Source organism: Streptomyces sp. SAI-127, assembly GCF_029894425.1.
Taxonomy (GTDB): domain Bacteria; phylum Actinomycetota; class Actinomycetes; order Streptomycetales; family Streptomycetaceae; genus Streptomyces.
Genome location: NZ_JARXYJ010000001.1, coordinates 57,672 through 170,708, shown reverse-complemented (window position 1 = coordinate 170,708; position 113,037 = coordinate 57,672). Strand labels below are relative to the sequence as shown.

The window sequence follows — 113,037 nt, the reverse complement described above, 5'->3', positions numbered from 1 at the left end:
CATCCGCCGGAAGAGCGTCTGCAGATCGGCACGGACCCGATGGAGTTTGTCCTGAGCGTCGGTCAGGTCCTGGGGGAAGTCGTACGAAGCTGCCATCCGAGCGGATGGGTGGCCGTTCATCGGCGATGGGCGCATTCAAGGCGGCGCTGCATCTGCGGGGGGTCATCGCCTGTCCGGCGACGACGGAGCCTCAGGTGCCGCTGTCGGCGGAGGAGGTGGAGCGGGTGGGAAAGTACCTGGCCGGTGCGGGGTTGCTGTGAGCGGCGGGCCGCCAGGCGCCCCCCGGTTCGCTGGTCCGGGCGGGTGAAAGTCGGTCGGCGGAGGACGAAACCCCTGGCCGGGAGGGAATCTCCGGGAGTTCCGCATGGAACCTCACCTGACGTGAACCTCCGCCGGACGTCCTCCTCCCAACTGGCCCGTCGGGGCTCCGAGCCGGCCCGTACCTGGCGGGTCCGCAAGAGCCGCTGGTACTACCCGGTCCTCGCCCTGACCGTGCTGGGCGCGCTCGCCGAGCTGTTCCTGGTCGGCGTGGCCGCGGCCGAACTGGGCGGGGCGCACTGGGCCCTCGGTGAAGTGGAGAGCCGGTGCCGGAACAACGAGCAGGCCTGCGACGTCCTGTCCGGCGTCCTCACGCCCCTGCTCACCCTGGCCCTGGCCACCTTCACGTACCTGTTCTTCCGCTTCCGGCAGGTGAGCGGGGCGTACCTCAGGAAGGCCCGGGAAGCACCACTGGATCTGGTGGAGACGGCGGGCGGCATCTTCGGGCGGGTGGTCGGCCGGGACCAGTTGTGCGACGTGCTCATGGAGGATCTGAGGGACAGCCGATTCCGTCGCACCCATGTGGTGGTCGGCGGCATCGGTGCGGGCAAGACCGCGCTGCTCGTGCTTCTCACGGAGCGGCTGGCACAGCGCAAGGCGGTGCCCGTCCCGCTGCGGCTGCGCAGCGCGGGGAGCGATCTGGACTTTCGGCAGCTGGCCTACGACCGCTTCAAGCGAGAGGTGCAGGAGCACATCCGATCCGAGGGCGAAGCGGAGAAGGTGTGGCAGCGGCTGTGCCAGCAGGGCCGCATCGTGGTCCTGGCGGACGGCCTCGAGGACGCCCTGACGGAGGACGACCAGGAGGAGGAGCGCGACACGGTCATCCGGCTGGCGATCCGCCGTGCCAACGAGGAGCGCCTGCCGCTCATCATCACCTCGCGCCCGCACGACGCGCTGCGTGGCCTGGACGCCTCACTGACCGATCTGGAACCGCTCAGCGAGGAGGCGGCCCTCGCCTACATCTCCTCCGGCACCGCCTGGGAGGACCGGCAGCGGCTCGACTGGATCGTCGAGAAGGCGGGGATCGCCGAGGCCCCGACCTATCTGCAGGTCGCGAGCGACTTGCACGAGGAGGGCCTGCTGGTACGCGCCCTCACCGGTCGGTTCGAGGAGGGCGTGGAGACACGCGGCGGCGACCGGGCGGCGTTGCGCCTGCACCTGCTCGACACGTGGCTGAGCGCCCTCGTCGCCGGAAGACTGTCCCCGCAACTGCCGCTCGGCCAGGACGAACGCAGGGTGGTGCTGGACTACCTGTCGGCGCTGGCGTGCGCGGCGCTGGCAGACGACGCGGCCGAGATCCGTATCACCGAAGTGGTCGACGAACACGATCCGGCGGGGTCCCGCTTCCCGGAGATCGTCCGGGAGCTGGCCAAGCGTGCCCAGGCAAGCCGGATGGACATCCGCCTGGCCGCACACTGGGGCACCCGTATGGGCCTGGTCGAACTCGAAGGGGACCGCGTGCGGTTCCAGCACAGCGTGATCCAGGCCCATCTGGGTGCCCGGTTCATGAACGCGGTGATCCATCCGCACGTGCCCGAAGAGCCCACGGAGGGCTCGTACTTCCCGGCGGCGCTGGAGAGCCCGGGTCGCGAACTGCTGATCGCACTGGTGCTCTACTCCCGTACGCCGGAGGGCTCCTGCGCGCACCCGGCGTCCCCCGCGGGCGACCGCACCTGGTGCCCGGTGGCCTCGGCGCGGGACCTCCTGCTGCGCGCGGCATGCCGGGCACAGTCAGCCGTCACCGGCCACCAGGGCGTCACCGGCCACGAGGGCGCCAACGGCGCCCAGGACGCCGGGCGCCCCGAGGGGGCGGTCGATCCGCGGCACGTCTTCGGTCGCACCCTGCACACCAAGGCGCTCGAGCTGTACGCCGCCGCCCTCGAGATCGACGGCGTAGCCGCGGACCCGCAGCAGCACCGAATCGCCATGGAACTGACGACGTCGTGGTCGGACCTGCGGGCACGCGACCCGTACACGCTGCGCGTGGCCAAGGCGCTTCTGGTCTCCCGCTTCGGTGAGGCCGTGCGCAGCGTCGCCCGCCGCAACTCCTTTCAGCCCGCGTATCCGGAACTCTTCGAGATCGGGCGCCAGGAGCCGTCGCACGACGTACGGGTCGCCATCGCGCAGGAGATCGGCGCGGGCGGCGACAGCGCCTTCGACGTGCTCGAGCCACGGCTGCGCGGTCCTCAGATCATCCGTGAACAGCCGTTGGGACGCAGACCGGAGTGGCTGGTGGACCTGTGGGACGACAGGCCCGAGTGGCAGCGAAGCCCCGGACCCGATGGACCCGACGGCACGCAGGACGACATCGCGCGGCTGCGCAGGCGAGAGGAGGAGGAACGTGAGGAGGAGGAACACAAGTGGCGGGACAATGTGCTGTGCGCCTGGCTGATCCCCCTGCTCGTGGGCTCCGTCACCACACGCCGCCACCACGACACCCCGTACGAGATCCTGGAGAGCTGGGTGCGGCGGGTCAGGGCCTCCGACGAGAACGACGACGGCTCCGGCCTGGACCTCACCCTGGAGATCGCCCTCGCCCAGGGCTTCAAGTACGCGGCCAACCGCCGTGCCCGCCATCCGCACGCCCGTCCCCAGGCCCGCGAGTACCTCAGCGAACAGGCCTGGGACATGCTCAGACGCTCCCGGTTCTGGTTCACCCGCGTCACGCTGCTGCACGCGCTGACGCTGTGGGAGCTGCCCGACGGCGCGAGTGCGGCCCCGGGCCCCGAGGATCACGGCTTCGACCCGGCGGAACAGGTACGTCAGTGGCTCGCGCTGCCCGACGGCACGCCGCAGCATCCCTTCGTCGAGGCCGCCGCCGAGCTGTGTGTCTGGGCCCTGAGGACCCGTCGGCCCGATCGGTTCCTGTGGATCGACGAGTCCGGTGTGTCCGCGCACGTCGGTTCCCAGACGGCCGGGGACGGGGAGGTGCGCAAGCACCAGCTGTGGATTCCGCCCTCCACCGGCTGGAGCACCCTGCATCCGCGCGCCCAGCAACTCCTCGCCGACGTCATGTTGCTGCTCAACCTCGCCGGCCGCGGCGACTGGCCCAAGGACCGGCTGCGGCGCCTGCACCGCACTGCCCGGCCGGAGCTGCCGCCGTGCCTGACCAAGGACCGCCGCCCTCTCGACCCGGGCCGCTCCCTGGTGCGTACGGCCGCCGCCCACGCCGGCTCCAACTGCCGCGACGACTGTGCCTTCGAGCTGTGTCCCTATCCTCCCTCGGGGCTGGACGGCTACCGCCCAGAGCTGTCCGAGGCCTTCTGCCGGGGCCAGTTGACCCTGCTGTCACGGTCGCGGTGGCGATCCCTCGCGAGACCCGAGGCGCGCTGGCAACGGGGCACGGACCTCGCCGAACTGAGGCTGTTCTGGGAGCGGATGGCAAAGCGGGCGCTGAACAGCCATCGCGGAAGATGACCGGGCCTTCTTGCAACTTACCGGGACTTTCCCTTCCCGGAGGGGCCGTAGGGCGTCGTCGTCAGCGGGTGCCCTGCGCGCCCGTCACCGTTCTGCGCAGTGGGATGTCGGCCAGTTCGGTGACGGTGTCGGCGCGGTCGCGGATGCCGTGCGTGCCGAAGGGGGTCACGGAGGCCAGTGCGTGTGCCGCGTCGCGCAGGCCCAGCTCGAGTGTGACGTCCTTGCCGTCGGCGATCCGGAAGGGCACGGGCCCGGTCCGGGTCCACAGGGCCGGTACCGTCGCGTCGGCCGGTGCGCGGCGGGCCCGGACCTCGTGCCACCGACCCGCCAGGCGCACCCGGGCCGTGTAGGTGAGCGCGCTGCCGTCCGCCTCCGCGCGACCGTCGGCCAGCAGCACCCGGCCGCCCCACGGGTCGTGGTCGATGTGTCCGACCAGCCGGGCTCCGGGTGACGGGGCGTCGTCGTCGGGCAGCGGCAGGTCGACGGCGGCCTCCAGCACGAGGTCGGCGCCGTCGAGTTCGCCGTGCAGGCGCTCCCGGTACCGCATGCCGCGCGGGGGAACCCGCATCGCCGTACATTCGGAGTCCTTCGGCACGCCCTCCGGGCCGGCGCCGTCGAGGTAGTGCCAGGCGTCGCGGTAGCCCATCTCCATCAGGGTGTCGGCGGTGACGTGTCCTGCGAAGAACTCGGGGTCCAGTGGCAGCGGGTACTCCGGTTTGACCACATGCAGCGTGAACGGCCGGGACGCGGTGGCCAGTTCGGCGAACAGCGCCCCGTTCGCGGACATCTCGATCATGTGGACGTACTGTTCGAGCGGTCCGTCGCCCCAGTACGGCGTGTTTCCGATGCACCAGGCCAGCCAGACCTCGTCGGCGCCGCGGCGCAGGGCCTCCCCAACATTGGCGTCCTGGACCCATACGGCGTCGGTCCAGATGTGCTCGTCGCGATGCAGCGGTGGCATGAACAGCGGCAGCGACATGCCCGCGGCCAGCAGTTCCGCGTCGACCTCGGTGTGCGGTACGGCGACGCAGGTCTTGGTGGCGAAGTCGACCAGGTTGAAGGTACCGGGCAGCGGCGAGGAGCGGATGGCGTCCGGGTCGATGCCGAGCGCGGGGAAGACGCGGTGGATCACCCCGTCCGCGTCGCCGAGCGCGGGCAGCGCCCAGGGCCCGCGCAGGTAGTCCGACAGCGGCAGCGGCGAGTTGAAGTCACGAACGCGCAGGTCGGACCAGCGCCGGCTCATTTCCGCCGGGTCCTGGCCGGACAGCAGCATGCCGGTGGTGAGGATCCCGCCGGAGGTGCCGTCGACGTGGTCGAACTCCGTGCCGTACTCGTCGAGTGCCCGGACCACGCCGGTCTGCCAGGCCACCCGCATCCCGCCGCCCGCCAGGACCAACGACCGTTTCATCGGGTCTGTCCTTCGTGGATACCCCGGCCTTTAGGCCGGGGAGGAAGCGAAGCTCCTGCGGAGCAGGGCAGGGGAAGCCGGTTCGCCGCCAGGGCGGACCGGCGTCCACCGTCCATGGATCGACATCCGTTGCTCACCCGGGAATTGATAGGTTGTGAGGTATGGCGGAGCAGGTCAAGCGGGCGTTCAGGTACCGCTTTTACCCCACGGACGAGCAGGCGGCTGAGTTGTCGCGCACGTTCGGCTGTGTCCGCCTCGTCTACAACAAGGCGCTGGAGGATCGCACCCGGGCCTGGTTCGGCGAGCAGCGCCGGATCTCCTATGTGCAGTCCTCGGCCGCGCTCACGCAGTGGAAGAAGACCGGAGAGCTGGCGTTTCTGGCGGAGGTGTCCTCGGTTCCGTTGCAGCAGGCGCTGCGTCATCTTCAGACGGCGTTCGGGAACTTCTTCGCCAAGCGTGCGAAGTACCCGCGCTACAAGTCCCGCAAGAAGTCCCGGGCGTCGGCCGAGTACACCCGCAGCGCCTTCACGTGGCGCGACGGGCACCTGACTTTGGCGAAGATGGCCAAGCCCTTGGACGTCCGCTGGTCGCGTCCGCTGCCGGACGGTGGTGAGCCCACGACGGTGACCGTGTCCCGGGACGCGGCGGGACGCTGGTTCGTGTCCCTGCTGTGCGAGGACAGCATCGCCCCGGCCCCCGCCACCACAGCGGCCGTCGGCCTGGACGCCGGGATCACGTCCCTGGTGACGCTGTCCACCGGGGAAAAGGTCGCCAACCCCAAGCACGAGCGGCGGGACCGCGCGCGCCTGGCGCGAGCGCAGCGTGAGCTGTCGCGCAAGGCGAAGGGCTCGGCGAACCGGGAGAAAGCCCGTCGTCGCGTCGCCCGCGTGCATGCGCGGATCGCCGACCGGCGCCGTGACTTTCTGCACAAGCTGTCGACTCGACTCGTCCGTGAGAACCAAACGGTCGTGATCGAGGACCTGACCGTCCGCAACCTGCTGAAGAACGGCACGCTCGCACGCGCCATCAGTGACGCGGCCTGGACGCAACTGCGCTCCCTGCTGGAGTACAAGTGCGCCTGGTACGGGCGTGAACTCGTCGTGATCGACCGCTTCTTCCCCAGCAGCAAGCTGTGCGGAACCTGCGGGACGGTCGCGGCGAAGCTGCCGCTGAACGTCCGCGAATGGACGTGCGTCTGCGGCGCGGTGCATGACCGCGACGTGAACGCGGCACGTAACATTCTGGCCGCCGGGCTGGCGGCGTCTGCCTGTGGAGACGGTGTAAGACCTCAACGGGAGTCCTCCCGGACGGGGCAGTCGTCGGTGAAACAGGAACCCCAGCGGGCGACCGCTGGAACCCCCCGCCTTTAGGCGGGGGAGGAAGTCAACGCCGATCACCGCCTCACCGGATCCCGGGCCCTGCCGTATCGGCGTCCGCGGCGACGCGGGACTCGGCCGGGCGGGGCGGCCGGCGCCACAGCAGCCAGCACAGCCCCGCCGTGGCCAGGTCGAACAGCGCCACGAGCAGTGCCAGGCCGGTGAACAGGTCCCGCGCCACCCCAGCCGTCACCAGGGCGAACGCGCCGAACTTCTGTAGCCCCACCCACAGCAGCGGGAAGGACGGCGCCCCCGGGGACAGCAGCTGCTGGGCGAGCAGCCCACCAATGACGATCATGAACATTCCGACGGTCGCGAAGAGATGCCGGCTCAGGGACGAGGAGCGGGCCGAGTCCGTGGAGAGCAGCTCCAGCACGGGGCCGGGGGCCACCATCTGGCACGCCCCGGTCACCACCGTCACCGCGGCGATGGCCAGGAGGACCAGCCGGAGCGGGTCACCGCTCACCCGTGCTGGGAGCGGGGTCATGAGAGGGCACCCCACAGATCCCCCTTGGCCGCGATGTACCAGACGATCGCCGCCCAGGTCACCGTGGCACCGACGAACCGAATGTCGTTGAGCCGCATCCACCGCCCCAGCAGCGGGGTGAGGCCGGCCTGGCCGTCGAACTGGCCGCCCCGGATCCGCTTGTTGACCGGGATGATGATCCCCTGCCCGACCCAGGTGAGCAGCGCGATACCGACCAGGCAGACGGCCGCCAGCACGACGTACCAACTGCCCCACTCGCTCCACACCAGCACGATGCCGGAGATGAACATCAGCGGTACGACGACCGTGAAGAACCGGGTCGCCAGCGTCGTGGGCACGCCGAAGTGCACGTCGACGTTCTCGGGAGTCAGCGCACGCCAGGTGGGATACAGGAAGAGACGCAGCACCCACATGGTGCCCATGTACATCGTGGCGCCGAAGAGGAAGTACAGCGCGTTCACCAGCAGCAAGGTGTTCATGGCCGGGCTCCCACGTCGATCTGCGGTGGTGCGGGCCACTCCTCCGACAGGCCCAGGCCGACGACGCTCTGGAGTGGTTCGCCGAACGTGCGCCCGGCCTCCTCAGCCGTGAGGAACCAGGATTCGAAGTGGTCGTCGAGGATGCCCCGGGTCGACGGCAGGAAGCAGGTGAACAGCGGCTGTTCGGCGATCCCGAGGCCGTGCAGTGCGGCGGCTCCGGGGGCGTCGCCGAGGACGAGACGGGCGCGGGCCCGCCTGCCCAGGGCGATGTCGGCGGCGCCTTCGAAGTAGATGGACGACTTCATCAGCATGCCCCGGAAAGCGCAGTAGTTGACCGCGGCCACCCGCAGCGGCAGCCGCGTCTCGGGCGGGCGCTCGACCTCGATGAGCATGCCCAGCCGGCCGTCGTCCTCGTACTGGCTCGAGACGGCCCGGTCGCTCACCTGGAAGTCGAGGCTGGCCCGGTGTTTCGGCATGCCCCAGATGCCCTTGCCGCCCTTGACCGAGATCTCGCTGCTCACCGGAAGGTCCACGACGTACTGGCCGGTGCCGAAGCTGCCGCGCAGCAGCCCGGGCAGCAGCGGCGGCGCGGGCCGGGAGCCGTGGGTGCAGGCGATGGCCACGGAGAACTCGATGTAGCGGCCGATGTCGGTGCGGGCGTAGTCGACGACGGTGACGACGAGCAGACCGCGGCCGCCGGGGATCGCCAGCGGGTGCAGCTCGCCGCCGGGCAGCAGCCGGGCCGCCGCCCCGCGGTCGACAGGGAACGCGGCCATCAGCGCGGGCGTGTCGGTGGAATCCACCGGCAGCACGAACGGGATGCCGTCGACGAGAGCGTGCCGTCCGGCAAGTCGTCGCTGCCGGCGCGGGACCGGGGACGGTGTCGCGGACAGGACCAGCCGGGCCAGGCCCAGTGCGGGATTCATCGCGCCAGCTCCTCCAGGATTAGCGGATAGGTGTCGGTCGCCGCGCGGCGGCCCAGGAAGACGTCCAGGTGGCCGTATCCGGGCAGGATGTGCAGGCTGTCGCGGCCGGGGCGGTGACGGTGCAGGAAGTCGAAGGTGCGGCGCTGGCTCTCGGCGAGGAAGCAGCGGTTGTCCTCGCCGGCGAACAGCGCGAAGCGGGCGTCGGTCTGCGGTGCCTGGTCGGTGAAGGACGGCGGCAGGCCCTCGACCTCGCCGGTGGTCACGAGATGGCCGGCGCGCAGACAGGCGTCCATCTGTGCGAAGAAGGTCATGGGGACGTCGGCGAATTCGCCGCGGATCCAGTCGTGGGTGGCTTCGTCGAGGTTCGTGTGGGACCACAGGGCCGGCCGTCCGGAGCCGTAGGTGAAGCTGACCATGCGGCAGACGCCGTTGCGGCACTCCCGGTGGGTGGCGCGGACGAAGCCGGCGACGCAGCGGGCGGCGAAGCCCTCGGGCCGGTCGCCCCAGGCCGGTGAGAGTTGCGGCAGGACGCGGCCGACGACCGGTGCCACCTTGCTGATCTTGAACCGGGACACGGCGGGCACGACGGGATGCAGCGAGACGGCGTTGCTGACCACGGTGTCCACCTGGGGCAGCAGCCCGGCCGCGGCGGCCATCACGAACGACGTCGAGCCCTGGCAGTGCACGACCGCCTTGAGCCGGTCCGCGCCGGTGGCGGCGAGGACATGCTCGACGGCGGCCGGATGGTCGTGGGCGGCGGCCTGGTCGAGGGTCCAGGGCATCGGGTCCAGGTCGACGGAGGCCCGCCAGTTGAGCAGCCACACGTCCCAGCCGGCGTCGATGAGGGCGTCGACGAAGGTCCTGGGCAGCGGCGGCCGGAAGAGTTCGGCCCGTACGCCCGCGCCGTGCACGACCAGCACCGGCCCACGGGTCGGCGGATGCCGGCCTTGCACATGGACGACGGTCAGCGGCCGGCCGTCGCGGGCGGTGAGGGGCCGCACCTCGGTGATGTGGTCACGGCGGGTCGTGGGGCGCGTGGGCGTGCGCCGGACGACGCCGGTCCCGGTCCGGGGGCCGCTGCTGCCGTGGCCGCGCGGGTTCGGTTGGGGGCGTGCGGTCATGGCGTTTCGCCTCCCGGGCGATCACGACGGGGTCCTCGATCAGCCGTACGGTGAGGGGCTCGGCGGGCACCACGCGTTTCCGGCCGCCCGGTGCGTCGGCCAGGTTCCACCGGCGGCAGATCCCGTCGAGCACCAGGGCGTGCAGGGTGAGGTCGCCGTTCGGCGCGATGTGCAGACGCAGGAAGCCTTTGTGGTCCTCGACGGCCTGGCCGGACATCTGCCAGTCGGCGACGGCGCCGCCGCGTGCCGACAGCACCCACAGGGCGAAGGCCTGCGAGCCGGCCACCGCGCCCAGCACCGCGGCGACCGCGAGACAGACCAGCAGCACCGCCCAGCCGGGCCAGTGCGCGGGGAACGGCAGCGCGACGGTGACGGCGAGAGCTCCCAGCGCCACCAGGGCCTGAAGAAGTACGGCGTCGGCTGCCCGGGGTTTGGCCGGGCGCGGGCGCCAGGTCCGGCGCAGGAGACCCCACAGCACCACCAGGACACCGCCGGTCACTGCGGTGAACAGGCCCAGGTCCGCGGCGCTCCCGTGCCGTACGGCGTCGACGGGCTGGAGCTGGTCCCGCGCCACTGCGAACAGGAAGCCGAGAACGACGAAGGCGGCGGTGTGCACGGCCGCGGTGAGCCGGCAGAAGCCGGGGTTGCGCCGGGGCAGCCAGTACGGGGACCACGGCGCCGCGATCCGGCGGGCGAGCCGACGGGACTCCCGGACCTCGGGGTAGGTGCTCTCGTCGGCGCGCGTGAAGGTCACCGCGGGGTTGTCCTTCTCCCGCAGCTGGGTCCCCGCCGGTGGCAGCGACAGGCTGCGGGGCAGGGTGTGGGTCGACGCCAGGTAGGCGCCGCCGAGACCGCACGTCACCATCTGCCGGCGCCGGGGATCCGGGGGGAGGTCTTCGCGCTCGGGCGGATCCGTGGGCAGGCGCTCGGCGTAGCGGGTGTAGTGGTGTTTGTCGCCGGTCAGCCACAGCCGGATCGACGCGCCGGTGGGCACCGGCTCGCCGGTGCGCGGGTCGGTGCGGGTGCGGATTACGGCGCGGTCGAACCAGTGCAGCGTGTCGAAGGCGTCGGCGTCGTCGGCACACTTGACCCAGGTGGGTTCGGCGCAGCAGACGATCACTCCGTCGCCCGGTCGCAGACGGGCCGACAGGTGGTTCTGGAAGTAGCGCAGTTGGGGGTCGTCCAGGTAGGCGCCGAGCTGGCTGTCGAGGCCGACCAGCCACCACTTGCACGGCAGTCGTACGGCGAAGTAGCTGCGGGTCTGCCGGGTCTGCCAGCCGCCGACGGGCTGGCGCAGGGCGAAGGTGCGCAGGAACGCGGTGAGGCCGTCGTACCAGTCGTGGTTGCCCGGCAACGCCAGCATCAGCGGCGGAGCGCCCTCGGTGCTCGGCAGGGCCGAGGCGTAGGGGCCGGTCATGCTGTCGCGGTAGAGCTTCATCGAGGCCACCGGGTAGGTCTCGTCGCCGCCGAGCACGAGCAGCGAGCCGCGCGGCAGCCGCTCACGGCGGACGGTGAGGCCGGGGGCGGCGAGGGACCCGGCCACCGACGCGGTGGCGTCGAATCCGTCACCGAGGTCGGCGACGTAGTCGATCCACATCTCGCGCGCGTCCGGGTCGTCGAGCGGGGCCCGCAGGGGCTCGGCCCTGAGCGTGCCCTGGATCTCCCGCTTGTCTGCGTACGCGGCGAACACGTCGGCCAGTGCGACCTTGACGCCGGTCCGTACGAGGGAGGCCGGGTCCAGCCAGCGCACCGGCTCGCACGGGGTGAAGTCGAGCTCCTTGGCGTGGGCGCGCAGGTGCTTGAGGTTCACGGCCTGTCCTTCCCGGGTACGGCGCGTGCCAGGCGTCCGCCGTAGACGGCCCACAGTTCGCCCAGGAACAGCTTGCCGAAGAGCTCCATCGCCCGCGCCGGGTGTGGGCCGGTGGTGCGGAAGGTGGTCAGCTGCTGGAGGAAGTCACCGATCCGGATGATGACGATCCCGGCGCCGATGACGGGCGCGGTGGCGTCGTCGTCGGGGTGGGTGTGCCCGGCGAGCAGGCGGACGTAGAGGGTGGAGGTGTCGGGCCAGACGTCGGCGCCGGGGTCGTCGTGGACGTCCTTGTGCCCGGTGAGGGTGAGCGGAGTGCCCTCCTGCGTGCGCAGGTGGAGCCTGTACAGCATGCGCCGTCGGCCCGCGTCGCCGTCCTGGGTGAAGAGGTTGAACCAGCCGTGCTCCACCTCCAGCCGTCCGCCGAGGATGTCGCAGTCGACGTGGCCGGCGGCGTCCGCCGCGTGCGCCGGCTCGGCGACGAAGCGGTCCACGTCGGCAGCGGTGATGGTGAGCCGGAAGTTCAGCCGCTGCCCGAGCGAGCGTCCGAGCGCGCGGCCCTCTTCGGGATCGTCGACGTCGAGGGCGACATGGCCCTTCATCTCCTCGGTGAAGCTGAGGCTGGTCGGTGGCTCGACGGGCGGGGTGTGGGCGGAGTCCGCCGGGGCTCCGGTGAAGCCGAACGGAGTACCGGTGGAGCCCGCCGGGGTGCCGGAGCGGCCGCGTCCAGGGTGGGTGGCCGGCGTCGCGGGGGCCGACGGGGCGGCTTCGGCCGGTGTGCGCGGCGCGGTCCCGCCGGCCGCCGGCCCCTGGTGTGCCGTACGTCCCGCCGGGGCCCGGCCGGCCGCGTGCGGCGCCCGACCGGCCGTACGCGGCGCCGTTTTCCCTTCCAGGATCCGGTCGCAGGCCCGGTCCGCGACGGCGGCGATCGTCAGGGAGGGGTTCGCGCCCACCGCGCCCGGCAGCAGCGCCCCGTCCAGCACATGCAGGCCCGGGAACCCGAAGACCTCGCCGATGTCGTCGCACACGCCCTCCCCGGGATGACGGCCCATGGGGGCGCCGCCGAGCGGGTGCACGGTGATCACGCGGTTGCCCCACCACCACAGCGGGTTGTCGAGGAAGTCGCCGCCCAGCGCCCCCGCGATGTCCCGCATGGTCGAGCGGACCCGCTCGAAGTACGCGCGTGAGGTGAGCGTCGTCCAGTCGACGTCGAGGTGGCCGCGGCGCAGCCGCATCCGGCCGTCCGGCACGTCCCGCCCCATGCCCAGCAGGGGCAGGGAGGTCGCGGAGAACACGGCGGGCCCGAGCAGCAGCGCCAGCTGCCCGCCGACGCGGCTCGCCGGATCCACCCCGAGCCGGGCCAGCAGCCGGTGCAGTCCGAACCCGAGAAGGCGGCGGGCGCCGCCCGGCAGTCGGGAGGACTCGGCGAGCCACGCCACGAAGTCCGGGTAGCCGGCGTCCTCGATGTAGAAGCCGCGCCCCGACGAGCCGTCCTCGTCGAGTGCGTCGCCGCCGCGCACGGCGCTCGTGATGACAGGTCCCCTGCTGGCGTCCAGCTTCAAGGGACGGCTCCCGTCGGCGCCCGCTGTGGCGTGCAGCACCAGCCCAAGCAGGTCGCCGTTGCCGCAGAACCGGGTGCCCAGCGCGCTGCTGAGGCCGGGCAGTGCCGCCCGGTTGCGCAGCAGCAGATAGGTCGAGCCGAAGGTGCCGGCCGCCAGCACCAGGCGACGGCAGCCGATGCGGTGCAGGGGCAGCCGGTCGGTGGCCGTACGGCGGCCTTCCCGGGCCGGGTCGTGCACGACGTACGAGACGTCGTAGCCGCCGCCGGGACGGGGCGTGAAACCTCGTACCTCGCAGCGGGTGCGGATGTCGGCGCCGTGGTGCCGGGCGGCCGACAGGTAGGTGTGGTCGAGGGTGTTCTTGGAGCCGTAGTTGCAGCCGATGTCGCACTCGCCGCACAGTCGGCAGGTGCTGCGGGGCAGGCCGTGCAGATTGCCGTAGTCCGGGTCGGTGATCTGCGCGCCCGGCACGGGCGGCGCACCGGGCCGGGGCGCGAAAGAGACGGCGAGGGGCGGCCGGAACACCGGCAGGTCGAGCCGGCGGGCCGCCTGGTGCAGGGCGAGTGTCTTCGGGGTGTTCTGGTACGGGTAGGTGGCGGCGCCGAGCATGCGCTCCACCCGGTCGTAGTGCGGGTCGAGGTCGGCGCGGCCGACCGGCCAGTTCTCGTAACCGCCGCCGGGCAGCGGCGACTCGTTCACGAACCACCGTTCGTCCTTGCGCAACAGGACGTTGGCATAGATGAGGGATCCGCCGCCCAGGCCGCTGGAGACGACGCCTTCCAGACCGCGGAAGGACCAGATGTCGAACAGTCCGTGCAGGCCGTTGCTCGGGTCCCAGAAGTTGCGGGCCATGTCGGCGGGGCTGCGGGGGAAGCCGCCCGGCGGGTACGGCTTGCCCCTCTCCAGCACCACCACCGACTGGCCGGCTTCGGCGAGGCGGTACGCGGTGACCGCCCCGCCGAAGCCCGAGCCGACGACCACGGTGTCGACGAGGGCTGTGTCCTGACTGTCGTGCGATGCGTCGGCCATGGGTGCTCCCTGCCCCGGCCCCCCACACGTGCTCAGGCTCCCCATAACATACTCACACCCGGAGCAGATGCCAGCAAACGGGAGATTCTTACCGTATTGGTTTCAACTTCCTGTACCGGTTTCGCACTTCGGGTGTTGGTCACGTCTGGTCCAGCGCCTCCAGCGGCACCCGGTGGAACACGATCGTCTCGTACGTCCCCGTCAACCCCGTCTCGTACAGGATCGCGACCGTGTGCCGGCCGAGCCCCACCGAATTCACGACGGCCGCCTGTACGTCGCCCGCGACCTCGCCGCTGTTTCGTCCTGAACCCCAACTCACTGTTCTTGTCCGGGACTTTGACCGGCGGTGTATTGGCCACCTGGGAGGTGGGCCGACAGCGTGATACGGCACCCGGCGAACAGGTGGGCTGCGTACGGGGCCGGCGACCCCGCCCCCCATCACTCGCAACGGATCACACACGACCGCCCTCCAGCGGCGACTGTGCCAGCCCTCCTTCCACCCAGCCGGTTCCCCACCTACGCGTCCATCATGACCGCCAACGCCCAAGCCACCACAGACAGCTGGCACCAGAGCCAAGTCCTCGACGCTCTTCCCGAAATGACCGCGCTGACCTGCCGCAAAGCCCAGCACGTGGACGGTGCGGTCGGTGCGGTACTGGCCAGCCAACCCGACGTCCGCGAGGCCGCGCGGAGTCGCGTAGCACGTCTCATGTGAGTGCGAGGATGCCGAGCGGCCGGCTCGCGTCGCGGGCGTTGTGCCGGGGGCGGGCCCCGATGCTGCTCGTCCCGGCGAGGCGAACGGTGCCGATGGCGAGGTTGCGCCAGGTCGCCGTGGCGCGAGGGGCGGAGCCGATACTGAGACGTGGCCGGTCCGCTGTCAACTCCGGTGCCACAACGGGCAGTCAGCGCCTCTGGAACGTGCCGACGCACCGTCTTGTTGCGGGCCCCCGTACCCGGTGCGACGGTGGAAAGAGGGCACTGCCCAGACAACTGCCCAGACAACTGCCCAGCAGGGACAGCCCTGCAGGCGGACGGCTCGCGCGTCGATACGCGGCCGAACCGCGCCCCACCACCCCTGGAGCCTGGCACTGTGTGCGTCGGCGTGCGTCCACTGGCCGGGGAAGCGCACAGAAAGCGGGAAATGCAATGACGAACGGACCCTTGGACAGGCACGCCTTCGGCGCACAGCCGCCCCGAGCCAACGGGGCACCGTCGGGCCGGGGCGCGGAGTACACCGGGCGGTACGTGGTCCTGCTCGACCCGGGCAATCAGGAGAGTGGGACTGAGCGCACTGCGTTCGGCCGCCGACATCGCGCCCGTGCAGCTGGTAAGTGGAGCCGAGACCGCCACCGTCGCCGACCTCCTAGAGGACCCTGGCGTATCGGTGCACTTCGAGGAACTCGGCGCCGCCGTCGTCGAAGTGCGGGCCGACCAGCGCCACGCGCTGGTGACTACGGCCGAGGCCGATCCGTCGATCATCGCGGCCGAACCGGAACGCATGGTCTACGCCTCGGTGATCACCGCCCCGCAGCAGGCGCCGACCGAGTTCTTCCCGGCCTACCGCAGCGACGAGGAAACGGTCGAACGCCACACCAAGACCGAGATGGCCGTTGCGCAGGGCCCGGCCGTTGACGAGCAGAAGTGGACCTGGGGCCTCCAGGCGATCCGGGCCAACCTGTCCAGCCTGACCGGACGCGGTGTGACGATCGCGGTCCTCGACACCGGCGTGGACCCCGACCACCCGGACCTGGTCGGGCGGATCGAGGACACGGCCTCCTTCGTGCCCGGCGAGACCGTCGAGGACGGCCACGGCCACGGCACCCACTGCATCGGCACCGCTGCCGGCCCGGCCAGCCCACAGCAGGGGCCCCGCTACGGCGTGGCGACCGAGGCCCGGATACTCGCCGGGAAGGTGCTCAGTAACGCGGGCAGCGGCGCCGACGGCCAGATCTTGGCGGGCATGGCCTGGGCAGTCGCCCGCGGTGCCCGGGTGATCTCCATGTCGCTCGGTGCTCGCGTCCGGCCAGGTGAACTCTTCCCCCAGACGTACGAGCAGTTGGCCCAGCGCGCGCTCCAGCGAGGGACCCTGATCGTCGCCGCCGCGGGCAACGAAAGCCGGCGCCCTCAGTCCGTCGAGCCCGTCGGCCGACCCGCCAACTGCCCCTCCATCCTCGCCGTGGCCTCGCTCGATCAGTCGCTCACGACATCGTTCTTCTCCTGCGGTGCCCTCAACGGTGCCGGCGGCGAGGTCAACATCGCCGCACCCGGCAGGGACGTGCATTCGGCAGCCCCTGGCGGCGGTTACCAGTCGATGTCGGGTACCAGCATGGCCACGCCGCACGTCGCGGGTGTCGTCGCACTGCTCGCCGAGGCGAACCCCAACGCCAGTGCGGACGGCCTCAAGGGTACTCTCCTGTCCGGTACTTTCCCGCTGACGCAACCCGTCGAGGACGTCGGCCATGGCCTGCTCCAGGCCCCGTGAGCGAGTCTTCGCAGTCCGAACCGGTCGGAGTGATCCTCGCAGTCGACCCCGGCCGGTTCGCGGAAGTGACCGAGGCCGTGCGACGGGCCGGGCTGAACGTCACGGGCGAGCAACCGATGCTCGGCACGCTGTCCGGAACCATTGCCGAGGACCGGATCCCGGCTCTTGAGGAGGTCGCCGGCGTAGCAGCCGTCGACCGGGACCGCACCATACACCTCCCCCCACCCGACTCCCCGATCCAGTAAGGCCCGCGTGACCGGGGCGTGTGGGTTCTCGACGGCACCGATACTCGCCCCGGTGGGGCCCTTGGCAACGCGTCAGCACGGACGCGTCCTCCAGGTTGCCTGCTTCCTCGCACACCTTCAGGCTTACTCCCGACCAGGTGGGCGACCTCGTCCCGTGCTTCCTCACGGGCGGTGAACCGGCGAACAGGGGTTTTACTCCAGCCGTAGATCGTGATCTCGATGGTGAGTGGCGCCTCTCCGCCTACCCGAGTTCACCGAGACGGAGGGCGTCCTCAATCTCGCTGAGCTTCGCGGAGGACAGGACGCCCGCCCGCTCGATCAGGTCGTCCCGGGACACGGTGGTCAGCCAAGTGCAGGGGGTAAAGCCCGGGCGCGGGAACGCGAACCGCAGCACGCCTTCAAAGGGCAGTCCTTCCATGGCACCTACGTGCACTTCGACGCCCAGACCGCTGATGTCGACGCCCGCCGGAGCGACGACCTGCATCACCCGGATCCTGGACGCGTCGTCTGCCGCCAGCAGTACGACCAGCCGCCGCTCGTCGAACTCCGCCCACCAGACTTCGCCACGTTGCACATGTCCTCCTGACTCAGGACGGCAGGCGGAACTGCGCGACCCTGACACGTTGTGGAGACGGGTGCGGCCACCGTTGATCATCGCGAGTTGTGTGGACTGACGAAGAGACGGTGGCCGCAGGTCACAGCATAGAACCCACCCGTTGGCGGGACGCGGTTGAGGGCCTGATGGGCCGGATCGCGGGGCGCTTCGCCCGGGTCGAACCCCGGCGCAGGGCGGCGCGGTTGGTGCTCGGTCTATCGGCCGACCTGTCGCGCAAGAACTGCTGGACCATCGCGGAGTGGGCCGGCGAGACCTCGCCGTCGTCGAGGTCTACGACGACTCCGTCGCGGCCGGTGTGCCAGGCGCCGGGCGCGTCCGGGAAGCGCTGCGGCCGGTCGTCGAGCCAGTGCAGGCCGGTGATCGCCAGGAACCCGTGCGGGTCGGCGAGTCGGACGTCCTGGGCGCGGTACCAGTCCAGCCAGTTCTCGGTGAAGGCCTGGAGGTCGGTTGCGGTGGCTTCGGTGGTCATGGGTTCTCCTTCGAGGGCTACAGCGGCATGTCGGGCGTACGGCCCGACGGGCGTACTCCGCCGGCGAGTTCGCCGAGAAGTGCCCAGGTGCGTGGGCGGTCCGTCTCTCCCGCGATCTCGGTGCCGGAGAACACGACCTCGGTGGCGCCGGCGTCCCGATACCTCCGTACCTCGGCCTCGACTGTCTGACGGCTCGAACTGCCGGCAGCAGATGCCCTCCCCGATCCGGGCGATCCTGGGCTGACCTACTCAGTCACGCTTATCGACGCGTGGGGGAAAAGGGCGCGGAGGCGATCACGGTCCATGCGGTGACCTGGGCCCGAGCCGACGGACAGGCGTAGCGCTTCAACCGTGGGGAAGGCCTGCGGGAGCGGCTCCAGCGCAGCTTCGGTTGCCGTTTCGTGGAGGTCGAGACGGCGGACCTGAGGTAGGCATAGACCCGATTGGGCAGCGTGGGAGGCGTGCCGTGCCGACAGGCCCAACTGTCGCAACCTGGGCAGCTCCCGCAGACTCGCCAGCGAGGTGTCATCAGGACACTCGGAGACCGAGACAACTTCCAAGAGCGGGAATTCGCCCAGTACTGACATGTCGTCGACGGTGCCGCGCAGGTCGAGGCGGGCGAGTTGGTCCGGATTTAGGTAGACGAGGAGGTTGACGGCCAGGAAGTCGCCCACCAGCCTCATCCATGGGCGCCCGCCCAGCTGTTGGAGGGCACGAAGCTCTGCCACGGAGTGAGCTATCAGGTAGAGGTCGCCGTACGAAAGGTGAGCGATGACTTCCCGGCCATAGGCCTCTATGCCGAACCGGTGCCAAAATAGGGCAAGTTGACCTCGCACTCTCACAGATGGATGGTTTCTGAAGCGAGCCAAGTACGGAATCGCCTCGTCGGTTCCGATAAGGGACGCCGTCCGAACGCACAGCTGGGCATACTCGTCGCTATCCGAGGCAGGCCACGCGCCGGCCAGTTCCTCCGGTCCCGGCAGGAAGCCGAGGGCGAGCGGTCCCACTGAAGTGAGTTCGCTCACCGCTTCGGGTGTACGTGGCGGAAGCAGCGCTGACATGCTGCGTTCGAGTTCGGCCCGTACAGCCGGGTCCAGTTCCGTAGCCTGTTCGAGGCAGGATGCGGCCAGCACCACGGCCCGGGCCGACCCGTCGTGCAATAGCTCGCGCAGGATGTCCGCCCGGTCGCGCGGACGCCCCTGCGCCACCGCCATGCGGATCACGTCCTCCCACTGGTCGTCGGCGGCGTGCTTGCGGACCATACCGAACGTGCCCTCGTCCAGGAGGGCACGCGCACCCAGGAAGTCCTGGAAAGTGCGGTGGCAGAAGTCGATGGTCTCAGGAGCCGGGGCGCGCAGCAGACCGCTGCGATTGAGCAGGTAGGTAAGAACGGTCTCGGGCCCGCCCAAGGCCGCTATCTCGGGCAGGGCGGGCAGTGCCTTGCCGATCTCGGTGAGCGCCCGGTCGCGGGTCACCTCCGTACGGCCGTCTTTGATCAACCAGTAAGCGAGCCGCTGGAGGATCTGGAGCTGCGGCTCCTCCCTCAGCTCGGCCCCCGTCACCCCGCGCTCGCGGTCACGGCGAGTGAGGAGCATGCTGAGCGCGGCCTGGTACAGCTCCTTGCGGCCGATCGGCAGGAAGCCGTGGCGGTCCCGGTGCAGGGCGCAAATCAGGCCACACATCAGCGGGTTGGTGGCAAGTCGCCCCAGATCGGGTTTGGTACGGATGGCGTGCAGGAGCTGGGTCTCGTAACAGGCGAGAACCTCGTCTTCCTCGGACGCCCCCGTGCGGGCGGCTGTATGCCAACGTCCAACGAAAGACTGAACATCCGAAGGGCGCATCGGCGACAGCCTCAGTTCGACGAACTCCTCAGCCGCCAGCCACTCCTCGGGCACGGCGGACGGGCGGGAAGTGACCAGCCAGCGGTTGCCCGGGTAGGCCTCGGCCAGGTCACCGAGCCAGCCGCGTGCGTGTGCCCGCTCACTCTCGGGGACTTCGTCTATGCCGTCGATAAGGAGGAGTCCGCGTCCTGCCGTGAGGACGCGGGACTGCCAGCCGGGCGGCTCCTCACCCGCAAGGGGCGCGCCCACAGCAGTCAGGAAATCCTTTGGGGCGGGGAGATGGCCACCGTGGCGGGTCAGGCTGCGCAGTGGGAGGACGAAGGGGATCAGGCCGGCGAGATACGCCATGCGGTCGTCAGGATTCCGGCGTGCAGCGGAGACGGCCAGCCACTGGATGAGCGTGGTCTTGCCGGATCCCGCCTCGCCGCGCAGAAGGACGCGGTCGTTGTCGGCGAGGGCCTCGTCAGCGGGCTGGTGCCCCTGCCGGTACCGGGGGTGCCGACGCAGGAAGTCCTCATACGCGTCCACGGGCGATGTGGTCTCCAAGCGCATGTAAGCCACGTCCAGCGGCCACCTGCCCGGTGAGTTGATCAGGTCGATGCCGTAGATCTGCAACCGGCCGTGCTTCTTGGTGATGTACGAGAGGAAGCGTCGCTCGAAGGCGGCGTCACGGGCGTCAGGCCGTGGATTCCGGGTGATCAGCTCGTCTAGTTTGGCGAGGAGCTCGACCTGATCACGGCTCTGCTCCACAAGCGTGCGGGCCACGAAGGTCGAGCGTTGGGTGAAGAAGTTGATGATGTGAACGCAGGCCCACTCGGCGAGGGAGTCCAGGAACAGCGAGGCGTCGGTGGACAGGTCGCGGGTTGGAGCCTGGTGGTGAAGCTTGCGCGCCAGCTCCCGGTAGCCGAGCCGTACCGCCTGCACGTCATCCATGTCGAGCTCACCCAGCACAAGTAACCTGGCCGTCAGCGCATCTGTGACCGCTGCCTCCTCGGCAGGAGGAAAGGGCGGCTCTCCCGGCGACTCCACCGCCTCCTGGACCAGGCGGGCGGCGAGCACGCGGACGTCCTTCTCGGTCAAGGTCCGCTTCTGGCCACGGAAGGAGACGAGGGCCGATAACCGCACGGGCGGCCTGTCGACCAGCCCGGCGCCCGGTTCCTCCTTGACGAGCAGCTTTTTCACCAGCGGAGCAACCACACTCGAAGCCAGGCGTGTGCCGATGACTGCGGGATCCATCCGACGCCCCCCAAGACTATGAACGGCCTCAGCCAGCGTAGTCGTCGTCACGTTCCGGCGGACCGCGTCTCCCATGAAGCGCCCCGGGTCTGATGGAGGATCCAGACTGCCTGACTTGGGTGGAGTTGATGCCACGAGACGGGGTGCGGCTCTGCCGCCCCGCATGCCTCAATCGGCCGCTGTGCGAGGACGAAACCGCGGGCGCTTCGTAGCCGACGGCCTCAGCGGATGATCGAGGTCAGCACGTCCACGCCCAGGTGCATGAGGCGGTCCGTATCCAGCCGGTGGTGGATCTGCCGGCCGTCCCTCCGGGAGGTCAGCAGGCCCACCTCGCGGAGGCGTCCGAGGTGGCGGGAGACCTGGGGCAGGGTCATCCCGGTGCGTACGGCCAGGTCGGATGTGGTGATGGGCTCGTTCACCAGGTGCCGGCACAGTGACAGCCGCGCTGGGTCGGACAGGACCGCGAGTCTGAGCCGTACCTGTGCCAGTGTGGCCCGTTCCACCTGGGTGGTGTTTTCGACGGGGAAGTGCACGACGAGCGGGTAGGGCGGGTCGTCCTTGACGATCAGATGGGGTCGGGAGTGGGCGGACGGTACGAGCAGGCAGCGACGGCCGCGCAGGTCGGCTGTGAGTGACTGCAGTTTGTCGTAGACGACCGCGGGTGGGTTGTGCCGGACGACGGCGTTCGGGCTGAGCGAGGCCAGTGCCTCGGGGAGCGGCAGGGCCTGGACCCTGGCTCTCAGGCGGGTGCATTCGCTTTCCAGCCGGTGTTGTACCCGCGCCCATTCGGCGTCGAAGAACTCGGCGGCACAGAGCCGCAGCAGCTCCAGCAGTCCTGCCCGCATCCGCTCGGGGGCCTGGAGCAGGCTGCGGGCCAGCTCGCCGCGGGTGAAGGAGCGCCGTTCGCTGGAGACGGTGTAGGCGTCACGGACGGCCTGGTCGGTGAGCAGGGCGCGGGTGTCGAAGACGCCGCCGTGCACACTCGGCGCGACACCCAGAACGAAGTCGTTCAGCGGCAACGCCTCCAGGCGGTCGAGTTCTTGCTCAAGTGTTTGTCCCAGGGGCGGTTCCAGCGGCATCAGCAGGCGGCAGCGCCGCCGGGTCCACAGGGGTGCGTAGACCGCGATCAGGCTCTGGGCCTCCGCAGACAGGTCGGTGCGTACGCGTTCCAGCCATGGGCGTACGGCGAGGTGGTGCTCGGGCTCGGCGATGGAGTGGAGGCACGCCATCAGCTCGGCCAGCGGTGAGAGACCGACGGCCACGTCCGCCGGAACCGCGCCCTGCAAGGTGATGACCACGGCCATGCGGCGCAGCGTACAGCGGATGCTTGTCGCGTGTGCGGTAAGCATCACTGCCGCCGTCGGCCGGCCGACCTAGGCTGCGTCCAATTCATGCCGCTCCGAGCAGTCGTTTCCGCTCTGAGCTGTCCGAGCAGCGAGAGGCTCCGGCCATGCACCTGTTTCTGCAGACGTTCTTCAATCCCGACGAACTACTCAAGGCATTTCCCGTCCTGCTGACCGAGGGCCTGCGCAACACGCTGCTGATCGCCGGGCTGGCGATCGTCTTCGGTGTCGTGCTCGGTGTGCTGCTCGCGATGCTGCTGCTGTCGCACCGCCGGTGGGTGCGGCTGCCCGCGCGGATCTACGTGGACGTGTTCCGCGGTCTGCCCGCGATCGTGACCGTCAGCCTAGTGGGCCTGGGTCTGCCGTCGGCCGGGATCCGGCCGTTCGGCCGTGACCCGCTCGGCTATGCCGTTCTCGCCATCGGCCTCATATCGGCGGCCTATCTGGCGGAGATCTTCCGGTCGGGCATCCAGGCCGTCCCGTCCGGGCAGCTCAGCGCGGCCCGCAGCCTGGGCATGTCCTATCTGACCGCGATGCGGGTGATCGTCGTTCCGCAGGGCGTACGGAACGTGCTGCCGGCTCTGGCCGGCCAGTTCATCATCGACATCAAGGAGAGTGCGCTGGTGTATCTGCTCGGGCTCGGCCTCGGGCAGCGCGAGCTCTACTTCATCGCACAGGAGCGGCAGGCGGCGACGTACAACTCCTCCGCACTCGTGGCCGCCGGCGCCTGCTATCTGATGCTGACGGTCCCGCTCACCTTCCTGGTCAACCGGCTCGATCTGCGCCTGCGGACCGGGGGACGGAAGACGAACAAACCCTCGGCCCCTCAGGTCGCCGGCACGCCCGCCCCCGCCGTGATGGAGGTCTGAGCCATGGCCAAGACGCTGTCCGAGAAGAACTCCCGCACCGACCAGGCGGGCACGGCCACCGCGGCGGCGGTCTCCGTTCACGACCTGCACAAGCGCTACGGCGACGTGGAGGTCCTGCGCGGAGTGGATCTCGATGTCGCCGCGGGCGAGACCGTGTGTGTCATCGGCCGGTCCGGTTCGGGCAAGTCCACGCTCCTGAAGTGTATGAACCTGCTGGAAGCCCCGACGGCGGGCGAGATCCGCCTCAGTGGCGACCTGATCACCGGTCCGGGCGTGAACGTCGACGCGATCCGCACCCGGGTCGGCATGGTCTTCCAGCACTTCAACCTGTTCCCGCACCTGAGTGTCCTGCACAACGTGACCGTGGCCCTGCGCAAGGTCCGCGGGATGGGCAGGGAGGCGGCCGACACCGCCGCCACGACCCAGCTGGAGCGGCTCGGCCTCGCAGGGCTGGCCCACTCCCGGCCGAGTCAACTCTCGGGCGGTCAGCAGCAGCGGGTGGCGATCGCCCGCGCACTGGCCATGGAGCCCGAGGTCATGCTGTTCGACGAGGCCACCTCGGCGCTGGACCCCGAGCTCGTCAAGGACGTTCTCGACGTGATGCGGCTGCTCGCCACATCCGGTATGACCATGATCGCCGTCACGCACGAGATCGGCTTCGCCCGTGAGGTCGCGGACCGAGTGATCTTCATGGATGAGGGCCGCATCGCCGAGTCGGGCCCGGCCCGCCAGACGCTGGAAACCCCCGAGACGGTACGCCTGCGCGAGTTCCTCGCGCGCGTCCTCTGAAGCGCCGCTTCTCCGAATCCGTCCCTTTCACCGCCCACCCCTTCCTCGAGGAGACTCCTCCATGTCCATATCATCCCGTAATGTTCTCGGGCGTCGCAGACTGCTCGCCCTCGCCGCCCTCTCCAGCTTCGTCCTTCCGCTCACCGGCTGCGGAGGCAGCGGCAGCGCCGACACCGGCAAGGCATCGAACCCGTACGGTCTGATCGAGGCCGGGACCATCAGATCCGCCACCCAGACCGGCCAGCCCCCCTTCGCCTACGCCGAGGACTCGGGCAAGCCCGCCGGTTTCATCGTCGACGTGACCGACGAGGCCGCGAAGCGTCTGGGACTCAAGGTCGACTACAAGTCGACGTCGGTCACCGGGTCGCTGGCCGGCCTGACCGCCGGTCAGTACGACCTGGCCTCGTCCGGGCTCGGGGTCACCGAGGAGCGGCAGAAGAGCGTCGACTTCACCAAGCCGCTGTTCTGGAGCACCGTGACCGTGCTGACGACCTCGAAGAGCACGATCTCCACCTTCGACGGCTTCAACGGCAAGCGCGTCGGAGTGGTCACCGGATCCTCGCAGGAGGCTCAGCTGCCCACGCGGATACCGAAGGCGCAGCCGGTCCGCTTCCAGGCCCAGAACGCTGCGGTCAGCCAGCTGCTCAACGGCAGCATCGACGCCTTCCTGGTGGGCGGACCCGACGCGACGGAGTTCATCAAGCAGTACAAGGGCCTGCGCCAGGCGGTGTCCGCGCCGGTGGACCACCCGACCTCGATGGCGGTGCCCAAGAACCATGGCGCCTTCCTCAAGGCGCTCGACAAGGAGATCGGCGCCATGGTCGCCGACGGCACCTACGCCAAGCTCTACCGCAAGTACTTCACCACCCGGCCGCAGCCCGAACTCCTCGCCGCATGGCCCGCGTTGAAGTCCCAGTTCCCCGGAGCCAAGTGATGCCCGCAGCCGACGACGAGTGGCAGCCGGTCCTGCTGCCCGGCGGGCGGACGTGCTGGCGGCGCGTGCTGCGGACGACGGTGCGCGACGGCATCCAGCTCGTCGCGGACGTCTACGCCGACCGGCCCGACCCGGGGCCGGGCCCGGTCATCCTGGAGCGCACGCCGTACGGCCGCCGGGCCGCGCGCACCTCGGACGGCGCCCTCGGCGGCGAGAACCCGCCGGCGCCCGAGACCGTGGCCGAGGTGTTCACCCGCGGCGGGTACCGGATCGTACGGCAGGACTGCCGCGGCCGGGGCGACTCGCAGGGCACCTTCGTCAAGTACCTGAACGAGGCGACCGACGGCTACGACACCATCGAGTCGATCGCCGCCCAGCCCTGGTGCGACGGCCGGGTCGCGACCATGGGGGTCTCCTATTCCGCACACGCCCAGGCAGCCCTGGCCTCCCTGGGCGCGCCGCACCTGGCCGCGATGTTCCTCGATTCCGGCGGCTTCGCCAGCGCCTACGAGGCCGGCACCCGGATGGGCGGGGCCTTCGAACTCAAGCAGGCCACCTGGGCGTTCCACCGGGCCAAGGTGAGCGAGACGGTGCGCACCGATCCGGTCCTGCGCGCCTCACTGGAGTCGGAGGACCTGCCGGCATGGTTCACCCGCATGCCGTGGCGGCGCGGCGCGAGCCCGCTCCGCTTCGTCCCCGAGTACGAGGACTACCTCCTCGAACAGTGGGAGAACGGCGCCTTCGGCCCCTACTGGCAGCAGCCGGGCATCTACGCACGCGGCTTCTACGACGACTTCCCGGACGTCCCCAGCCTGCACATGTCCAGCTGGTACGACCCCTACGTCCGCACCGCCACCGAGAACTTCCGCGAGCTCGGCCGCAAGAAGCACAGTCCGGCGTATCTGGTGCTGGGCCCGTGGACCCACGGCGGGCGCAGCCACAGCTTCGCCGGTGACGTCGACTTCGGTCCGCAGGCCCGGCTGGACGGCAGCCTCGCCGAGCACTACGCGGCCATGCGGCTGAGCTGGTTCGACGCGCACCTCGGCCCGGACGGCATGGCGGAACCGCCGCCTGCGGTGCGGTACTTCCTCATGGGCGGCGGCTCCGGCCGGCGCACCGCCGAGGGGCGCCTCGACCACGGCGGCCACTGGTGCACGGCGACCTCGTGGCCGCCCGAGGAGAGCGCGAACCTCACCCTCGTCCTCGGCAGCGCGGGCACCCTCGCGACGGCCTGCGAGACGTGCGACGCCCAAGGCTCCTTCCTGGAATACGACTTCGACCCCCGCGACCCGGTGCCGACCCTCGGCGGCCAAATCACCTCCGGCGAACCGGTGATGAGCGGCGGCGCCTTCCACCAGCACCCCGACGACCGGTTCTTCGGCGTGAGCGAGCCCCACCTGCCCCTGGACAGCAGACCCGACGTGCTGGTGTTCCAGACCCCACCGCTCACCGAGGACCTGGCGGTCGTGGGACCGGTCGCCGTGCACCTGGCCGTGTCGTCGACGGCCCGCGACACCGACTTCACCATCAAGCTGATCGACGTCCACCCGCCCAGCGAGGACTATCCGCAGGGTTTCGCGATGAACCTCACCGACGGCATCCTGCGCTGCCGCTACCGCAACTCCTTCAGCGACCCGGAGCTGATGACGCCGGGGGAGACGTACGAGATCACGGTGGAGGCGCCGGACACGGCGAACCTGTTCCTGGCCGGCCACCGGCTGCGGCTCGACGTCAGCTCCAGCAATTTCCCGCGCTTCGACGTCAACTCCAACACCGGTGGTACGGAAGTCGGCGACCGGCGCAAGGTCGTCGCCACCAACCGCGTCCACACGGACGGCCGTTCGTGGCTGACCCTGTCCACCCTCCGCCCGAAGCCCGAAGGACGCCCCGCATGACCGACGGAAGGCTGTCCCCTTCCTGGCGCAAGGCGAATGTGCGCGACGGCTTCACCCTGGCCGCCGTCGGTGACCTGGTCGTGGACGACGCGCTCGCCCCGCTGCTGGAAACCCGCTCGCCCCGCCTGCTGGAACTGCTGCGGTCGGCGGACGTGACCTTCGGCAACTTCGAGAGCACAGCCGTCGACCTGACGGACTTCGACGGCTGGCCCGAGGCCGAATCCGGCGGATCATGGCTGATCAGCAGCTCGCGGGTGCCCGCGGATCTCCGCCGGATCGGGTTCGACCTGATGGCCAGGGCCAACAACCACACCACCGACTGGGGCGTGGCCGGCATGCGCTCCACCGACCGTCTGCTCACCGAGGCGGGCATCGTCCACGCCGGCACCGGCGACACCCTCGCCGACGCACGTTCTGCGCGCTTCCTCACCACGGCCGCGGGCCGCGTGTCCCTGATCTCCGTCGCCTCCCGCTTCGAGCCCATGTCCCGGGCCGCCGACCCCCTCGGCCGCGTCCCCGGCCGCCCCGGCGTCAACGCCCTGCGCACCACCCGCCATGTACTCGTCCCGGCCCGCCGTCTTCGCGAACTCGCCCTGATCCGAGACGCGTTGCCGCCCGGCTCGGTCCGCGCCTCCATCCTCGCCGCCGACCGCCGGGACGCCACCGTGACCCTGTTCGGCACCCGCTACGCGGCCAAGCCCGGTCCCCAACCCCACACCGACGCCGTGGAGTTCCACTTCAACGTGCACGAGTCGGACCGCCACGAGGTGCTGCACACCGTCCGGCAGGCCAAGCAGACCTCCGACTTCACGATCGCCACGATGCACACCCACGAGCCGGGCAACTACAGCCAAGAGCCCCCCGACTTCCTCCCGCTCATCGCCCGCGAGACGATCGACAACGGCGCCGACGCCTTCCTGGGCCACGGCCCCCACCAGCTGCGCGGCATCGAGGTGCACCGGGGACGCCCGATCTTCTACTCCCTCGGCAACTTCGTCTTCATGGAAAACACCCAGCAGCCGCTGACTCCGGGTGCCTACGACAAGGACGGCAGCCGCGAACACGAGACCGAGGCCGAGTTCCTGGAACGCAAAAGGGTCCACGGCGTCTTCGGCGAGCAGATCTGGTACGAGTCCGTGGTCGCGGTCAGCCGCTTCGACGGCGACGGCGCCCTCCGGGCCGTGGAGCTGCATCCGATCGAACTGCACTGGGACGGCCCGCGCGATGCGGACCGTGGCATTCCCCGGCTCGCCGACCGGCCCACCGCGCAGCGGATCCTGCTCCGTCTGCAGCGGCTCTCCAAGCCGTTCGGCACGGAGATCACCATCCGGGAGGGCATCGGGCACCTCAGCCTCTGATCCGTCGATGAGATACGTGCGGGCGTGATCTAGCCGGGCAAGGCGCCCGCGATCATCGACACCTTGACCGCCCAGGGGCTGGCTCCGGACGGGGAGCCCGATGCCGCCGAACTGGAGGCCGTTGGCAGGGGACTGTGGGGCGTCGCGCATATTGAATGCCGCTTCCGGCTGCTTCCGCCCTTTCATACGCGTGCGCCGTACCCCGTGACCGCTTCGCCGAACGCGCCCCCAGCCGCGACCCCCGCTCTTCGTCGGCTGCGCTGGACCCGAGGTTCCCGTCGCGGGCATCGCCGGAGGAGCAGCCAAGCGTGCGCGGTCACGGCGGCGGTCCTGGCCTGTGCAGAGCTGCTTGCAGAAGGTCGAAGGCTCATCGTGGCTGCTTACTGCCGCCACGATGAGACTGCCCGCTGCTGAAGCCACGGTTGCCGGCTGGGTGGACGTATCGAGGTCGGCAACTGCCGCCGCCATGCCCAACCCCACTGCTGTCAGAGCGAACAGCACGACCGGCGGCCGCGCCACCGGCGTCCCCTCAACACCGCATGGCACGAGTATCGGGGCCTGCACCGACAACTCGGCTTTTCGCGCCCTATATCCGACCCGCCCAGGGCAGGAGGTCATCTGCCGTGTGGGTCGTGCACGCCCCGGCGGTATCGATGGCCAGACCGGGCCGGCGGCCCTGTTGGCACCTTTGAGGCTGGCGTCAGGGCGGGTGCAGTGTGGTGACCTATCGCCGGACCTGCGCATGCGCGTCAGTGGCGTGTTGCCGCCAGGTGTCGATTGCCAGATGCGTCAGTTGACGGTTCCGAGCCCGGGCGGCGGCGACGGACTCTGCAACCGAACCAGAGCGCCGTCAGGGCGGCGGTTGGGTTGAGGGGGAGGCCGTGTGGGCAGACGATGCCGGCCTTCCGTGCGATGGGATGCCAGGTTGGGGGAGTCGTGAACCCGAAGGCTTGCCAACACGCGCTGCCAAGCCGCGGTTGGCTGCGCCGTGTCCTTGCTCGAAGGCAAGTGCTCCACAAGTAGCGACCCCCGCACCCAAGTTCAATCTGAAACAAGCCTTCTGATAATTTCAGATAGCTGGCGTCCATGTGGTCACGCCCTCAAGTAGGTGTCAGACTCAAGCACATGACAGCGCCTCAGGAGGTGCCAGAGTGAGCGACGGCCGGTCGGCTGCGGGTAGCGGTAGTGCCCCCACCGTTCTCCGTATGATCCTCGGCCGGCGTCTTCAGGAGCGGCGCCAGGGCGCGGGGGCCTCGCTGGAGGACGCGGCCAGGGCCCTGAGGGTGACATCCCTGACGATCCGCCGCCTGGAGAAGGCCGAGGTCGCCCTCAAGCCCCTCTACGTGGAGAAGCTGCTGGAGACCTACGGGGCCGACCAGCAGGAGATCGAGGAGTTCGTCGTCCTGGCCGAGCGGGCCAACGAGCCCGGCTGGTGGCACACCTACCGGGACGTCCTGCCGAACTGGTTCAGCGCCTACGTCAGCCTGGAGGCCGGGGCCAGGACATTGCGCGCCTACGAGCCCCACTACGTCACGGGGCTGCTGCAGACCCACGCCTACGCGCGCGGCGTCCTGCGCGGCGGGTTCCCGGGCGAGGCAGACGACGACCTCGGGCGGCGCGTGGACCTGCGGCTGCGCCGCCAGAGTCTGCTGGAGAGACCCGACGCGCCCACGCTGTGGGTGGTGTTGGAAGAGGCCGTGCTGCACCGGGTGGTCGGCGGCCCCGAGGTCATGCGGGAGCAGATCGAACGGCTCCTGGAGGTCTCGGAGCTGGAGCACGTCAGCGTCGACGTGGTGCCGTTCACCGCCGGCGCCCACGTGGGCGCGTGCGCGCCGTTCACCTACTTCCGCTTCGAGGAGCCGGAACTGCCGGACATCGTGTACACCGAGGTCCTCTCCGGCGCGATGTACCTGGACCAGCGCTCGGACGTGTCGGCGCATCTGGAGGCGCACAACCGCATGTCGCTGCTGACCTCGGACGCGGACAGCAAGGCGCTGCTGAACCGCATGCGCAAGGAGTACTCATGACCAGCACCGACTGTCACGTCTACAACGGGATGCCGGCCACCGACCTGGGCGAGCAGGGCTGGGAGTCCCCGTGGAGCGGGCCCAACGGCGGCCAGTGCGTCCAGACGAAGCTGCTGGCCGACGGCCGGGTGGCGCTGCGGCAGTCGACCGATCCGGCCGGACCCGCGCTGATCTACACCCCGCAGGAGATCGCCGCGTTCGTCGCGGGCATCAAACACGGCCTCGCCGACCATCTGGCGGTCGGCTGAATCCGGACCGGTGGGACTGAGCCTGCCTCGGGCCACCACCTTCCCGGCACCCCCACGCACAGCACCGAAAGGTATGGACAGGATGACCAACTCGCACGCCGCGCGGGAGATCGACACCAGCCGGCCCCACTCGGCCCGGATGTACGACTACTACCTCGGCGGCAAGGACCACTTCGACGTCGACAAGCAGGCGGCCGAGACGGTCGCGGCGGTCTACCCCGGCATCTTCACCTGCGCCCGCGAGAACCGTGCCTTCATGCATCGGGCCACCCGCGTCCTTGCTCGTGAACACGGCATCCGTCAGTGGCTGGACATCGGCACCGGCATCCCCACCGAGCCGAACCTGCACCAGGTCGCCCAGTCGGTGGTGCCCGACGCCCGGGTGGTGTACGCCGACAACGACCCGCTGGTCCTCAGGTACGCCGAGCGTCTGATGCGCAGCACGCCTCAGGGCCGCACGACGTACATCGAGGCGGATGTCAACAACGCGGGCGCGCTGCTGAACGCGCCGGAGCTGGCCCAGGTGCTGGACACGGACCGGCCCGTGGCCCTGTCCCTCAACGCTCTCATGCACTTCGTCACGGATGCGCAGGACCCGTACGGCATCGTGAGCCGTCTGCTGGAGGTGCTCCCCTCGGGCAGCGCACTGGCCCTGAGCCACTGCACGCCGGACTTCGACCCGGGCACGTGGCAGAAGGTCACGGACATCTACACCAACGCCGGCACGCCGGTGCAGTTCCGCAGCCAGGCGGAGGTCGCCCGTTTCTTCGAGGGTCTTGAGCTGCTCGACCCCGGGGTCACGGTCGGTCACCGCTGGCGCCCGGACGAGGAGCCCATCGCCTCGGACGCCGAGGTCAGCCTGTGGACCGGGGTGGGCATCAAGCCGTAGCGCAGCCGCGGGAAGCCGCCGTGCGGGAGCTGGATGCCCCCGCACGGCGGGGGCGGCTGGATGTCGAACGGTACTGCGTAGCGGACAGTCAGGAGCATGCCGGATTGGCCTGGTAGGACTCCGGTCGTTCTTGATCTAGGTGTTCTGTGTGTCCTGCTGGGCAAGGGTTGTTGGCAAGGGGTGCAGATGCCGGTCCAGCACCTCAAGGCGTCCTGGAGTGCATCGAGGATCTGGTAGAGGGTGAGGCCGGTCCGGGTGCTTTTGGGGCCAGGCGTTGTTCGGTGAGGAAGGCATGGGCGGCGGTCACGAGGGTGACGTGGTGGTGCCAGCCGGGCCACGAGCGGCCTTCGAAGTGGTCCAGGCCCGGGCCGTGCTTGAGTTCGCGGTAATCGTGCTCGATGCGCCGGCGGACCTTGGCCAGACGGGCCAGGTCGGCGATCGCCACGTCGGCCGGCAGGTTGGACAGCCAGTAGTCGGTGGGAGCCTCGGCCTCTTCGGGGCCCTCGACCAGCAGCCAGCAGTCCGGCAGAACCCCGTCCCACCAGGCCTGCCCGGCCGCGGCAGCGGTTCGGAGCGGATGCTCGACGGCCTTGCCCGCAGGTCGGATGTGCATGGCGGCGAAGCGGGACCGTAACTCTCCTCGAGAGCCGTTGCGCCAGGCGACGGTGGTAGCGAGGCTGTGGCCAGCACACCTTCATCCGGCCTCCATCAGGACGCCGGATTCGCCCCAACAGGGCCTGACCAGACTTCAGTTCAGCCACCCCGCCGCGAGACCGTGCCCGCCCGGACTCCAGCCGCAGCGGCGACGAGCCTGATCCCGCCATGCCCCAGCGGCCGCGCTTCCGCGCCTATGGCCGGCCGCCGCTGACGCTCGTCCAGATGCGGCAACGACACCTGGTACTTCGCAGCCAGGGGTGCCCCGATCCTCGCCGCCGTCATGGACGGCTTGCACGCCAGTAAGCTCTCGGCCCGGACGCGTACGACATGACGGGCCGGCTGCGCCAGTACGCGGACTGCCCGCTGCGGTCGATCACCCTGGATGGTTCGGGTCTGCCGGAATAGGCCGGACGCGCTCCCGGATTTCTGGTCGGGAGCTCGCCCCTGCGCGGTCTCACGTGACCGCCGAAGCCTCCTTGAGCGCGGCGATCCGCTCCCAGTCCAGACCCAGTTCGAGCAGGATCTCCTCCGTCTGTGCGGCGAACTCCGGGGCCGGGCGCAGTGTGGGGGATGCGACGTCGAACTGCACGGGATTTGCGGCGAGTTGGAGCTCGCCGGCCTGTACGAGGTACTCGTTCGCCCGTACTTGTGCGTCGTCGCCGACCTGGAGTGAGTCCTGGACCGGCGCCCAGGGCCCAGTCAGGGTGGCGAACCGTTCGGACCACTCGGCCAGGGTGCGCGTCGCGATGACCTCCCGCAGAAGTGCCACTGCCTCGGCCGTGTGCTCGGCGATGGTCTGGGACGTGGCGAAGCGCGGATCGTCGGCCAGCTCGGGACGGTCGATATGGCGGCACACCTCAGCCCAGTACTTCGCGGGCTGCAGCATCACCAAGGACAGGTAGCGGTCGTCGGCCGTGCGGTACAGGCCGGTCAGCGGGTTGACCGGTGAGCTGTGCACGCCCGGCGGTGCCATCTCCCATGCCTGCTTCAGGTGCAGGGACAGCGCGATGCCGTGGCCCATCGCCCACACCCCGCTGCCGAGCAACGACACGTCCACGACCGAGGGTTCGCCCGTCCGCTCACGCTTGAGCAGCGCTGCCGCTATGCCGCCGGCCAGGTTCGTGCCCGAGATGGTGTCCCCGTACGCGGGCGCCGGCGCGGAGACGATGCCCTCCATGCCGGCAGGGGTGATGCTCGCCGCCGTCGACGCGCGGGCCCAGAACGCCGTCATGTCGTAGCCGCCGCGCTCGGCCTCCGGGCCGCGCGGGCCCAGTGCGCTGCCGCGCGCGTACACGATGCCCGGGTTGATCGCGCGTACGTCGGCCACCTCGATGCCGAGCTTGCGGCGGGCGGCGGGCAGCAGACTCGTGAGGAACACGTCGGCGCGTGCGATGAGTTGGCGCAGCACCTCCATGCCCTCGGGGCGCGCGATGTCGAGACCGATGCTGCGCTTGCCGCGGTTGGCGTGCTCGATGTTCGGGTTCGGGTCTCCCTCGACGCGCATCGCGCCGGTCTGGCGCAGTCCGCGCTGCGGGTCGCCGGTCACCGCGTGCTCGACCTTGACGACATCGGCGCCCCAGTCGGAGAGCACCGCCCCCGCGGATGGAACGAAGCCGTACATGGCGACCTCGACGACTCGGATCCCTGCCAGCGGGCCGGTGGCGCTCATGCCTTCACCCCCGCGGCCACGGGCGCGCCGAACGCCTTGGTCTCCAGGAACTCCTCCATGCCGGCCACTCCGCTCTCGCGGCCGATGCCGGACTGCCGGTAGCCGCCGAAGGGCACGTCCGGGTGGAAGTAGTTGCCGCCGTTGATGCTGAACGTGCCGCTGCGGATGCGGCGCGCCACCCGCACCGCCCGCTCCTGATCGCGGCTGTGCACGGCGCCCGACAGGCCGTACACCGAGTTGTTCGCGATCCGTACGGCGTCGTCGTCGCCCTGGGTGTCGTCGTACGGGATGACGGCGAGCACCGGTCCGAACACCTCCTCCTGCGCGATCTCGCTGTCCGGGTCGACCCCGACGAGCAGCGTCGGCGCGTAGAAGAAGCCGGGGTCGACGCGTTCGCCGCCGGTGATGAGCTTCGCGCCGTCGGCGACGGCCCGCTGCACCATGCCGTCCACCTTGTCGCGCTGTTTGGCGCTGATCAGCGGGCCCAGATACGTCTTCGGATGCGACGGGTCGCCGGGGCGGATACGGGCGAAGTGGCCCGCGATCAGCTCGACGATCTCGTCGTGGCGGGAGCGCGGAACAAGGAGACGGGAGGTCAGCGCGCAGCCCTGGCCCGCGTTCACGCAGATCATGTACGCGGCGAACTGGGCGCTCACCGCAAAGTCGGCGTCGTCCAGGACCACCATCGCGGACTTGCCACCGAGCTCGAGGAAGACCTTCTTCACCGTCTCACTCGCCGCGGCCATGATGCGGCGGCCGGTCACGGTGGATCCGGTGAAGCTGACCGCGTCGACGTCCGCGTGCGTGGTGAGCACCTCGCCGACGTCCGCGCGGGACGAGGACAGGACGTTGACCACGCCGGGCGGGATGTCGGTGTGCTCGGCGATCAACTCGCCGAGCGCCAGGGTGATCAGCGGGGTGTCGGGCGCGGCCTTGAGGACGATCGTGCAGCCGGCCGCGAGGGCGGGGGCGAGCTTGGCGAGGGCCAGCTGGTTGGGGTAGTTGTACGGCAGGATCGCCGCCACCACGCCCACCGCCTCCTTCTCCAGCCAGCGGTGGTGGCGCTGACCGTGCTTCTCGACCTCGCCCAGGTCCTCGGTGAAGGAGTAGGTGCGCAACAGGTCCGCGTAGTAGCGCACGATGCCGATGGGATCCTCGAGTTGAGCGCCATGGGTAAGCATGCGCGTGGCACCGGCCTCGGCGATGGTCAGCTCGCGCAGCTCCTCCACCTGGTCGAGCAGAGCCTGGTGCAGCTGGTCGAGGCAGCGGATGCGCAGGTCCCGGTCCGTGGCCCAGTCGGTGGTGTCGAACGCGCGGTGTGCGGCGGATATCGCGGCCTCGGCGTCGGCGGGTGTGGCGTCGGGCGCATGGCCGAGTACGGCGCCGGTGGCCGGGTTGAGGCTCTCGAAGTGCTCCTTGGTGTCGACGAGTCGTCCGTCGATCAACAGGCGTCGCCGTGCGCGGCCCGGTTCGCCTGGATCGTTTCCGTGGACAGGCATCCCGCCTCCTGCGTCGTGTACTCGATGAAAATGTGATTCTCCAAATAGGAAATCTAATACCCGCCTGGAAGGAACTCCAGAGTCCCGACGTGAATCGGGGCCCGCTCAAGTCCGTGGGCGGAGCCTTCGGCGATCCGCGCGGCCGGCGTGAACCCCGTCAACTCCACGGCGCGTCGGGCGATACGACGCGGTTGACGGGGCCTGGTTCGAGGGCGCGCTGCGCGTCGACCGAGTCTCCGGTCAGTAGCAGTTCCAGTGCGGCACCCATCGGTACCCGTGCGCCCGGAATGGCCCCGCCTTGGACCGGAATCACGCCTTGGCGCAGCTGCGGACAGGAAAACCGTGCGGCTGTGGACGCCACGATGACATTGCAGCCAAGAAGGAGTTCGAGACCGCTGCCCGAGATGATGCCCGTCGCGGTTCCGACCACCGGCAACGGCGCACGGCCCGCGAGCAGTCGGAGAACAGGCGGAGGGTGAGGACCGAGCCGGAGCGCTGACACCTCAACGCATGGGAGATCAATGAGGGTTCGTGCATGACGTACCGCCTTCCGATGTCAACGAGGATGTTCCATGCGGCCCAAGGCGTCGTCGGCGGCCGTGAGCGTGGCGCTTTCGACTCGCCCGACGAGCTGTGCCAGGAGCCGGACGTCCTTGCGTAGCAACGGGCCGGCGCGGCCCGCCAGCGGCGTCAGGGTGCCGCCCGCCGCGGCCACCCGTCCCAGCGCGAAGCTCGCGCCGCTGCCATGGCCGAGCACCTCCGCTAGCCGACCCGCGTCCAGGCCCAGCTCGTTCCCGAGCGCGAGCGTGTCGGCGGCCGCGGCCAAGTGGGCCGTGAACAGTACGTTGTTGAGCAGTTTCGCCGCTTGTCCCGAACCCAGCGGACCGACATGGACCACCGGATCGCCGAAGGTCTCGAACACCGGGCGGCAGAACGCGAACGTCGGATTCTGCCCGCCCACCATGACGAGGAGCCTGCCTGCCTCGGCGGCCGGTCCGCCGCCGCTGACCGGTGCGTCGATCACCTCGACACCGTGCGTACGCGCCTGTTCCGCCAGGCGGCGGCAGGTGTCGGGATGGACCGTGCTGTGCACCGCGATCACCCCGCCCTTGCGGAGTCCGGCCAGCACCCCGTGCTCGCCGAGGATCACGTGCTCCACGTCGGCGTCGTCGACGACGCACACGCACACCAGGTCGCAGTCGGCGGCGAGTTCGACGGGCGATGCGGCCCGTTTCGCCGGGGTGTCCGCGAACGGTGCGAGCGTCGCCGAGCGGCGCGCCCACAACGTCGTGGAATAGCCGGCATCGATGATGCGGCGGGCCATGGGGGCGCCCTGGCTGCCCAGACCGATGAATCCGACGTGCGTCACGATGGTTCCTGCCCTTCGTCGGGTGACTCTTGCGGTGTCTCGGCCCGGGTCGCATCAGGTGTCTCGGCGGGCGGCGTATCGGCTGTCCCGGCGGGAGTCGCATGAGGTGTCTTGGCGCGTGGCCCATTCGGTGCCTCGCCGAGTGGCCCATCAGCTGCCTCGCCGGCTGTCGCCTCCGGCAGCTGTGCACCCGGCCGCCAGAAGGCCGCGAGCAGCCCCGCCATGCCCGCCGCTCCGACCCCCGCTGCGAGCCCGCCGCCCGCCCAGCCGTCGATGTCGATCCCGGCCGCGGCGTCCAGCGACACGTCTCCGGGGCCGAGCATCGCCAGCGCCACGCAGGCCACGGCGAGCACGAGTACATACTCGTATCCGTCCTTGAACACGAAGAAGCCGTTGCGGCGGTGCGCGAGGAACCCGGCGACGAGCATCACCGACACCACGGCCGCGCCGGCCAGCGGCGTGAGCAAACCGAGCACGAGCAGGGCCCCTGCGCCCACCTCGGTGACCACGCTCAGCCAGGCCTGCAACCGCCCGTGCCGCAGCCCGAGCCCGGTGAACCAGCGGGCCGTCCCGGCGATCCTCCCGCCGCCCCGCCAGTGGTTGAGGCCATGGACGATCACCGTGACGCCGAGGACCACCCGCAGCAGCAGCACCGCCGTCGACTCGGCCCCGGTCATCGCCGTCCTTCTTCCGACTCGCGCAGCACCGCGCACTCCTCCACGAACGACAACACCCGCAGGTGGTAGGCGCGAGCGGTGAGCCCAAGGCTCAAGTTGTGGCCCGCGCCCGCCTGTTCGTGCCCGCAGGCGCGAGGCGAACCGGTGAACAGGGCCGCGAGGCGGTCGAGTTCGGCGGGCCCCGAGCGCCACACCGTCTCGTGGTCACCGAGGCTTACCTGGACCGGCGCCCCGACCAGGGCAGCCAGCTGAGGGAACTCGTCCACCCAGTGGCGCGCTTCCGCCTCGTAGAGCGGGGAGGGTCCGGCAATCGCCGCGTCGTCGTACACCTCGGGGGCGTACAGCCGGCTGGGACCCCACAGCACCTCGCGCAACCCGCGTGGGCGCAGAGGCCGTCCGCCGGCGTCGCGCTCGGCCGTGTCGAGCGTGTCGACGGCGGACCGGTTGTGTTCGAGGCCGGTACCCGCGATCTCCAGGCCGATGAGGTCACAGCCGCGCTCGTCCGCGGCCATCCGCATGGCCAGTTCGCAGCCGGCCGAGTGCGCGAGCAGGAAGACTCCGGCGCCGCCGGGCCGGTGCGCGAGGAGCGCATCGAGGGCCGCGAAGCCCAGGTCCACGCGGCGCGCCGGATCGCGGACCTTCTCGGCGTACGCCTCCGAAGCTCCGTATCCGGGCCGGTCGAGCGCGATGACCGTGAACCCGAGCGCGGCGCCCAGGCGCAGCAAGGACAGGTCGGGACGGCCGGGGCAGTCGAAGTACGTCGCGGTGGTGCCGCCGCCGTGCAGGGCGAGCACCACGGCCCGAGGCCGGGGCACCTCGCACACCAGCGCCGACAGGGGGACGCCGTCGGCGTCGACGACGTCCCCGTGAGGCTGCGCGGGGGACTGGGTGTCGCAAGGGGTCACGTGTCCGTCCTCAACAGAAGTACGCCGCTGGGAGTGAGACCACCCGAACTCACCACGGCCACCCGGGCGTTCGCGACCTGCCGCGCTCCGCCCTCGCCGCGCAGTTGGGTGACCGCCTCGTGGACGAGGCCCATGCCGTGGGTGCGGCCGTGCGAGAGCTGGCCGCCGTGCGTGTTGAGCGGCAGGATCCCGTCTCGGGCGATGTTCTTGCCGCCGTCGAGGAAGTCCTTCGCCTCGCCGATGCCGCAGAAGCCGAGAGCCTCGATCCAGGACAGGCAGTTGAAGGTGAAGCCGTCGTAGAGCAGCGCCACGTCCACGTCCTCGGGACGCAAGTCCGTACGGGTCCACAGATGGGCCGCCTGCCCCAGGACCTGCGGCTCGTGGGTGGAGGTGGACTGGTCCCAGTCGAGGCGCTCGACGATCTGCGTACCGACCGCCTCGACGAGGACGGGCGGCTTGGGCAGCTCGCGGGCCGCGTCGACGGCGGAGACCACGACGGCGACCGCGCCGTCGCACGGCACGTCGCAGTCGTAGAGACCGAAAGGGCTGGTGACGGGACGGGCGGTGAGGTAGTCGTCCATGGACATCGGTTCGCGGTAGACCGCCGCGGGGTTGAGCCCGGCGTTCGCGCGCTGGTTGAGGGCGATCCAGCCGAGCGTTTCGCGGGTCGTGCCGTAACGGTGCATATGGCGCTGGGCGTTCTGCGCGAGCAGGTGCGCGGCGGAGGTGGCGCCGAACGGCATCCGCCATGCGGCCGTTCCCTCCACCCTGGCGGGAAGCGCCGCCGTGAGACGGCCCTGGCGCACGAGTGCGCCGTGCGTGGCCTCCCACACCGTACGGAAACACAGCACATGCCGGGCGAGCCCGCCCGCCACCGCCAGCATCGCCGCGATCAGCGAACCGCCCGGGCCGAAGGTCTCACCGCCGCCGTTGTGCCAGGTAGGGCGGATCCGCAGCGCCGACTCGAGGGCTGTCGTCCCGCCCTCCCCGAAGCCGCCAAAGGGGCCGGCGCCAGGGTAGGTGGCGAGCCCGTCGATGTCGTCGAGCGTCAACCCGGCGTCCGCGACCGCCTGTTCGCAGGCCTCGACGGTCAGGGCCAGCGGGGCCACCATGAGGCGGCGCCCGATCCGCGAGGCACCGGCCCCGGTGAGCGCCGCCTGTTCCTCGAACTTGCGTGCGGTTCGGACCGGCGGCCGGATCAGCCGGGTGATCTCGGCGGGTCCTGTCTCGTCGGCAGGCAGTTCGGTGGGCTCGCCCTGCTCCGGGACGGGCCGGAACAGCGGCAGCCACACATCCTCGACCTGCTCGAAGACGACCTCCATCCGCATCCCGAGCGTCAGGTCCTGCGGATCGCACTGGACCGCGTTCGTGGTCAGACGGACCCGCGGGTCCTCCTCGATCGCCACCTGCGCCACGACGTACGGGGCGGGCAGGCCCGGCAGGCCGAAGCGCTGGTTGACGGTGAAGCCGACCAGCGTGCCGTACCCGGAGACCGCCGTGACGCGGGTGTCATGATTGCGGCAGTACGAGCACACCGGCTGAGGCGGATGGATGAGTGCGGCACACGCGCCGCACTCCTGGAAGCGCAGCCGCCCGTCCGCCCCGGACGTCCAGAAGAACGCGGAGTCGTCGGTGAGTGAGGGCAGCGGACGCACGCCCTCACCGTTCTGTTCGGGCACGGGCCTCAACCGCCCAGTTCCGCACGGGACTTGCGTACGGTGACCGGCTCCGCGAGCCGCTGCTCGTCGCACGCCTTCTGTAGCCGTTCCAGTGTCTCGTCGAGCCCCGGACCGAGCCGCTCGCCCGGTGCGAACGTGGCGGGCAGATGTCGCATCCCGTTGATGACCCCGATCGTCTCGTAGTGCACGGTGCCGTCCGGGTCGCATACGTAGTCGGGCATGCGGTCGAGCACGGCGAGCAGCATCCGCTTGAACACCGTCCGTGCCACGTTGGATCCGATGCAGCGGTGGATCCCGAGGCCGAAGCTGTTGTGCCGGTTGTGCTTGCGGGCCAGGTCGATGTGGTGCGGGTCGGGGAACTGTGCCGGGTCGCGGTTGGCCATCGACCAGGACAGCCACACCCGGTCGCCCTCCTTGAACTCGGTGCCCGCGAGCGCACAGTCCTGCGAGACGGTGCGGCCGTCCCCGACCGCCGGTGTGTAGAAGCGCAGGAATTCCTCGGTCGCCGGGTCGAGCAGCCTCGCGCGCTCGGCGCTGAGCCGCTCGCGTTCCTTCGGGTTCTGTGACAGCCACTCCAGCGCGTGGGCGGTCAGTGCGGTCGTCGTGTCGAAGCCGCCGCCGATCAACAGGGCGACCACGCCGATGAGTTCCATCTCGTCGGGCTTCTTGCCGTTGATCTCCGCCTTCACCAGGGCGTCGATCAGGCCCGGTCGCGGCTGCACGCGTACGGACGCGATCTGCTGCGCGATGTCCCGCATCATCGCCATGTGCAGTTCGATGACCCGCGGCATGTCCGGGGAGTCGGGCGGCGTGTAGACGCCTGCGTGGGCGGGCTCGTTGTAGATGGTCCAGTGTTTGAGCGGAATGCCCAGCATGGCGAGCGTGAGCACCGCCGGCACGACGTTGGCCAGGTCGTCGATCAGGTCGATTCGGCCGTGATCGATGTGCTCGTCCAGGCAGGCGCGCACCACCTCGTCGAGGAAGGGGATCCAGCGCTGGACGGCGGCGGGGGAGAGGTACGGGTTGAGGGCCTGGCGGTAGTGGCGCTGCTCGGGCGGGTCCATCTCCAGGAAGCCGCCGCGAAACCCCCGGGCGCGCGTCGGGGCGGGAATGCTGATCCCCTGGTAGCCGGTGCCGTCGCCCGTGACGTCATGGTCGTTGGAGAGATGCTCGGCCGCCCGTGCGATCTCGAACAGTTCGTTGTTGCCGCTGACCACCCAGTGCCCGCCGTGCGTGTCGGACCAGGCCACCGGACAGCGGCTCTGCATCTCCTCGGTGATCGCCTCGAACCGCTCGCGGTAGCCCGGGGCGTGGCGGTCGAAGGCGTAGACGGGCTTCTTCCGTTCCTCGCGTTCCTCGCTCAACGGTCCCCCCATACCGTGATGGCACGCTCGGGACAGGAGTGCGCGGCCTCGCTCGCCGTCTCCTCCTGGTCGGCCGGTACGTCCTCGTGGACGGCCGACGAGTGGCCGTCCACCTCGTCGAGCCGGAACACCTTGGGCGCGACCATGGCGCACAGGGTGTGGCCCTGGCAGCGCTCGGGATCCACGCGCACCTTCACGGCCTCTCTCCTTTCGTACGGGTACATGGGTGTCGTACGGGTGCGGGGCGGGCCACGGGTTCAGCGGCGCCAGTCGTGCCACTTGAGGTAGCCGCCGGCGTCCACGCGCAGCTGCGTGCCGGTGATGTACCGGGCCTCGTCGGAGGCGAGGAACAGCACCGCGTTGCTGATGTCGAGCGGCTCCACGTACGGGACGGGCATCGCCTGCTGCACCGCGAAGGAGGGCTCGGCGTCCGCCCGCGTGGGGTTGTCCAGATCCGGGCGGAACGAGCGGTACATGGGCTCGCTCTGCAGCATCGGAGTGTCGCAGTTCGTCGGGTGGACCACATTGGCCCGCTGCTTCAAGGGGGCCAGGTTGCGGGCGAGTTCGTGGATGTACTCCGACAGCGCCCGCTTGGCGAACGCGTAGCCGGCGCCGCCCGGATTCGATCCCGGCTCGGCGACGATGCCGTGGTCCATCAGGGCCGCGGTCGAGCCGGTGGCGATGACGGAGGCGCCCTCGCGCAACTGGGGCAGGGCGGCCTGGATGGCGTTGATCGTGCCGATGAGGTCGACGTCGACGGCGTCGCACCAGGCCTGGAGCTTCGGCTCCCCGCGCAGCGGCGCGATACCGGCCTGGGCGACCACGATGTCGAGTCCGCCCAGCTCGGCCACCCCGCGCCGCACGGCCTCGCGCATGTCGGCCATGCTGCGCACGTCCGACTGGAGCGCGACGACCCGGCGGCCCTGCGCCTCGACCAGCCGCACGGTCTCCTTGAGGTCGTCGGGCGTGGCCATCTTGTAGCCGACGGTCTCGTAGTCGCGGCACAGGTCCACCGCGATGATGTCGGCGCCCTCTTCGGCGAGCCGCACGGCGTGGCTGCGGCCCTGGCCGCGGGCCGCTCCGGTGATGAACGCGACCTTGCCCTCAACACGTCCCATGAGCGGTGTCCCCTTGGTGTCGTAGTGACTGCTTGCTGTGAGCCGTACGGATGGCCACCTCCAACAGGCCCAGATCGGTGCCGAGTTCGGTCGCGACCTCTCGTACGACCGCGATGTCCTTCTCGAGGAAGGAGCGCACCGAGTCGGTGAACGCCGCCACCGAACCCCTGGCGGCCGCCGCCCTGGCCACGCGGCTCTCGGCGCTTGCGTGCGGCAGGGCGGTGAGCAGTGCCGTCTCGTCCACCCCGAGCGCCGCCGCGAGCCGTACGGTCTCGTCGAGCAGGCCCAACTGGGCGGCGAACAGAGCATTGTTGATCAACTTCAGGCGCTGCCCCGAGCCGAGCGGCCCCAGGTGCAGCACCGGATCCGCGTACGCCGCCAGCGCGGGCAGTACGTGGCCTACGGCGCCGTCCGCGCCGCCGGCGAAGAGCGTGAGGCGTCCTGCCGCGATGTCGTGCGGGCCGCCGCTCACGGGGGCGTCCACCACCCTGGCACCTTGGGCGGCGATCGCCTCGACCGTGGCGGGGCTGCCCGTGGTGTGCACGACGACGACCGCGTCCGGCGCCAGGGCGTCGAGCAGGGGCGTCGCGAGGCACACTTCGCGGACCTGATCGTCGCTGAACACGCACACCAGGACCGCTTCGGAGTTCTCGGCGACCTCTCGGATGCCGCTTTCGGAGCGGACTCGGGGTGCGGCTCGGGCGATGCGGCTTCGCGCCGCGGGCGTGCGCCCCAGTGCCCTCACCTCGTGCCCGGCCGCCGTGAGCCGCTGCACCATCGGCAGCCCCATGCGGCCGGCGCCGATGAATCCCAGGCGCACAAGAATCTCCCTTCCGGTGGCGAGAATCGTAATCTCGCCGCTTGTGGGCGCGGAACCCCTCGGTCGTCGGATTCTTCGCTGGGCTCTGCGGTTGGGTTGTTTCCGGATGATCGGAGTCATTGCTGTCGACTGAAGAGAATCGTATTCTCGAAACAAGGAAGCGTTCGTACCGCCCGAGGGCAGACGCCCACGACACACCAAGGAGCCCGCGTGCACGCAGCAACTCGACGCAAGGTGGCGGTCGTTACGGGCGCCGCCTCGGGGATCGGCCTGTCCGTCGCCCAGCGCCTCGCCCGCGACGGGGCCGCCGTGGCCCTGCTCGACCTCGACGCCGAAGCGGTCGAAGCCGCCGCGGCCAAGGTGCGCGCCGACGGCGGAACGGCGCTCGCGGTACGGGTGGACGTAGCCGTCCGTGCAAGCATCGACGCCGCGTACGCGCAGGTCCGCGAAGAGCTCGGCCCGATCGCGATCCTCGTCAACTCGGCAGGGATCGACGGCTTCAAGCGGTTCCTGAACATCACCGCCGAGCAGTGGGAACGGATCCTCGCGGTCAACCTCACCGGCACCTTCCACTGCTGCCAGGCAGCGGTTCCCGACATGCTCGACGCCGGCTGGGGCCGGATCGTGAACATCTCCTCCTCCAGCGCTCAGGGCGGCCAGCCGCTCATGACCCACTACGTGGCGTCGAAGGCCGGCGTCATCGGCTTCACCAAGGCCCTCGCACTCGAACTCGGCCCCGAGGGCATCACCGTCAACACCATCCCGCCCGGCTTCATCGACACCCCGATGTCGCGGCGCAGCGAGGAGAAGGGGCTGCTCGGCGACACCATCGAGAACCACGCGGCCCGCACCCCGGTGCGGCGTGCGGGTCTGCCCGAGGACATCGCGGCGGCCTGCGCGTATCTGGTGAGCGAGGAGGCGGGGTACGTCACCGGTCAGGTCATAGGGGTCAACGGCGGGCGGAACACCTGACATGGGTGCCTCCGCGCCCCCGCGGGCGACGGTCCGTCATGACCACTGGATCGACGGGAAACCGAGCGAACCCTCCCGCGGCAGATACCTGCCGACGCTCCGGCCGGCCACCCGCGAGCCGGGTGACGAGGTCGCGGCCGGCGGCTCCGACGACGTGGACCGCGCCGTGGCCGCAGCCCGCGCCGCGTACCGCGCGTGGGCCGCCCTGCCCGCAGCCGACCGCTCCTCGGTCCTGCACCGCGTCGCGGACGCGATCGCGGCACAGACCGGCGAGCTGACCGCCCTGGAACGGGCCTGTACGGGCAAGACCGACGCTCAACTGCGTCTGGAGACCGAGATGTCGGCGGCGTACTTCCGCTACTACGCGGGGGCGCTGCCCGCCCACCACGGCCGGACCATCGATCAGGGCGCGGGCGCCCTCACGTACACCCGGCTCGAACCGTACGGCGTCGTCGCGGTCATCACTCCCTGGAACCTGCCGCTCAACCAGGCCTGCCGCGCGCTCGCCCCGGCTCTCGCTGCGGGCAACGCCGTGGTGGTCAAACCGTCGGAGCTGACGTCGGCCTCGACGGTGTGCCTGGCGCGGATCGCGAGCGAGGCGGGCCTGCCCGACGGGCTGCTCAACGTGGTGACGGGGACAGGCCGCGAGGTGGGCACCCCGCTGGCGTCGCACCCCGAGGTGCGTCGCGTCGCGTTCACCGGGTCCGTGCCCACCGGTCGGCATCTGGCGACCGTGGCCGCCGACCGCCTGATCCCGCTCACCCTCGAACTCGGCGGCAAGTCACCGCTGGTGGTCTTCGCCGACGCCGACCTGGAGCGCGCGGCTGCCGCCGCCGTGAATGCCGTCGCCGCGAACGCCGGACAGGTGTGTTCGGCCACGACGCGGCTGCTCGTCGAGTCCTCCGTGCACGACCCCTTCGTACGCGAGGTCGCCGCACGGCTCGAACGCCTCGAACCGGCAACGGACTTCGGCCCGATCATCACCGAGGCCCAGTACGCCAAGGTCCTCGACCACTTCGACCGCGCCCGCGAGGCAGGCTGCCGTCCGCTGACAGGCGGCGGAGCGTACGAGGACGGGCCGCCCGCCGGCGGTCTGTACATCCGGCCGACCCTCTACGCCCACGTGCCCCGCGAGCTGCCGCTCGCCCGCGAAGAGATCTTCGGACCGGTCCTCGTCACCATGCCGTTCACCGACGAGGGCCACGCACTGGCTCTGGCCGACGACACCGCGTACGGGCTGGTCGCCTCCATATGGAGCGGCGACACCGCCCGCGGACTGCGCCTCGCCGAGCGGATCCAGGCGGGCCAAGTCACCGTCAACGGCGGCCCGTTGACCATCGAGACCCCCTTCGGCGGCTACAAGCAGAGCGGTTACGGCCGGGAGAAGGGCCTCGAAGCGCTGCACGAGTACGCGCAGGTCAAGACGGTCAGCCTCGCGCTGGGCAGCTCATGAACCGAACCGTCACCGAACCGTCACCGACCCGGGAGACCCCATGCCACAGGCCGACCCGCCCACGCCTTCGCCACAGGCGGCCCCGCTTCCGGAGGCCGCCCGAGCGTTGCGCCGGGCCATGCTCGGCGACGCGTACGTCGACGCCAACGCGGCCCCCGCGGGCACCGTCGCCGCGGATTTCCAGGACTACATCACCACCGTCGCCTGGGGCGCATGGGCCAGAGGCGGTGCGCTGAGCCCGCGCGACCGCAGCCTGCTGGTGCTCGCCATGACGGCCGCGATGGGGCGCATGGAGGAGTTCCGTCTGCACGCCTCCGTACGGGAACGGACCGGTGTCACGGACGAGGAGCTGGACGAACTGCTCTTCCAGATCGCGGGCTATTGCGGGGCGCCCGCAGGACTGGCCGCACGGCGTGCTCTCAAAGACGTACCGGACGTGCAGGGCGGGCGAGAGGCGCCCGGGGTATGAGCACGGTCGGGTTCATCGGGCTGGGCAACATGGGCGGCGCCCTCGCCGCCAACCTGGTGCAGCGGGGTCACGGCGTCCTGGCGTACGACACCGCCGGAGCCGGCGGACTGCCTGCCGGTGCGGCGATGACGTCCGGGGTCGCGGAGGTGGCACGCCGCTGCGACGTGATGGTGCTCAGCCTCCCCGACGGGGCGGCCTGCGAGAAGGTCGCCCGTGAGATCGCGATGGCCGCCGGGCGGCGCGCCACCCACGTCATCGACACCTCCACCATCGGCGTCGCGGCCGCCCGCAGCGTCGCCGACCTGCTCGCCGAGGCCGGTGTCGGCTATGTGGACGCGCCGGTCTCGGGCGGCGTGGCGGGGGCCCGCGCCCGCACCCTCATGGTCATGTACGCGGGCGGCGACGAGGCGTGCGCCCGTGTCGAGCCGGTCCTGGCCGGCCTGAGCGACCGGCGCCGACGGGTGGGGGACCGCCCGGGGCTGGCGCAGGCGCTGAAACTGGCGAACAACTTCCTCTCCGCGACCGCCCTCGCCGCGACCAGCGAGGCCGTGGCCTTCGCCTGCGCGCTCGGACTCGACCTGGCCACGGTCCTCGACGTCCTCAACACCTCGAGCGGTCGGTCGGCGGCCACCTCCGACAAGTTCCCGCACCACGTGCTGACCGGGCGCTATGCCTCCGGGTTCGCCAACACGCTGATGGCGAAGGACGTGGCGCTCTACCTGGAGGCCGTCGCCGGTCAGGGAGGCGGGGGTGCCGGGCGGGTCGGCCCGGTCACCGGCCAGGTGTGGGACGACTTCGCGACCGCCGAGCCGGGCGCCGACTTCACCCGGATCTATCCGTACACCGCACGGGCTCATCAGGAAGTTCTCCAGGACAGCGCGGAGGAATCTGCATGACGACATCCGCAGCAGACGGCCGGGGCGCCGAGCCGGTGGCAGAGGGCTTGGGTACCACGTCCGCGACAGACGGCGGGTACCCCCCACCCGTGACGGACGGACCTCTCACCGGCGTGCGCGTTCTCGAACTCGGCAGCTTCGTCGCAGGACCCTTCGCGGGGCAGCTCCTCGCGGACCTCGGGGCCGAAGTCATCAAGATCGAGGCCCCCGGCGCCGGTGACCCGATGCGCCGCTGGGGAGTCCTGCTGGAGGGCCGCAGCATCTGGTGGTCGGCGCTCGCGCGCAACAAGCGCCTGGTCGCCCTCGACCTGAGGCGCCCCGAGGGCCGGGAGGCGGCCCGCCGAATCGCTCTCACCTGCGATGTGGTCCTGGAGAACTTCACGCCCGGCCGGATGGAGGAATGGGGTCTGGGATACGAGGAGTTGAGCCGGGAGCGGCCCGCCCTGGTCATGACCCGGGTCTCCGGATTCGGCCAGACGGGCCCGCGCGCGGGCGATCCCGGCTTCGGAAGTATCGGCGAGGCGATGGGCGGACTGCGCGAACTGACCGGATCGCCCGACCGCCCCCCGGCCCGCGCCGCGCTGTCGATGGGCGACCAGCTCTCCGGAATGTTCGCTGCGTTCGGCACCCTTGCCGCGCTGCGGCAGGCCGAACGCGACGGCCGGGGCCAGGTGGTCGATGTCGCCCTGTACGAGGCGGTGTTCGCGCTGTCGGAATCCCTGATCGCCGACTACGAACTCACCGGCCAGGTCCGTACCCGCTCGGGCGGCACACTCCCGGGCTCGGCCCCGTCCAACGCCTACCCCACGGCCGACGGCCGCCTGATGATCGTGGCGGCCAACGCCGACCCCATCTTCGTACGCCTGGCGAAGGCCATGGAACGGCCTGAACTCGCTGACGACGAGCGCTACTCCACGCACGTGGCGCGCGGCGCGCACATGGCCGAGCTCGACGAATTGATCGGCGCGTGGACCGGCACCCTCGACCATGGTGACCTGGACGAGCTGCTCACCGCCGCTGCCGTGCCGCACGGGCTGGTCTACCGGGCTCCGGACATGGTCACCGACCCCCAGTACCTGGCTAGGCAGATGATCCAGCGCGTCCACGACACCGACCTCGGCTGCGAGGTCGCCATGGCCGGCGTGGTGCCGCGCCTGACCCGCACGCCGGGCCGGATCCGGTGGGCGGGAGCGCAGGTGGGCGCCCACACCCGGGACGTCCTGACCGAAGTGGGCTACCGACAGGCGGAGTTGACTGCGTGGGCGCGGACCGGTCTGGTCTCCGGGCCCGGCTGCGAGCGACGGATCAGAGGTGATCGCGAAAAATGAGAACGGCATTCTCTTCAGGCGGTAGCTCTGTTATCGTCGGCCTGTCGGAACGACGAGCGTGAGGACGGAACCCCATGCCGCACTTCCCCAAGCCCGAGGCGGGCAGCTGGACCGAGCACTTCAAGATCGGCACCGAGCCGCTCTCGTTCGAGGACTCGATCTCGCCGGAGTTCTACGAGCAGGAGCGTGAGGCGATCTTCAAGAAGACCTGGCTGAACGTCGGCCGGGTCGAGCAGCTGCCGAAGAAGGGCAGCTACTTCACCAAGGAGCTGGACGCCGCCGGCGCCTCGGTCATCATCGTGCGCGGCACGGACGAGAAGATCCGCGCGTTCCACAACGTCTGCCGCCACCGCGGCAACAAGCTGGTGTGGAACGACTTCCCGCGCGAGGAGACCAGCGGCACCTGCCGTCAGTTCACCTGCAAGTACCACGCCTGGCGCTACGGCCTCGACGGCAAGCTGGCCTTCGTGCAGCAGGAAGGCGAGTTCTTCGACCTCGACAAGGGCGACTACGGACTCGTCGGCGTCCAGTGCGAGGTGTGGGAGGGCTTCGTCTTCGTCAACCTCGACCCGGAGAACACCACCGAACTGCGGGACTTTCTCGGTAAGTTCGGGTCCGGCATCAAGGGCTACCCGTTCGACAGGCTGACCCAGGTGCACAAGTACCGCGCCGAGATCGGCTCCAACTGGAAGTTGTTCATCGACGCGTTCGCCGAGTTCTATCACGCGCCGATCCTGCACGGCGGTCAGTACATGGCCGAGGAGCGCGCCAAGATCCAGAAGTACGGGTACGAGGCCCTCGCGTACGACATCGACGGCCCGCACAGCATGGTCTCCTCCTGGGGAGGCATCGCGCCGCCGCTGGACCGCAAGATGGTCAAGCCCATCGAAGCGGCGCTGCGCAGCGGTCTGTTCGGGCCCTGGGACGCACCGGACCTCGGCGTGGCCACCGAGGACCTGCCGCCCGCGGTCAACCCGACCCGCGACAAGCGCTGGGGCATGGACTCCTTCGTCTTCTTCCCCAACTTCATGCTGCTGATCTGGCGCCCCAACTGGGTTCTCACGTACCACTACTGGCCGACCTCGTACAACACGCACATCTTCGAGGGCACCGCCTACTTCGTACCGCCGAAGAACGCTTTCGAGCGGCTGCAGCAGGAGCTGGCCGTCGTCTCCTTCAAGGAGTACGGGCTTCAGGACGGCAACACCCTCGAAGCGACCCAGACGATGCTGCAGTCACGGGCGGCCCTCGACTTCCCGCTCAACGACCAGGAAGTACTCCTACGGCATCTGCACCACACGGCGATGCGGTACGTGAACGATCACCAGGCGACCACGGCCGACGCGTCCTGACAGCAGCCGACAACCCCTGGGAGACACCGACCATGGCGCAGACCTTCCCGCCCGAATTCGCCGCGCTCGAACCCTTCGCCGACTGGGCGATCCCGACCGAGCGCGCTCGTTACGCCAAGCGCATCGCCTCCACCATGGAGGAGCTCGACGCCTTCTACAGCGTGGCGTTCCCGCTCCTGCGGGACGGCACGGCCTACCTGGAGCAGGTCGACATGACCGAGCCGGAGAGCCTGTCCGAGCAGGACAAGTGCCTGCTGTGGGCGTTCTGCGCGCTGGTGACCGTCGCCTTCCCCGTGGAGGCCTGGCGCCAGCCGAGGGTTCCCGACTCGGGCGCCTCCAGCATCGACGCCGTCCTCGAACCGGCGGTGTAGGCATGGCCCGGCCCCGCACGCCGTCGCCTCCCGTGCTCCTGCGCGCCGCCCGGCTGCTCGACATCGAGAAGGGGGAGTACGTCACCGGGGGCTCGGTCCTCGTCGAGGGTGAACGGATCACCGCGATCGGCCCCGACTCCCTGCCGGAGAACACGGTCGTACGCGACCTCGGTGATGTCACCTTGCTGCCCGGCCTGATGGACATGGAGGTGGACCTGGTCCTGGGCGGGGCCGATCACCGCAGCCCGCTCATCCCGGTCCAGGAGGACCCAGCCGTACGGACCCTGCGCGCCGCTGCCAACGCCCGCCGGACCCTGCGCTCCGGATTCACCACTGTCCGCAACCTCGGACTGTTCGTGCAGACCGGAGGCATTCTCCTCGACGTGGCCCTTAAGAAAGCCATCGACCTGGGGTGGGTGGAAGGCCCGCGGATCGTGCCCGCGGGGCACGCGATCACGCCCACCGGCGGCCACCTCGACCCCACCATGTTCCAGGCCCTGGCCCCGCACGTCATGCCGCTCACCGTCGAGGAGGGGATCGCCAACGGCGTCGACGAGGTCCGCAAGGCCGTCCGCTACCAGCTCAAGTACGGCGCCCGCGTCATCAAGGTCTGCGCCTCCAACGGCGTGATGTCGCACACCGGGCCGGCCGGTGCCCAGCAGTACTCCGACGAGGAATTGCGTGCCATCGTGGACGAGGCCCACCGTGCCGGCGTCAAGGTCGCCGCCCACTGCATGGGCGACCGGGCCATCCGCGCCGCCCTCGACGCAGGCATCGACTGCATCGAGCACGGCTTCCTCGCGAGCGACGAGACCTTGGACCTGATGGCGGAGCGGGGCACTTTCCTCGTTGCCACCACCTGCCTGACCGAGGCCATGGACCTCACACACGCCGCCCCCGAACTACAGGCCAAGGCTGCCGAGGTCTTTCCGCTCGCCCGCGCCACCACCTCGCGCGCCATCGCCCGAGGGGTGCGCGTGGCCCTGGGCACCGACGCTCCCGCCATCCCGCACGGCCGCGGATCGAAGGAGCTGATCGCCCTGGTGGACCGGGGGATGACGCCGCTCCAGGCGCTACGGGCGGCCACGGTCGTCGCCGCCGATCTCATCGACGCCGAGGACCGCGGACGGCTCGAACCCGGGCTGCTCGCCGACATCGTGGGTGTTGCGGGTGACCCGCTCTCCGACATCGCGGTGACCGGTGACGTCCGGTTCGTGATGAAAGGCGGGCAGGTGTACCGGGACTGAAGCCCCGCCTGGGCCCGTTCCTCGCGAACACGGCCCGGGACATTGAGAACCTAGTTTCTGCGAACTGTCCGCGAGCGTATTGGTGAGGGAGAGGCGCGATCTCGCCCGTGCGCTAGGCTTGGGCCATGACCACGAGCGATCCGGCGCCGGAGCCCTTTTCCACCGAGACCACCGCCAGCTGGCGTGAGCTGGCCGTCGCGCGGTCCGTCGATCCCGCGCGGGTGCGGGCCGAGAAGCGCGTGCAGCGTTTTCTCGACGCGGCCCTCGAGCTGCTGAGCGGCGAGTCCGGCAAGGACTTCACCGTGCAGGAAGTGGTCAAGAAGTCCGGCCAGTCCCTGCGGAGTTTCTACCAGTACTTCGCCGGTAAGCACGAGCTGTTGCTCGCCCTGTTCGAGGAGTCGGTGTCCTCCACCACGGTCCGGCTGCGCGACGCGCTCGAGGAGATCGACGATCCGCTGGAGCGTCTGCACCGCTTCACCGTCGATTACTACCGGCTGTGCCGGCCGATCGCCACGGCCCCCAAGGAGCGCAGGGCGGCGACACTCGGCATGGCCGAGTTCGCCCAGCAGTTGATGACCGAGCACCCCAAGGAGGCGGCGCGCGCCTTCGGGCCCATCAACGCCCTCCTCGTCGAACTGCTCGAGGCGGCGGCCGCCTCCGGTGCCGTGCGCCAGGACCTGGACCTCCGCCGCGTCGCGGGGACGGTGCTGCAGGCGACCATGTTCAGCTCCTTCGCCGTGACGATCGGTGGCCTGCACGCCGGGGACGACACAGCCGCGGAGGCCGAGGCGCTGTGGGAGCTGCTGTTCGGCGGGCTCACGGCCGAGAGCCGCAGCGCGGTGAAGGCGCCGGCCAAGGCCACCGCGGAGAGCACGGCGCCTGCGAAGCGGGCGCCCGCGGCCAAGAAGGCCCCGGCGAAGAAGACGACCACGACCAAGAGGGCCGCCGCGAGGAAGGCACCGGCCAAGAAGCCGACGACCGCGCGCACAGCCAAGCGAACGGCCGACTGACCTCGTTACCGCCACAGCGCATCACATCAGCCCCGCGCGTACGCACCAGCGTTCGCACGGGGCTTTCGCGTTGCCGGTGGCGTGCGCCAGGGCCGCCATGGCCGCACCAGGTTGAGATTGTCATTGTCATGTGTGGAAACGCCCTTCTCACCGCTGTCCGGTGTTGGTAACTTCCCTACCGGGTAACGCCGATGAAGGGAGCCGTGCCGGCAGTGACGGACGATGAGACGGACTTCGAGGCAGTGGACTTCTTCCGTGACGAGAGCGTCGTCGCGGACCCGTACCCCTATTTCGACGCACTCCGCGCGCGCTGTCCGGTGCAGCGCGAGAGTCACCACGACGTGGTCATGGTGACCGGCTACGACGAGGCCGTACGGATCTACAACGACACCGAGGCGTTCTCCGCGTGCAACGCGGTGAGTGGGCCGTTCCCCGGATTCCCGGTGCCGCTCGAGGGCGACGACGTCAGCGGGCTCATCGAGGCGCACCGCGACGAGCTGCCGATGAGCGACCAGCTGCCGACTCTCGACCCGCCGGTGCACACCGACCACCGGGCGCTCCTGATGCGGCTGATCACGCCGAAGCGGCTGAAGGAGAACGAGGAGGCCATGTGGCGCCTCGCCGACGGACTGCTCGACGATTTCCTGGAGGGCGAGGGCGTTGCAGTCCCGGGTGAGTTCGTCAGCGGGTTCGCCGGTCCCTTCACCTTTCTCGTCATCGCGGATCTGCTCGGCGTACCGGAAGGCGACCGGGCGGAGATCGCCGCCCTGCTGCGGCACGGTCCGGCGGACGGCGGCGGTATCGGCAGCACCGGAGAGGACACCCTGGACCGCAACCCGCTGGGGCACCTGTACGAGCGCGTCGCGCGCTACATCGAGGACCGGCGCCGTGCGCCGCGCGAGGACGTCCTCACGGGCCTGGCCACCGCCACCTTCCCCGACGGCAGGCTGCCCGAGGTCGCGGACGTCGTGCGGGTCGCCGCGAACCTGTTCGCGGCGGGTCAGGAGACCACGGTGCGCCTGCTCGGCTCCGCACTCAAGCTCATCGCCGAACAGCCGCAACTGCAGGCCGAGTTGAGGGAGCACCGTGACCGGGTGCCGCTCTTCGTCGAGGAGGTGCTGCGCACCGAGAGCCCGGTGAAGGGCGACTTCCGGCTCACCCGCGTACCCGTCACGGTCGGCGGCGTCGGTCTGCCCGCGGGCACCACGGTGATGCTCCTCAACAGCGCAGCGAACCGCGACCCACGCCAGTTCGACGACCCCGCCGCGTTCGATCCCGCGCGCCCCGGAGTCCGCCGCCACATCGCCTTCGGTCGCGGACCGCACACCTGCCCGGGAGCACCGCTGGCCCGCGCGGAAGCCCGGGTGGCCATCGAACGGCTCCTCGACCGCACCACCGACATCCGGCTCTCCGAGGACCACCACGGCCCCGCGGGCGCGCGCCGCTTCCACTACGTACCGACCTTCATGTTGCGCGGACTGACCAGGCTGTTCCTGCAGTTCACGCTCGCGCCCCCGCAGGAGGCCGCGTGAAGGCGAGCGTCGACGACGAGCGTTGCCGGGGCCACGGCATCTGTGAGCTCGCCTGCCCGGAGGTGTTCACCCTCACCGATGACGGCTATGCCGAGGCGCGTGAGGGCGAGCTGCCGGCCGGGACGGAGGCGGGCGTGAAGACGGCGGCCGGGTCCTGCCCCGAGCGCGCCATCACGGTGACCTGACGGTCCGCCTGCAATTCCCTTACCTTCCCCCGTACGAAGAGAGGCCCCGTATGCCCAAGGGCTATGTCATCGTCACCGAGGCCATCAAGGACCAGGCCGGAATGGATGCCTACGGCCGTGCGGCGGCGCCGTCCATGGCCGAGGCGGGCGCACGCGTCCTCGCGGTCGACGCGAGCCCGCAGGTCCTGGAGGGCCAGTGGCACGAAGGGCGCACCGTCCTCGTGGAGTTCCCTTCCGTGGAGGCTGCCCAGGCCTGGTACGAGTCCGCCGCGTATGCCGAGGCGAAGGTGCTGCGGCTGGCCGCGGCCGACTGCAACGGCGTGCTGCTCGCGGGGTTCGAGATGCCGCCGCGCCAGGGCTGACCCTGCCGCATCCGCCCTGCCCTCTCGCATGGTTTCCCCGGGCAGGGCGATGGCGTGCCGCGCTCAGGGGCGGCGGCGCAGCACCTGTTCCGCGGCCTCCCAGTGCTCGTCCGCCACCCACAGCTCGGCGAACGCGTCCACGGCCTCCTGCGCGGAGACACCGCGGACCACGCGCTTGATGCTCGCCGCGGGACGAGTGGCCAGCGACGCCGCCAACTGGCGCCAGCCGTCGGCGAATTCGGCTCGCGGCAGCACCAAGTCGACGAGCCCCAGCCGCTCGGCCTCGCCCGCGTCCAGGATCCGCCCCGTCCCGGCCAGCAGCAGCGCTCGTCCCGGTCCGACGAGCGTCGCCAGCCGTTCCGCGCCGCCCCACGCCGGCATGATCTCCAGGCTGACCTGGTTGAACCCGATCCGTATGCCCTCCGCGGCCACCCGGATGTCGGCCGCCATCGCGATCTCGGCGCCGCCGCCGAGGGCGTGCCCGTTGAGCGCGGCGATCACCGGCGCGGGGAAGTCCGCGATCCGATCGCAGACGCCGCGCATCCGCCGGGCCATCTCGGCGGCCTCCTCATGAGTGCGCAGGGCCGCGAGCTCCTTGAGGTCGCCGCCGGAGACGAACGCGCGGTCTCCCGCCCCCGTGACGACCAGCGCCCGCGCCCCTTCGGCCGCATCCAGGGTCTTCTCCAACTCGCCCATGGTGTCCAGGGAGATGGCGTTGCGGGTGTGTGGGCGGTTGATCGTGACGACCGCGACCGCGCCGTACAGCTCCAGCTCGACCGTCGCGACCGCGCCGTCCAGCTCGACCATGCGGAACCTCCGTACCTGTGGCGTCGTGGATATTGGCATTCTCAGTAAGCGGAAATAGCATATCCGGCGCAGGGGCGGGTCGGTCCAGGGGGAAGATCCGACCGCCCGGGCCACGCGGGCGGCGCCCTGCCCGCACTCCCGCACCGCCCGCCCATCGTGCCCCGGCCCGAGATCCGGCCGCCAAGTCGTCAGGGGAGCGTTCGCCATGCCTGCCACGGTGCCGTCAGAGCTGTCGTACACCTTCCGTGAGATCCCGCCGGAGCTGGTCGCCCGCTACGAGGCGGAGGGCTGGTGGACCCGCGACACCATCGGTGACCTCCTGAGTCGGGGGCTCGCCTTCGCTCACGACGTCGCCTTCCGCGTGCATTCGCAAGTCCGGCCGTACGAGGGCACGTTCGCCGACGTCGAGCGCATCGCACGGAGGCTGGCGGCGGGGCTGCGCGCTCGCGGAGTCGTCCCCGGCGACCGGATCGTGCTGCAGCTGCCGAACTGGATGGAGGCCGCGGCCGTCTTCTGGGCCTCCGCGTTCCTGGGTGCCGTCGTGGTCCCCGTCGTCCACTTCTACGGGCGCAAGGAACTGAGCTACATCCTCGACGCCACCCGCCCCAAGGTCTTCGTGACCGCCGAGAAGTTCGGCCGTCTGAGCTTCGACCCGGAGGTCTGCACGGACGTGCCCGTCGTGGGTGTGGTGGGGCGTGACTTCGACGACCTGCTGGCCGGCGAACCCCTGACGGGCACCGCCGCCGTGGACCCGGACGCGCCCGCACTGATCGCCTTCACCTCGGGAACCACCCGTGATCCCAAGGGGGTTGTACACAGCCACCGCACGCTCGGCTTCGAGACGCGACAGCTGGCCGACCTGTATCCGGCCGACCGCGGCGACCAGCTGACCGCCGCACCCCTCGGGCACTTCATCGGCATGATCAACGCGCTGCTCATCCAGGTGCTCGACGGTATGCCGGTCAACCTGACCGACGTCTGGGACCCGGGGCAGGCGCTGCGCCTGATCCGCGAGGAAGGGCTCGCGGTCGGAGGGGGAGCCGCGTACTACATGTCGAGCCTGCTCGACCACCCGGACTTCACCGCCGCCGACGCCGCCCGCCTGCCGTACGCGGGCCTTGGCGGCGCCGCGGTCCCCTCGCCCGTCACCACGCGCCTGGAGGCCCTCGGCATCACGGTGTTCCGCTCGTACGGATCCACCGAACACCCCTCGGCCACCGCCACCCGGGTCAGCGCGCCGGCCGCCAAGCGCCTGCACACGGACGGCGATCCGATGCCGGGTGTGGAGGTGTGCCTGGCCGACGACGGGGAGATCCTCACCCGCGGCCCCGACCTCTGCCTCGGGTACACCGACCCGGAGTTGACGGCGACCGTGTTCGACGCGGAGGGCTGGTACCACACCGGCGACATCGGCGTGATCGATGACGACGGCTACCTCACCATCGTCGACCGCAAGGCGGACGTCATCATCCGCGGCGGCGAGAACATCAGCGCCGTCGAGCTCGAGGAAGTGCTCCTCGGCCTCGCGGCCGTCGCCGAAACGGCCGTCGTCGCCGCGCCCGACGCACGCCTGGGCGAGCACGCCGCCGCGTTCGTGCGCCTGCGCCCCGGCCATGCGCTCCCTTCACTCGACGAGGTGCGCGCTCACCTCCAAGGTGCCGGTCTGGCACGGCAGAAGTGGCCCGAGGAACTGCACGCCGTCGAGGACTTCCCGCGCACGGCGAGTGGCAAGGTCAAGAAGTTCGTGCTCCGTGCGGAACTCTCGGCGAAGGCGCGCGAGGACATTGCGGCGGAAGGTTGATGAGAATAGCATTCTCGTAATCAGTGAAGGAGGATCTCATGCCCTCGCGCGAGCTGCCGTATCCGCTCTTCGACGCGGACAACCACCTCTACGAGACCGAGGAGGCCCTCACCAGGTACCTGCCGGAGCAGTACGCGGGGGCGATCCGGTACGTCCAGGTCGACGGCCGGACGAAGATCGCCGTCCGGGGTCAGATCAGCGAGTACATCCCCAACCCCACCTTCGAGGTCGTCGCGCGGCCCGGTGCCATGGAGGAGTACTTCAAGGTCGGCAACCCCACCGGCAAGACCCGCCGGGAGATATTCGGCGAACCCATGCGCGCGATCCCGGCCTTCCGTGAACCCGGCCCGCGCTTGGAGCTGATGGACGAACTCGGCATCCAGCGCAGCCTGATGTTCCCGACCCTCGCGAGCCTGATCGAGGAGCGGATGAAGGACGACCCGGAGCTGATCCACACCGTAATCCATGCGCTCAACCAGTGGCTGCACGAGACCTGGTCCTTCAACTACGAGGACCGCATCTTCACCGTCCCGGTCATCACCCTCCCGTTCGTCGACAAGGCGATCGAGGAGCTGGAATGGGTGGTGGAGCGAGGTGCCCGGGCCATCCTGGTCCGTCCCGCGCCCGTGCCCGGCCCCGGCGGCATCACCCGCTCGTTCGCCCTGCCGGAGTTCGACCCGTTCTGGGAGCGGGTGGTCCACCACGACCTGCTCGTCACCCTGCACTCCTCCGACAGCGGCTACTCGGACTACGCCAACGACTGGGAAGGCAACCAGCGGGAGTTCCTGCCCTTCAAGCCCAACGCCTTCCGGCAGATCAACGAGTGGCGGCCGATTGAGGACGCCGTCTCGTCCCTGATCTGCCACGGCGCGCTGAGCCGCTTCCCGGCGCTCAAGGTCGCCGTCATCGAGAACGGCGCGTCCTGGGTCGAGCCGCTGCTCGACCGCCTGGCCGACGTGTACAAGAAGATGCCGCACGAGTTCCAGGAGAACCCGGTCGACGTCTTCAAGCGCCACATCCACATCAGCCCCTTCTGGGAGGAGGACATGGCCGCGCTCGGCGACCTCATCGGCATCGAGCGGGTCCTGTTCGGCTCCGACTACCCGCACCCGGAGGGCCTCGCCGACCCGGTGACCTACGTCGACCACCTGGCGAAGCTGAGCGACGAGGACAAGGCCAAGGTCATGGGCGGCAACCTGGCCCGCCTGCTCGGCGTATGAACACCGCGGACGCGGCGGGATGGGCGAGTTGGGGCACCATCCCGCGGATGGCGCTCAGCGCCGCCGAACGCTTCGGTGACGCCGAGGCGGTCGTGGACGGCTCCACGCGCCTGACCTTCACCGAACTCGCCGAGCGCATCCGCAGGGCCGCCGGGGCGTATGCCTCGGCAGGCGTCGGCACGGGCGACCGCGTGGCCGTCTGGGCGCCCAACTCGGCCGCGTGGATCGTGGCCGCGCTCGGCGCGGTCACCGCGGGCGGCGTCCTGGTGCCGGTCAACACCCGGCTGCAGGGCCAGGAGGCCGCCGACATCATCGGGCGCAGCGGCGCGAAGCTCGTACTCGTCCAACAGGGCTTCCTCGGGCGTGAGTTCACCGCACCGGACGGCATCCCGGTGATCGACCTCCGCTCGGACTTCCTGGCGAGCGGAACACCGTACGACCGCGCATCCCGCCCCGATGACATCGCCGACGTCATCTACACCTCGGGCACCACGGGCCGCCCCAAGGGCGTGCTGATGACGCACCGGCAGACGCTGCGCCTGTACGAGGAGTGGTGCCACCTCGCCGATCTGCGCGAGGGAGACCGGTATCTGGCCGTCAACCCGTTCTTCCACACGTTCGGCTACAAGGCCGGGATCATCGCCTCGCTGATCCGCGGCGCCACGATCCTCCCCGTGCCGGTCTTCGACGTGGACCGGGTGGTGGAGCTGGTCCAGCGGGAGAAGATCACGATGCTGCCCGGGCCGCCGACCCTCTACCACTCGCTCCTCGAAGTGGCCGGCAAAGGCAACGACTTGTCCTCGCTGCGGGCCGCCGTGACGGGAGCCGCCGACATTCCCGTGGAGCTCATCCGGCGCGTGCGTACGCAGCTGCCCTTCCGGTCGATCATGACCGGGTACGGGCTGACCGAGGCCGGTACCGTCACCGCCTCACGCCCCGGCGACTCCTTCGAGTCCATCGCCACCACCGTCGGCACCCCGTGCGACGGCGTCGAAGTGCGCATCGCCGAGGACGGCGAGGTCCTGGTGCGCGGCTACAGCGTCATGCAGGGCTACCTCGACGACCCGGCGGCCACCGCCGAGGCCGTCGACACCGACGGCTGGCTGCACACCGGCGACCTCGGCACGCTCGACGCGGACGGACGGCTGCGGATCGTCGGCCGCAAGAAGGACATGTTCATCGTCGGCGGATTCAACGCCTACCCCGCCGAGATCGAAGGCTTCCTCCTCGAGCATCCCGCGGTCGCACAGGCCGCTGTCATCGGGGTGCCGGACAAGCGCCTCGGCCAGGTGGGCAAGGCGTTCGTCGTCACGCGTTCCCCCGTATCGCAGGAGGACCTGATCGCCTGGAGCCGGGAGCGGATGGCCGGGTACAAGGTGCCCAGATCCGTGGAGTTCCGGACCGAGCTGCCACTGAACGGGACCGGGAAGGTCATGAAGGACCAGCTGCACATCGCCAAGGGAGAACCGCAGTGACGACACACGTGGTCGAGACGACCGGGCGCGGCCATGCCTGTGCCGACCTCGCCGAACTCGACGACCAGATCATCGCGCTGCTCGCCCGGCGCCGCGAGCTCGCTCAGGGACTGCCCATGCCCCCGGGTCCGCGCGCCGTCGATCCCGCCTACACCGGCGCCGTACGCGACACGACCCTGCGCTATGTCGACGGGCTCGGCAGCGGAGGCGAACTCGTGGCCCGGTCCGTGCTCGTGCTGTGCCATCCGGGCGGCGAGCGGGACTGATGGACCTCGAACTCGGCGAACAGCAACGGGACATCCAGGCGGCCGTCCGCGATCTGGCCCGCACCTTCGCTCCCGACTACTGGGCCGATCGCGACGAACGCGGCGAATTCCCCTGGGAGTTCTACGACGCCTTCGCGAAGGCGGGCTGGCTCGGCATCGCCGTCCCCGAGGAGTACGGGGGCGGCGGACTCGGCGTCCTGGAGGCCTCACTGCTCCTGGAGGAGGTCGCGGCATCGGGCGCCGGCATGAACGGCTGCTCCACCATGCACCTGACCATCTTCGGCCTCAACGTCCTGGCCAAGCACGGCAGCGAGGCACTCCGTCGTGCCGTACTGCCGCACGCGGCCACGGGCGAACTGCATGTGTGCTTCGGCGTCACGGAACCCGATGCGGGCACCGACACCACCCGCATCTCCACCTTCGCGCGCCGCGAAGGCGACCACTACATCGTCCACGGCCGCAAGGTGTGGATCACCAAGGCGGGCGACTCGCAGAAGATGGTGCTGCTCGCCCGTACGACCCCGCGCGATGAGGTGGCCAAGCCCACCCACGGTCTGTCGGTGTTCCTCGCGGACGTCGACCGCAACGCCATGGAGATCCGGCCCATCCCGAAGATGGGCCGCAACGCCGTGGCGTCGAACGAGATCCTGATCGACGGTCTGAAGGTCCCGGTCAGCGCACGGATCGGCGAGGAAGGGCAGGGATTCAGGTATCTCCTTGACGGCCTCAACCCCGAACGGATCCTTCTCGCCCACGAGGCCCTGGGCCTCGGCCGGGCCGCCCTCGACGTGGCGACCCGTTACGCGAGCGAACGGATCGTCTTCGAGCGGCCGATCGGCCAGAACCAGGGCATCGCCTTCCCGCTGGCCGAGGCCCTGACCCGCCTCGACGCGGCCCGGCTCATGGCCCGCAACGCCGCCTGGCGCTACGACCGCGGCCTGGACTGTGGACGCGAGGCCAACATGGCCAAGTTCCTGTGCGCGGACGCCGGCTTCCAGGCCGCGGACCGCGCCGTGCAGACGCTGGGCGGCATGGGATACGCCCGCGAGTACCACGTCGAGCGCTACTTCCGGGAGTCCCGGCTGCTTCGCCTCGCGCCCGTGAGCCAGGAGATGGTGCTCAACTACGTGTCCCAGCACGTGATGGGGCTGCCCCGGTCGTACTGAGGGTCAGGCCCGGACTCGCATCTGTCGCCGGTGTCAATGACTGCCGGTGTAATCGACCACGGAGTCGGTCCCGTCCACCGTGGTGTATGGCCTCCGACCTGACCCGCCCCGCCGACCTCCTGGCCGCAATGCCGTTCGCCAACGGACTGGGAATCGACCTCACCGAGGCGACCGCCGAGCACGCGAGCGGCACCCTGTCCTGGTCCTCCGACCTGTGCACGGCCGGCGCCACGCTCCACGGTGGTGTGCTGATGACTCCGGTGCCGACACTTCGAGTGTCGACTCCAAGACCCATTTCTTCCGCCCGGTCCGCGCGGGCACCGTTGAGGCAGTGGCCCGCCCTCTGCACATCGGGCGATCCTTCATCGTCGTGCAGACCGATGTGTTCGAGGTGCGAGAAGGGGTGCTGGTGGGCCAGACCACGCAGACTCAGACGGTGCGCACGCGCTGACTCCCGGGCGACGTTCACTCGTACTCGACTGTCACCGACGGAGTTTCGGGTACCCCCTGGCAGGTGAGCACATAGCCCTCCGCCACCTCGTCGTCCTCCAGAACGTCATTCACTCGCATGCGCACCGATCCTTCGGTGACCTTTGCCATGCACGTGGCACAGTTTCCGGCCTCGCAGGAGAACGGTGGGGTCAGGCCCGCTCGGCGGGCGGTCTGCAGAAGCGTCTCGCCGGGGTGGGCGGGTACCGCGACCCGTTGGTTGCCCAGGCGGATCGATATGGTCCCCGGCGCCGCGGCCGTCGGAGCCGGCGGGGCGGCCGTCGCGGTCGGAGGGGCGGCAGGAGCTGCCGCGCCGAACCGTTCGCTGAACAACTTTCCGCCGCCCGGAAGCGCCGACTCGACGAGTTCCATGAAGGGCTCGGGGCCGCACACGTACACGTCCGCGTCCCCGTCCGCTCCCACGAACTCCTTGACCCGGGCCTGATCCAACAGGCCCCGATCCGCGTCCAGATGACGTACGACTGTGAGCCTTCCGGGATAGCGCAGCACCAGCTCGTCGAGGGCCGAAGCGAAGATCATCGCGTCCCGCGAACGGTCGGCGCACAGCAGCCTGACGTTGCGCCGTGTACCGGCGAGTGCGCTCTTGGCCAGCGAGAACACGGGCGTGAGGCCGCTGCCGCCGGCGAATCCGAGCAGCGGAACCTCGATCTCGCGCAGGCAGAACCGCCCCCGGGGCTGGGTGAGTTCGAGCGTGTCGCCTTCGCGTGCGTGGTCGCCCAGCCAGTTCGAGACCTTGCCGCCCGGCACCCGCTTCACCGTGGTCATCAGCTCGCCGTCCGTCTCCGGCGCACTCGACATCGAGTACGAGCGCAGCAGGTGCCGCCCGTCCACCTGCACGCGGAACGTGCAGAACTGCCCTGCACGGTAGGAGAAATCGCCACTGTGCGGACGGAGCGTGTACGTGGTGGTGTCGGCGGTTTCCCGGACGATCCGGGTGATCGTCGCGCGGTGGAAGGCAGCAGGCGCGGGCGAGGGGGTCGGCACGGGCGGCCTCCTTCTGGTATGAAAGTTCTATCTCTTTGAGAATAACGTTCTCGCAGTCGAGATGGGAGCCTCTCACATGCAGACGTCCGGCGCGCAGGATGAGGCGGCCCTGGCCTTCGAGGAGGAGACGTACAGCCGAGGCCGGCTCGAGTCCCTCGCCGACTCCCTCGCCGCGACCCTGGTACGCCGAGGGGTGCGCGCGGGGGAGCGGGTGGCGCTCATGTCCTCGAACCGGCCCGAGTTCGTGGTGGCCGTCCATGCCGTGTGGAAGGCGGGAGCCGCGGTCGTCCTCATCAGCCCGGCGTGGAAGAGGACCGAGGTCGAGCATGTCCTGGCGGTCACCCGCCCCGCCGACGCGCTCGGCGACCAGCAGGTGCTCGCCGACCTGATGCCCATGCTGCACCTGGACGAGGTGACGCTTACCGGTGACGGCGCGGGGACGTTCTCCCCGCCCGATCCGGCCGCCGATGCCGTCCTCGTCTTCAGCTCGGGCACGACCGGACTGCCGAAGGCCGTACGCCACACCCATGCGTCGTTCGCCGCGGCGACAAGGCACTGGACGGACGCCCTCCAACTCACCGGGCAGGACCGCCTCCAGGTGACCACCCCGCCCTCGCACATCCTCGGCCTGCTCAACATCGAGACGGCGCTCGCCGCCGGTGCATGGGTGCGGCTGCATCGCCGCTTCGATCTGAACCGGGTCCTCGAACGGATCGAGAAGGACCGGATCACCGTCGAGATGGCCGTCGCGCCGATCGCCCTGGCGATGGCGAGGCACCCGGACCTGGAGTCGTACGACCTGTCCTCGCTGCGGTTCATCATGTGGGGCGCGACACCCGTGACGGCCGGCGTCGCCGAGGAGGTCACCCGCCGTACGGGGGTCGGCTGGGTGCCCGCCTACGGGGCGAGCGAACTGCCCGTCATCGCCTGCAATCCCCTTCAGGGCGCACGGCTCGACAGTGTGGGGCGGCCGGTGCCGGGCGTGCGGGTGCGGGTCACCGACCTGGAGACGGGACGCGTCCTCGGGGTCGGCGAGACCGGCGAGATCGAGCTCAAGTCGCCGTCCTTGATGGCGGGTTACCTGCCCGCCGACGCGACCCGCGAGGCCTTCCGGGGCGGCTGGTACCGCACCGGTGACGTCGGGCGCGTGGACAGCGACGGCTGGCTGTACCTCACGGACCGTTCCAAGGAGATGATCAAAGTCCAGGGGTTCCAGGTCGCGCCGGCCGAGGTCGAAGGCGTGCTCCTCGGCCATCAGGCCGTGTCCGACTGCGCCGTCTACGGCGTATCCGGCGATGAGGGTTCGGAGTCCGTGATCGCCGCCGTCTCCACGCGCGCACCGGTGACGGCGGGCGACCTGATCGCCTACGTCGGCGAACGCCTGGCCACCTACAAACGGCCGCACGAGGTCGTGTTCGTGGACGAGATACCCCGCCTTCCGTCAGGGAAGGTCCTGCGCCGAGTCCTGAAGGAGCGTCATGGACGCACGGCTGACCAGTGAGCAGCAGTGGCTGAAGGAGGCGGCAGGGAAGCTGTCCGCGGACCTCGGACCGGGCTCGGTCCTCGACCTGGACGACGAAGCGCGCCTCGCCCGCCTGGAGAAGGCCGTCGCCGACACGGGCTGGCGCCGGCTGCGCTCGGACGACGCCACCGGTGTCGAAGTCGCCCTGGTCGCCGAGGAGTTCGGGCGCGGACTGATCGACGTGCCCTACCTCGGTCCGGTGCTCGCCGACGAACTGCTCCCGGCCGCCGCGGAGGACCGCACCGCCTGGACGCTCGCGGTGAACGGCGAGGCCGTCGACGCGCGGGGGATGCGACGCGCGGTCGAGCTACGGGAGACCATCCCCTTCGCGGGCGCACTGGGGGACCCCATACGCACCGCCGATCTCACGCGCGCACGCAGCGAACTCATCGGCGAACCGGAGCCGCTGCCCGCGCTCACCGAAGAGCGGGCCGCCCGCTTCCACGCCCTCGCACTCGTCGCGACCTCCGCCGACCTGCTCGGAGCCGCCCGCGGAGCGCACGCGCTGGCTTGCGAGTACGCCAAGATCCGCGAACAGTACGGACAGTCCATCGGCTCCTACCAGGCCGTGTCGCACCCGCTCGCCGAGGGCCTCGCCCTGATCGAGGGCTCCACCAGCGTGCTGCGGTACGCGGCCTGGGCCGTCGACGCGACCGGCCCGGAGGAGGCCCTGCGATCCGCCCGTATCGCGAAGGTCTACTGCGCACGCGCCGCGCGCACCGTATGCGAGACCGCGATCCAGGTGCACGGCGGCATCGGCAACACCTGGGAGTGCCTTGCCCATGTGTATCTGCGGCGCGTGCTCACGTCGAGCGAGCTGTTCCCCGTACGCCTGGAGGAGATCGACCTTGGACTATCGTGACGCACCCGAAGAGGCCGCGTTCCGCGGCCGGTTGCGGACCTGGCTGGCGGACAACGCCGCGAGGTTCCCCGCCTCCGGCTCCGGCGAGGACTACTGGGCACGGCAGGGCGACTGGCACCAGGCCCTGTACGCCGGCGGGTTCTTCGGCCTGACCTGGCCGCGCGCGTACGGCGGCCACGAGCTGCCCCCGGTGTACGACGTGATCCTCGACGAGGAACTCGCCCGCGCCGGAGCCCGCCCGCGCCCCAGCCTCGGCTATCTCGTCCAGGGCCTGGGGCGGCACGGCAGCGAGGAACTGCGCCGCCGGTTCCTGCCCGGCATGATCGACGGAACGCAACGCTGGTGCCAGGGCTTCAGCGAACCCGGAGCAGGCTCCGACCTCGCCTCCCTCACCACCACGGCCACGCGCGAGGGCGACACGTACCTCCTCGACGGCCACAAGATCTGGACCAGCTACTCGGACGTCGCCGACTGGTGCCTGATGCTGGCCCGCACCGATCCGGACGTTCCGCGGCACAAGGGCATCTCGGCCTTCATCGTCGACATGCATCAAGGAGGCATCCAGCAGCGGCCGTTGAAGATGATCAACGGGGTGACGAGCGAGTTCGGACAGCTCGTCATCGACGGCGCGCGGGTCCCCGCGGACCGCATGGTCGGCGCCCCCGGCGAGGGCTGGGCCCTCGCCATGACCGTGGTCGGCCACGAGCGCGAACCCGCCGAACTCGGCTTCACCGCCCGCTACGGCAAGCTCGTGCGCGACCTCGCCCGGCGCGCACCGGAGACCGAGCCGTCCGACGAACTGCGCTGGGCGGCCGTCCAGGCCGAGATGCTCCGGCTCCACCTGCGCCGCCGCCTGTCCGAACGACTCGACGGGGTCCACCACGGACCCGAGGGCTCCCTCGACAAACTCCTGATGACCTGGGTCGAACAGGACGTCGGCCACGCGGCGCTCGCCGTCGGCGGCACCCGCGACCCGGTGCTGTTCGCCGAGTACCTCTACAGCCGTTCCCAGAGCGTCATGGGCGGCACCTCGCAGATCCAGAAGAACATCATCGCCCGCCGGATCCTGGGACTTGGAGGCTGATATGACCGACTCGACTTGGAGGCTGACATGACCGGCTCGGCCTGGAGGGTGACTTGCCCTGTTGGACCTGGAGGTTGACATGACCGGCCCGCTGTACGATCTGCCGCCGGAGATCGACGTACGCGCCGAGGGCCCGCTGCGTGTGATCACCCTCAACCGGCCCGACGCCCTCAACGCCGTCAACGACGCCCTGCACACCGGACTCGCCCGACTGTGGCCGCAGTTGAGCGAGGACCACGACGCGCGCGCCGCCGTGCTCACCGGCAGCGGACGCGCGTTCTCCGCCGGAGGCGACCTCACCTACCTGGACCAGCTGAGCAAGGACCCCGAACTGCGCACGCGCACCATCGCCCACGGCCGCGACCTCGTCCTCGGCATGGCGCGCTGCCGCGTCCCGGTGGTCGCCGCCGTCAACGGCCCCGCGGTCGGACTCGGGTGCAGCCTGATCGCGCTCAGCGACATCGCCTACCTTCACGAGAACGCCTATCTGGCCGACCCGCACGTCCAGATCGGCCTGGTCGCCGCCGACGGCGGCCCGCTCACCTGGCCGCTGCACACGAGCCTGATGTTCGCCAAGGAGTATGCCCTTACCGGCGCCCGGATCCGCGCCGACAAAGCCGTGGCGATGGGCCTCGCGAACCACGTCAGCGCGGATCCGCTCTCCGACGCCCTCGACTGCGCCAAGCGCATCGCGGGGCTGCCGCGGCAGGCCGTCGAGGCAACGAAGCGGCTGCTCAACTTGCACCTGGAACGCGCGGTCCTGGCCACCCTCGACTTCGCGACCACCGCCGAGTACCAGTCCTTCCAGACCGAGGACTTCCGACAGACGCTCGCCGGGCTCCTGGCGAAGGACGCCTGACCGCGATGCAGTTCATATTCCAGTACCCCGAGCCCCACGGCCCCGACGGCGACCTTCTGGCCGCCGGCCCGCTCGGCGAGGTGGCGCAGGTCGCCGAGCGGGCCGGATTCCACGGGTTCTCGCTGACCGAGCACCCTGCCCCCGGCTCACGGTGGCTGGCCTCCGGCGGGCATCAAACGCTGGACCCGTTCGTCGCGCTCGGCCATGTCGCCGCTGTGACCGAGCGGCTGCGCCTGCTCACCTATCTGTCCGTCGCCCCGTACCGCAATCCGTTCCTGCTGGCCAAGGCGGCGGCCACCCTCGACCGGCTCTCCGGTGGCCGGTTCACCCTCGGGCTCGGTGCGGGCTATCTGAAGGGTGAGTTCCACGCACTCGGCGTCGACTTCGACGAGCGCAACGCCCTCTTCGACGAGACGCTGGACGTGCTTCCGGGCTACTGGAGTGGTGAACCCTTCAGCTACGAAGGCCGCCACTTCAGCGCCCGCGATGTCGTCTGCCGCCCTCGTCCCGTCCAGTCACCGCTGCCGATCTGGGTGGGCGGCAACGCGCGGCTGACCCGGTGCCGAGTGGCCGAGCGCGCGCATGGCTGGATGCCACTGTCCGGAGGCGCTCAGCTGGCGCAGACGGCCCGTACGCCCGGGCTCGGCGGAGTGCCGGAACTCGCCCAGCTCGTAGCGGAGTTGTACGAGAACGCGGCCGCCGTGGGTCGTACGGATCCGATCGACATCGTGCACTCCTATCAGGACGAAGGCCTGACCACCCCGGCCGCCGAGCCCGACCGTCACCGGGAGGCGTTCGCCGAGCTGGCCAAGGCCGGGGTCACGTGGGTCGTCGTCTCCAGCGGGACCGACTCGGCCGGGGCCACCTTCGAATTCATCGACGCGTTCGGCGCCACGTATCTGAGGTGAAACGGAGAGGTGGACCCATGGGCTGGTTCGAGGAGCGCGCCGGCCTGGCCGGCACCGTGGCCGTGATCACGGGCGGGGCGGGCGGCCTGGGCGCCGCGATCACCCTTGACCTGGCGGCCTGCGGGGTACATACCGCCGTACTCGACATCGACCCGGCAGCGGCCGCAACCACGCGCCGGACGCTCGACGAGAACGGCCACGAAGCGATCGTCCGGCACGGCGACGCACGCGAACCGGAGGCTCTCACCGACTTGTTCGAGGCGGTCGACGAGCGATGGGGGCGCCTGGACACCCTGGTCAACGTCGTCGGCGGCACCTTCCGTGCCGCTTTCACGGACACGTCACCGAAGGGCTGGGACGCGCTCCTGCGCGCCAACCTTCTGCATGTCCTGCACGCCTGCTCCCTCGCCGTACCCCGGATGCGGGACGGCGGACGCGGCGGCAGCATCGTCAACCTGACAACCGTCGAGGCGCACCGCGCCGCGCCCGGATTCGCCGTCTACGCGGCGGCGAAGGCGGCCGTGGAGCAGTTCGCGCGCACGCTCGCGGTCGAGGAAGCACCGTACGGGATACGCGTAAACAACGTCGCCCCGGATCTCACGCCCACCCCACGGCTCTCCCAACTTGCCTCGGCTGGAGGTGTGTTGGCCGACACGGCCGGTGTGCGGGCCGCGATCCCCATGGGCCGGGTGGGCCAAGTGGACGACGTCTCGGGATGCGTCGTCTTCCTCGCCTCACGCCTGTCCTCGTACGTCACCGGCACGACCCTGCACCCCGACGGCGGGACGTACGCGTCGTCGGGGTGGTTCAACTGGCCGGGGCAGGGCTGGGCGAACCACGTCCCGGCGGGCCTGCTCGAGCGGGACGAGCCGCAGGGCTGAGCGGCGGAGCACCGCGCGTCACTGCTCTGCGCCGAGCCTGCGCACAAAGCCCTCCGGTACGAGCACATCCTCGCGCCCGAGTTCCCGTACCGACGCGCGCCCGAGCCCGAGCAGAGCCGAGTCGATGCCGGAGCGCAGGATGTCGAGCACGTTCTCCACGCCGGCCTGACCGTTCGCGGCGAGGCCCCACAGATACGCGCGGCCGATCATCACCGCCCGCGCGCCGAGCGCGAGCGCCTTGACCACGTCGGCGCCGCGCCGCACACCCCCGTCGAGCACGATCTCCACCTCGTCCCCGACCGCTTCGGCCACCGCCGGCAGGGCGCGGATCGCGGCAGGAGTGCCGTCGAGGTTGTTGCCGCCGTGGTTGGAGACGGACAGGGCGGTGACGCCCGCGTCGGCGGCACGTTTGGCGTCGTCGATGCGGGTGATGCCCTTGAGCATGAAGGGGGCGTCCCACTGCTTGACCAGCCAGGCCACGTCCTCCCAGGTGGGCGGCGGGGTCTGTATCCACTCGCCGTACGCGCCGAAGAATCCCGGCACTTCGGCGCCCGGGCCCTGCGTCATGTTCGGCACGGACAGTTCGGGCAGCCTGCGGGCCTTCGCGTAGGCGGCCAGCCAGCGCGGGTGGGTGAGGGCCTGGGGCGCGTACCGGATCATCGTGCGTACGTCGATCCGCTCGGGGATCGACGGGCTGCCCCAGTCGCGGCCCTGTGAGAACGACCAGTCCAGGGTGAGGATCAGGCCCGCCGCACCGGCGGCGCGGGCGCGCTCCATGCGGTGCAGGATCTGCTCGCGGGTGCCGGACCAGTAGATCTGGAAGAACGTCCGCGGGTTCGCCGCCACCACGTCCTCGACGGGCTGAGACGCGAACGAACTCAGACCGAGCGCCGTGCCGCGGGCCGCCGCCGCGCGGGCGACGGCCAGCTCCCCGTCGGGGTGCACGGCCTGGACTCCCGTGGGCGAGCAGATGACCGGCAGGGCGAGTTCCTGTCCCATGACCGAGGTCGTCAGATCGCGCTGCGCGGCGAGGCCTGCCACATGCGGGGCGAAGCCCAGTTCACCGAACGCTGCCTGGTTGTCCTTGAGGGTGAGTCCGCCTTCGGAACCTCCGATCAGCGCGCCGTACACGGCGGGCGGCAGTCGGCGGCGGGTGCGTCGCTGCGCCTCGGCGACCGTCTCGAACCAGGGGTTGCCGAGCAGGGCCATGAGGAGTCCCTTCTACGTGTGCATGGATGTGCTGGGGTGGTGACTGGGTCTCAGAGGGCGAGCCCCGCGTCGACCGGGACGACCGCCCCGGTCATGCCGCTGCTGCCGGGCCCGGCGAGGAACGCGAGGACCTCGGCCACTTCGGCCGGCTCGAGGAGTCGGCCCATGGGTTGCTGGGCGGCGAACGCCTCACAGTTCGGCAGGTCGTACAGGCGGGCGCTTTCGGTGAGGATCGGGGTGGCCGTGGAGCCCGGGCTGACGGCGTTGGCGGTCACGCCGGTGCCGGCCAACTCCACGCCCAGGGCACGGATCAGACCCGCCACACCCGCCTTGGCCGCGCAGTAGGCGGCCAGCATCGGCAGACCTCGCGTGGCCGCGGCCGACGCCACCGCGAGGAAGCGGCCCTGCCGGGGTTCGGGCCTGCGCAGCAGTGCGGGCAGCGCGGCCCGGGCGAGGTTCAGGACGCCGCCCAGGTCGATGTCGAGCACCGCGCGTTCCTGCGCGGGCGGCACCTCCCACAGCGGTACGCCGCCCGCGATGACACCCGCGCAGGCGATCGCCGCGTCGAGTCCGCCCCAGTACCGCTCGGCTTCGGACACGGCCTTCGCGAGAGCCGCAGGATCGCGTACGTCGGCGACGAAGGGCCGCACGCGTTCGGGTGCGCCCGCCCGCGCCACCACGGCGTCGAGCTCCGCCTTGGTGGCCATCGGGTACGGCAGATCGGGGTCGTCGCAGGCCAGATCGACCGCGAGTACGGACCAGCCGCGGGCGGCGAGCGCCAGGGCCGTGGCGGCGCCGATCCCACGTCCGGCCCCGGTGACGAGTGCGACGCGGGGCTTCGTACCCGTATCGCTCGTCCTGTGTGTCCGGCTCACGGTGCCACCGCCTGCCGCCCGGCGCGCCAGCGCGAGACCTGAGCGACGAGCTGGTCGGTCGACTCCCGCAGCAGTGCAGCGCCTTCAGCCACCGTGGCACCTGCCGGATCCCCCAGAACCCCGTTCGCGCTCGCCGCACGCACGCCTCCCGCCCGCAGCGTCGGCATCAGTTCCGCCAACGGGCGGGTGTTGCCCGCGGCGGCCTCACGCATCCGCAGACGGCTCGGGTGCAGGGCGAGCTGCAGCGACGTCTCCGTGCGCCCGGCGTGTGCGTCACCGCCGCGCCATGACGGCAGGAAGACGGCGACATCACGCGCTTCGGCCCGCAATCGGGCCACGGCCCGGACCACCGGTTCGGCGTTGCCGCCGTGCGCCGAGACGAGCAGCACGTGCTCGAAGGTGTCGGTGGCGCTGCGTACCAGCTCGACCAGGAGCAGTTCGAGCGCCTCCTGCCCGATGGACAGCGTTCCGGGGAACCCTGCGTGCTCGCCGCTGGAGCCGTACGGGACGCAGGGCGCCACCAGTACGTCATCCCGCGCCCGAGCCAGGCGTTCGCACAGGGCGAGCGCGATATCCGCGTCCGTGGACAGCGGCAGATGCGGGCCGTGCTGTTCGGTGGATCCGACCGGCACGGCGAGCAGAGCGCCCGCGGCGACGTGCCGCTGCACCTCGGGCCAGGTCAGGTCCGACAGCTGCCGTACGGGCATGACTCACGGCTCCGGTACGAACCCGGCGAGCGGGCTCTCGTCGCAGGCCCGGTCGGGGGCGCTCGGCCGCTCGGGGCGGCGGCCGATCGTCACCGGGACCGGACGCGAACGGTGCGAATGGTCCTGGGAAGGGCGCGGCACCGCGCTCGCCGGCGCCACCTGCCCGTGCCCCTTGACGCACTCGGGATCCGGCCCGTCAAGGGGCAGCCCTGTGAAGAACTTCGCCGCCATACAGCCGCCGCGGCAGGAGTCGTACGCGGAGCAGGACGTGCACGCCCCACCGGACTGGGGGCTGCGCAGTTCCTCGAACAACTCGGAGTGCTGCCAGACCTGTTGGAAGCCGCCGGGCGAGCGGACGTTGCCGGCGAGGAAGTTCTCGTGGATCGCGAACGGGCAGGCGTACACATCGCCGACAGGATCGATCAGGCACACCACGCGGCCCGCCCCGCACAGGTTCAGGCCGGGCAGGGCCCCGTCGCCGTAGCCGGACAGGTGGAAGAACGAGTCTCCGGTGAGTACCGACTCGCCATGGCTCAGGAGCCACTCGTACAGCTCGCGCTGCTGCTCGGGCAGCGGGTGCAGCTCGCCCCAGGTGTCCGCGCCACGGCCTGCGGGCCGCAGCCGGGTGATGCGCAGCTGGGCGCCGTACCGGTCGGCCAGCTCCTTGAACGCGTCGAGCTGGCCGATGTTGTGCCGGGTCATCACCACCGACAGCTTGAAACCCTCGAATCCGGCGTCGCGGAGGTGGGTCATCGCGCGCAGCGCGGTGTCGTACGAACCGGACCCGCGCACCGCGTCGTTGACCGCGGCGGTGGCCCCGTCGAGCGAGATCTGCACGTCGATGTAGTCGCTCGCGGCGAGCCGGCGAGCGGCCTCGGGGGTGATCCTGACGCCGTTGGTGGAGAACTTGACGCCGACGTGGTGGCGCGTCGCGTAGTCGATCAGCTCGAAGAAGTCGGGGCGGACGGTCGGTTCTCCGCCGCCGATGTTGACGTAGAAGACCTGCATGCGTTCCAGCTCGTCGATCACCGCCTTGCACTCGGCGGTGGTCAGCTCGCGCGGGTCGCGGCGGCCGGAGCTGGACAGGCAGTGCACGCACGCCAGGTTGCAGGCGTAGGTCAGCTCCCAGGTCAGGCAGATCGGGGCAGCGAGACCGTCCTCGAAGTGCTCGATGAGGGAGGCCGATGCGAGGCTCATGCGGGGGACCTCCCTTCGCTGCGGGGGCAGATCATGTCCGAGGCCGCGAGGCCATCCAAGGCGCGGGCGAACAGCGGCAGGTCCTGCTCGCTCACTCCCGCGGCGAGACAGGCCGAGCGGGCGCTGATCTCCTGGTCGAGTGTGCGGAGCACGTCGAGCAGAGTGCGGTTCTTCAGGAAGGAGAGCCGGCGCGTCCCGAAGTGGTAGAGCAGCGCGCCGAAGCGCTCGGGACGGATGGCCGCCCGGGGGTGCAGCCGCCAGGGGGCGTCGAGGTCGAAGGCGGGGCTTGTGCCGGCGCCCGCCGGGTCAGTAGACACCGCACATGCCGTCGATCGAGATCTCTTCGACCAGGACGTCCTCGGCCAGGGCTTCGGTGTAGTCGGCGGCTGCGGGGCCGTCCGGTCCGGTCTGTGCGGGGCGCTCGTCGCGGGTGAGCGTTTCGGGTTCGTAGGCCATGTCCGTGCTCCTCAGGAGGATGCGCGCAGTATTTTTGGCACACTGTGACGAATACTCGGAACCGTAACGTCACCCTGTGACATAATCAATACGATGGAGAGAAGTCGGGGCAGGGAAGAGCCGGTTGGCGCCAACGGGGAGCGGCCCCGCGGGCGTCCGCGCGGCACCAGTGCCCGCGCCCTCGACCTGATCGCGCTGCGTCTGTTCAGCGAACGCGGCTTCGACCGGGTCACGGTCGACGACATCGCCGCCGAGGCGGGCGTGACCCGGCGTACCTTCTTCCGCTACTTCGAGTCCAAGGCGGCCGTCCTGTGGCACGGCTGGGACACCGAAGTGGCCCGGCTGCAGCGGGCGTTGGACCGGATCGACGACGAGGTCCCGCTGATGCGGGCGGTGCGCCGGGCCGTCGTGGACGCCAACCGCACGCGCGGCGGCGACCCCGCCGAACTGCGCACCCGTATGACGCTGCTGACCGCCTCGGAGGCGCTGATGGCCAGCGCGGCGCCGCACTACGAGGCATGGGGCCGCACGATCAGCGAGTACGCCGCACGCCGGCTCGGCGTACCGGCCGACGCGCTCATCCCGCTGGCCGTGGGGCGCACCACCGTGGCGGCCTGCCGCGCCGCGTACGACTGCTGGCTGGCGCGGCCGGACAGTGATCTGACGGCTTGGCTCGACGAGGCGCTCGGGGCCCTGGGGGATGGGTTCGCTGCCCATGAGGGCGGCGCCCAAAGCTAGTTGCCCGCTTGCCCCCTCGCCCCCATGCCCGAGCCTGGCTGCACGGCCCGTTCGTCCTACTTGGGCGGGAAGCGCAGCGCCCCGTCCAGGCGGATCACCTCGCCGTTGAGGTAGTCGTTCTCGGCGATCTGCTGGACCAGCTGCGCGTACTCGGCCGGGTGGCCCATCCGCCTCGGATGCGGGACCTGTGGACCCCAGTACGCCTCCAGCTTGTCGCCTGCCTGCCCGTACGCGGGTGTGAGGAACGTGCCGGGAGCCACGGTGACGACACGGATGCCCAGCGGGGACAGGTCGCGGGCCGCGACCAAGGTCATGGCGACGACGCCGCCTTTCGCGGCGGCGTAGGGGAGTTGGCCGATCTGTCCCTCGTACGCGGCGATGGACGCGGTGTTGACGATGACGCCGCGCCCGGACTGTTCGTCCTGCGGTTCCTGGCGCGCCATCGCGGCGGCGGCGAGCCGCATCACGTTGAAGACGCCGGTCAGGTAGATGTCGACGGTGCGGCGGAAGCCGTCCAGGTCGAGCGGGGTGCCGTCCTTGCCGACCAGGCGGCCGCCGGAGGCCGGGCCGCCGTGCGCGTCGACCGAGATGCGCAGTTCTCCCAGAGCCTCGGCCTCGGCCAGTGCTGACTGCACGTCCGCCTCGCTGGTCGCGTCGGTGCGTATGTACCGCACCCCCAGCTCCTGTTCGAGGGCCTTGCCCTTCTCGTCGGAGAGGTCGGCCACAACGACTTTGGCGCCCGCTTCGTGCAGCCGGCGGACGGTGGCTTCCCCCAGGCCGCCCGCACCACCCACCACGACCGCGGAACTCCCGCTGATGCGCATACGTGCTCCCCACTCTTGAAAGTGCGGCTCTTGAATCGCGAGAATAGCACTCTCATGAATATCACCATGATCCTTGAAATGGCGGCTTCGGCCGACGGCGAGCGGCCTGCGGTGACGGCGGACGGCCACACCCTGACCGCCGGACAGCTACTGGAGCGCGCCCGGCGAGCGGCCGGGCGCTTCCGGGGCAGGCCGGCCGTTCTCTACCGCGGTGTCAATCAACTGGCCTATCCCGTGGCGCTGTTCGGTGCGGCGCTGGCAGGCGTGCCGTTCGTGCCGCTCAATTACCGGCTGGGGCATGAGCAGTTGGCGGAGATCGAAAGCCGGCATCCGGGTGCCTTGCTGCTGAGCTCCGAAGACCTCGACACGCTCACCGCGCCATCCGAGAACGAGGTTTCCACCATCGCGCTGGAACCCGAGTGGGACCCGGACGCGGTGGCGGTCATCCTCTACACCAGCGGCACGAGCGCCGCTCCCAAGGCCGCGCTGCTACGGCACCGGCATCTGCTTGCGTACATCCTCGGCACCCAGGAGTTCGGCTCGGCCGAGCCGGGCGACGCGGCGCTGGTCGCGGTCCCGCCGTACCACGTGGCAGGCCTGACCAACCTGCTCTCGAACCTCTATACCGGCCGTCAGGTCGTCTACCTGTCCGCCTTCGACGCGGGGGAGTGGCTGGCCACCGTACGCCGCGAAGGCGTCACCCACGCCATGCTCGTGCCGACCATGCTCGCCCGCGTCGTCGAGGCCGTGGAGGGTCCCGACGCGGGCACGCCGACCCTGCGCCACCTCGCGTACGGGGGTGCGCGCACCCCGCGCGTCGTTGTGGAGCGGGCCCTCGCACTCTTTCCGGAGACCGGTTTCGTCAACGCGTACGGCCTGACCGAGACGGCTTCGTCCGTCGCGGTGCTCGGCCCTGACGACCACCGCGCGGCCGTCGCCGCCGCCGAACCCTCCGTACGCGCACGCCTGTCGTCGGTGGGACGCGCCCTGCCGGGTGTCGAGATCGAGATCCGTGACAGTGCGGGGAAGGTGCTCGGCCCCGGCGGGACCGGGCTCGTGCACGTGCGCGGGGAGCAGATCTCCGGTGAGTACCAGGGGCGCAGTGTGCTGGACGAGGACGGCTGGTTCCCGACGCGGGACCGCGGGCGGCTCGATGCCGACGGCTATCTGTTCATCGAGGGGCGCGCCGACGACACCATCATCCGGGGCGGCGAGAACATCGCGCCCGAGGAGATCGAGGACGTGCTGCTCGCCCACCCCGGCATCCGCGAGGCGGCCGTGATCGGTGTCCCCGACGAGGAGTGGGGGCAGCGGATCGTCGCCTTCGTGGTCGGCGAGGGCGAGCCCGATGTCCTGCGAGGCTGGGTGCGTGAGCGGCTGCGTACCTCCAAGACGCCCGACACGATCGTCTTCCGCGCCGGACTGCCGCGCACCGACACCGGAAAGCTGCTGCGCCGCGTCCTGGTCACGGAGTTCACCGAGTCGGAGACCACACCTCTCGCCGACCCGGCAGAGCCGGCCGAAGCCCGCGGCCAGTCGGCCGAACCCCCCGCCCAGCCGGGCGACCACCCCGACCGAGAGGCCACCCATGCCTGAAGCCGTCATCGTCCGCGCCCTGCGCACCCCCATCGGCACCGCGGGCAAGGGCACCCTGCGGGACACCAGCGCCTACGACCTCGCTGACCACATCGTGTCCGCCGCGGCGAAGGGCCTCGACCCGGTCGGCGTCGACGACGTGGTCCTCGGGGAGGGCCTGTACGGCGGCGGGGTCATCGCCCGGCACGCCGCGCTGACCGCCGGCCTGACCTCGATACCCGGAGCGGCCGTCAACCGGCACTGCGCAGCGGGTCTCGCTGCCGTCGAACACGCTGCCGCGTCCATCCGGTCCGGCATGGACGAACTGGTGATCGCGGGAGGGGTCAACTCTGCCTCGACGGGGCCCCGTTCGCGGCGCCGCATGGACGGTGAGTGGAGCGACTGGTACCCGCCGACCCACCCCAACCGGCCGGACGCGCCCAACTTCGACATGTCGTACACCATCGGCTGGAACACGGCAGTGGCCGAGCAGATCAGCCGTGAGGACATGGACGCCTGGGCCCTGCGCTCGCACCGGAACGCCGTTCGCGCCATCGACGAGGGGCGTTTCGAGGCCGAGACCGTCCCGATCGGGACGCCGCACGGACTGTTCTCGGTCGATGAACACCCGCGCCGGGACACCTCCTTGGAGAAACTCGCCGCCCTCAAGCCGCTGCACCCGGAGATCGAAGGCTTCAGCATCACCGCAGGCAACGCCTGCGGCGGCAACGACGCGGCCGCGGCCCTCGTCGTCGCGAGCGACCGCCTCGGCCTGCCCGCACTCGCCACGGTACGCGCCTGGGCGTCCGTGGGTGTCGACCCCGCGGAGACCGGCATGGCGCCCGCCCTGGCCATCCCCAAAGCCCTTGCCAGGGCAGGGCTTTCCCTCGACGACGTCGACCTCTTCGAGATCAACGAGGCCTTCGCGTCGATGTGCGTGGCCGTCGTACGCCGCCTCGCCCTCGACCCCGACCGGGTGAACGTCAACGGCAGCGGCATCTCCCTGGGCCACCCGGTGGCCGCCACCGGCGCCCGGATGCTGGTGACGCTGGTGCATGAACTGCGGCGCCGGGGTGGGGGAGTGGGCGTTGCCGCCATGTGCGCGGGCGGGGGGATGGCGTCGGCGATGGTGGTCGAGGTGGCGGGGCGGTGAGCCGGGTGGAAGACGGACCGCGGCGGGACGGCCCTGTATCCAAGAAGCCGCACCCGGCAGGAAAGAGACTGCTGCCTGTCCTTGCGGCGTTCGCGGCGTTCGCGGCGACGGTGACCGCCACGGGGCCCACCGACGGTGCGACGTAGGTACGAGACGAAGCGAAGTGGCACCCGCTCACCATCGGCATGACCAGCGACGACGGCTGGCGCGGCGAGGGCGGTTCGGGCACCCCGTATATCGTCGCGCTGCGCGAGGCGCTGGTCGTCGACGGGCACCGCGTCGTGGTGGTCGCCCTCGGCACCGACCAGAGCGGTCAGGGCGGTCGGGTCACCGTGCCACCGGCCACCCTCGAGGTGGCGCGACCGGAGGGCGGTGTGTGGACTTTGACCCCGGGCTCGCCCTCCGACAGTGTGTACTTCGCTTTCGACGAAGTGCTCGGCGGCGAGCCGCGGGACCTGGTGGTCTCGGGGATCGATCCCGGCACCCAATTACGGAAGATCATCCCGCACTCCGGCACGTGAACGCGGCGCTCACCGCGGCCGAGTCCGGCATCCCGTCCCTGGCCACCGCGATGTATGCCGCGCAGCTCGTCGACCGTATCCGACGCGCCGCCAGAGACGGCCGGTTGATGCCGCGCGGCCTGGCGCTTAACGTTGACGTGCCACTGCGACCGCTACCCGGAAACGCGGGCGATCCGCTTCCGCCGAAGGGGACCCGCGCCACCGATGTCGCAGGCGACGCGCTGCTCGCTCCGGACTACAAGGCGGCCAACGGGTCCGGCGGCGCCGGCGCCGGCACGTACCGCGTGGGATTTCGCGGGGCGGATCCCTCCGCCGGTCCTGGAACCGATGCCGCCGCTGTCTCGGACGGCTACGTGAGGGTCTCCGCGCTGACAGACGACCATGACGTCGATGCGCGAACGTCGGTGTGGGTGGGGAAGTTGGTGCGCGGATTGCGATGAGGCACTACGCCTCGTCACGCACCACGACAAAGGACCGGGAGATGCCCGAGCACTCTCAGGGCATCCCCCCGTCGACCCGCAACGTCGCCCCCGTCGTGTACGAGGCGGCGTCCGAGATCAGGTACAGTGCGGCGCCGACGACCTCGCGGGGGTCGCCGATGCGCTGTAGCGCGTGGTCGCGTACGCCGGCCGCGAGCGCCTCGGGGTCGTCCTGCCAGTGGCGGGTGGCCCAGGTGGCGAACGGCCCGCACATCAGGGTGTTGACGCGGACCGTCGGCCCGAACGCGTGCGCCAGGCCTTCCGTCATCGCGTTGAGTCCCGCCTTCGCCGCCGCGTACGGCACGATCGGGGCGCGCGGGCGCAGTGAGCCGGTGGAGCTGACATTGACGATGGCTCCGCCGCCCGCCGCGGCCATCCGCTGCCCGGCGAGCACGGAGAGGCGGAACGGACCCTTGAGGTTCAGGGCGACGACGGCGTCGAACATCTTCTCCGTCACCTCGCCCAAGTCCTCGTACACCGGCGACATTCCCGCGTTGTTGACCAGCACGTCCAGGCGGCCGAAGCGCTCGTGCACCGCGTCCACGAGCCCCGGCAGCTGGTCCCAACGGCCCATGTGGACCGCGTACGGCAGGGCGGCGCGGCCCGTCTCCTTCTCGATCTCACCTGCCGTGGTCACGCACGCCTCATATGTCCGCGAGGCGATCACGACGTCCGCGCCGCAGCGGGCCGCCCCGAACGCCATCTCCCGTCCCAGCCCGCGGCTGCCGCCGGTGACCAGGACCACGCGGCCGCTGAGGTCGAACAGGCCGTCTGCGTATCCACCGCGTCCCGCGTGTGCCCTGTGTCCCATGTGCGTCGCGCCCCCGATGACAGGTCCGGCAAGTGCATGCGAAATTAGCATTCTCGTATTCCAGAATGGAACTCTTGCGCAGGAGGTAGAGCGTTGACTCCGACCGATCCCCACCCGCCGTCGCTCGCCGAACGGGCCGTGAGCCGCCGGATTGCAGGTGCTGAACAGAGCGCCCGCGCCGAGGTGGACGCCCTGCTCGACGCTGGGCTGAAGCTGATGACCGAGTGTGCGCCACGCCCGCCTCGCGTCGCCGACATCGTGGCCGCCGCGGGGCTCTCCAACGATGCCTTCTACCGCGCGTTCTCCGGCCGGGACGCCCTAGTGGAGGCGATCGTCGAGCGCGGCGCGCGCGAACTCGCCGGACAGGTCAGGCGCCGGATGGAACGAGCCACGGGTGACAGCGCCGAGGACCGGCTGCGTGCCGGCATCGCCGCCGTCGTACGGCAGGCCGCCGACCCGCGACTCGCGGCGGGCGTACGGGCGGTCCTCGCTGCCGCCGTCACCCCGGTGCCGCACGCGGGGCACGCCATTGTGGTCCTGGTGGACGACCTGGGTTCGCTCTTCGCCGGCCCGGCATGAGAGTTGGGGGCCGCCGACTCGGTCCGCGCCGGGCGGACGATCGCCGGAGCGGCCGTCGCCGCGCTGCAGCACTGGCTGTTGTCCGGACACGCGCCGGACGAGGCGGATGTCGAGCAGCTGAAGCGCTTCCTGGTGGCAGGGGCCCGCTCCTGATCGAGGGAGTTGGCGTGCCGCCCCTTGGCGGGATTCAGAACGCTGTTCCTGGTCACGAGAATGTCGTTCTGCTAGTGTCCGAACGACGTTCTGTCTCCCTGAAGGGGACCGCCAATATGTGGGACTTCAGCACCGACGCCGCGTTCCAGGCCCGCCTCGACTGGGCCGACACCTTCGTACGGGATGAGGTCGAGCCGCTCGACGTCCTCTTCCCGGGCAACGCGGAACCGTACGACCGCACCAGCCGCGTCTACCTCGACGCCGTCCGCCCGCTCCAGCGCCAGGTGCGCGAACAGGGCCTGTGGGCCGCCCATCTGCCGCCCGAACTCGGCGGCATGGGCATGGGACAGGTCCAGCTGGCCTTGCTGAATGAGATTCTGGGCCGCTCCTCCTGGGCCCCGATGGTCTTCGGCACCCAGGCCCCCGACTCCGGCAACGCCGAGATCCTCGCCCACTACGGCACTGATGAGCAGCGCAAGGAATTCCTCGAACCGCTCCTCGACGGACGGATCGTCTCCACCTTCGCCATGACCGAGCCGACCGGCGGCGCCGACCCAGGGGGCTTCACCTGCCGGGCGGTACGCGACGGCGACGAGTGGGTGATCGACGGTGAGAAGTGGTTCGCCTCCAACTACCCGCACGCCGCGTTCGTCATCGCCATGGTCATCACCGACCCGGAGGTGCCGGTCCACCAGGGCTCCTCGATGTTCGTCATTCCGGCGGGCACCGGCGGCATGGAGATGGTGCGCGGCACAGGACTCGCGGGCGAACCGCTCGGGGAAGGCGTGCACGCCTACCTGCGCTTCACCGGCTGCCGCGTGCCCGCCGAGAACCTCCTGGGCGAGCCGGGCAGCGGGTTCGCCATCGCCCAGACCCGCCTCGGCGGCGGACGCCTGCATCATGCGATGCGGTCCGTGGGACAGTGCCGGCGCGCGCTGGACATGATGGGGGAGCGGATAGCCGGCCGCCGCACCCGAGGACGGCCGCTCGCCGACCAGCAGGCGGTACGGCACGCGCTCGCGGACAGCTGGATCCAGCTGGAGCAGTTCCGCCTCCAAGTCCTGCACGCCGCCTGGCAAGCGGACCGGGCCTCCCGCAGCGGCTCGCCAGAGGACGCCCGTACGGCACGCCTGCACATCTCCGCCGTCAAGGTGGCCACCCCGAAGACGCTCGTCGACATCACCTACCGGGCCATGCACCTGCACGGGGCGCTCGGCGTCTCCAACGAACTGCCGCTGGCCCGGATGTGGCAGGCAGGACCGGTGCTCGGTGTCGCGGACGGCCCGACCGAGGCGCACAAGGACGTCGTGGCCCGCCTGCTGCTCAAGGGCGTGGAACCGGCCGAGGACCGGCTCTTCGGTTCCGCGCACCTGCCCACCCGACTGGCCGCCGCCCGTGAGAAGTACGCGGCTCTGCTTCAGCCCGAGGAAGCGAGCGCCCGATGACCGACACCCTCGCACTCCTCAACACCTGGCCTGGCCTCGCAGATCTGCCGGGGTACGGTCCGGTGATCGAGCTGTCGCCGCTCGCCGGCGGAGCGCAGAACATCCTCTCCCTCGTCCGCCGCGCCGACGGCACCGAGCTCGTCCTCCGCCTGCCGGGCCGCCACCTCGAGGACCGCGCCGCCGACGCCTTCCGTCGCGAGAGCGGCGCGCTCGCGGCGCTGGCGGACACGGACGTACCGCACCCGCGCCAGTACGCGTTCAGCCTCGACCAGGACTCACCGCTGGGCGGTCCCTTCTCCATCCTGGAGAAGATCGACGGGTTCACCCCGCAGGGCCGGTTCCCCGGCCGCTATGCCGAGGACGCGGACTGGCGCCGCCGCGCCGCGTTCGCCCTGGTCGACGGGGCGGCGAAGCTCGCCTCGGTCGACCCGTACGCGGTGGGCGCGGACCAACTCGGCCGCCCCGACGGATGGGTGGAGCGCCAGCCGGCCCGATACCTGAAGATGCTGCACGGCTACCGCCACAGCGCCGCCTACCGGGAGACCGAGTCCCCGCACGTCGACGCGGTGGCCGAGTGGCTCACGGGGCACACCCCGAAGCAGGGCCGGACTGGCATCGTGCACGGCGATCTGCAGTTCGCCAACGTGATGCTGTCGCACGACGCCCCGAGCCTGGCGGCGATCGTCGACTGGGAGATGGCCTCCCTGGGCGACCCGCTGCTCGACCTCGCCTGGATCCTCACCGCCTGGCGGGAGGAAGGCGATCCCCCCGGCGCCGAGCCCTACCTCACCCCCTGGGAGGGCATGCCGTCGCGCGCCGAACTCCTCGCGTACTACGCCGAGTCCACCGGCCGCGACACCTCTGCCTTCCGCTGGTTCGAGGTGCTCGCCTGCTTCCGGCTCGCCGCTCTCCTCGAAGGCAGCTGGTACGCCGCCGTGGAGGGCCGACGCGACCGGGCGACCGGCGAGGCGATGCACTCGTACGCCGAGTGGCTGTGGGCCAAGGCGCGGCTCGAGATGGCACGGGACTGAGGAGGAGCGAAAGTGCGCATCGAGAAGGGGCAGGTCGCGGTGGTCACCGGCGGGGCCAGCGGTATCGGGTACGGCCTCGCCGAGGAACTGGCGGCGCGCGGGGTACGGCTGGTGATCGCCGACATCCGCGAGGACGGACTGGCGTCGGCGTGCGAAGCGCTGCGCGCGGCCGGGGCGGAGGTCACCGCCGTCGTGACCGACGTGAGCGACGCGGCGGCGGTCGGACGGCTCGCCGACCGGTCGATGACCGCGTACGGGCGAGTGGACCTGGTGTGCAACAACGCCGGAGTCGTCTGTCCGGGCGCTCCGATGTGGCAGCAGGACGATCACACCTGGCAGCGGCTGATCGGCGTCAAACTGCTCGGCGTCGTCCACGGGGTACGCGCCTTCGCGCCTTTGCTGATCGAGCAGGGGTCCGGTCACTTCCTCAACACCGCCTCCGCCGGAGGCCTCGCACCGCTGCCCGGGCGTACCCCGTACGCCGGCACCATGCACGCGGTCGTCGGCCTGACCGAGACACTCGACGCGGAACTGAAACAGGTGGCACCGACGCTGGGCGCGACCGTCGTCTGTCCGGGTCTCGTGGACACTCCGCTCGGGCAGAACTCCGCAGCTCTCGGCGCCATCCAACTGCCCACCGGGTCCCCCTCGATGCGCGACCTCGCCCCGGACGGCATCCTCAGCCCACGCGAGGTCGCAGCGGCGGCACTGCACGCGGTGGAGGCGGACCGAGTGCACACCGCGCCGGGCACCGGTGTCGCGGCTCGCGCACGGACACGCGTTGCTGCCTTGCTGGCCGACATCGAGGCGGAGGAGAAGGGTTCGAGGACCGGGACCTGAAGCGCACGGATCACATGCCGCCGGGGGCGGGCGGCTCCGCTGACATGCCTCGGTCGTACCCGTCCGGCGGGCTCACCGCGGTGGCCTGCTCCCGGATCGGGAGATCACCGGCCTGGGCTGGGACGTCGCCGGCACCGTCGACGCGCTGGGGCCGGACGTCGCCGGCTTCCGGCGGGGCGACCCGGTGATCGGTCTGTCCGACCTGCTGGCTCTCCCGCTCAAGGCGCAGGCCGAATACGTGGTGCTGGACGTGGAGGCGGTGGCCGCCGTGCCGGCGGGCACTGACCTGGTCGCCGCCGAGACCCTGCCGTTGGGCGGACTCATCGCCGTACAGGCACTCGACCTCGCCGCAGTCGAGCCAGGCCACACGCTGCTGGTGCTCTGCGCCTGGGTGCCTTGCTCGCCGTCGCCGGGGTGCGGGGCAATCCCGCGGCGGCCGGTTACTCAGCGGGAGGTGAGCAGGCCCCGCCGAGGTCGCGACGACTTCGGCGGGGCCAGCCGGTCAAGGTGAGGGCGGAAGGCGCAACAGCGCGTCCTGTGCGTAGGACGCCACGAGCAAGCCGTCCGCGGTGAAGACGTCCCCTCGCCCGTGGCAGCGGCCGTGGGCGATCAGCGGCGCGTGCTGGCGGAGCAGCAGCCAGTCGTCGACGCGGGCGGGGCGGTGGAACCACACGGTGTGCGAGGTGACGGCCGAGGTGAACGCCTTGCCGGCGTCCTGCTGGCCGATGCCGTCGACCGCGCGCAGTGCGGTGCCGATCAGGGTCAGGTCGGAGGCGTAGGCGAGCAGGGCCGGGCCGAGATCCGCGTCCACGTGCGGGGTGCGCATCCACAGGTCCAGCTCGGCAGGTGCCACGCCGGGGGAGTCGAGATCGGCGCTTGTACGGGTATCCCAGGGCAGCAGCTCGAACTCCACGCCATGTTCCGGGCCGAGAACCTCCGGTACGGGCGCCGTGAACTGGTGCTCCACGCCGGGCTCGACCCGGTGCAGGGACACCGCCGCGGTGGCGATCACACCCGCGTCCTGGCGCGCGGTGAGGGACCACGTGGCGAAGGTGTTGCCCTCCTGGACGCGGGTCGCCTCGTAGCGGACGGGCTCGTCGCTCCGGCCCGGGCGCGGGAAGAGCACATGCAGGGACTTCACGGCCTTGTCCGGACCGAGCCGCTGGGCGGCCCGGACGCACTGGGCCAGGAGCTGGCCGCCGAACAGGCGGTGATACGCGAGCTGCTGGTTGGTGCCTTCGAAGGCCGGCGCGGCGGCGTGCGGCAGAGGGCGCAGGTCGAGGCAGGCGAGAAGGTCGCTCCAGAGGTCCGACATGCAGCAAGTGTAGGGGAGTTACGCGAAGTTGAGAATGCCGTTCTCGTCGTGCTGGGCCGATGCGGTGTCTCAGCTCCTCGCCTCGAAGCCGCCGGAGCAGAACGCCCACACTTCGTCGGCGGACAGCGGCCGGGGCGCGGGGCCCTCCGGGTTGACGCCGATGGCCGACTGCGACAGGAACATGGTCGTCTGCATCAGCATCGCGGCCGCCCGCCGCGGCCGCATGCCGGAACGCAGCCCGCCGGCCGCGTCGACCGCCTCCATCAGCTCGGCCAGGATTCCCAGCACCGGAGCGTGCGCGAGCCGAACCTCATCGGGGTGCGTGAGCAGTAGCTGTGGTGCGAACTCGCTGAACAGGGGGTGCAGGTCACCGGGGCCCGGGCGGCACATGGTGAACAGCAGCCGGGTGGCCGCCTCCAGGCGTGCCACGGGCGCTTCGGCGGCTCCGGGTCCCGACGTGGCCGCGCGCAATGCGTCGCCGGTCCGGCTCAGGGCGTCCTCGAAAAGGGCGAGCAGCAGCTCGTGCTTGCCGTCGAAGTGCTGGTAGAAGCTGCGCAGCGACTGGCCCGAGCGGTCGACCACCTCCTGCACCGTGAGGTCCGTGGTGCCCTTGTCGGCCATGAGCTCCTGAGCCGCGTCGAGGAAACGCTGCACCCTCTGCTCGGCGCGCCGTTTGGCCGCCCGGGTGGAGCGCTCGACCGCGCGCTGCTTCCACGTCGGTTCGGTGTCCGCCGGGCCCGTGTCGAGGGAGATCTCCGGTTTCATGAGGGGAGGCTACCCCGCTCTGCCAAGCTGAGACTATTACTTTCCGATCGAGAGAACGTTATTATCGCCCCCGTCGGAGCGGCCCGTCGGGTTCGGTCGTTCACGCACATCCGGACCAGGAGGCGACGATGCTCTTCGAGTTCGACGACGACCAGCGGCTGTGGCAGAAGTCCGTCCGGGAGGTCCTCGCCAAGGAGTGCCCGCCTGCGCTGGTACGTGCGGTGGTCGATGCGGACGCTGACCCGGAGCCGCTGTGGCGCACCTACGCGGACCTCGGCTGGACCGAACTCGCCGACCCGGCTCAGATGGTGGAACTCGCCATCGTGCTGGAGGAGTTGGGCCGTGCGACCGATCCGACGCCCTATCTCGCCACGCTCACCCAGTTCGCCCCCCTCGTGCCGGAAGGCCTGATCGCCCCCCGGGAGCCGGGCGCCGCGGTCGTCGAGGGCGTGCGGGCCCGGCGTGAGGGCCGGGTCTGGTTCCTCGACGGCCACGCCCGCCACGTCCTGGACGGCGACCGGGCGGACTGGTTCGCCGTGGTCACCGATGAGGGAGTCTTCCTCGTGCCCGCCCAGGAGGTGCGGGCCGTACGGACACCGGCGCTGGATCCGGTCCTGCACCTCGCGGAAGTAACGTTCTCGCAGGTGCGGGTCACCGACGACGCCCGCGTGAGCGCCGCACCTCCACCGCACGCCAACGATGTAGCCCTCACCGCCATGGCCGTCACCATGGTCGGCGCGTGCCGCCGCGTACTCGACCTGGTGCTCGAACACGCCCGTACACGGCGCCAGTTCGGTGCACCCATCGGATCCTTCCAAGCCGTACAGCACAAAGCCGCCGACATGTATGTGGCGATCGAGAGAGCCCATGCACTTGCCTACCACGCCGCACTGACCATCGCGGCCGACGCCCCGGACCGGCCGCTCGCGGCGGCCATGGCGAAGGCGGCGGCCGGGGAGTGCCAGGCGCTCGTCTTCCGGCACGGCATCCAGCTGTTCGGCGCGATGGGCTTCACCTGGGAGAACGACCTGCAGTTCGCGCTCAAGCGGGCCAAGGCGGGGGAGCTGATGCGGGGCGGCGCGGCGGCGCACCGGGCCCGCATCGCCGAACTCATCACCTCGAATCATCGCGACGCGGGAGGCGTAGGCGCATCATGCAGCTGACCTTCGACGCCGAAGTCGAGGCGTTCCGGGACGAGTTCACGGCCTTCCTCGACACGCATCTGCCCGCCGAGGCCGAAACGGCTGAGCGCTCGCACTCCACCGCGGACGTCCCCGCATGGGCCCGGCGCTGGCAGCGGCTTCTCTTCGACGAGGGCTGGCTGCTGCCCGGGAATCCGCCGGAGTTCGGCGGCCGGAACGCGACACTGATGCAGAGTTACGTCCACCTGGAGGAGCTCTCCCGGCGCCGCATCTACCACTCCTTCAACCCCCAGGGCCTCGGCATCATCGCCGCCTCCCTGCTCACCTTCGGCACCGACGAGCAGAAGCGGCGCTGGGCCGTGCCGATCCTGCGTGCGGAGATGACCGCGGCCCTCGGCATGAGCGAACCGGGCGCCGGCAGCGATCTCGCCTCCCTGAGCACTCGCGCCGAACTCGCGGACGAAGACGGCCAGTTCGTCGTGAACGGCCAGAAAGTGTGGACGTCCGGCGCCCATGACGCCGACGTGCTCCTCACCTTCGTCCGCACCGACCCCGACGCACCCAAGCACAAGGGCATCAGCTGCCTTGTCATCCCCACCGACACCCCCGGTGTGACCCGCCGACCCTTCGGCTCCCTCACCGCCCCCGACGACCTCGACTTCAACGAGGTCTACTTCGACGACGTCCGTGTCCCGGCGCAGAACCTGGTCGGCCCGCTGAACGAGGGCTGGCGCGTCGCGGGCGGCTCTCTCGGGCATGAACGCACCCTGCTGTGGCTCAGCTTCAGCGACCGCATGGACGAACTCCTGCGGGACTTCCGCCCGCTCACCGACCTGGACAAGGACTGGTACGCCACCCTCGCGATGGACGCCCAGGCGCTGCGGCTGCTCGGACTGCGGGCCCTGGCGCGCGCCGCCCGCGGCGAACAGGACGTACCGGCCCTGTCCGTACTGAAGCTGCTCGGCTCGGAGGCGGTGCAGCAGGCCGCCGAACGCGCCCTCGAAGCGGCAGGGCCTGACGGGCTCACGCACCCCGCCACCACCGCCCCGTACGCGTACATGCACTGGGAGGACTTCGCCGGCAGCTGGTTCCAGCGCTACGCCCGCACCTTCGCCGGCACCATCGCCGGCGGCACCTCCGAGATCCAGCGCACCATCGTCGCCGAGCGGGTGCTCGGCCTGCCCCGAGGCTGAGGAGCCGATACGTGAACATCCTGTACGAGGTGAAGGACCGCATCGCGACCCTCACGCTCAACCGCCCCGAGGTGGCCAACGCACAGAACGCCGAACTGCTCGACGAACTCGACGCCGCCTGGACCCGGGCCGCCGAGGACGACGAGGTGGCGGTGATCGTCGTACGCGCCGAGGGCAAGCACTTCTCCGCCGGGCACGACCTCAATGACCGCTGGCCTTCTCCCGACGAGATCACCCTGGAGTGGATCTACAGCGCCGAGAGCCGCCGCTACCTCGACTACACGCTGCGCTGGCGCAATGTGCCCAAGCCCTCCATCGCCGCGGTGCAGGGCCGCTGCATCGCGGCCGGCCTGATGCTCTGCTGGCCCTGCGACCTGATCGTGGCGGCCGAGGACGCGCTGTTCTCGGACCCGGTGGTCACGATGGGCATCGGCGGTGTCGAGTACCACGGCCACACGTGGGAGCTGGGTCCGCGCAAGGCCAAGGAGATCCTGTTCACCGGACGTCCGCTGACCGCGGAGGAGGCGGAGCGGATCGGGATGGTGAACAAGGTCGTGCCGCGCGGTCAACTGGACACGGGGACGAGGCAGCTGGCCGAGCGGATCGCCGCGATGCCGTCGTTCGGACTGCGCCAGGCCAAGCGGGCGGTGAACCAGACGCTTGACGTGCAGGGCTTCCACGCCGCCGTCCAGTCCGTCTTCGACATCCACCAGACCGGGCACGGAAACGCGCTGAGCGTCACCGGATACCCAATTCTCGCTCGGCTCGACGAGATGAAGCAGAAGCTGCGCTGAGAACCGGACCGGTCCCGTACGCCCGCGAAGGAGCCCCGCCCGTGCCCCGCATCGAACCCCTGCCCGTCCGTTCCTGGCCCCCCGGGATGCGCGCCGCCCTCGCCTCCCTGACCCCGCCGAACCCACGCCACCCCGCGCCCGTGTCCGAAGGACGCCCCAAGGCCCTGAACGTGCTCGGCACCTACGCGCACCACCCGGAACTCGCCCACGCCTTCCTCACGTTCAACGGCCACATCATGCGCGCCACCACGCTCACCCCGCGCCAGCGCGAGCTCCTGGTCCTGCGCGTATCGGCACTGCGTGACTGCGCCTACGAGTGGTCCCAGCACGTCGTCCAAGCCGGCGACGTGGGCCTGACCGCGGACGAGGTGCACCGCATCGGCCTGGGTCCCGACGAACCCGGATGGGATCCGCAGGACGCCGCCCTGCTGCGCGCCGCCGGCGAACTCGTCGGGGACGGCGCCATCGGCGAGAAGACCTGGGGCGAACTCGGCTCGACCCTCGGCACACAGCAGTTGATCGACCTCATCTTCACCGTCGGCGCATACGAGACCATCGCCTACCTCATGCGGTCCTTCGCCCTGGACCTGGACGACGACCTGCCCGCCACAGCCATCCCGCACGCGCCCCGCCGCCCGGAGGAACCGTGACCGTCGCCTTCACTCCCATCGCCCCCGAGATCGGTGCGCAGACCACCGGCCTGTCCGGCACCCGTCTCCTCGAACCCGACGCGGTGGCCGCACTGCGTACCGCGCTGGATGACCGCGGCGTGGTCGTCTGCCGCGGAGCCGATCTGAGCGACGCCGATTTCTCCTCGCTGGGGCGGCAGCTGGGCGATGCCGTCGTCCCGCCGATGGGCGGCGACCCGGCGCATCCGGAGATCGACACGATCACCCTCGATCCGGCGAAGAGCCAACTGGCCGAGGTGCGCCGCGGCACCTTCTTCTGGCACATCGACGGCACCCGCGACGAGACCCCGCAGAAGGCCACCGTCCTGCTCGCCCGGCAGGTCGCCGACGAGGGCGGCGACACCGAGTTCGCCAACACCTACGCCGCCTGGCGGGCCCTGCCCGAGGACCAGCGCAAGCAGCTGGCGGACCTGCGGGTGGTGCACAGCTTCACCGCCGCTCAGCTCCTGGTGAATCCCGATCCCGCGCCGAAGGAGCGGGCCGCCTGGGACCGGATCCCCAGCCGCGAGCACCCCCTGGTGTGGAGGCACCGCGACGGACGCACGTCGCTCCTGATCGGCGCCACGGCCGACCGGATCGTCGGTATGGCGGAGAAGGACGGCCGTGAACTCCTCGACCGCCTGCTGGACTTCGCGACGCAGGAGCGCTTCACCCTGCGCCACAGCTGGCGCCCCGGCGACCTCGTGCTCTGGGACAACACCGGCATGCTGCACCGCGCCCTGCCCTACGAGCCGACCTCGCTCCGGCTGCTGCGGCGCATCACTTTCGCGGGCGAGGAGCCGGTGACGGCATGAGCGGCGACGGCATGAGCGGCGACGGCATGAACGGCGACGGCATGAACGGCGACGAGGAGCGCCTGGCGCGGCTCGAGGGCCAGGTCCGAAACCTGAACGACCGGCAGGAGATCCTGGACTGCGTAGCCCGGCACGCCCGCGGACACGACCGTTTCGACGCCGATCTGCTCACGGCCGCGTACCACCAGGACGGCGTCGACGAGCACGGCGCCACGGTCAACTGCGGTCCCGCGTACGCACAGTGGGCCAACATGGTCCACGCCGAGGCGGCCGAGCTGCACACCCACAACATCACCACGCACCTCTGCGAGATCGACGAGGGCGGTGACATCGCGCACTGCGAGAGCTACGTGCTCGTCGGGCTCCTTTCGCACGACGGCAGGACGGCAATGCTGATGAGCGGCCGCTATCTCGACCGCCTGGAGCGCCGCGACGGCACCTGGCGCATCGCCGTACGCCGCTGCACGGTCGACCTCGCGCTGTCCGCCGACGCGTCCGTCCTGCGTACGCCCTTCTTCAAGGAGCAGGGCTTCGTCAAAGGCACCCGCGACCGCGACGACCTGTCCTACCGCAGACCGCTGACCGCCGAAGACGACCCGGGACAGACACCGGTGACACGGTGGTGAAGGGGGAGCGGTCATGCGGATCGGTCTGACCGGAGGCGCCGCCACCGTCGACGGCATCGTGCGCCAGGCCGAGGAAGCGGAACGCGACGGCTTCCACGCACTCTGGTACGCCAGTGCCGTGGCGGGCGACCCGCTGGCCGCCATGGCGGTCGCCGGGCGCGCCACCACCGCCATCGAGCTCGGCACGGCGGTCGTCCAGACCTATCCCTGCCACCCCGTCCTGCAGGCGGGCCGCGCGGCTTCCGTCCCGTATGCCATGGGCAGGCCGGGCTTCACGCTCGGCATCGGACCGTCGCACCGACCGTACGTGGAGGGCGCGCTGGGGTTGTCGTACGACGGCGTGGGCGCGGCCACCGAGGAGTATCTGCGCATCCTCACCACGCTGCTGCGCGGCGAGCAGGCCGACGTCACCGGAGAGCACTGGTCCGCGCACACCTCGGCACCGCCCTCGCTGCCCGCCGGGGGCGTGCCGGTCCTGCTCGCGGCGCTCGGCCCGCGGCTGCTGCGGGTGGCGGGAGAGTGCGCGGACGGAGTGGTGCTGTGGATGGCGACGGCCGAGGCCATCGACACCCATATCGCGCCACGCCTGCACAAAGCGGCGACGGCCGCGGGCCGCCCGTCCCCGCGCATCGTCGCCGGGCTCCCGGTGGCCGTGCACGATGACCCCGACGAGGCGCGTATCGCAGCGGCGGCCACGGCGGTGGCGTACGACGGCCTGCCGAATTACCGCCGGATCCTGGAGATCGGTGGCAAGGCGGCACCGGCCGAGGCGGCCGTGATCGGCGACGAGGATTGCGTACGAGGGCAGTTGGCCGCCCTGGCCGACGCGGGCGCGACCGACCTGTGGGCACACATCGTGCCTGTGGGCCCTGACCGCGACAGCCGCCGGGCCTCGGCCCGCCGCACCAGAGGCCTGCTCGCGAATCTCGCGGCAGGCGGCTGACCGGGGCCTCGGTCGGTGCGGCTCAGTTCAGAAGCGGCACGATCTGCGGCAGATCCGCCGTGGTCCGGATGCCCGCCGGAGCCTCGCACACCCATGGCACCGCGTTGACCGCGCGGTTGGCGGTGTAGGACGGGTAGACGGCGGCCGCGTCGTCGGCTGCCACGGGGAAGCGGATGGTGACGTCGAGCGGGGCGTCGCCGTCGACCGTCAGGCGCCAGCCCGTGTCCCGCAGGTCCCAGGACCGGTCGAGGTCGGTGGTGCAGTACCAGATGGCCCGGAATTGGAGGACGGGTCGTTCGCCGTTCAGCCAGGCGACCGTGATGCGCTGCGCCGCGACCGTGCCTGCCTCCAGGGTCCCGGCGGCGATCGAGGTGCGTTCCCGTGCGTACGCGAACTCGCCGTGCACCGCAGCCTGTTCGACAGGAAGTCCGAGGGTGTCGGCCACCAGTCGCAAGGACGGTCCGAAGCTCGCGCGCAGTGACGCGAGCCGCTGCTCGTCGAACGTCCCCTCGTGGCCGCCGAACCCCATCACGTCGAAGAGCAGTCCGGGGGAGGCGCGCCGCGACAGGTCGGCGAACTCCTCGATGAGCAGCCCGTCGAGGCGCCGTTGCAGCGAGGCGAGGACGAAGGGCAGCGCCTCCGTGACGAAGCCGGGGCTGCTGCCGGTGCTGTGGATGCTGGCGCCGCCCTCGGCACAGGCCGCCTCGACACCGCGCCGCAAGCGCGGGTCCATTGCTTCCGGGTAGTGGAAGTCGGTGCGGGTGGCGACGATGTTGATCCCCGCGGAGAGCAGCGCGCACACGTCGTCCGAGGCCAGCTCCCGCGGTGTGTACAGCACGCAGTCCGGCTTCAGCGCCAGTACGTCGTCCAGATCGGTGGTGGCGCGTACGCCGAGCGGTGCGAGACCGCACAACTCTCCGGCGTCCCGGCCGGACTTGGCCTTGCTGTGCACCAGGACCCCTACGACGTCGAGGCGGGGGTGCTCAATCGCCGCGCGCAGGGTGCGGCTCCCGATGTTCCCCGTCGCCCACTGCACCACGCGGTACGCGGCCGTGCTCTTCGGTTCGCTCATGACGAGAACGTTACTCTCAATGAAGGAGAACGGTAATACTGCAGGCGTTCGGGGAGCCTTGCGGCCGATGTGCATCTGTCGGAACTTATGTCAGGTTCTCGTGTGCGAGTAGTTGCCTTGCCCAATTCGAGAATGTAGTTTCCGTCGCGGCTGACCCCTCGTACTATCCGGTCGTGCTCCATCGGACACCGGCGTCCGATTCCCCGAGGAGGACCCCTTGAGAAGGCTGCTCATAGGCGTGGTCACCGTGATCGCGGTGCTGCTCGCCGGCTGTTCCACCCGCTCGGGCTCGACCGGCAGTGAACCCGAGGAGACCCGCGACGCCACCCAGAAGGAACCGCCGGTCCAAGGCGCCGACTTCGGCACCCTGAAGGACGTGTGCGGCAAGGGCGATGCCAAGGCCGGCACCGCCCAGGGCGTGACCGACAAGGAGATCAAGGTCGGCGTCTTCACCGACATGGGCTTCAACAAGAACTCCGAAATGCCCGACACGGCCAAGGCGTTCACCTCCTGGTGCAACGAACTGGGCGGCATCAACGGCCGCAAGCTCGTCCCCGTCATCCGCGACGCGAAGCTCATGGAAGTCCGCCAGCGCATGCAGCAGGCCTGCAAGGAGGACTTCGCCCTGGTCGGCGGCAGCGCCGCGCTCGACGGTATGGCCGTCAAGGACCGCCTCGGCTGTCTGCTCCCCGCCTTCCCCGCCCAGTCGTCCCTCGCCCCCAGCATCGGCTCCGATCTGCAGGTGATGTCCGCCGGGCCGTACTCGGCGTACTTCCAGTACGGCGGGTTCTACAACTGGCTCCTGAAGGAGAAGTTCCCCTCCTCGGCCCAGGACGTCGGCATCATCTCCGGCGACAGCCCGGTGACCAAGGTGATCGGAGCGCAGTTCGAGGAGTCCATCGCCACGCTCGGCGGCAAGGTCTCCTACTCCGACCTCTATCCGACCGCCGGCGTCGCCGACTGGACCCCGTACGCCCAGGCCATCAAGAACAAGAAGGTCAAGGGCCTGGTCTTCCTGGGGCAGTTCGACCAGCTCGCCAAGCTGGAGCAGGCGTTGACCAGCATCGGCTACGCCCCCGACTGGATCGACTCCAACAGCAACTCGTACAACCAGAACTTCATCGACCTGGCGGGCTCGGCACTCGGCACCCAGCACAACTACGCTGAGCTGTTCGCCACCCACCCGCTGGAGACGGGCTCCGACAGTGAGGCCATCCAGCAGGTCAAGGCACTCTTCGAGAAGTACGCGCCGGGCAAGCCCGTCACCTACCCCGCGCTGCGGGCGTTCTCCGCGTGGCTGCTCTTCGCCACCGCGGCCCGTGACTGCGCGGAGCTCACCCGCAAGTGCGTCTACGACAACGCGCTGAAGCAGACCGAGTGGACCGCCGGCGGCATCCAGGCACCGTTCGACGTGAGCAAGCAGGACGTCCCGTCCAAGTGCTACACGATCGTTGAGACCACGCCTGAAGGCTGGAAGCCCGCCGACTTCAAGCCGGACAACGGCCCGTACCGCTGTGACGCGCCCGTCGTGAAGTACAAGGGCCAATACGGCGCACCGGCGCGGCTCGCTGATGTCGGCAAGTCGATGGACGACCTGAAGTGACCGGCCGACGGCGCCACTTGACCTGGCTCATACTCCCGTACTGGCCCGTGGTCATCCGTGTGGCGCCGCCGCGCAGGCGCCCCGGTCCCTGGGAACTGCGAGGAGGAGACCCCATGACACCGGTGCCTTCGGCGCCCGGTGCCCGGACTCGGACGGGCGCCTGATGGAACAGTTCCTCACCTTCGGAGTGGTCGGCCTGACGACGGCCGCGATCTACGCGGTCGTCGGCAGCGGCCTGGTCCTCACCTACACCACCGCCGGAGTCTTCAACTTCGCGCACGGCGCGTCCGGCATGCTCTCCGCGTTCGCCTACTGGCAGCTGGCGTTCGGCTGGGGCTGGCCGGTGCCCGTTGCCCTGGCCGTCGTCCTGCTCGTCCTCGCGCCGGCCTTCGGCCTGTTCGTCGAGCGGGTCCTGATGCGACCGGTGCAGGCGCTCGGCGAGGCGGAGCGCCTGGTGATGACGGTCGCCCTGCTCACCGGGGCGATCGCGCTGGCCCGCTGGGTCTGGGACCCCAACACAGCCCGCCCGCTGCGCCCGTTCTTCGCGGACACGCCGGCCATCAAGCTGGGCCTCGCCGCGATCACCGGGCACCAGCTGCTCACCCTGGCGGTGGCCGCGCTGGTCGCCGTCGGTCTGTGGCTGCTCCTCAACCGCACCCGCTCCGGTACCGAGATGCGCGCCTGCGTCGACGACCGTGCGCTGGCCTCCCTCGCCGGCGCCTCCCCGCAGCGCGCCGGCCGCCTCGCCTGGATCCTCAGCACCCAACTCGCCGCCCTCGGCGGCATCCTGATCGCCCCGACCGTCGCCCTCGACGCCGCACAGCTGTCGTTGCTCATCGTCAGCGCGTACACCGCCGCGGTCTTCGGCCGGCTGCGCAGCCTCCCGCTCACCTTCCTCGGGGCGCTCGTCGTCGGCTGCCTGGAGAGCTATCTGACGGGCTACCTGCCGCAGAACGACTACCTCCCCGGACTGCGGCTCGCCGCCCCCGCCCTGCTGCTCTTCCTCGCCCTGCTGCTGTTCCCGCACCGCCGGCTGCGCGGCCGCGACCGGCGCCTGGTCCGTGTGCCGCTGCCAACAGCGCGCGGCAGTGGGGTCTTCGCCGCGAGCGTCGTGCTGTTCGCGGTGTTCCTGATGACCGTCCTCGACGAGGAGGGCCTCATCTCGTACGGACCGATCTTCTCCCTCGGCATCGTCGCGCTCTCCTACGTACCGCTCGCCGGGTACGCCGGCCAGATCTCCCTGTGCCAGCTGAGCATCGCGGGCATCGGGGCCGTGGTGTGGGGACACCTGGGAGCACAGGGGCAGGTGTGGGCACTGCCCGTCGCCGTCCTCGTCGCCGGCGTCGTCGGGGCGCTGATCGCCATTCCGGCACTGCGCCTGTCCGGCATCTATCTGGCCCTCGGCACCGCCGCCTTCGCCGTGATCCTCGACCGCTGGGTGTTCACCCTCCCGTCGTTCGAGATCCTCGGCGTCCGTATCGCGCTGTTCGATCAAGGGTCCGTGGAGGCGGCGGGACCGAACCTGTTCGGATGGCGCCTCGATTCGGACACCGAACTCCTGCTGCTCGCCGCCGTGTTCCTGGCGCTCGCCTCCCTCGCCGTGGCGTGGCTGCGGCGCGGCAGCTTCGGCCGGAGCCTGATCGCGCTGCGCGACAGCGAAGCCGCCTACGCCACCCTCGGAGGCCGCCCCCTCGCCGCCAAGGTGCTGGTGTTCGCCCTGTCCGCGGCGATCGCCGGTCTCGGCGGCGCGCTCTACGGGATGCAGCAACGCACCGTCACCGCCGAGCAGTTCAACCTCGTCGCCAACCTGCCGATCTTCCTGGTCGCGGTGATCGGCGGCCTCGGCGCGGTCGGCACCGGACTGTTCACGGGCATCGCCTTCGTCGCTCCACCGCATCTGCTCGGCCACTTCGGGGACTGGGCCCACGACGTCTCCACCCTCATGATCGCCCTGGCCGGAATGGGCCTCGCGCACAGCCCGGGCGGCATCGCCCCGCGCTTCAGGGCCGAATGGACACCGCTCGCGCGCGACCGGTTGCTCCTCCCGGTCACCGGTGGCGTACTCGCCGTCCTCTGGGCCCTGTACGCGAACGACCTGATCGGCGGCGCGATGTTCCTGCTCACCGCCCTGGCGGTCGGCACCGCGCTGCGCGTCCGAGCCACCACACGGCTCGAGGGCCCACAGCCCGCGCCCGACCCCGTGGAGTGGTGGGGACTACGCCGCCCCTGGCGGACCGAGGACCAGGAGGTGATCGCGCGTGGCCTTGCTGGAAGCAAATGACGTGACCGTCACGTTCGGCGGAAAACGGGCCCTCGACGGCACCGGATTCGCCGCCGAGGCGGGCCGGATCACCGGCCTCATCGGACCCAACGGTGCCGGAAAATCAACCCTGTTCGACGTCGTCTCCGGACTGCGCCGACCCCAGACGGGCCAGGTCCGCCTCGACGGCCGGGACATCACCCGGCGCACTCCGGCCCAGCGGGCCCGCAAAGGCATGGCCCGCACCTTCCAGCGCCTCGAACTCTTCGGCCGGCTCAGCGTCCGCGACAATCTGCGCGTCGCGGCCGAACTCGGCCCGCGGCGCCGGGAGGCGGACCGCATCGCCGACGAGATCCTGGAGCGCATCGGCCTCACCGCGGACGCCGCCACCCTCGCCGACGCCCTGCCCACCGGTGCCGCGCGGCTCCTCGAAGTCGGCCGGGCGCTGGCCGGCCGGCCGCGGGTGCTGCTCCTCGACGAACCGGCCGCGGGCCAGGACGCCGAGGAGACCCGGCGTTTCGCGTCCCTGCTGCGCGACGTCGCGGGCGAGGGGCGCGCCGTGGTCCTCGTCGAGCACGACATGAGCCTCGTGATGAGCGTCTGCGACGAAATGTACGTACTCGACCTCGGCAAAGTCGTCGCCCATGGCACGCCCGAGGACATACAGCAGGACCAGACGGTCCTGGCGGCTTACCTCGGGGAGGCGTGAGCACATGTCCGAGAGCCCTGCGTTGCGGCCCGTGGCAGAAGGCACCCCGCCCCCGCTGCTCGAACTACGAGGCATCCAGGCGGCCTACGACCGCATCACCGTGCTGCACGGAGTGGATCTCACCGTCGCCGCCGGCCAGGTCGTGGCCCTGCTCGGCCCGAACGGCGCCGGCAAGACCACCACCCTCAATGTCGCCGCCGGGGCGCACCACCCCTCGGCGGGCACCCTGCACCTCGGCGGCCGCGACGCCACCGGCGCGCGCCCACGCGACCTCGCCCGGGCCGGTGTCTGCCTCATCCCGGAGGGCCGGGGCATCTTCCCGAACCTCTCCGTGCGCGACAACCTCCGCATGATGACCTTCAGCGGGCGCGGCCTGGCGGAGATCGAGGAACTCGCCTACAGCCGCTTCCCGGTCCTCGGCGAACGCGTGAAGCAGGCGGCAGGCACCCTGTCCGGCGGGCAGCAACAGATGCTCGCGCTCGCCCGGGGCCTGGCCACCGACCCGGCCGTCCTGCTGCTCGACGAACTGTCCATGGGCCTGGCGCCGGTGGTGGTCGCCGAGTTGTACGAGCACGTCGCCGAACTGGCCCGCCAGGGTGTGGCGGTGCTCGTCGTGGAGCAGTTCGCCGCCGCGGTGCTGAAGATCGCCGACCATGCGGCCGTCCTCGTGCGCGGCCGCATCCAGTGGCAGGGCCACCCCGACAGCTCCCTGCACGCCGAACTGTCCTCCTACTACCTGGGGAGCGCGGCATGACGCCGACCACCGGCACCACGACAGAACCACACACCCTCAGGCACGCGGACCAGCCCCAAGTCCCCACCCGGGCGGACCGGTTCGCCCGCGACCTGGCCGCCCTGAAGATCCCCGACCCGGCCGCAGCACGCCACACCCTGTGGCTGCGTATCGGAGCACTTCTGCTCCTGGCCGGGCTGGTCCTCGGCGCGCTGACCTACCCTCTCGCCCATGCGAGCGACGATCCACTGGCCCAGCGTGACGCCCTCGCCATCGGCCTGACCGCCGTGGTGTGCGCGGTGGTGGGCGGGGTGCTGTATCTGCGCTACTCGCTCACCGGCTTCCTGCGCTTCTGGCTGGCGCGTCAGGCGTACGACCTCTCCGAACTGGGCGACCGGCTCACACCAGCGGCCCAGCCGGAGCCGTCCACCACCGTCGTCCCGGCACCCGAAACCGACGCGCCCAACGGTGCAGGCCCACGCTGAGAGTGACGCTGCCCGCTTGACGTACCGCCCGGGGCATGACCGCGGGTGGACAGGGCGGAGTGATCGTCAACATCTGCTCCACCGAGGGGTTCGAGGGCACCGCCCCCGGCATGGGCGCGTACATGGCGTCGGAGTCTTTCCGTACATCCCGATCGCGCAGATGGACGACGGGGCCTGGGACACAGTCTTCGCGGTGAATGTTGTTGACCCAGGCGTCGAGGTGGCGCCCGCATCCCATCCGCTGCCTATCCACCACCGCACCATCGCCTGACAGCACCTCGCTGCGTGCCGGACCCGGCCACCTGCACGGCGCGGACACCATGCCCGGTCTGCACTCGGTGGGGGACCAGCCGTGGACGGAGGAGTACCAGGCCGCCTATCCGGCCGCGAGCCACCGGGCGTTCGACCGGATCGAGGCGGTCGTGGGCGAACACGTCTGGAACTTCGCCGACTTCCGCCCGCCCACGGCACCCACCGCGTCGACGGCAACCGCAAGGGCGTCTTCACCCGCGACCGCAAGCCCAAGGCGGCCGCGCACGAACTGCGGCGACGCCGGCGGGGGCTCGGCGGTCTCAAGACCTCGGGCGCGGAGAGCTGACGGAGCCTCACTGCTCGGCGGCTTGCGCGGAACTCACTGCCGGGTAGCTTGAGCGGAGCCTCACCGCTCGGCGGCCCGCGCGGGGTCGCCCTCGTACTCCTGGAGCACCTGCTCCACGAAGGCGAGGGCCTCCTCGTGCCGGGTCGTCATGCCCAGGGCCCGCTCCATCATCAGGTTGCGGCCGACAGCGTTGGTGAGCACGAGCAGCACGGCCGGGGACATCCCGGCCGGCAGCTGGGTGCCCGCCTGTTCGAGGCCGCGCGTGAGGGCTTCGAGCTGGACTTCGCGATAGCGCTCCGAGATCGCGGCCAGCTCGGCGCGGATCTCCTTGCGGTGGTTGGCGAGGGCCGCGTACTCCGTGGTCAGGGCGTTGCCCGGATGGCTGCTGAGCCGCCACAGCGCCCGCAGCGGCTGCGGTCCGCTCAGCAGCCGCTCGGCGCGCTCCAGTTCCTTGTCCGCGCGCCGCCGCAGCATGGCGAGGAACAGGTCGTCGAGCGTGCGGAAGTAGTAGAGGACCAGGGCCGGCGCCACCTCGGCCTCGCGTGCAACGCGCCGTACGCCGACGGCCGCGTACCCCTCCTCCAGCATCAGGCGCTGTGCGGTGTCGAGCAGCAGCAGACGCGTCTTGGAGTTCTCGGCACCCATCCGGCGAGGCGTGGCAGTCATACCCGTCATTGTGCTTGACGCCCTCGAACGGCGGGTGTTAAACAGTCGTTCAGCACCTCAGTTGAACACTCGTTCAGCACGTGAGCACAGCACATGAGTTCGCCCCCCTGAGTTCAGCTCCTGAGTTCCGCACGTGAACGGAGGAACGGACCGATGGCACCAACCGGGCGCGCCGCCGCATACGCCGGCACCCGCACCCCGCGCGTCGAGGACGCGCGACTCCTGACCGGCACGGGCACCTACGTCGATGACGTCGTACGCCCCGGCATGCTCCATGTGTGCTTCGTGCGCAGCCCGATGGCGCGCGCCCGCATCCTCCGCATCGATGCCTCCGAGGCCCGCGAACTCCCCGGCGTGCACGCCGTGTTCGTCGCCGCCGACCTCAACCCCGGCGTCCACGAGCAGTGGTACACGCTCAACGGACGCGACGACCCGGACACTCCGCGTCCGCCGCTCGCCGAGGGCGAAGTGCGCTTCGTCGGCGACCCGGTCGCGATGATCGTGGCCGACGACCGCTACCTCGCGGAGGACGCCGCGGAGGTGGTCGTCGTCGACTACGACCCGCTCGCGCCTGTCGTCGACTACACGACAGCCCTCGACTCTCCGGAGTCCGTGCACGCGGAGCATCCCGACAACCTCGTCGGTCAGCTCGGCGGACGCCCGATGGCCGACCTCGATCCCGTCTTCGCTAGCGCGCCGCACGTCGTCGCCCAGACCCTGTACCAGCAGTCGCACGGCCCGGTCCCGATGGAGACCCGCGGAATCGTCGCCGAATGGGCCCCGGCCGGCCGGGAGATGAGCATCTGGGCCTCCACCCAGTCCCCGCACGAGGTCCGGTCCTTCTGCGCGCGGCTGCTCGGCATCGCCGAGCACCGGGTGCGGGTCGTGATGCGGGACACCGGCGGCGGCTTCGGACAGAAGGTCCTGCCGCAGCGCGAGGACATGTGCGTGATGCTCGCGGCCCGCAAGCTGCCCGCCGCACTCAAGTGGATCGAGGACCGCCAGGAGCACCTCCTCGCGGCAGGCCAGGCACGCCACGAACACGGCGAGGCGCGCATCGCCCTCGACGAGGACGGCCGCATCCTGGCCGCGACGCTCGACCACGTCCAGGACGCCGGTGCGTACCCGACGCCGTCCCCCGTGCAGAGCGGCATCGCGGTCGGGATGCTCTTCCCCGGCCCGTACCGCATCCCGGAAGGCACGTTCTCGTCGCGCTTCGTCTACTCCAACACCAGCGGCCGCGTCGCCTACCGCGGCCCCTGGCAGTACGAGTCCATGGCCCGCGAAACGCTCCTGGACACCGCGGCCCGCCAACTCGGCCTCGACCCGGTGGAGTTACGCCGCCGGAACATGCTCACCCGCGACGAGCTGCCCACGGCGAACTTCAACGGGATGCCGTACGACCACATCTCCCCGCGCGAGACCTTCGAGCAGGCCCTGCAGATGCTCGACTACGAGGCATTCCGCAAGGAGCAGGAACAGGCCCGGCAGCAGGGCCGCTACCTCGGCGTCGGCACGTGCACCTACGTCGAACCGACCGCCGGCGCCACGCCGTTCCACGCCACCGAGGGGGCGACGATCCGCGTCGAGCCCTCCGGCAAGGTCAATATCTACGTCGCCGGCGGGTCCTGCGGCAACAGCCTGGAGACCACGGTCGTCCAGCTCACCGCCGACGCGCTCGGCGTCGCCATCGAGGACGTCAGCACCGTGCAGGGCGACACGGCCATCACACCGTACGGAGCCGGCACCGGCGGCAGCCGCTCGGGGCCCATGACGGCGGGGGCCATCGAGGAGACGGCCGGGGTGCTGCGGGAGCGCATCCGCGCCATCGCGGCGCACCGGCTGCAAGTGCCGCTGGAGGACGTCGAGTTCGAGCGAGGACAGGCGGCGGCCAAGGGCGCGGACGGGTCACTGTCCCTCGCGGAGATAGCCGACATCGCGTACTACCAGGTGCACGCCCTGCCGCCCGGAGTGCCCGCCGGGCTCGAAGCGAGCGGGCGCTACCACACCCCGCACCTGATGATCTGGGCCAACGCCACCCACGTCTGCACCTGCGAAGTCGACGTGGTCACCGGAGAGGTGAAACTCCTGCGGTACATCGTCAGCGAGGACTGCGGCCCGATGATCAACCCCAGCGTGGTGGAGGGCCAGATCCACGGCGGCACCGTCCAGGGCATCGGCGGCGCGCTCTACGAGGAGCTCGCCTACGACACGGACGGCAACCCCGTGTCGACCACGTTCATGGACTATCTGCTGCCCACGGCCACCGAGGTGCCGGTCATCGAAGTGGGCCATGTCGAGACGCCGAGCCCCGGGCCCGGGGGCTACAAGGGAGTCGGCGAGGGCGGCGCGATCGGCTCCGCGCCCGCCGTCGTCAACGCGGTCGCCGACGCGCTCGCCCCGCTCGGCGTACGGATCGAGCGACTGCCGCTGACCCCCGCCTCGATCGTGGGACTCATCGACAGGCAGCGGCAGGGGCAGGGGGCACGCTCGTGAAGCCGGCACCCTTCAGGTACCACGCCCCCGAGACTCCCGGCGAGGTCGTCGGTCTGCTGGGGGAGTGGGGGGACGAGGCGAAGGTCATCGCGGGAGGGCAGAGCCTCGTCCCCATGCTGGCCCTGCGCCTGGCGTCCTTAGGCCACCTCGTCGACCTGCGCCGCCTCGACGAACTGCGCGGGATCGAGCGCCGGGACGACGACACCGTGTGGGTCGGGGCGGCCACCACTCAGGCCGCCGTGCAGCGGTCGGAGGAGGTGCGCGCCGCGGTTCCGCTCCTTGCCCGTGCCACCCCGTTGATCGGTCACTTCCAGATTCGCAGCCGGGGCACCGTCGGCGGCTCGCTGGCGCACGCCGATGCCGCGGCCGAGTATCCGGCGGTGGCCCTGACCTTGGACGCCGAGCTGGAAGCGCTCTCGCCGCGTGGCCGGCGCACCATCCCGGCAGCGAACTTTCTCAACGGTGTCTGGACCACGGCCCTCGCCGAGGACGAGCTGCTCACCGGTGTCAGGTTCCCGGTGTGGAGCGGGCGGTGCGGGTTCGCCGTCGAGGAGTTCGCCCGCAGGAGCGGGGACTTCGCCATCGCCGGTGCCACGGTCGCACTCCGCGTGGACCCTGCGGGCCGTCTCGACCGGTGCGCCATCAGCCTGTTCGGGCTCGGCCCGACCGCGCGGCGGGCCACAGCGGCCGAGACCGCTCTGCTCGGCACGGACCCGCTGGGGACCGACGCCGAGGACATCGGCCGGCTCGCGACCGAAGACCTCGACTCCGTCCCCTCCGATCTGCACGGATCGGCCCTTTACCGCATTCGTGTGGGCGCCGCGATGGTCGCCCGCGCCTGGCACGGCGCCGTACAGGAGGCACTCCATGACTGATGCGGAGACCATCGAGATCGACATACGGGTCAACGGCGCCGGCCGCCGGGCGGCCGTGGCGCCCCGGCTCACCCTCGCCGACTTCCTGCGCGTCACCTGCTCCCTGACCGGGACCCACCTCGGCTGCGAGCACGGCGTCTGCGGCGCGTGCACCGTGCTGCTCGACGGCGAACCCGTCCGCGCCTGCCTGGTGTTCGCCGTGCAGGCCGACGGCGGCGAGGTGACCACCGTCGAGGGTCTTGCAGGGCCGGACGGTGAACTGTCCAAGGTGCAGGCGGCGTTCAGGGAGCATCACGGGTTGCAGTGCGGTTTCTGCACCCCCGGATTCGTCGTCTCGGTGACCGCGTTCCTGGCGGAGAATCCCAAACCCACCGACGAGGAGATCCGCGAGGCACTCACCGGGAACCTGTGCCGCTGCACCGGCTACCAGGGGATCGTCAACGCCGTCCGGGCCGCGGCACAGGACACGGCTTGAGGGGGGGAGGAGGCGCTGTGAAGCTGGAGAACACCCTCAGCATCCCCGTCGCCGTCGACGACGCCTGGCAGGTCCTGCTCGACGTCGAGCGCGTTGCGCCCTGTGTGCCCGGTGCGACGCTCACCGCGAGCGACGGCGACGAACACCGCGGCCGGATCAAAGTGAAGTTGGGCCCCATCGCGCTCACCTACAGCGGCACGGTCACCTTCCTCAAGCGTGACGAGCAGGCGAAGGTCGTCGTCCTGGAGGCAGGCGGTCGCGAGGCGCGCGGCAACGGCACCGCGAAGGCTCTCGTCACCTGCCGCCTCAGCGACGCCGGTGGCGGCCGTACCGCCGTGCACGTGGAGACCGACCTCAGCATCACCGGAAAGCCGGCCCAGTTCGGCCGTGGCACCCTCGCCGAGGTGTCCGGCGCCCTCATGGAACGGTTCGCCGGAGAACCTCGCCGCCGAAATCGCGGCCAACTCACCCGAACCGGCCGCGCATTCACCCACTCCGGCGCCCTCCGCCGCACCACTGGACCTGATCGAGGCCACCGGCGCCACGGCTGTCAAGCGGATGGCGCCGCTCGTGGCCGCGGCCCTGCTGATCCTCACGCTCGGCCGCCTGCGCGCCCGGCGCCGCCGCGCTGACTAAAGCCAGCTGCGTAAAGCCACAGGCACACCCACCCGCACGTCCTTCACCCGAGCACGTCCAGCCAGAAACGAGGTTCCCCATGCCCGGACGCGTAGAAGGAAAGGTCGCCTTCATCACCGGCGCGGCGCGAGGACAGGGCCGCAGCCATGCGATCCGTCTCGCCGAAGAAGGCGCCGACATCATCGCGATCGACGTCTGCAAGCAGCTCGACGGCGTCAAGTTCCCCATGTCGACGCCCGAGGATCTCGACGAGACGGTCAACCAGGTGCAGAAGCTGGGGCGGCGCATCCACGCCGTGCAGGCGGACGTACGCGACCACGACGCGCTCAAGGCCGCCGTCGACGAGGGTGTCGCCCAGTTCGGCAGGCTCGACATCGTCTGTGCCAACGCGGGCCTCGGCAGCGACGGGGCCCGCCTGGACGCCATGGACGAGAAGACCTGGCGCGACATGATCGACGTCAACCTGACCGGCGTCTGGCTCACCGCCAAGGTCGCCATCCCGCACATCGTCGCCGGCGGACGCGGTGGCTCGATCATTCTGACCAGCTCCGTCGGCGGTCTGCGCGGCCACGCCAACATCGGTCACTACATCGCCGCCAAGCACGGCGTCGTGGGCCTGATGCGCACCCTTGCCTGGGAGCTCGGCGAGCACAGCATCCGGGTCAACTCCATTCACCCCTCCCAGGTCAACACACCGATGGTCATGCACGAGGACACGTACCGGATGTTCCGTCCGGACCTGGAGAACCCCACGGTCGACGACTTCGCCGCCGTCTCGCAGAGCATGCACCTGCTGCCCACCCCATGGGTCGAGCCGCGCGACATCAGCGGCGCCGTGCTCTACCTCGCCTCGGACGACGGGCGCTTCGTCACCGGGACCACCACCGTCATCGACGCGGGAGCCATGCTGAAATGACCGTCGCCGACACCACCACCGAGCCCGTCTACTGGGACCCCTTCGACGCGGCCCTGGCCCGCGACCCGTATCCCGTCTACGCGCGCCTGCGCGAAGAGGCCCCGCTCTACTACAACGAGCGGCACGACTTCTACGCGGTCAGCCGCTACGCCGACTGCCAGCGCGGCCTCGCCGACTGGCAGACGTACTCCTCGGCGCGCGGCGACATCCTGGAGATCATCCAGGCGGACATCGAACTGCCGCCGGGCACCCTGATCTTCGAGGACCCGCCCGTCCACGACATCCACCGGCGCCTGCTCGCCCGCGTCTTCACTCCACGCCGTATCGCACAACTCGAGCCGAGGATCAGGGCGTACTGCGAGCGCGTCCTCGAACCGGTCACCGGAGCCGACCGCTTCGACCTCGTGGCGGCCGTCGGCGCCGAGATGCCGATGCGTGTGATCGGGATGCTCCTCGGCATCCCCGAGGCCGACCAGGTGCGCTACCGGGACCGGACCGACGCGACCCTGGAGACCGGGGACGGCGGTCGCATCGACTCCGGCGAGATCCTCAACGCCGAGGGGTTCCAGGACTACATCGACTGGCGCAAGAAGCACCCGTCCGACGACCTCATGACCGAGCTGATGACCGCCGAGTTCGAGGACGAGAACGGCACCCGGCGCACCCTCACCGACGAGGAAGTCCTCACGTACTGCACCGTGGTCGCAGGCGCGGGCAATGAGACGACCGGCCGGCTGATCGGCTGGTTCGGCGCGCTGATGGCCCGCTACCCCGAGGCCCGCCGGGAGTTGGTGGCCGAGCCCGCCCTCATCCCGAACGCCATCGAGGAGATCCTGCGCTTCGAGCCGACAGGACCGTTCACAGCCCGCTATGTGACCCGGGACGTGGAGCTGCACGGCTCCACCGTGCCGGCCGGCAGCGCCATCCTCTTCATCCAGGCCGCCGCCAACCGCGACCCGGACCGCTTCCCCGACCCGGATGTCTTCGACATCCACCGGGTGTCGCAGCACATGTCGTTCGGCGTCGGCGCGCACTACTGCCTGGGCGCCGCGCTCGCCCGCCTGGAGGGAAAGGTGGCGGCCGAGGAGATCCTGCGGCGCTTCCCCGCCTGGGAGGTCGACTGGGAGGGCGCGGAGCTGGCCCAGACCTCGACCGTACGGGGCTGGAAGACGCTGCCGCTCGTCATCCAGAAGCCCTGAGGGCGATGGGGAGTTGAGTAAGGGAGCCCGCTCATGACCGAGCACTGGAGAGTCAAGGTCGACCCGCGCATGTGCGTCCGTACGGGGCTGTGCGCGGCCTCCGCGCCGCAGGAGTTCCAGCTCGACGAGACGACCGGCCAGGGCCGCGCCACCGCGGAGGTCCTGCCGGCATCGGAGGAGGTCCTGGAGGTCGCCGAGTCCTGCCCCATCGAGGCGATCTCGATCGCGGACGCGGAGTCCGGGAAGGCGGTCTTTCCGCCTGACGACTGAGGGAACCGGGGCGGCTGCGAGGCGTGGTGCTTCGTGCCGCCCTGGTGCGATCAAGACCCTGGCGGCCCGTCGTTCCCGCCGAGGAATGGGCGCAAACCAGAAGCAGCACACGAGGTGAACGACCTGCTCAGGGCCGGCTCACATGCACTGCATGGTCAGCGGGACCTGGCCGAAGCGGTGGGCGGCGAGGTCCTCGGGGCGGATGAGCCAGTAGAGCGCAGCCACGTCGCCCCACTCCATCCCCGCGTCGCCGTCGCTGTGGAATTGGGAGAGCAGTAACCATCGTTCGGCTTCCTGGCCGTGGGCCTGGTCGCTGTGGACAGGCGGGTCTACACGGCTTGTGAGTCCTTGGCGCGACTCGCGGCGGACCGGCGCACAAAAGGCAGGCCCACCTTCGGCAGCAGCGGCGCGAGGGCGCGATGGCGCCAGGCCGAGGCCGTCACGCCCGTGCCGTACGCCAGGTCGTCCAGGCAGCGCAGGGCCGTCCAGCGCACGGGGTCCAGGGGCGGCCGGCGCGCCACCCACTCCGCGAGGACGGGGGCGAGCATGGCCGCCGTGGCCGCCCGGGCGGTGCGGCTGCTGGGCGCCGCGCCCAGGCACAGCAGGCCCAGGGGCCACCACTCGCGGCGCAGGGCGAGTCCGAGCGCCATGGAGTCGGCGACCAGGCCCTGCGCCACCACGGATGCGCTCAGTTCCGTCGCGGCGGGGGTGTCCGACAGATGGCGACGAAGGAGCGCCGCGGACGTGAGCGTGCTGAGCGCCGCGGCGCCCGGGCGGCCATGGGTCAGGAGGCCGAGCGTCAGCAGATTCCACGCGGACGGGCGGGCCGGTGCGACCCGGCCGGGGTGGCGTTCGGCCAGTGCGGCCGCCGAAGTCCCGTACTCGTGACGGCGTTTGAGCGCCTCTCGCCACGCGAGCCGGGGCGTGTGCAGGACGCGGGCGCGCGGCTGGTAGCGCACGTGCAACCCGTGGTCGTGCAGCCGCCAGACGAAGTCGACGTCCTCGCCGAGCCGCAACTCCTCGTCGAACGTGACCTGGGACAGGACGTCCGTGCGCACGACCAGTGTGGCTGTGGGCACGAAGCCGACCCGTGCGCCAGGGCGCACCACGGCCTGCTCACGGCCCAGGTCGAGTGCGGAACGCGCGGCCTCGTAGCGGGCGAGCAGGCCCATCGGGGGATACGGAACATCCGGCAGGATCCGCGGTGCGACGGCCGCGACCTGAGGATCGTCGAAGGCGGGGACCAGCAGGTCGAGCCAGCCCTCCTCGGGGCGGCAGTCCGAGTCGACGAACGCGACGAGTGGCGTGGTCGCGAGTGCGGCGCCGGTGGTACGCGCCGCCGCGGGCCCTCGGTTGACCGCGTGCCGGACCAGACGGGCCCCGTGCGCCTCGGAGATCGCCCGCACGGCCGCGGGATCCGGTGAGCAGTCGTCGACGACGATCACCTCCAGACCGCGCAACGCGGCAAGGCAGCGGGCCAGTTCGGCTGTGCGTCCGTACGCGGGGACGACCACGGTGACCGGATGGGGCCCGCCGCGCGTCGGGGGCACGGGGTGCGCGAGGCCGCGGTCGAGCAGCTGCCGGGCCAGGGCGCGCCCCACCGTCGTGTCCGGTGTCAGGCCGTGCCGGCCCGCCCGCCGGAGGGCGGCGAGCTGGGGCAGCGCGGCCGCCTTGATGCGCGCGACGCCCCAGGGTGAGCCGCCGGTCACCACCCGGCCGCCGCCGTAGAAGGACGCGGCGCGGTCGAGTGCGATCGGCAGACCGGGCGGGGACAGCGGTCGACTGTTCGACGCAGTGGATGACGCCACCGTTCAACTCCCGTGATGCTCAACGTTCTTGAATCCAGCGGACTGGTGGGTCCCCCAGGGCGTGTACGGGTCGTGGTGCAAGGGCCCGTGCGTGTCCCGGAGCGGCAGCCCGCCACCGCCCCGCCGCACCGCGACGATCTCCGCCCCGATGGCTACCGCGGTCTCCTCGGGCGTACGTGCTCCCAGGTCGAGGCCGATCGGCGAACGCAGCCGGGCGAGTTCCCGCTCGGTGAGGCCCGCCTCGCGCAGCCGGTCGAGGCGCTCGTGATGCGTGCGCCGGGAGCCCATCGCCCCCACGTACGCGACCGGCAGCCGCAGCGCCACTTCGAGCAGCGGCACGTCGAACTTGGCGTCGTGGGTGAGGACCACGACGACCGTGCGGCCATCGACCGGTGTGCGGGCGAGGAAACGGTGCGGCCAGTCGACCACCACCTGATCCGCGTCCGGGAAGCGCGCCGGCGTGGCGAACACCGAGCGGGCGTCGCAGACCGTGACCTCGTATCCGAGGAAAGCGCCCAACGACGCGACCGCCCCGGCGTGGTCCGTCGCACCGAACACGAGGAGCCGTGGACGCGGTGCGTACGAGGTGATGAACACCTCCGTACCCGGGCGGCAGCGCACCGCGCGGATGCCGCTCGCCGCGACGTCCAGCATGGCGCGCGCCTCGGCGGCGATCACGGCGTCCACCTCCGCCGCCCCCGTGGATCCGCGGACCTGCTCGGGGCCGACGGCCAGGATCGCGCCGCTGCCGTCGAGGAGTTGCGCCACGGCGACGGGTGTCCGGTCGGCCACGGCATCGAGCACGGCGGACGGCGGCTGTGGCTGCACATATACCTCGATCGTGCCGCCGCAGCTCAGGCCCACCGCGACCGCCGTGTCGTCCGAGTGACCAAAGCTCTCCCGCATGGCCGCGCCTGTCGAGAGCACCTCCTGGCACAGCTCGTAGACGGTGCCCTCGACGCACCCGCCGGACACGCTCCCGAGCACCTCTCCGGTCTCGGACACCGCCATGGTGGCGCCCGGTGCGCGGGGCGCGCTGCCGCTCATCGAGACGACGGTCGCCAGGGCGAAGCGGGTGCCCGCCCGGTCCCAGGCTGTAAGCCGCGCGGCGATCTCACGCATGGCCGTGACGCGTCACGCGGGCCGCCCGGCCCACGCCGCCTCCACCGAGTCCGCGAGCGCATCGCCTTTCGCGAAGCCGTAGTAGGCCGCGAACTGCAGGACGATCTCGTCCATCTCCTCCTTGGTGATGTCGCCGGAGTGCAGGGCCGCCGCGACATGCGTGCGCAGGGGAACGGGCGAGTCGTCGAGCGCGACGCTGGCGACCGTGATGATCCGGCGCTCCCTGCGGGTGAGACCGGGGCGCTGCCAGACATGGCCGAACACGAAGTTCAGGATGCCGGCTTGCCGGTAGGGCGAGTTGACCGGCGGCGCGGGCGTGAGGTTCACGTCGATGAACTCCTCCACGCCGCGCGCGATGCGCTTGTCCATGTCGCCGGGTCCGAGCGTGAGGTTGTCCAGCTCGGGCCAGGGAGGAGTGGGTTCACCGCGTTAGCGGTGGATGCGGTCCCATTGGCGGGCGATGGCGCCCTCCAGATGGGAGGCCTTGGGCCAGCCGCAGTACACCGCGAAGTGCAGGACGAGTTCGAGCATCTCGTCGAGCGAGATGTCCCCGCTCGCGAGCGCCGCGCGCACCTGCTCCTCGATCGGCTCCGGCGCGTCGGCGGCCGCCACACAGGTGAGCGTGACAAAGCGCCGGTCCCGCCGGCTCAGACCCGGACGCGACCACACCTGCCCGTACAGGAAGTCACGGGACGCACGGCCGAACGGCGTCTGTGAGGAGGGAAGTCCAGCCGATCCCAGAACCTCGGCCGCGGTCTGCTCCCCACGGCCCTCTTGTGCCGATGCATCCACTGACATCTCCGACGATACGTCCATCAGGGCTCCCTGACTCCCTAGGCGCGAATGAAGACGTTCTTGGTCTGCAGGAACTCGTACAGCCCTTCTTTGCCGCCCTCACGGCCGTGACCGCTCTGCTTGTACCCGCCGAACGGAGCCCCCGGCGGCTGCCCTGACGGCCCGTTGACATGCACCGTGCCCGCTTGCAGCCGCGGCACGATGCGCTGCACCCGCGCCACGTCGTGGGTGAACAGGACCGCGCCGAGGCCGTACGGGGTGGAGTTGGCCAGCTCGACGGCCTGCTCCTCCGTGTCGAACGGGATGATCGACAGGACCGGGCCGAACACCTCGTGCCGGGCGACCTCGCTGCCCGGGTCCACATCGGCGAGCACGGTCGGCTCGACGAAGAAACCGCCCTGTACCTGAGGCGGGAGCGCCGCCTTGTCGACGGCGTGACCGCCGGCGACGAGCCGGCTGTCGGACGCCGCCCTGTCGATCACACCGAGGATCCTGTCCCGCGCCTGAGCACCGACCACCGGACCCAGCGCCGTCGTCGGTGCGAACGGATCCCCGACGGTCAGGGCCTTCGCGGCAACCCCGGCGGCCTCGACGACCCGCTCGTACACCTCGCGGTGGACCAGCATCCGGGTGGTGAGGTTGCAGCCCTGACCGGACAGGTTGAAGCAGGAGCGGACGGTCTCCGTGACGGCCGCGTCGATGTCGGCGTCGGGGAACACCACACTCGCCGTCTTGCCACCGAGTTCGAGCAGCACCGGCTTGAGGGTGTGACGGGCGGAGTCGAGGATCTTCTTGGCCGTCGGTACGCCGCCGGTGAACGAGATCATGCCGACGTCCGGATGACGCACGAGGTGCTCACCGGCCTCGGGACCACCGGGCAGGATGTGCAGCACGCCGGGCGGCAACCCGGCCTCCAGCGCGATCTCCGCGAACTTCGCCACCGTGAACGGCGCGAGATCGGGCGACTTGACGACCACACAGTTCCCGGCGGCGAGCGCAGGGGCGATCTTCATCCCGACCGACATGATCGGGCCGTTCCAGGTGAGGATGATCCCCACGACGCCGTACGGCTCCGGGACGGTGTAGTCGAGGCCCGGGGCCATGACCGGGCTCGGCGGGATCGTCGCCCCCTCGATCTTGTCCGCCCAGCCGGCGTAGTACCCGAACCAGCCGGAGCACAGATACGCGAGCGCCGACGAGACGGCGATGGGCGCGCCGAGTTCGAGCGTGGTGAGGCGGCCGAGTTCGGCCACCCGGGCGAGCATCAGCTCTTCGATGCGCTGCAGGATGCGGCGGCGTTTGTCCGGGGACATGGCCCGCCACTGGGGATACGCGTCCTTCGCGGCGGCCACGGCCGCGTCGACCTCCTGCGGGCCGCACAACAGCACGGAGCCGTTGACGCGGGCCGTCGCCGGATTGACGTGGTCGATCGTGCCGATGGATGTCTTCTCGAGCCAGGTGCCGTTCACCAGCGGTCCGGTGACGCCGAGTTCGTCGCTCACGGTGTGCCCCTTTCCTCCTGCGGAACCGTCTACGGAACCGTCGTGACCCCGGCTCACAGCCGGGTGACCCAGCCGCCGTCGACGCTGATGGTCTGCCCGTTGATCCACACGCCGGCGTCCGAGGCGAGCAGCAGGAGTGTGCCGAGCAGGTCATCGGCCGGGGCGGACTTCTTGCCCGGGATGGCCGAGGCGAGCGCGGCGCGCGCCGGGTGGTCGGCCGGCAGGCTCTTGAAACCGGGCTCGTTCTCCACGAGCCCCGGTGCGATGGCGTTGACGTTGATCCCGTGCGGACCGAGCGAACGGGCAAGCCCGACCGTGACGTTGACCAGCGCGAGCTTGCTCACTCCGTAGATCCCGCCGCCCATGAACGCACCGGCCGACACCTGGTTGATGATCCGCCCGCCGCCGCGCTCGACCATCGAGGCCTTGACCGCCTTCGCGCACACGATGGCGCCGAACACGTTGACCCGCATGACGCGCTCGAACCACTCGCCGGGCAGGTCGAGGAGGTCGACCTGGGGGATGTCGGCCATCAGCGCGGCGTTGTTGACGAGGATGTCGATCCCGCCGAAGGCGTCGACGGCCTGCCGTGCCATCTCGGCCGCGGAGTCCCGGTCGGTGATGTCCACCCGTACGCCGAGCGCGTGCAGCCCGTCGGCGGACAGTGACTTGGCGGCCCGTTCGGCGCCGTCGGCGTCGAGGTCCGCGAGGACGACCCGCGCCCCGGCCTCGGCAAGTGCGCGGGCATAGACCTGGCCGATGGCACCGGCGCCGCCGGTGATCACGGCGACCTTGCCGCCCAGGCTCATCCGGTCGAGGGTGCTGCTCGGTGCGTTCATGAGGAGTCCTTGATCAGTCGGGACAGGTAAAGGTCGACGTCAGCTCCGAGTTCGCGCAGTTCGTCCGCGGCTTCGGGAGCGGTGAGAATGAGGAACCGACCCTCGCCGACACCGTCAGCGACGAGCTCGCCGACCGACTCGGCGTCCAGGACAGGGAATTGGGGCCCCTTGGGCGGTGCCGGCTCCCCGTAGAAGGTGATCTGCTCGACGATGTTGGTGGCCACTCCGGCCGGGCACAGGCAGGAGACACCGATGCCGCGCGGCCGCAGGGAGAGCGCGAGGGCCTGGGAGAGTCCGACGACGGCGTGCTTCGTCGCCGTGTACGGAAGACGGTCGTGTCCGTAGGGCAACAGGCCTGCTGTGGAGGCGGTGTTGACCACGTGTCCGGACCCCTGCTCCAGGAGCAGCGGCAGGAACACGAGGTTGCTGCGTACGACGCTCAGCAGGTTCACGTCGATGACGCGCTGCCACGCTTCGAGCGGGATGTCCTCGACGGGGCCGACGGCCAGGATGCCGACGTTGTTCATCACCAGGTCGACCTGCCCGAACCGCTCCAGTGCGAGTTCCCGTACGGCACGCAGGTCGTCGAGGCTGGTGACATCGCACGCGGCGGCGACAGCACGTGCACCGTCCGGCCCCAGCTCGGCGAGCTCGGCGGCGACCGTCTTTGCCCGTTC

At 70.6% G+C, this 113,037-nt stretch carries 109 protein-coding genes and 6 pseudogenes (1 of these 115 cut by a window edge); 68 read left to right on the top strand and 47 right to left on the bottom strand.

What is annotated here, in order from left to right; translation table 11 throughout:
* Positions 1-101: 101 nt before the first annotated feature.
* A pseudogene (locus tag M2157_RS00830) lies at positions 102-260 on the top strand (dihydrodipicolinate synthase family protein); the annotation flags it as partial.
* 121 nt (positions 261-381) lie between these two features.
* On the top strand, positions 382-3,735 hold the full coding sequence (locus M2157_RS00825) for an NACHT domain-containing protein (protein ID WP_280864047.1): 3,354 nt from the start codon (positions 382-384) through the stop codon (positions 3,733-3,735).
* Positions 3,736-3,796: 61 nt separating this feature from the next.
* On the opposite strand, the gene M2157_RS00820 is transcribed toward M2157_RS00825, so the two are convergent.
* Positions 3,797-5,143 (bottom strand): patatin-like phospholipase family protein, encoded by a 1,347-nt coding sequence (locus tag M2157_RS00820; protein ID WP_280864046.1) that lies wholly within the window; start codon positions 5,141-5,143, stop codon positions 3,797-3,799.
* Between the two features lie 161 nt (positions 5,144-5,304).
* On the opposite strand from M2157_RS00820, the gene M2157_RS00815 reads away from it, so the two are divergent.
* The gene (locus tag M2157_RS00815; protein WP_280864045.1) at positions 5,305-6,513 is read left to right on the top strand and encodes an RNA-guided endonuclease TnpB family protein; all 1,209 of its coding nucleotides are present in this window, start codon (positions 5,305-5,307) and stop codon (positions 6,511-6,513) included.
* Between the two features lie 31 nt (positions 6,514-6,544).
* Here the strand turns inward: M2157_RS00815 and M2157_RS00810 are convergent, their stop codons facing one another.
* From M2157_RS00810 to M2157_RS00780, 7 genes are all read right to left on the bottom strand, one after another.
* Entirely contained in the window at positions 6,545-7,006 is a 462-nt protein-coding gene (locus M2157_RS00810) for a hypothetical protein (protein WP_280864044.1), read from the bottom strand.
* Positions 7,003-7,485 (bottom strand): hypothetical protein, encoded by a 483-nt coding sequence (locus M2157_RS00805; protein WP_280864043.1) that lies wholly within the window; start codon positions 7,483-7,485, stop codon positions 7,003-7,005. The genes M2157_RS00810 and M2157_RS00805 overlap by 4 nt, the downstream gene beginning before the upstream one ends.
* A complete protein-coding gene (locus tag M2157_RS00800) occupies positions 7,482-8,411 on the bottom strand; it encodes an acetoacetate decarboxylase family protein (RefSeq protein WP_280864042.1) in 930 nt (309 codons plus the stop codon). The genes M2157_RS00805 and M2157_RS00800 overlap by 4 nt, the downstream gene beginning before the upstream one ends.
* A complete protein-coding gene (locus tag M2157_RS00795) occupies positions 8,408-9,532 on the bottom strand; it encodes an alpha/beta fold hydrolase (protein WP_280864041.1) in 1,125 nt (374 codons plus the stop codon). The genes M2157_RS00800 and M2157_RS00795 overlap by 4 nt, the downstream gene beginning before the upstream one ends.
* A complete protein-coding gene (locus M2157_RS00790; RefSeq protein ID WP_280864040.1) occupies positions 9,426-11,342 on the bottom strand; it encodes a metallophosphoesterase in 1,917 nt (638 codons plus the stop codon). Before M2157_RS00790 ends, M2157_RS00795 begins: the two co-directional genes overlap by 107 nt.
* A complete protein-coding gene (locus M2157_RS00785; protein ID WP_280864038.1) occupies positions 11,339-13,927 on the bottom strand; it encodes a GMC oxidoreductase in 2,589 nt (862 codons plus the stop codon). The genes M2157_RS00790 and M2157_RS00785 overlap by 4 nt, the downstream gene beginning before the upstream one ends.
* A gap of 139 nt (positions 13,928-14,066) precedes the next feature.
* Positions 14,067-14,246, bottom strand: a complete 180-nt coding sequence (locus tag M2157_RS00780; protein WP_280864037.1) for a hypothetical protein — start codon at positions 14,244-14,246, stop codon at positions 14,067-14,069.
* Positions 14,247-14,456: 210 nt separating this feature from the next.
* On the opposite strand from M2157_RS00780, the gene M2157_RS00775 reads away from it, so the two are divergent.
* From M2157_RS00775 to M2157_RS00765, 3 genes are all read left to right on the top strand, one after another.
* The gene (locus M2157_RS00775) at positions 14,457-14,642 is read left to right on the top strand and encodes a hypothetical protein (protein WP_280864036.1); all 186 of its coding nucleotides are present in this window, start codon (positions 14,457-14,459) and stop codon (positions 14,640-14,642) included.
* A gap of 561 nt (positions 14,643-15,203) precedes the next feature.
* Entirely contained in the window at positions 15,204-16,409 is a 1,206-nt protein-coding gene (locus M2157_RS00770; protein WP_280864035.1) for a S8 family serine peptidase, read from the top strand.
* Entirely contained in the window at positions 16,406-16,654 is a 249-nt protein-coding gene (locus M2157_RS00765; protein ID WP_280864034.1) for a hypothetical protein, read from the top strand. Before M2157_RS00770 ends, M2157_RS00765 begins: the two co-directional genes overlap by 4 nt.
* 241 nt (positions 16,655-16,895) lie before the next feature.
* On the opposite strand, the gene M2157_RS00760 is transcribed toward M2157_RS00765, so the two are convergent.
* Positions 16,896-17,228 (bottom strand): type II toxin-antitoxin system PemK/MazF family toxin, encoded by a 333-nt coding sequence (locus M2157_RS00760; RefSeq protein WP_280864033.1) that lies wholly within the window; start codon positions 17,226-17,228, stop codon positions 16,896-16,898.
* A gap of 167 nt (positions 17,229-17,395) precedes the next feature.
* Here M2157_RS00760 and M2157_RS00755 point away from each other — a divergent pair.
* Positions 17,396-17,530 (top strand): annotated as a pseudogene (locus M2157_RS00755) (IS701 family transposase); the annotation flags it as partial.
* Here the strand turns inward: M2157_RS00755 and M2157_RS00750 are convergent.
* The 3 genes and pseudogenes from M2157_RS00750 to M2157_RS00740 form a co-directional block, all read right to left on the bottom strand.
* Positions 17,524-17,739 (bottom strand): annotated as a pseudogene (locus M2157_RS00750) (hypothetical protein); the annotation flags it as partial. The pseudogenes M2157_RS00755 and M2157_RS00750 overlap by 7 nt on opposite strands.
* A gap of 245 nt (positions 17,740-17,984) precedes the next feature.
* Complete coding sequence (locus tag M2157_RS00745) at positions 17,985-20,816, bottom strand: NACHT domain-containing protein (RefSeq protein ID WP_280864032.1); 2,832 nt, start codon at positions 20,814-20,816, stop codon at positions 17,985-17,987.
* Positions 20,817-21,037: 221 nt separating this feature from the next.
* On the bottom strand, positions 21,038-22,120 hold the full coding sequence (locus M2157_RS00740) for a DUF5937 family protein (protein WP_280859839.1): 1,083 nt from the start codon (positions 22,118-22,120) through the stop codon (positions 21,038-21,040).
* A gap of 146 nt (positions 22,121-22,266) precedes the next feature.
* On the opposite strand from M2157_RS00740, the gene M2157_RS00735 reads away from it, so the two are divergent.
* From M2157_RS00735 to M2157_RS00700, 8 genes are all read left to right on the top strand, one after another.
* Positions 22,267-23,028, top strand: coding sequence for an amino acid ABC transporter permease (locus tag M2157_RS00735; protein WP_280859838.1), 762 nt, complete (start codon positions 22,267-22,269; stop codon positions 23,026-23,028).
* 3 nt (positions 23,029-23,031) lie between these two features.
* Positions 23,032-23,817 carry an amino acid ABC transporter ATP-binding protein gene (locus tag M2157_RS00730; RefSeq protein WP_280859837.1) on the top strand — a complete coding sequence of 262 codons (786 nt, stop codon included), beginning with the start codon at positions 23,032-23,034 and terminating at the stop codon, positions 23,815-23,817.
* Between the two features lie 61 nt (positions 23,818-23,878).
* A complete protein-coding gene (locus M2157_RS00725) occupies positions 23,879-24,751 on the top strand; it encodes a transporter substrate-binding domain-containing protein (RefSeq protein WP_280864031.1) in 873 nt (290 codons plus the stop codon).
* Positions 24,751-26,646: a CocE/NonD family hydrolase gene (locus M2157_RS00720; protein WP_280864030.1), complete on the top strand. Its 1,896-nt coding sequence runs from the start codon at positions 24,751-24,753 to the stop codon at positions 26,644-26,646. The genes M2157_RS00725 and M2157_RS00720 overlap by 1 nt, the downstream gene beginning before the upstream one ends.
* Positions 26,643-28,004 carry a CapA family protein gene (locus M2157_RS00715; protein WP_280864029.1) on the top strand — a complete coding sequence of 454 codons (1,362 nt, stop codon included), beginning with the start codon at positions 26,643-26,645 and terminating at the stop codon, positions 28,002-28,004. Before M2157_RS00720 ends, M2157_RS00715 begins: the two co-directional genes overlap by 4 nt.
* 1,151 nt (positions 28,005-29,155) lie before the next feature.
* Complete coding sequence (locus M2157_RS00710) at positions 29,156-30,031, top strand: helix-turn-helix transcriptional regulator (protein WP_280864028.1); 876 nt, start codon at positions 29,156-29,158, stop codon at positions 30,029-30,031.
* Positions 30,028-30,279 (top strand): DUF397 domain-containing protein, encoded by a 252-nt coding sequence (locus tag M2157_RS00705; RefSeq protein ID WP_280864027.1) that lies wholly within the window; start codon positions 30,028-30,030, stop codon positions 30,277-30,279. Before M2157_RS00710 ends, M2157_RS00705 begins: the two co-directional genes overlap by 4 nt.
* Before the next feature lie 82 nt (positions 30,280-30,361).
* Positions 30,362-31,168, top strand: coding sequence for an SAM-dependent methyltransferase (locus tag M2157_RS00700; RefSeq protein WP_280864026.1), 807 nt, complete (start codon positions 30,362-30,364; stop codon positions 31,166-31,168).
* A gap of 202 nt (positions 31,169-31,370) precedes the next feature.
* Here the strand turns inward: M2157_RS00700 and M2157_RS00695 are convergent.
* The 12 genes and pseudogenes from M2157_RS00695 to M2157_RS00640 all read right to left on the bottom strand — a co-directional run.
* Positions 31,371-31,838 (bottom strand): annotated as a pseudogene (locus M2157_RS00695) (IS701 family transposase); the annotation flags it as partial.
* 28 nt (positions 31,839-31,866) lie between these two features.
* Positions 31,867-32,107: pseudogene (locus M2157_RS00690) on the bottom strand (ISAzo13 family transposase); the annotation flags it as partial.
* 172 nt (positions 32,108-32,279) lie between these two features.
* Positions 32,280-33,494, bottom strand: coding sequence for a CoA transferase (locus M2157_RS00685; protein WP_280864025.1), 1,215 nt, complete (start codon positions 33,492-33,494; stop codon positions 32,280-32,282).
* Positions 33,491-34,993: an aldehyde dehydrogenase family protein gene (locus tag M2157_RS00680; RefSeq protein WP_280864024.1), complete on the bottom strand. Its 1,503-nt coding sequence runs from the start codon at positions 34,991-34,993 to the stop codon at positions 33,491-33,493. Before M2157_RS00680 ends, M2157_RS00685 begins: the two co-directional genes overlap by 4 nt.
* A 556-nt stretch (positions 34,994-35,549) precedes the next feature.
* Complete coding sequence (locus M2157_RS00675) at positions 35,550-36,362, bottom strand: NAD(P)-dependent oxidoreductase (protein WP_280859803.1); 813 nt, start codon at positions 36,360-36,362, stop codon at positions 35,550-35,552.
* Positions 36,359-37,039 carry a DoxX family protein gene (locus M2157_RS00670; RefSeq protein ID WP_280864023.1) on the bottom strand — a complete coding sequence of 227 codons (681 nt, stop codon included), beginning with the start codon at positions 37,037-37,039 and terminating at the stop codon, positions 36,359-36,361. Before M2157_RS00670 ends, M2157_RS00675 begins: the two co-directional genes overlap by 4 nt.
* The gene (locus tag M2157_RS00665) at positions 37,036-37,944 is read right to left on the bottom strand and encodes an alpha/beta fold hydrolase (RefSeq protein ID WP_280864022.1); all 909 of its coding nucleotides are present in this window, start codon (positions 37,942-37,944) and stop codon (positions 37,036-37,038) included. The genes M2157_RS00670 and M2157_RS00665 overlap by 4 nt, the downstream gene beginning before the upstream one ends.
* Positions 37,941-39,623: an OB-fold domain-containing protein gene (locus M2157_RS00660; RefSeq protein ID WP_280864021.1), complete on the bottom strand. Its 1,683-nt coding sequence runs from the start codon at positions 39,621-39,623 to the stop codon at positions 37,941-37,943. Before M2157_RS00660 ends, M2157_RS00665 begins: the two co-directional genes overlap by 4 nt.
* Before the next feature lie 5 nt (positions 39,624-39,628).
* Positions 39,629-40,999, bottom strand: coding sequence for a cytochrome P450 (locus M2157_RS00655; RefSeq protein WP_280864020.1), 1,371 nt, complete (start codon positions 40,997-40,999; stop codon positions 39,629-39,631).
* Positions 40,984-41,184, bottom strand: a complete 201-nt coding sequence (locus M2157_RS00650; protein ID WP_280859798.1) for a ferredoxin — start codon at positions 41,182-41,184, stop codon at positions 40,984-40,986. The genes M2157_RS00655 and M2157_RS00650 overlap by 16 nt, the downstream gene beginning before the upstream one ends.
* Before the next feature lie 60 nt (positions 41,185-41,244).
* The gene (locus M2157_RS00645) at positions 41,245-42,105 is read right to left on the bottom strand and encodes a mycofactocin-coupled SDR family oxidoreductase (protein ID WP_280859797.1); all 861 of its coding nucleotides are present in this window, start codon (positions 42,103-42,105) and stop codon (positions 41,245-41,247) included.
* Positions 42,092-42,925, bottom strand: coding sequence for an NAD(P)-dependent oxidoreductase (locus M2157_RS00640; protein WP_280864019.1), 834 nt, complete (start codon positions 42,923-42,925; stop codon positions 42,092-42,094). Before M2157_RS00640 ends, M2157_RS00645 begins: the two co-directional genes overlap by 14 nt.
* Positions 42,926-43,135: 210 nt before the next feature.
* Here M2157_RS00640 and fabG point away from each other — a divergent pair, with 210 nt between their 5' ends.
* The 12 genes from fabG to M2157_RS00580 all read left to right on the top strand — a co-directional run bounded on the left by fabG (position 43,136) and on the right by M2157_RS00580 (position 54,102).
* Entirely contained in the window at positions 43,136-43,897 is a 762-nt protein-coding gene (gene fabG, locus M2157_RS00635) for a 3-oxoacyl-ACP reductase FabG (RefSeq protein ID WP_280864018.1), read from the top strand.
* A 1-nt stretch (position 43,898) separates the two neighbouring features.
* Positions 43,899-45,350 carry an aldehyde dehydrogenase family protein gene (locus M2157_RS00630; RefSeq protein ID WP_280864017.1) on the top strand — a complete coding sequence of 484 codons (1,452 nt, stop codon included), beginning with the start codon at positions 43,899-43,901 and terminating at the stop codon, positions 45,348-45,350.
* Between the two features lie 40 nt (positions 45,351-45,390).
* The gene (locus tag M2157_RS00625) at positions 45,391-45,819 is read left to right on the top strand and encodes a carboxymuconolactone decarboxylase family protein (protein ID WP_280864016.1); all 429 of its coding nucleotides are present in this window, start codon (positions 45,391-45,393) and stop codon (positions 45,817-45,819) included.
* Positions 45,816-46,715 carry an NAD(P)-dependent oxidoreductase gene (locus tag M2157_RS00620; RefSeq protein WP_280859792.1) on the top strand — a complete coding sequence of 300 codons (900 nt, stop codon included), beginning with the start codon at positions 45,816-45,818 and terminating at the stop codon, positions 46,713-46,715. The genes M2157_RS00625 and M2157_RS00620 overlap by 4 nt, the downstream gene beginning before the upstream one ends.
* A gap of 89 nt (positions 46,716-46,804) precedes the next feature.
* The gene (locus M2157_RS00615; RefSeq protein ID WP_280864015.1) at positions 46,805-48,043 is read left to right on the top strand and encodes a CoA transferase; all 1,239 of its coding nucleotides are present in this window, start codon (positions 46,805-46,807) and stop codon (positions 48,041-48,043) included.
* 74 nt (positions 48,044-48,117) lie between these two features.
* Positions 48,118-49,395, top strand: a complete 1,278-nt coding sequence (locus tag M2157_RS00610) for an aromatic ring-hydroxylating dioxygenase subunit alpha (protein WP_280864014.1) — start codon at positions 48,118-48,120, stop codon at positions 49,393-49,395.
* Positions 49,396-49,427: 32 nt separating this feature from the next.
* Positions 49,428-49,766 carry a hypothetical protein gene (locus M2157_RS00605; protein ID WP_280859789.1) on the top strand — a complete coding sequence of 113 codons (339 nt, stop codon included), beginning with the start codon at positions 49,428-49,430 and terminating at the stop codon, positions 49,764-49,766.
* Between the two features lie 2 nt (positions 49,767-49,768).
* Complete coding sequence (locus tag M2157_RS00600) at positions 49,769-51,013, top strand: amidohydrolase family protein (protein WP_280864013.1); 1,245 nt, start codon at positions 49,769-49,771, stop codon at positions 51,011-51,013.
* 125 nt (positions 51,014-51,138) lie between these two features.
* Entirely contained in the window at positions 51,139-52,023 is an 885-nt protein-coding gene (locus M2157_RS00595; protein ID WP_280859787.1) for a TetR/AcrR family transcriptional regulator, read from the top strand.
* 212 nt (positions 52,024-52,235) lie between these two features.
* On the top strand, positions 52,236-53,555 hold the full coding sequence (locus M2157_RS00590) for a cytochrome P450 (RefSeq protein ID WP_280859786.1): 1,320 nt from the start codon (positions 52,236-52,238) through the stop codon (positions 53,553-53,555).
* Positions 53,552-53,740: a ferredoxin gene (locus M2157_RS00585; RefSeq protein ID WP_266447669.1), complete on the top strand. Its 189-nt coding sequence runs from the start codon at positions 53,552-53,554 to the stop codon at positions 53,738-53,740. The genes M2157_RS00590 and M2157_RS00585 overlap by 4 nt, the downstream gene beginning before the upstream one ends.
* Positions 53,741-53,790: 50 nt before the next feature.
* A complete protein-coding gene (locus M2157_RS00580; protein ID WP_280864012.1) occupies positions 53,791-54,102 on the top strand; it encodes a DUF1330 domain-containing protein in 312 nt (103 codons plus the stop codon).
* Between the two features lie 63 nt (positions 54,103-54,165).
* Here the strand turns inward: M2157_RS00580 and M2157_RS00575 are convergent, their stop codons facing one another.
* Entirely contained in the window at positions 54,166-54,909 is a 744-nt protein-coding gene (locus tag M2157_RS00575) for an enoyl-CoA hydratase/isomerase family protein (protein WP_280864011.1), read from the bottom strand.
* Between the two features lie 205 nt (positions 54,910-55,114).
* Between M2157_RS00575 and M2157_RS00570 the strand changes: the two genes are divergently transcribed.
* The 6 genes and pseudogenes from M2157_RS00570 to M2157_RS49055 form a co-directional block, all read left to right on the top strand.
* A complete protein-coding gene (locus M2157_RS00570; protein ID WP_280864010.1) occupies positions 55,115-56,710 on the top strand; it encodes an AMP-binding protein in 1,596 nt (531 codons plus the stop codon).
* Positions 56,711-56,748: 38 nt separating this feature from the next.
* Positions 56,749-57,930: an amidohydrolase family protein gene (locus M2157_RS00565; protein WP_280864009.1), complete on the top strand. Its 1,182-nt coding sequence runs from the start codon at positions 56,749-56,751 to the stop codon at positions 57,928-57,930.
* Positions 57,927-59,405: a FadD3 family acyl-CoA ligase gene (locus M2157_RS00560; RefSeq protein WP_280864008.1), complete on the top strand. Its 1,479-nt coding sequence runs from the start codon at positions 57,927-57,929 to the stop codon at positions 59,403-59,405. Before M2157_RS00565 ends, M2157_RS00560 begins: the two co-directional genes overlap by 4 nt.
* The gene (locus M2157_RS00555) at positions 59,402-59,671 is read left to right on the top strand and encodes a chorismate mutase (RefSeq protein WP_280859780.1); all 270 of its coding nucleotides are present in this window, start codon (positions 59,402-59,404) and stop codon (positions 59,669-59,671) included. The genes M2157_RS00560 and M2157_RS00555 overlap by 4 nt, the downstream gene beginning before the upstream one ends.
* Positions 59,671-60,837 (top strand): acyl-CoA dehydrogenase family protein, encoded by a 1,167-nt coding sequence (locus M2157_RS00550; protein ID WP_280864007.1) that lies wholly within the window; start codon positions 59,671-59,673, stop codon positions 60,835-60,837. Before M2157_RS00555 ends, M2157_RS00550 begins: the two co-directional genes overlap by 1 nt.
* A 79-nt stretch (positions 60,838-60,916) precedes the next feature.
* A pseudogene (locus tag M2157_RS49055) lies at positions 60,917-61,168 on the top strand (hypothetical protein); the annotation flags it as partial.
* 134 nt (positions 61,169-61,302) lie between these two features.
* On the opposite strand, the gene M2157_RS00540 reads toward M2157_RS49055, so the two are convergent.
* Entirely contained in the window at positions 61,303-62,331 is a 1,029-nt protein-coding gene (locus M2157_RS00540) for a ferredoxin--NADP reductase (protein ID WP_280864006.1), read from the bottom strand.
* A 76-nt stretch (positions 62,332-62,407) separates the two neighbouring features.
* Here M2157_RS00540 and M2157_RS00535 point away from each other — a divergent pair, with 76 nt between their 5' ends.
* The 6 genes from M2157_RS00535 (at position 62,408) to M2157_RS00510 (ending at position 68,447) form a co-directional block, all read left to right on the top strand.
* Positions 62,408-63,832, top strand: a complete 1,425-nt coding sequence (locus M2157_RS00535; protein WP_280864005.1) for an AMP-binding protein — start codon at positions 62,408-62,410, stop codon at positions 63,830-63,832.
* Positions 63,810-64,715 (top strand): acyl-CoA dehydrogenase family protein, encoded by a 906-nt coding sequence (locus M2157_RS00530; RefSeq protein WP_280864004.1) that lies wholly within the window; start codon positions 63,810-63,812, stop codon positions 64,713-64,715. The genes M2157_RS00535 and M2157_RS00530 overlap by 23 nt, the downstream gene beginning before the upstream one ends.
* Positions 64,702-65,799 carry an acyl-CoA dehydrogenase family protein gene (locus M2157_RS00525; protein WP_280864003.1) on the top strand — a complete coding sequence of 366 codons (1,098 nt, stop codon included), beginning with the start codon at positions 64,702-64,704 and terminating at the stop codon, positions 65,797-65,799. Before M2157_RS00530 ends, M2157_RS00525 begins: the two co-directional genes overlap by 14 nt.
* Before the next feature lie 79 nt (positions 65,800-65,878).
* A complete protein-coding gene (locus M2157_RS00520) occupies positions 65,879-66,658 on the top strand; it encodes an enoyl-CoA hydratase/isomerase family protein (RefSeq protein WP_280864002.1) in 780 nt (259 codons plus the stop codon).
* A 5-nt stretch (positions 66,659-66,663) separates the two neighbouring features.
* Positions 66,664-67,566 carry an LLM class F420-dependent oxidoreductase gene (locus M2157_RS00515; protein WP_280864001.1) on the top strand — a complete coding sequence of 301 codons (903 nt, stop codon included), beginning with the start codon at positions 66,664-66,666 and terminating at the stop codon, positions 67,564-67,566.
* Between the two features lie 17 nt (positions 67,567-67,583).
* Complete coding sequence (locus M2157_RS00510; protein WP_280864000.1) at positions 67,584-68,447, top strand: SDR family oxidoreductase; 864 nt, start codon at positions 67,584-67,586, stop codon at positions 68,445-68,447.
* Between the two features lie 18 nt (positions 68,448-68,465).
* On the opposite strand, the gene mftD is transcribed toward M2157_RS00510, so the two are convergent.
* From mftD to mftA, 6 genes are read right to left on the bottom strand one after another with little or no spacing between them, the layout of a single operon-like run.
* Positions 68,466-69,656, bottom strand: a complete 1,191-nt coding sequence (gene mftD / locus M2157_RS00505) for a pre-mycofactocin synthase MftD (protein WP_280863999.1) — start codon at positions 69,654-69,656, stop codon at positions 68,466-68,468.
* 50 nt (positions 69,657-69,706) lie between these two features.
* Positions 69,707-70,531, bottom strand: coding sequence for a mycofactocin-coupled SDR family oxidoreductase (locus M2157_RS00500; RefSeq protein WP_280863998.1), 825 nt, complete (start codon positions 70,529-70,531; stop codon positions 69,707-69,709).
* A complete protein-coding gene (gene mftE, locus M2157_RS00495) occupies positions 70,528-71,238 on the bottom strand; it encodes a mycofactocin biosynthesis peptidyl-dipeptidase MftE (protein WP_280863997.1) in 711 nt (236 codons plus the stop codon). Before mftE ends, M2157_RS00500 begins: the two co-directional genes overlap by 4 nt.
* A gap of 3 nt (positions 71,239-71,241) precedes the next feature.
* The gene (gene mftC, locus M2157_RS00490) at positions 71,242-72,435 is read right to left on the bottom strand and encodes a mycofactocin radical SAM maturase (RefSeq protein ID WP_280863996.1); all 1,194 of its coding nucleotides are present in this window, start codon (positions 72,433-72,435) and stop codon (positions 71,242-71,244) included.
* Positions 72,432-72,752: a mycofactocin biosynthesis chaperone MftB gene (gene mftB, locus M2157_RS00485; RefSeq protein ID WP_280863995.1), complete on the bottom strand. Its 321-nt coding sequence runs from the start codon at positions 72,750-72,752 to the stop codon at positions 72,432-72,434. The genes mftC and mftB overlap by 4 nt, the downstream gene beginning before the upstream one ends.
* The gene (gene mftA / locus M2157_RS00480) at positions 72,742-72,891 is read right to left on the bottom strand and encodes a mycofactocin precursor MftA (protein ID WP_280863994.1); all 150 of its coding nucleotides are present in this window, start codon (positions 72,889-72,891) and stop codon (positions 72,742-72,744) included. Before mftA ends, mftB begins: the two co-directional genes overlap by 11 nt.
* A gap of 93 nt (positions 72,892-72,984) precedes the next feature.
* Between mftA and mftR the strand changes: the two genes are divergently transcribed.
* Complete coding sequence (gene mftR / locus M2157_RS00475; RefSeq protein ID WP_280863993.1) at positions 72,985-73,629, top strand: mycofactocin system transcriptional regulator; 645 nt, start codon at positions 72,985-72,987, stop codon at positions 73,627-73,629.
* Between the two features lie 56 nt (positions 73,630-73,685).
* Here the strand turns inward: mftR and M2157_RS00470 are convergent, their stop codons facing one another.
* Positions 73,686-74,453: an SDR family NAD(P)-dependent oxidoreductase gene (locus M2157_RS00470; protein WP_280859760.1), complete on the bottom strand. Its 768-nt coding sequence runs from the start codon at positions 74,451-74,453 to the stop codon at positions 73,686-73,688.
* Positions 74,454-74,531: 78 nt separating this feature from the next.
* Here M2157_RS00470 and M2157_RS00465 point away from each other — a divergent pair, with 78 nt between their 5' ends.
* From M2157_RS00465 to M2157_RS00450, 4 genes are all read left to right on the top strand, one after another.
* Positions 74,532-76,049, top strand: coding sequence for a fatty acid--CoA ligase family protein (locus M2157_RS00465; RefSeq protein WP_280863992.1), 1,518 nt, complete (start codon positions 74,532-74,534; stop codon positions 76,047-76,049).
* A complete protein-coding gene (locus M2157_RS00460) occupies positions 76,042-77,181 on the top strand; it encodes a thiolase family protein (protein ID WP_280859758.1) in 1,140 nt (379 codons plus the stop codon). The genes M2157_RS00465 and M2157_RS00460 overlap by 8 nt, the downstream gene beginning before the upstream one ends.
* A 185-nt stretch (positions 77,182-77,366) precedes the next feature.
* The gene (locus M2157_RS00455) at positions 77,367-77,702 is read left to right on the top strand and encodes a 5'/3'-nucleotidase SurE (protein ID WP_280863991.1); all 336 of its coding nucleotides are present in this window, start codon (positions 77,367-77,369) and stop codon (positions 77,700-77,702) included.
* Entirely contained in the window at positions 77,699-78,142 is a 444-nt protein-coding gene (locus M2157_RS00450) for a hypothetical protein (RefSeq protein WP_280863990.1), read from the top strand. The genes M2157_RS00455 and M2157_RS00450 overlap by 4 nt, the downstream gene beginning before the upstream one ends.
* 55 nt (positions 78,143-78,197) lie before the next feature.
* Here the strand turns inward: M2157_RS00450 and M2157_RS00445 are convergent, their stop codons facing one another.
* Positions 78,198-78,992 (bottom strand): glucose 1-dehydrogenase, encoded by a 795-nt coding sequence (locus M2157_RS00445; RefSeq protein ID WP_280859755.1) that lies wholly within the window; start codon positions 78,990-78,992, stop codon positions 78,198-78,200.
* Positions 78,993-79,085: 93 nt separating this feature from the next.
* Between M2157_RS00445 and M2157_RS00440 the strand changes: the two genes are divergently transcribed.
* From M2157_RS00440 to M2157_RS00420, 5 genes are all read left to right on the top strand, one after another.
* Complete coding sequence (locus M2157_RS00440) at positions 79,086-79,571, top strand: TetR/AcrR family transcriptional regulator (RefSeq protein ID WP_280863989.1); 486 nt, start codon at positions 79,086-79,088, stop codon at positions 79,569-79,571.
* A gap of 3 nt (positions 79,572-79,574) precedes the next feature.
* Positions 79,575-79,724: a hypothetical protein gene (locus M2157_RS00435; RefSeq protein WP_280863988.1), complete on the top strand. Its 150-nt coding sequence runs from the start codon at positions 79,575-79,577 to the stop codon at positions 79,722-79,724.
* A 116-nt stretch (positions 79,725-79,840) separates the two neighbouring features.
* Positions 79,841-81,169 carry an acyl-CoA dehydrogenase family protein gene (locus tag M2157_RS00430; RefSeq protein WP_280859753.1) on the top strand — a complete coding sequence of 443 codons (1,329 nt, stop codon included), beginning with the start codon at positions 79,841-79,843 and terminating at the stop codon, positions 81,167-81,169.
* Positions 81,166-82,200 (top strand): phosphotransferase family protein, encoded by a 1,035-nt coding sequence (locus tag M2157_RS00425; RefSeq protein WP_280859752.1) that lies wholly within the window; start codon positions 81,166-81,168, stop codon positions 82,198-82,200. The genes M2157_RS00430 and M2157_RS00425 overlap by 4 nt, the downstream gene beginning before the upstream one ends.
* A gap of 12 nt (positions 82,201-82,212) precedes the next feature.
* Positions 82,213-83,040 carry an SDR family NAD(P)-dependent oxidoreductase gene (locus tag M2157_RS00420; RefSeq protein ID WP_280863987.1) on the top strand — a complete coding sequence of 276 codons (828 nt, stop codon included), beginning with the start codon at positions 82,213-82,215 and terminating at the stop codon, positions 83,038-83,040.
* A 10-nt stretch (positions 83,041-83,050) separates the two neighbouring features.
* Here M2157_RS00420 and M2157_RS00415 read toward each other — a convergent pair whose 3' ends face one another.
* The 3 genes from M2157_RS00415 to M2157_RS00405 all read right to left on the bottom strand — a co-directional run bounded on the left by M2157_RS00415 (position 83,051) and on the right by M2157_RS00405 (position 85,120).
* Positions 83,051-83,407 (bottom strand): hypothetical protein, encoded by a 357-nt coding sequence (locus M2157_RS00415; RefSeq protein ID WP_280863986.1) that lies wholly within the window; start codon positions 83,405-83,407, stop codon positions 83,051-83,053.
* Positions 83,408-83,542: 135 nt separating this feature from the next.
* Positions 83,543-84,355: an acyl-CoA thioesterase domain-containing protein gene (locus tag M2157_RS00410; protein WP_280863985.1), complete on the bottom strand. Its 813-nt coding sequence runs from the start codon at positions 84,353-84,355 to the stop codon at positions 83,543-83,545.
* A 69-nt stretch (positions 84,356-84,424) separates the two neighbouring features.
* Positions 84,425-85,120, bottom strand: a complete 696-nt coding sequence (locus M2157_RS00405; RefSeq protein ID WP_280863984.1) for a TetR/AcrR family transcriptional regulator — start codon at positions 85,118-85,120, stop codon at positions 84,425-84,427.
* A gap of 128 nt (positions 85,121-85,248) precedes the next feature.
* Between M2157_RS00405 and M2157_RS00400 the strand changes: the two genes are divergently transcribed.
* Genes M2157_RS00400 through M2157_RS00370 form a run of 7 tightly spaced genes read left to right on the top strand, consistent with a single transcriptional unit; the run spans position 85,249 to position 91,301 of the window.
* Positions 85,249-86,283: an acyl-CoA dehydrogenase family protein gene (locus tag M2157_RS00400; protein WP_280859746.1), complete on the top strand. Its 1,035-nt coding sequence runs from the start codon at positions 85,249-85,251 to the stop codon at positions 86,281-86,283.
* Entirely contained in the window at positions 86,274-87,455 is a 1,182-nt protein-coding gene (locus M2157_RS00395) for an acyl-CoA dehydrogenase family protein (RefSeq protein WP_280863983.1), read from the top strand. Before M2157_RS00400 ends, M2157_RS00395 begins: the two co-directional genes overlap by 10 nt.
* A gap of 11 nt (positions 87,456-87,466) precedes the next feature.
* Entirely contained in the window at positions 87,467-88,249 is a 783-nt protein-coding gene (locus M2157_RS00390) for an enoyl-CoA hydratase (protein WP_280863982.1), read from the top strand.
* Positions 88,250-88,290: 41 nt separating this feature from the next.
* Positions 88,291-88,899, top strand: a complete 609-nt coding sequence (locus M2157_RS00385; protein ID WP_280863981.1) for a carboxymuconolactone decarboxylase family protein — start codon at positions 88,291-88,293, stop codon at positions 88,897-88,899.
* Complete coding sequence (locus tag M2157_RS00380; RefSeq protein ID WP_280863980.1) at positions 88,896-89,732, top strand: TauD/TfdA family dioxygenase; 837 nt, start codon at positions 88,896-88,898, stop codon at positions 89,730-89,732. The genes M2157_RS00385 and M2157_RS00380 overlap by 4 nt, the downstream gene beginning before the upstream one ends.
* Entirely contained in the window at positions 89,729-90,358 is a 630-nt protein-coding gene (locus M2157_RS00375; RefSeq protein WP_280863979.1) for a nuclear transport factor 2 family protein, read from the top strand. The genes M2157_RS00380 and M2157_RS00375 overlap by 4 nt, the downstream gene beginning before the upstream one ends.
* Before the next feature lie 13 nt (positions 90,359-90,371).
* Complete coding sequence (locus M2157_RS00370; RefSeq protein WP_280863978.1) at positions 90,372-91,301, top strand: TIGR03564 family F420-dependent LLM class oxidoreductase; 930 nt, start codon at positions 90,372-90,374, stop codon at positions 91,299-91,301.
* Positions 91,302-91,323: 22 nt separating this feature from the next.
* Here the strand turns inward: M2157_RS00370 and M2157_RS00365 are convergent, their stop codons facing one another.
* Entirely contained in the window at positions 91,324-92,373 is a 1,050-nt protein-coding gene (locus M2157_RS00365; protein ID WP_280863977.1) for a dihydrodipicolinate reductase, read from the bottom strand.
* Positions 92,374-92,590: 217 nt separating this feature from the next.
* Here M2157_RS00365 and M2157_RS00360 point away from each other — a divergent pair, with 217 nt between their 5' ends.
* From M2157_RS00360 to M2157_RS00340, 5 genes are all read left to right on the top strand, one after another.
* On the top strand, positions 92,591-93,976 hold the full coding sequence (locus tag M2157_RS00360; protein ID WP_280863976.1) for an ABC transporter substrate-binding protein: 1,386 nt from the start codon (positions 92,591-92,593) through the stop codon (positions 93,974-93,976).
* 163 nt (positions 93,977-94,139) lie between these two features.
* Positions 94,140-96,257: an ABC transporter permease gene (locus tag M2157_RS00355; protein WP_280863975.1), complete on the top strand. Its 2,118-nt coding sequence runs from the start codon at positions 94,140-94,142 to the stop codon at positions 96,255-96,257.
* Positions 96,235-96,945, top strand: coding sequence for an ABC transporter ATP-binding protein (locus tag M2157_RS00350; RefSeq protein ID WP_280859736.1), 711 nt, complete (start codon positions 96,235-96,237; stop codon positions 96,943-96,945). The genes M2157_RS00355 and M2157_RS00350 overlap by 23 nt, the downstream gene beginning before the upstream one ends.
* Positions 96,946-96,949: 4 nt before the next feature.
* Positions 96,950-97,699, top strand: coding sequence for an ABC transporter ATP-binding protein (locus M2157_RS00345; RefSeq protein WP_280859735.1), 750 nt, complete (start codon positions 96,950-96,952; stop codon positions 97,697-97,699).
* A complete protein-coding gene (locus M2157_RS00340; RefSeq protein ID WP_280863974.1) occupies positions 97,696-98,163 on the top strand; it encodes a hypothetical protein in 468 nt (155 codons plus the stop codon). The genes M2157_RS00345 and M2157_RS00340 overlap by 4 nt, the downstream gene beginning before the upstream one ends.
* Before the next feature lie 658 nt (positions 98,164-98,821).
* Here the strand turns inward: M2157_RS00340 and M2157_RS00335 are convergent.
* Positions 98,822-99,427: a TetR/AcrR family transcriptional regulator gene (locus M2157_RS00335; RefSeq protein WP_280859731.1), complete on the bottom strand. Its 606-nt coding sequence runs from the start codon at positions 99,425-99,427 to the stop codon at positions 98,822-98,824.
* Between the two features lie 153 nt (positions 99,428-99,580).
* Here M2157_RS00335 and M2157_RS00330 point away from each other — a divergent pair, with 153 nt between their 5' ends.
* From M2157_RS00330 to M2157_RS00300, 7 genes are all read left to right on the top strand, one after another.
* Entirely contained in the window at positions 99,581-101,923 is a 2,343-nt protein-coding gene (locus M2157_RS00330; protein ID WP_280863973.1) for a xanthine dehydrogenase family protein molybdopterin-binding subunit, read from the top strand.
* On the top strand, positions 101,920-102,798 hold the full coding sequence (locus M2157_RS00325; protein WP_280863972.1) for an FAD binding domain-containing protein: 879 nt from the start codon (positions 101,920-101,922) through the stop codon (positions 102,796-102,798). Before M2157_RS00330 ends, M2157_RS00325 begins: the two co-directional genes overlap by 4 nt.
* Positions 102,791-103,273, top strand: a complete 483-nt coding sequence (locus M2157_RS00320) for a (2Fe-2S)-binding protein (RefSeq protein WP_280859728.1) — start codon at positions 102,791-102,793, stop codon at positions 103,271-103,273. Before M2157_RS00325 ends, M2157_RS00320 begins: the two co-directional genes overlap by 8 nt.
* Before the next feature lie 17 nt (positions 103,274-103,290).
* On the top strand, positions 103,291-103,905 hold the full coding sequence (locus M2157_RS00315) for an SRPBCC family protein (RefSeq protein WP_280863971.1): 615 nt from the start codon (positions 103,291-103,293) through the stop codon (positions 103,903-103,905).
* An 83-nt stretch (positions 103,906-103,988) separates the two neighbouring features.
* A complete protein-coding gene (locus M2157_RS00310) occupies positions 103,989-104,825 on the top strand; it encodes a mycofactocin-coupled SDR family oxidoreductase (RefSeq protein ID WP_280863970.1) in 837 nt (278 codons plus the stop codon).
* The gene (locus M2157_RS00305; RefSeq protein ID WP_280863969.1) at positions 104,822-106,024 is read left to right on the top strand and encodes a cytochrome P450; all 1,203 of its coding nucleotides are present in this window, start codon (positions 104,822-104,824) and stop codon (positions 106,022-106,024) included. Before M2157_RS00310 ends, M2157_RS00305 begins: the two co-directional genes overlap by 4 nt.
* A gap of 33 nt (positions 106,025-106,057) precedes the next feature.
* The gene (locus M2157_RS00300; RefSeq protein WP_280859724.1) at positions 106,058-106,294 is read left to right on the top strand and encodes a ferredoxin; all 237 of its coding nucleotides are present in this window, start codon (positions 106,058-106,060) and stop codon (positions 106,292-106,294) included.
* Between the two features lie 138 nt (positions 106,295-106,432).
* Here the strand turns inward: M2157_RS00300 and M2157_RS00295 are convergent, their stop codons facing one another.
* The 8 genes in view from M2157_RS00295 to M2157_RS00260 are tightly spaced (at most 60 nt apart) and all read right to left on the bottom strand, a layout consistent with a single transcriptional unit that may run on beyond the window.
* Positions 106,433-106,723 carry a DUF1963 domain-containing protein gene (locus M2157_RS00295; protein ID WP_280863668.1) on the bottom strand — a complete coding sequence of 97 codons (291 nt, stop codon included), beginning with the start codon at positions 106,721-106,723 and terminating at the stop codon, positions 106,433-106,435.
* Positions 106,624-108,102, bottom strand: coding sequence for a mycofactocin biosynthesis glycosyltransferase MftF (gene mftF / locus M2157_RS00290; RefSeq protein ID WP_280863968.1), 1,479 nt, complete (start codon positions 108,100-108,102; stop codon positions 106,624-106,626). The genes M2157_RS00295 and mftF overlap by 100 nt, the downstream gene beginning before the upstream one ends.
* Positions 108,103-108,105: 3 nt before the next feature.
* On the bottom strand, positions 108,106-109,224 hold the full coding sequence (locus M2157_RS00285) for an XdhC family protein (protein WP_280863967.1): 1,119 nt from the start codon (positions 109,222-109,224) through the stop codon (positions 108,106-108,108).
* A gap of 12 nt (positions 109,225-109,236) precedes the next feature.
* Positions 109,237-109,593, bottom strand: coding sequence for a carboxymuconolactone decarboxylase family protein (locus M2157_RS00280; RefSeq protein ID WP_280863966.1), 357 nt, complete (start codon positions 109,591-109,593; stop codon positions 109,237-109,239).
* Between the two features lie 60 nt (positions 109,594-109,653).
* Positions 109,654-110,040, bottom strand: a complete 387-nt coding sequence (locus tag M2157_RS00275) for a carboxymuconolactone decarboxylase family protein (RefSeq protein WP_280863965.1) — start codon at positions 110,038-110,040, stop codon at positions 109,654-109,656.
* Positions 110,041-110,057: 17 nt separating this feature from the next.
* Entirely contained in the window at positions 110,058-111,521 is a 1,464-nt protein-coding gene (locus M2157_RS00270) for an aldehyde dehydrogenase family protein (RefSeq protein ID WP_280863964.1), read from the bottom strand.
* Between the two features lie 53 nt (positions 111,522-111,574).
* Positions 111,575-112,360 carry an SDR family oxidoreductase gene (locus tag M2157_RS00265; RefSeq protein ID WP_280863963.1) on the bottom strand — a complete coding sequence of 262 codons (786 nt, stop codon included), beginning with the start codon at positions 112,358-112,360 and terminating at the stop codon, positions 111,575-111,577.
* On the bottom strand, positions 112,357-113,037 hold the 3' portion of the coding sequence (locus M2157_RS00260) for an SDR family oxidoreductase (protein WP_280863962.1). It continues 117 nt past the right edge of the window; 681 of the gene's 798 nt are visible here — the last part of the coding sequence; its start codon lies off the right edge, out of view; it ends in the stop codon at positions 112,357-112,359. The genes M2157_RS00265 and M2157_RS00260 overlap by 4 nt, the downstream gene beginning before the upstream one ends.

Excerpts from the sequence above, each read along its gene's own strand:
- M2157_RS00530 (WP_280864004.1), top strand. The coding sequence starts at position 63,810 with ATGGACGCACGGCTGACCAGTGAGCAGCAGTGGCTGAAGGAGGCGGCA.
- M2157_RS00775 (WP_280864036.1), top strand. The coding sequence starts at position 14,457 with ATGACCGCCAACGCCCAAGCCACCACAGACAGCTGGCACCAGAGCCAA.
- M2157_RS00705 (WP_280864027.1), top strand. The coding sequence starts at position 30,028 with ATGACCAGCACCGACTGTCACGTCTACAACGGGATGCCGGCCACCGAC.
- mftC (WP_280863996.1), bottom strand. The coding sequence starts at position 72,435 with ATGAGCCTCGCATCGGCCTCCCTCATCGAGCACTTCGAGGACGGTCTC.
- M2157_RS00795 (WP_280864041.1), bottom strand. The coding sequence starts at position 9,532 with ATGACCGCACGCCCCCAACCGAACCCGCGCGGCCACGGCAGCAGCGGC.
- M2157_RS00725 (WP_280864031.1), top strand. The coding sequence starts at position 23,879 with ATGTCCATATCATCCCGTAATGTTCTCGGGCGTCGCAGACTGCTCGCC.
- M2157_RS00595 (WP_280859787.1), top strand. The coding sequence starts at position 51,139 with ATGACCACGAGCGATCCGGCGCCGGAGCCCTTTTCCACCGAGACCACC.
- M2157_RS00735 (WP_280859838.1), top strand. The coding sequence starts at position 22,267 with ATGCACCTGTTTCTGCAGACGTTCTTCAATCCCGACGAACTACTCAAG.
- M2157_RS00535 (WP_280864005.1), top strand. The coding sequence starts at position 62,408 with ATGCAGACGTCCGGCGCGCAGGATGAGGCGGCCCTGGCCTTCGAGGAG.
- M2157_RS00470 (WP_280859760.1), bottom strand. The coding sequence starts at position 74,453 with ATGCGCATCAGCGGGAGTTCCGCGGTCGTGGTGGGTGGTGCGGGCGGC.
- M2157_RS00670 (WP_280864023.1), bottom strand. The coding sequence starts at position 37,039 with ATGACCGGGGCCGAGTCGACGGCGGTGCTGCTGCTGCGGGTGGTCCTC.
- M2157_RS00805 (WP_280864043.1), bottom strand. The coding sequence starts at position 7,485 with ATGAACACCTTGCTGCTGGTGAACGCGCTGTACTTCCTCTTCGGCGCC.
- M2157_RS00565 (WP_280864009.1), top strand. The coding sequence starts at position 56,749 with ATGCCCTCGCGCGAGCTGCCGTATCCGCTCTTCGACGCGGACAACCAC.
- M2157_RS00785 (WP_280864038.1), bottom strand. The coding sequence starts at position 13,927 with ATGGCCGACGCATCGCACGACAGTCAGGACACAGCCCTCGTCGACACC.
- M2157_RS00610 (WP_280864014.1), top strand. The coding sequence starts at position 48,118 with ATGCCGCACTTCCCCAAGCCCGAGGCGGGCAGCTGGACCGAGCACTTC.
- M2157_RS00445 (WP_280859755.1), bottom strand. The coding sequence starts at position 78,992 with ATGGGACACAGGGCACACGCGGGACGCGGTGGATACGCAGACGGCCTG.
- M2157_RS00280 (WP_280863966.1), bottom strand. The coding sequence starts at position 109,593 with ATGGACAAGCGCATCGCGCGCGGCGTGGAGGAGTTCATCGACGTGAAC.
- M2157_RS00630 (WP_280864017.1), top strand. The coding sequence starts at position 43,899 with ATGGGTGCCTCCGCGCCCCCGCGGGCGACGGTCCGTCATGACCACTGG.
- M2157_RS00715 (WP_280864029.1), top strand. The coding sequence starts at position 26,643 with ATGACCGACGGAAGGCTGTCCCCTTCCTGGCGCAAGGCGAATGTGCGC.
- M2157_RS00310 (WP_280863970.1), top strand. The coding sequence starts at position 103,989 with ATGCCCGGACGCGTAGAAGGAAAGGTCGCCTTCATCACCGGCGCGGCG.
- M2157_RS00465 (WP_280863992.1), top strand. The coding sequence starts at position 74,532 with ATGGCGGCTTCGGCCGACGGCGAGCGGCCTGCGGTGACGGCGGACGGC.
- M2157_RS00605 (WP_280859789.1), top strand. The coding sequence starts at position 49,428 with ATGGCGCAGACCTTCCCGCCCGAATTCGCCGCGCTCGAACCCTTCGCC.
- M2157_RS00510 (WP_280864000.1), top strand. The coding sequence starts at position 67,584 with ATGGGCTGGTTCGAGGAGCGCGCCGGCCTGGCCGGCACCGTGGCCGTG.
- M2157_RS00405 (WP_280863984.1), bottom strand. The coding sequence starts at position 85,120 with ATGAAACCGGAGATCTCCCTCGACACGGGCCCGGCGGACACCGAACCG.
- mftR (WP_280863993.1), top strand. The coding sequence starts at position 72,985 with ATGGAGAGAAGTCGGGGCAGGGAAGAGCCGGTTGGCGCCAACGGGGAG.
- M2157_RS00375 (WP_280863979.1), top strand. The coding sequence starts at position 89,729 with ATGAGCGGCGACGGCATGAGCGGCGACGGCATGAACGGCGACGGCATG.
- M2157_RS00620 (WP_280859792.1), top strand. The coding sequence starts at position 45,816 with ATGAGCACGGTCGGGTTCATCGGGCTGGGCAACATGGGCGGCGCCCTC.
- M2157_RS00275 (WP_280863965.1), bottom strand. The coding sequence starts at position 110,040 with ATGGACGTATCGTCGGAGATGTCAGTGGATGCATCGGCACAAGAGGGC.
- M2157_RS00580 (WP_280864012.1), top strand. The coding sequence starts at position 53,791 with ATGCCCAAGGGCTATGTCATCGTCACCGAGGCCATCAAGGACCAGGCC.
- M2157_RS00400 (WP_280859746.1), top strand. The coding sequence starts at position 85,249 with ATGCTCTTCGAGTTCGACGACGACCAGCGGCTGTGGCAGAAGTCCGTC.
- M2157_RS00460 (WP_280859758.1), top strand. The coding sequence starts at position 76,042 with ATGCCTGAAGCCGTCATCGTCCGCGCCCTGCGCACCCCCATCGGCACC.
- M2157_RS00320 (WP_280859728.1), top strand. The coding sequence starts at position 102,791 with ATGACTGATGCGGAGACCATCGAGATCGACATACGGGTCAACGGCGCC.
- M2157_RS00815 (WP_280864045.1), top strand. The coding sequence starts at position 5,305 with ATGGCGGAGCAGGTCAAGCGGGCGTTCAGGTACCGCTTTTACCCCACG.
- mftD (WP_280863999.1), bottom strand. The coding sequence starts at position 69,656 with ATGGCCCTGCTCGGCAACCCCTGGTTCGAGACGGTCGCCGAGGCGCAG.
- M2157_RS00410 (WP_280863985.1), bottom strand. The coding sequence starts at position 84,355 with ATGTCGGACCTCTGGAGCGACCTTCTCGCCTGCCTCGACCTGCGCCCT.
- M2157_RS00720 (WP_280864030.1), top strand. The coding sequence starts at position 24,751 with ATGCCCGCAGCCGACGACGAGTGGCAGCCGGTCCTGCTGCCCGGCGGG.
- M2157_RS00345 (WP_280859735.1), top strand. The coding sequence starts at position 96,950 with ATGTCCGAGAGCCCTGCGTTGCGGCCCGTGGCAGAAGGCACCCCGCCC.
- M2157_RS00355 (WP_280863975.1), top strand. The coding sequence starts at position 94,140 with ATGGAACAGTTCCTCACCTTCGGAGTGGTCGGCCTGACGACGGCCGCG.
- M2157_RS00740 (WP_280859839.1), bottom strand. The coding sequence starts at position 22,120 with ATGGCCGTGGTCATCACCTTGCAGGGCGCGGTTCCGGCGGACGTGGCC.
- M2157_RS00285 (WP_280863967.1), bottom strand. The coding sequence starts at position 109,224 with ATGCGTGAGATCGCCGCGCGGCTTACAGCCTGGGACCGGGCGGGCACC.
- M2157_RS00570 (WP_280864010.1), top strand. The coding sequence starts at position 55,115 with ATGCCTGCCACGGTGCCGTCAGAGCTGTCGTACACCTTCCGTGAGATC.
- M2157_RS00810 (WP_280864044.1), bottom strand. The coding sequence starts at position 7,006 with ATGACCCCGCTCCCAGCACGGGTGAGCGGTGACCCGCTCCGGCTGGTC.
- M2157_RS00745 (WP_280864032.1), bottom strand. The coding sequence starts at position 20,816 with ATGGATCCCGCAGTCATCGGCACACGCCTGGCTTCGAGTGTGGTTGCT.
- M2157_RS00680 (WP_280864024.1), bottom strand. The coding sequence starts at position 34,993 with ATGCCTGTCCACGGAAACGATCCAGGCGAACCGGGCCGCGCACGGCGA.
- M2157_RS00370 (WP_280863978.1), top strand. The coding sequence starts at position 90,372 with ATGCGGATCGGTCTGACCGGAGGCGCCGCCACCGTCGACGGCATCGTG.
- M2157_RS00600 (WP_280864013.1), top strand. The coding sequence starts at position 49,769 with ATGGCCCGGCCCCGCACGCCGTCGCCTCCCGTGCTCCTGCGCGCCGCC.
- M2157_RS00395 (WP_280863983.1), top strand. The coding sequence starts at position 86,274 with ATGCAGCTGACCTTCGACGCCGAAGTCGAGGCGTTCCGGGACGAGTTC.
- M2157_RS00560 (WP_280864008.1), top strand. The coding sequence starts at position 57,927 with ATGAACACCGCGGACGCGGCGGGATGGGCGAGTTGGGGCACCATCCCG.
- mftE (WP_280863997.1), bottom strand. The coding sequence starts at position 71,238 with ATGCCCGTACGGCAGCTGTCGGACCTGACCTGGCCCGAGGTGCAGCGG.
- M2157_RS00575 (WP_280864011.1), bottom strand. The coding sequence starts at position 54,909 with ATGGTCGAGCTGGACGGCGCGGTCGCGACGGTCGAGCTGGAGCTGTAC.
- M2157_RS00820 (WP_280864046.1), bottom strand. The coding sequence starts at position 5,143 with ATGAAACGGTCGTTGGTCCTGGCGGGCGGCGGGATGCGGGTGGCCTGG.
- M2157_RS00365 (WP_280863977.1), bottom strand. The coding sequence starts at position 92,373 with ATGAGCGAACCGAAGAGCACGGCCGCGTACCGCGTGGTGCAGTGGGCG.
- M2157_RS00425 (WP_280859752.1), top strand. The coding sequence starts at position 81,166 with ATGACCGACACCCTCGCACTCCTCAACACCTGGCCTGGCCTCGCAGAT.
- M2157_RS00800 (WP_280864042.1), bottom strand. The coding sequence starts at position 8,411 with ATGAATCCCGCACTGGGCCTGGCCCGGCTGGTCCTGTCCGCGACACCG.
- M2157_RS00700 (WP_280864026.1), top strand. The coding sequence starts at position 30,362 with ATGACCAACTCGCACGCCGCGCGGGAGATCGACACCAGCCGGCCCCAC.
- M2157_RS00655 (WP_280864020.1), bottom strand. The coding sequence starts at position 40,999 with ATGGGGGGACCGTTGAGCGAGGAACGCGAGGAACGGAAGAAGCCCGTC.
- M2157_RS00730 (WP_280859837.1), top strand. The coding sequence starts at position 23,032 with ATGGCCAAGACGCTGTCCGAGAAGAACTCCCGCACCGACCAGGCGGGC.
- M2157_RS00265 (WP_280863963.1), bottom strand. The coding sequence starts at position 112,360 with ATGAACGCACCGAGCAGCACCCTCGACCGGATGAGCCTGGGCGGCAAG.
- M2157_RS00520 (WP_280864002.1), top strand. The coding sequence starts at position 65,879 with ATGACCGGCCCGCTGTACGATCTGCCGCCGGAGATCGACGTACGCGCC.
- M2157_RS00335 (WP_280859731.1), bottom strand. The coding sequence starts at position 99,427 with ATGACTGCCACGCCTCGCCGGATGGGTGCCGAGAACTCCAAGACGCGT.
- M2157_RS00330 (WP_280863973.1), top strand. The coding sequence starts at position 99,581 with ATGGCACCAACCGGGCGCGCCGCCGCATACGCCGGCACCCGCACCCCG.
- M2157_RS00685 (WP_280864025.1), bottom strand. The coding sequence starts at position 33,494 with ATGAGCGCCACCGGCCCGCTGGCAGGGATCCGAGTCGTCGAGGTCGCC.
- M2157_RS00550 (WP_280864007.1), top strand. The coding sequence starts at position 59,671 with ATGGACCTCGAACTCGGCGAACAGCAACGGGACATCCAGGCGGCCGTC.
- M2157_RS00305 (WP_280863969.1), top strand. The coding sequence starts at position 104,822 with ATGACCGTCGCCGACACCACCACCGAGCCCGTCTACTGGGACCCCTTC.
- M2157_RS00515 (WP_280864001.1), top strand. The coding sequence starts at position 66,664 with ATGCAGTTCATATTCCAGTACCCCGAGCCCCACGGCCCCGACGGCGAC.
- mftA (WP_280863994.1), bottom strand. The coding sequence starts at position 72,891 with ATGGCCTACGAACCCGAAACGCTCACCCGCGACGAGCGCCCCGCACAG.
- M2157_RS00430 (WP_280859753.1), top strand. The coding sequence starts at position 79,841 with ATGTGGGACTTCAGCACCGACGCCGCGTTCCAGGCCCGCCTCGACTGG.
- M2157_RS00625 (WP_280864016.1), top strand. The coding sequence starts at position 45,391 with ATGCCACAGGCCGACCCGCCCACGCCTTCGCCACAGGCGGCCCCGCTT.
- M2157_RS00300 (WP_280859724.1), top strand. The coding sequence starts at position 106,058 with ATGACCGAGCACTGGAGAGTCAAGGTCGACCCGCGCATGTGCGTCCGT.
- M2157_RS00645 (WP_280859797.1), bottom strand. The coding sequence starts at position 42,105 with ATGGGACGTGTTGAGGGCAAGGTCGCGTTCATCACCGGAGCGGCCCGC.
- M2157_RS00455 (WP_280863991.1), top strand. The coding sequence starts at position 77,367 with ATGACCAGCGACGACGGCTGGCGCGGCGAGGGCGGTTCGGGCACCCCG.
- M2157_RS00340 (WP_280863974.1), top strand. The coding sequence starts at position 97,696 with ATGACGCCGACCACCGGCACCACGACAGAACCACACACCCTCAGGCAC.